We start from the raw sequence: 115343 nt of genomic DNA, 5'->3' as shown, positions 1-115343 counted from the left end.
AGTCGCACATGCGGGTGAAGAAGGTCCGGCAGAATATGTCTGGGAAGCTTTGGATTTATTAAAAGTTAACCGTATTGACCATGGCGTACGTTCTGAGGAAGATCCAGAATTGATGCAGCGTTTGATTGCAGAGAAGATGCCGCTCACAGTATGTCCACTTTCAAACCTAAAGCTGTGTGTTGTGGATGATATGCAGCAACATAATATCCGTCGTCTGTTGCAGCAGGGTGCGCATGTGACAGTGAATTCAGATGATCCTTCGTATTTTGGTGGTTATATGAATGACAATTTCATTGCCATTGCTGAAGCTTTAGATCTAAGCAACGAAGAACTCAAACAGCTCGCAATTAATTCTTTTGAAGCTTCATTTATTTCTGATACTGAAAAACAGAAATGGATCAGCCTGATTCAGGCACTTGTTTAAAGCAATATTCTAGTCAATCGTTGCGCCCAAAGAGGGTAGAGTTCGCTCTGCCTTTTTATTTAATTTGATATATGAACCGAAGATGAAATTAAAATTCCTGTGGCCTGTTCTGGCCGTTAGCTTAATCAATCCTGCTTGTGCAGATACCTCAATGACTCAGAAAGCCCTGAAACCTGTGATTGAATATCAGTGTGGCCAAGAGCTGAAAGATTCCAAAGTCTGGAAAATGGGGACTTATTTCATGGCTGAAGCCAATAAACAGCATTTACAGCAAAAAGTGTGTGGCTGTGTGGGTGAGCATGCTTTGGAAGGTGTGCCGGCCAAAACCCTGTTAAAAGCAACCATTGATGAAGAAACTAAAAAAGAGCTAACCCGCAAAGCAATTGCCAATAGCTTAAAAGGCTGTATGGGCGAGTTTATCAATTAAAGATTTTTCGGTGCTGGCTTATCCAAACTTTACCTTTAGATTAGTAGTGAGTCTTCTTTCCTGTGATGGCTATGAGTCTGGCTGCGCGCAGATTAGACATCATGACTCATTTTTAGATTTCTTATTTCGATAAACTTCGGCACAATAGCGCATATTTTAAAAGCTGAAAAAAGGATAAAATCCGTGAAAAAATTATTGGCTGTTGTTGCTCCATTAACACTTGTTCTTTCTGCATGTGTAGCACCACAAGGTGCCAGCACCACAACTCAAGCAAGTACAGGTCAGCAACTCGGTTCTGCAGCCATTAAAATTGCCATCAATGCAAAATGTGTCACTGAACTGAACAATATTCCGGCTTGGCAAACTGCAACACGCTTAATGACAGAAACGCAAAAACAGAATATCCAGTCTGAAATCTGTGGTTGCGTGAGTGAAAAAGCACCACAAAACGTGACTGCAGTGGATTTGGCAACTGCAGCAATTGATCCGACAGCACGTGCGACTATTGTAGGTAATGTTGTTGCAAATACTATTAACGCTTGCGTGGCTGAAGCGGTAAACTAATTCAAAATCAAATTTGAATAGGCTGACTGGTTCAGCCTATTTTTTATGGGAAATAAAATGAATATTGCTGGTGTAGATGAAGCAGGGCGTGGGCCATTAGTAGGATCGGTGGTCGCTGCGGCTGTGATATTGGATCCGAATAACCCGATTGAGGGCTTAAATGATTCCAAGAAGCTAAGCGAGAAGAAGCGCGAAAAACTTTTTATTGAGATTCAGGAAAAAGCCCTAGCTTGGACCATTGCTGAGGCCTCTGCAGCAGAAATCGACGAGCATAATATTTTGCAGGCCTCTTTACTGGCAATGCGCCGCGCTGTGGAAGCATTAAGCATTCAGCCGGAACATGTACTGGTCGATGGCAACAAGATTCCTCAGGGCCTTGCGATGAGTTGTGATGCGGTCGTAGGTGGGGATGCCTTGCATCCTGAGATTTCAGCAGCCAGTATTCTGGCTAAAGTGACCCGTGATCGCCAGATGGTGGAGATGGATCAAAAATATCCGCAATTTGGCTTTGCCAAGCATAAGGGCTATCCGACCAAAGCACATTTTGAAGCGATTGCCTTACACGGGGTGATTGATGAACACCGTCGTAGTTTTGGACCAGTGAAAAAAGTGCTGGCAGCGTTGCTTGATTAGCAGCAGGCGGGCTAAAGTCTGATTATTTTGCTATGCAGTTGAAAATTAGCCAAATTAAAAGCGGCTTAAAAGCCGCTTTTATATTCATACAAAATTAACGGTTAAAGTTATTTTGTGTCTGGTTATCATCTTCATAAGAAGAAGGTTGATAATCCTGGTCAATATGCTGAAGATGTTCATGCATTGCACGTTCATGCTGGATACGCTGGTAAATCTCTTCACGGTGTACAGAGACTTCTTTCGGAGCATTTACCCCAATACGAACCTGGTTGCCTTTTACGCCAAGTACAGTCACGCTGACTTGGTCTCCGATCATTAAAGTTTCCCCGACGCGTCGAGTCAAAATCAGCATGTTTCTCTCCTTGCAAAATGCAAAACCTGCAATCTATTGAATGTAATAAAAAAACACAACCTAAAATTATATAATTAAAGTTTGAATAGAAAGTCCTGTCCATGAAATGAAGAGGTTAACTATCCAGACTGTTGAAAATCCTTAGGCTTAATATAACAGAGCCACTATAAAAAAAACTATAGTGGCCCTGCATTTTTGTAGAGATTTAATGAAATACTGTCAGACAATGACGGTATTTTGTAGTTCTCTTAAGCGCGTGCGCTAGATTCACCATGTTCACGGTCTAAACCGAACGCAGTGTGAAGTGAGCGAACTGCAAGCTCAAGATAATTCTCTTCGATAATCACAGAAATCTTGATTTCAGAAGTAGAGATCATCAGGATGTTGATACCTTCATCAGCAAGAGCAGTGAACATTTTGCTTGCTACACCTGCGTGAGAGCGCATACCTACACCGACGATAGACACTTTTACGATGTCATCACGAGTTGCAACTTCACGTGCGCCAATCGCTTGAGCTGTCTCTTCAAGGATTTTTTTGGCTTTAGCGAGTTCACCGCGGTTTACAGTAAACGTGAAATCAGTCGTACCATCTTCTTCAACGTTCTGGATAATCATATCCACTTCGATATTGGCATCACCAATTGGTTTAAGAATTTTAGAGGCAATACCTGGCTCATCTGGAACACCCAGAATAGTCAGTTTAGCTTCGTCGCGGTTGAACGCGATACCAGAGATAATTGGCTGTTCCATGTTGTCTTCCAGTTCAGTAGTAATAAGAGTTCCGACGTTGTTTTTGAAGTCTTCGTCAAATGCGCCATCAGTGTCATTATCGAAGCTTGAGAGTACGCGTAAAGGCACTTGGTACTTGCCTGCAAATTCTACAGAGCGAATTTGAAGAACTTTAGAACCTAAAGATGCCATTTCCAGCATTTCTTCGAAAGAGATACGGTCTACTTTTTTCGCTTTAGGAGCAACACGAGGGTCAGTCGTATATACGCCATCAACATCTGTGTAAATCTGACATTCATCCGCTTTTAGCGCTGCAGCAAGGGCAACACCTGAAGTATCAGAACCACCACGACCTAAAGTTGTGGTATTGCCATCAGCATCAAAGCCCTGGAAACCTGCAACCACAATCACGCGGCCTGCATCTAGGTTTTCAGTCAATACATCAGTATCAATAGATTCGATACGTGCTTTGGTGAATGCGCTGTCAGTTTTAATACCAACCTGGCGACCAGTTAAAGATTTAGCTTCAACGCCAATTGAATTCAGCGCCATAGCTAACATGGAAATCGTTACCTGTTCACCCGTAGAAACCATTTGGTCAAGTTCACGTGGGTCAGGGGTTTCGGTAATGGCTTTCGCGAGAGCAAGCAAGCGGTTGGTTTCACCACTCATAGCAGATACGACTACAACCACCTTGTGGCCATGGTCATGCCAGCGCTTCACACGACGAGCAACATTGAGAATGCGCTCGGGAGTACCCATTGAGGTACCGCCATATTTTTGAACGATTAATGCCATAGTTGTTCCATATAAACCATGACCCTGATTTTCCGATCAGGGTCAGTTACACAAAATGAAGTTTTTATTTTGCTTCAAGCCAAGCTGCTAAATCAGCCATCACTGGAGCAAACTTCTCGTTAAGTGGCGCGCCACCTTGTGCCAAGTCAGGTTTACCACCACCTTTACCACCTAGCTCAGTTGCCAAGTGTTTGATGATGTCACCCGCTTTAATAGAAGCAGTAAAGTCTTTCGCCACAGATGCAATCAAGCTAACCTTGTCACCCTCTACACCTGCAAGAACAATGACTGCATTTTCTAATTTTGATTTCACACCGTCGTGCAGGTTACGTAATGCTTTTGCATCCATATTCTGAACAGTAGTGATTAATGTTTTACGGCCTGCAAGCTCTTGAACCTGACTTAAAAGTTCACCGGCTTGTAAGCTTGCCAATTTTTGATTCAGCTGTTCGATCTGTTTTTGCAATTGATGTGCAGTGTCCACCACAGCTTCAACTTTTTCGACTGTTTGATGGTTCTGTGCTTTTAACAAACCATTGATGTATTGAACATCACGATCGACTTTCTGTACGACTTCAACCGCTTTAGTACCAGTTACGGCTTCAATACGACGTACACCTGCTGCTACACCACCTTCAGAAGTGATTTTGAACAGACCAATGTCACCTGTACGTTTCACATGAATACCGCCACACAGCTCGATCGAGAAGTTTTTCTCGTCAATCACTGAACCCATAGACAATACGCGAACTTCTTCACCGTATTTCTCACCGAACAGCATCATCGCACCTTTGGCTTTCGCAGATTCGATGTCGAGCAGTTCAGTCGTAACAGGCGTATTGGCAATCACTTCAGCATTGACAAGACGTTCAATTTCTTGCAACTGTTCAAAAGTTACAGGCTGATCGTTAACAAAGTCGAAACGCAGAACGTCAGACGCAACCAATGAACCTTTTTGTTGTACGTGTGAACCCAGGATTTGACGTAGGGCAGCGTGGAGCAAGTGAGTTGCAGAGTGGTTACGAGCAGTTGCAGCACGAATCTCGGCTTTAACCATTGCTTCAACGTTTTGAGTAACTTTAAGGTTACCCATAGTCACGATACCTTGGTGAACGAATGCACCACCAGATTTTTTGGTATCTTGAACTTCAAAGATACCTGTATCGTTTTTGAAGAGCCCTGTATCACCGATCTGACCACCGCTTTCTGCATAGAAAGGAGTTTGGTTCAGAACAATCAGTGCTTCGTCGCCTTCAACCACTTCGTCAACCTGTTCGCCATCTTTGTAGATCGCGATGATTCGACCTTCGCCTGCTGTTGCGTCATAACCTTCAAACTGAGTTTCGCCTTCAACTTTAACAACGCTGTTATAGTCGATTGCGAATTTACCTGCATCACGTGCACGTTGACGTTGAGCCGCCATTTCTTTTTCAAAGCCAGCTTCGTCAATGGTTAAATCACGTTCACGTGCGATATCTGCTGTAAGGTCAGTTGGGAAGCCATAAGTGTCATAAAGTTTGAATACGATTTCACCTGGAATCACAGAACCTTTCAGATTTGACAATTCGCCTTCAAGCAATTTCAGACCTTGCTCAAGTGTTTTAGCAAACTGTTCTTCTTCTTTCAGCAAAGCGGCTTCGATACGTGCTTTGTTTGCTTCAAGTTCAGGATAAGCTGCGCCCATCACATCAATTAAAGGCTGAAGCATTTTGTGGAAGAATGAACCAGTCGCACCCAGTTTGTTACCATGACGAACTGCACGACGGATAATACGGCGCAGTACATAACCACGACCTTCATTTGAAGGGTTCACGCCATCTGCAATCAGGAAGCAGCATGAACGTGCATGGTCAGCAACCACTTTAAGTGAAGCAGGGTATTCAACCGGTTTGTTTTCAGCTTGTGCTTTCGCTTCAATGTCTGAAGTATCTAGACCGATAATTTCAGCAGCAGCTTTTAACAGGTTTTGGAACAGGTCGATTTCATAGTTAGAGTTGACGTGTTGCAGAACCGCAGAAATACGCTCAAGGCCCATACCTGTATCAACAGAAGGTGCAGGAAGAGGGTGCAGGACGCCATCCGCAGTGCGGTTGAACTGCATGAATACGTTGTTCCAGATTTCAATGAAACGGTCGCCATCTTCTTCAGGCGTACCAGGCAAGCCACCCCAGATGTGCTCACCGTGATCATAGAAGATTTCAGAACATGGACCACAAGGACCGGTATCGCCCATTGCCCAGAAGTTATCAGAAGCGTATTTCTCGCCTTTATTATCACCAATGCGGATAATGCGGCTGGCATCTAGACCAACTTCTTTATTCCAGATGTCAAAAGCTTCGTCATCAGTGTGATACACAGTTACGTACAATTTGTCTTTAGGCAGAGCCAGCCATTTGTCGCCGGTCAGGAATTCCCAGGCAAACTTAATTGCATCACGTTTGAAGTAATCACCAAACGAGAAGTTACCCAGCATTTCAAAGAATGTGTGGTGACGAGCTGTGTAGCCAACGTTATCTAAGTCGTTGTGTTTACCACCTGCACGTACACATTTTTGTGAAGATGTTGCACGAACGTAGTCACGTTTTTCCAGACCCAGGAAGCAGTCTTTAAACTGGTTCATACCAGCATTGGTAAACAATAATGTTGGGTCGTTGGCAGGAACCAGAGAACTCGACGCGACACGTGTATGCCCTTGCGATTCAAAGTAGCTTAAAAAAGCTTCGCGAATTTCAGCTGATGTCATAAAACGAGTACTCACAACCAAGTCACTCCATAATTTCCGATTTGGCTAAAAACATCACAGTCTGACAAGAAGGTTGGTTCTCTGCTGCAATGCGGGGCTTAAATATTTAAAAACGCCAAATTATAACGGAAAATGCCTGTTCAACCAATGATTTTCATATTTATAGATCATAAAACTATAAGGAATGAATATTGGAAAAATCAGAAAAATGCCCTGCAAAATCAAAAGCTATTGTCATTACAGCAATTTATCTTAATTCACGCTGATAGAAAGACTGGATTGCTTCAAGTAAAGTATGAATTTTTCGATGAAATATTGGACATTCTGTGTAATTTTTAGTGGATTTAGCTGAATAGTTATCAGTCAGCTGGATAATTCCATTAATATAGGCGCACAAAGTTTTATGCCGCAGTAGGGAATGTCGATGCAACGTATCGCAATTAATGGTTTTGGACGAATCGGACGCAATGTGTTGCGTGCATGGTTTGAAAATCCGAAAGATTTTAATTTTGACATCGTTGCCATTAATGACGTTGCCGACGTTGAAACCTTATTGCATCTATTTAAATATGATTCTACTCATGGTCGTTTCCCGGGGCAGGTTGATCTGACTTATGAAGATGAGTATGCCTACCTGCATGTCACTTATCGCGATGCCTATCAGAAAGTTCAGGTGTTAAGACAAGCGAATCCGGTGGACATGCCATGGCATGAACTGAATATTGATGTGGTATTGGAATGTACCGGCCTGTTCCGTTCGCGTGAGGCTGCGACTCAGCATATTACTGCCGGGGCAAAACGGGCCATTATCGGTGCTGCACCGTTTGATACAGTGGATGCCGCAATTGTCTATGGCGTCAACCATTGTGATGTCAAAGAAAGTGACCAGATTATTTCCAGTGTTTCTTGTACTACGCAGGCATTGGTACCTCTAGTCAAAATCATTGATGATGCCTTTGGTATTGAGACTGCACTGATGACTGAAATTCACGCAGTGACAGCGGATCAGTCAGTACTGGATCATGCCCATCGTGATTTAAGACGTGCCCGAGCTTCTGGGCAAAATATTATTCCAACCACATCTTCGGCTTTGGGTGCTTTAAAACGCGTAATGCCGAAGATGGAAAACCGGATTGATGGTTATTCGATTCGTGTGCCAACCATTAATGTAGCGGCCATTGATTTAACCTTTATCTCCCAGTCACCCATTACTGATCATCAGTTGAATGAAGTATTAATGAACGCTGCACGTCAGGATTTTGCTGAAATCATGTCTGTGACAGATGAGCCTCTAGTATCTTCAGACTTTAATCATTCGCCTTACTCATTGATTGTGGATCTGACCCAAACCTTGGTAGTGGGGCATCAGGCCAAAGTATTTGCCTGGTATGATAATGAATGGGGTTATGCCAACCGTTTGCTGGATCTCTGTGAATCCTTTTATACAGATTAAGCTATTTTGAAAGCATCCCAAATGGGGTGCTTTTTTATGCAAGATTAAAAAATTAGAAGAAAATGAATAAAAACTTGAACGTAATTGATCGAAAAGCTCTGGATTTATGCCGAATATTTCTGTGATCTGGATATTTTTTCGTTAAGATAAAGATAATTAAATGGAATAAGAGCAAGCACATGATGTTGATCTGGGGATTTATTATATTACTGACCTTGGCTGTGATTTTTTTGATCTGGCTGCAATTTAATAATAATGAGAGTTCACAAAGTGTGGAAGGCGTGCCAGTTGAGGAAAAAGTGGCGCATCTGGAAGAAAATTTAAAAAAGACCTTGGAAATTATGCAGGATCTGGCGAAAAAAATGCATGTTCAGCAGGAAGTACTGGATCAGACTACGGCTAAACTGCAAAAAGTTGAGCTGCAAAATGCAGAACTGGTAAATCTGCTCGCTAAAGTAGTAGAACCAAAGTCATAAGACCTTTTCATACTGGCTTAGCCTTATATAAAGGATTTAAACCAGTAAGGTTCTTAAAATAGCTGCCGAGGCCATGCTAATCAAAATGGTCGGCAGCATGCCAAAGCGTGATGCAACGAATAGTGTCACCATTATGGCTATCAGATCAGCCGGATCATCTCGTAAAAAATATGGGGTGATCATCGAAATCAGTACACAGCCTGGAATCACTTCCAGAATTTTACGCTGACGTTTGCTCAAAGTTTTATTTTTGAGTAGGACATAGCCAAGTATCCGCGTGCAGTAAGTCGTTAGCGCAACTAATAAGATTGCGATAAAAGTGCTCATCTGGATCATGCTTCATCCTCCTGAATTAGCCAGAAGGCAGCGGCAATGCCAGCAAGCGCACCAATCAGCACATACCAGTTGCCTGGCAGATAGCTATAAGTCAGAGCAGCAAAAATTAAACTGATTAGCCAAGGTCTGGCTTCAGTAAAGCCTTTCCACATACCTTTCAGTAAAATCAGCATAATGGCTGGGAAAGCCATATCAAAACCAAAATAGTGAATATCTCCTAACACCGGCCCAGCCAAAGCACCTAAAGTGGTAAAGCCGACCCAAGCCAGATAAAGAACAATACATAGCCCGGCATAATAAGGCACCAGACTGGCACCGAGCAGAATATAGCGGCTGTTAATGAGAAAAGTAATAAAGATCAAGGTAAGCAGATGAGGTGGATCAGTCCAGGCTTCTAAAACTGCAAATTCGGAACCGCCAGCAAAGTTCAGCCCGGTCAGCAAGGGAACCTCAAGCAGGCTAAAATCTTTTTGTGCTGCTGTTGCACCCAAGACCAGTGCCAGAGGAATTACACCCAATAATAAAGGTATGCAGTCTTTCACACCACGCTGAAACTCACTCAGAGGAGTGGCATCAGAAGGCGTTATACGTGGCTGAAAGGGAGGCCTGAGATGATCGGGTTTTATTCTAGAAGGAGAAAGAAAGTTTATAAGAAATACCGGAGTCTTTGCAGTCCCTTTAAACTCTACCAGAATGATGCTGTTTTCTTGGTCATTTAAGTCTCCACATTGGGTTTTTGTATAGGATTATTTTTAAGCATCTAGTACTGATATTTTATAAATTTTTACCCTTGGATAGATGAGGATTGAATCAAGAATAAGTTTTTCATCATTGTTTTGGTTGGGGAAATATATTAGAAAATCAAGTTGATATGTTGGTTATTAAATTTTATTCAGCCTATTTTCTCTTGATAAGAGGGAGATGATTTGGTTTATCTATCTAAGTCCTTTGTTCAGTCAGAGAAAATTATCAAAATTGCGATGCACAGCCTAAACGATCGTGCTAGACTAGGAGAAATCGGGTGTGCTCCCGATTTTTTTATGCGGTTTATTCCGCGCTGACAAGAATTTAGGTTTACAACATGCCCATTTCAGAGACATGGTTATTACCTGATGGTGTAGCTGATGTATTACCAGAACAAGCGCAAGTCATCGAAAGCCTGCGCCGTCAATCACTGGATTTCCTCGCATCTCGAGGTTATCAGCTGGTGTACACGCCATTTATTGAATACATTGAATCTCTATCTTCTCTCTCAGAATCGAATCAGGATTTAGACTTAGCCACTTTTAAAGTGATCGACCAGCTGTCTGGCCGTTTGCTTGGTGTGCGTGCCGATATGACACCACAAGTGGCTCGTATCGATGCGCATGTACATCCAGTGGAAGGTGTGGCTCGTTATTGTTATGCGGGTACGGTTTTACATACGAAACCTCAAGGATTTAATACCACACGTGCACCATTGCAATTGGGTGCAGAATTATTTGGTTCAGACAGCATTGATGCTGACGTGGAAATGGTTGACTTGATGATCAGCCTGATTCAGGAAGCAGGTTTGGCCGATGGTATCCACCTTGACTTAGGTCATGTGGGGCTGTTCCGTAGTCTGATTGCACAAGCTGGTTTAAGTAAAGCAACCGAACGCCAATTGTCTGATCTTTATCAACGTAAAGCATTGCCAGAACTGGCTGAATTTACTCAAAATCTTAAGTTTGGATCAGACTTCTATACGCTTGGCCGTTTTGCAAGTGACCTGGATGCCTTAAAAACGAATTTAAGTGCTGAAGTATTAGAAAATCCAGCCTTCAAACAGGCATTTGATGCACTGCAAACTACCAAAAATGAAGTTCAGGCACGCTGGCCGAATCTGCATATTGGGATTGATGTCGTTGAATTACGTTCATACCATTATCACACTGGCCTGATGTATGCCGTTTATGCACCGAACCGTGCTGCTGCATTAGCACAAGGTGGCCGTTATGATGGTATTGGTGAGCATTTTGGTCGTGCACGTCCGGCAACCGGTTTCTCTTGTGACTTATATGCTTTAAGTGCAGGCAAGTTTGCTACAGCTAAAGTTGTGGTAGCACCTAAGGGTATAGATGCTGCGCTGTTAAATGCGATTCAGGCAACCCGTGCACAAGGCTTAAGTGTAATTCAGTTATTAGGTAATGATGATTTAAACTCGGTACCGTATGCAACTCACCAGCTGGTGAATGTGGACGGTGAGTGGACTATCAAAACGATTTAATCGCTTTAATTGTTTTACTCAGTGTTCATGTCGCTGAGTGGGACTTTCAACTTTAACAGCATGATGTAATGAGGCTATTATGGGCAAGAATGTTGTGGTACTTGGTACCCAATGGGGCGACGAAGGTAAGGGTAAGATCGTCGACCTGCTCACAGATCAAGCGGCTGCAGTAGTTCGTTATCAAGGCGGACATAACGCAGGTCATACTCTCGTGGTTGGTGGTAAGAAAACTGTATTACACCTCATTCCATCAGGTATTTTACGTGAAAACGTATTATGCTTAATTGGTAATGGTGTGGTTCTTTCACCTGAAGCGCTCATCAAAGAGATGGATATTCTTGAAAAAGAAGGCGTGCCAGTACGTGAACGTCTACGCATTTCTCCAAACTGTCCATTGATTCTTCCGCACCACATCGCACTTGACCAAGCTCGTGAGAAAAAACGTGGTAATGCGAAAATTGGTACAACTGGTCGTGGGATCGGGCCTGCTTATGAAGATAAAGTGGCACGTCGTGCAATCCGTGTTGCTGACCTGGTACGTGGTGGCGAACATCTGAAAGCTCAGCTTGAAGAATTGCTTGAATACCACAACTTCCAATTGACTCAATTCTTCGGTGTTGAAGCAGTTAAAGTTGAAGACGTACTTGCGCTTTGCGACGAATGGCGCAAAGTGATCGAGCCTATGGTTATGGACGTGACTGGTGAACTTCACGCTTACCGTAAAGCTGGCAAGAAAATCATGTTCGAAGGTGCGCAAGGTTCATTGCTTGACGTTGACCACGGTACATACCCGTACGTGACTTCTTCAAACACAACTGCTGGTGGCGTAAGTTCAGGTTCAGGTCTTGGTCCATTACACCTTGACTATGTTCTTGGTATTACTAAAGCATACACCACTCGTGTAGGTTCAGGTCCATTCCCAACTGAGTTGGTTTATGACGCTGCAACAGATACAGGTGATGCAATTGGTAAACATCTGGGTACTGTAGGTTCAGAATTTGGTGCGTCTACTGGCCGTCAACGTCGTTGTGGCTGGTTCGATGCTGAAATCCTGCGTCGTTCAGTAGAAGTGAACTCACTGTCTGGTATTTGCTTGACTAAACTTGACGTTCTTGACGGTTTAGAAGAAGTGAAAATCTGTGTAGGTTACGAAGCTGCTGATTCTGGCTGTGTTGGTTCTTCTGATGCGCTTGCATTTGAAACTTTAAAACCAATCTACGAAACTATGCCAGGCTGGAAAGAATCTACTTTCGGTGCGAAATCACTAGATCAATTGCCACAAGCGGCGATTAACTATGTGAAACGTCTTGAACAATTGATTGAATGTCCAATCGACATCATTTCAACTGGCCCAGACCGTGAAGAAACCATTATTCTTCGCCATCCGTTTGATGCTTAATCGCTTAAGCTAAAAATGATAAAAACCCTGTGATTTCACAGGGTTTTTTTATTTGAACGAACTTATAAGAATGATTGAAAACCTGTTTGGATTCTTTATGATGTTTTGACCTTATATATTTGAGAAGGTCATGAAATATAAAAAATTATTGGCGGGGATGGTCATCGCGACCACATTAACGGGGTGTACTACGGTTGCAGATCTGATGGGGGCTGATTCAGCCACATTAAATCTGAGTGCAGCACAAAGCTATAATCAGATGCTGACAGAGGCCAAGCAGAAACAGATTCTGGATACGACATCTGCCACCTATAAAAAAGTAAATCGGGTTTTTCTGAAAATGAAGCCGTATGCAGATCAACTGAATCAGACTGGTCAGAAGTTTGACTGGCAAGTGGCGGTAATCAAATCCAACGAAATTAATGCCTATGTCGCACCAGGTGGCAAGGTGGTGTTCTATACGGGTATTGTTGATACACTAAAACTCACAGACGATGAAGTTGCTGCCATCATGGGGCATGAAATGGTGCATGCGCTTGAGGAACATTCTAAGAATAAGGTAGGAGCGCAAGCACTTACTGATCTGGCAGTAAGTATCGGTAGCAAGTACGTCGGGCAGTCCGCTGGTGGTTATGGTGGGCTACTGCTGGATATGGGTGCTCAATTTGGTGTAGGCTTGCCATTCTCTCGTAATCTGGAAAGCCGTGCCGATAAAGGTGGTCTCATGCTAATGGCACGAGCAGGCTATAACCCGAATGCAGCGATTACTTTGTGGCAAAAAATGAATGCACAAGACAGCCGTGGTAATAGTGTCCTGAATAAATTTACTTCTACACATCCAACGAATGATGACCGAATTGCAGCCTTACAACAGCTGATGCCTGAAGCGATGACGGTATACAAGACTAAGAAATAATTTCGAAATTCAGGACTAAAGTCTTAACGGCAAGTGCTGTGCAGTGGCATGGCGCTTGTTAGAATAAAACAAAATAAAATATGAGTATGCAGGATGCATAAAAATATATCGGGAACGATGTTCTATTCCTTGTTATTCGCGATGGGTGGCGCACCGACCATTGCGATGCTGATCATCCGTGCTCAAACTCAGGATCCTGACATTATTTATGGGGCATTCATTGGCTTGAGCGTGATCATTGCCTGTGTATTGGTACCGGTCATCTTGCTGCAAAATGCTTTTCTATTTTTTAAGCGTAAAAGTGAAATTTTAGAAGAAAAAATTAAACCTTTGTGTCATTTATATTTAGGTTTAAATATTGTCTGTCTGATTTATTGGCTTGCGATACAGTATTGGGGTTAAAATTACATAAAATATAACAAGATGAAGTAATTGTACATTTAGTTGCTCCGGCCTTTAACTTATAATTTTTTACAATGTAAATTAACCTTTTGCTTATGGTGGAGTCACTATAATGAAAAATAAATTCTTGTTAGGTATGGGTGCAGCCGCAGCCATTACTTTGTCTGGTTGTACAACTATTGCCGATATTGCGGGCGCAGATACAGCGACTTTAAATGCTTCAGCCAGCCAAAGCTACAATGCCATGGTGGCAGACGCTAAAGCGAAAGGCCAGCTGGATACCAGTTCAGCGACATATAGTCGTATTAATGCTGTTTTTAACCGTTTAAAACCTTATGCCAACCAGCTGAACCAGACAGGCACTGCATTCCAATGGCAGTTGGCTGTATTGAAATCTGATCAGGTCAACGCTTTTGTGGCACCTGGTGGTAAAGTGGTATTCTATACCGGTATCGTGAACAAGCTGAATCTGACCGATGCTGAGATTGCAGCCATTATGGGTCATGAAATGGTCCATGCCCTAGAAGAGCATGCGAAACAGAAACTTGGTGCACAAGCCCTGACTGATCTGGCATTGGGTATTGGTTTAAATGCAGCGGGCGTAGGACAAGGTGGTGCTGCAGTGGCACAATTGGGTAGCCAGATCGGCATCGGCTTACCTTACTCACGTAACCTAGAAAGCCGTGCTGATCAGGGCGGTTTAACTCTCATGGCGCGTGCTGGCTATAACCCGAATGCAGCGATTACTCTTTGGGAAAAAATGAACAAGCTTGAAGGTGGTAGCAATGGCGCGACTTTCCTGTCTACTCATCCATCGAACAGTCAGCGTATCGCAGCAATGCGTCAAAATCTGCCAGCAGCAATGCAGATCTATAATAAACGTTAATGATTGCGTAATTTGAGTGATCCGTGATTTTAATGATGAAAAGCAGGGCAGTAGTCCTGCTTTTTTTATATTTAAAATCTTAAGGCACTAAAAAAGGCAAAGTTTTCACTTTGCCTTTTTGTGCTAAAGGCCGGGAAGTCTTAGTGGTGGTGACCACCTGCACCGTGTACGTGACCGTGATCAAGTTCTTCTTGAGAAGGTTCACGGATAGACACGATTTCAACTTCGAAGGTTAAATCTTGACCAGCAAGCGGGAAGTTAGCATCAACAACTACGTTGTCACCTTCAACTGCTTTAACAGTTACGATTTGAACGCCGTCATCAGTTTGTGCTTGGAACTGCATGCCTGCCTGGATGTTGTCTACGCCTTGGAACATTTGTTTAGGCACTTCTTGCACTAGCTCTGGGTTATATTCGCCATAACCTTCAGCAGCAGGAACATTTACAGTGAATTTTTCACCAACAGTTTTGCCTTCTAAAGCTTTTTCTAAACCAGGGATGATGTTACCTGCACCGTGCAAATAGGCAAGTGGTTCACCTTGAGATTTGTCGAGAGTTTCGCCCTCTGCGTTAGTCAATGTGTAGTGGAAAGAAACCACGAGGTTATTTGCAATAGCAGTCATATTAATTGATCCATTCAATTTTTTAAGGGTACATCATAAAGTGAAATTGTATTTTTGTAGACTAAAAATAGCAAAAAAATGCAATTTGACATGTTTAATGACGATTTTTTTATATATGAGGACAATATTTACAATTTCAATGCAATTTCAGCTTGGGTGCAATTTTTCGTGTAACAAAGTCTTTGGCAGTTAACAGGCCAGCATGGGTATAGCCATGAATGGTGGCCTGATGAATCCGGTACAGGGATACATACATGGATTTCGCGACAAAGCCTTGAATATTGACCTGACCCAATAATTCACCGACAGCACTGTTTTGACTTAAAGACACTAATGAGCCTTTGTCAGAAAACTTGAACATCGGTAAATAGCTTTCGCCATTAATGCGTGCTTTTAAGGCTTTGACCAGAAAAGCGGCCTGCTGGCTGGCGACCTGTGCACGGGGGCCTAAAACTGGTTGATCTGCTTCAGGCTGACAGTGAGCACAATCACCAAAAACGAAAATATCCGGGTCTGACAGAGTTTGCAGAGTTGCATAAACTTTTAGGCGATTAATATTGTCTTTTTCCAGCTCCTTAAGTTTTGCCAGAACTTCAGGGGCTTTAATTCCAGCAGCCCAAACCTTAATTTCAGCTTCGAGGCTTGAACCATCAGCAAAGTAAATCTGGTCTTCATCGACTTTAGCGACCCTATGACTGGTTAATACCTCAATACCTAGACGATCGAGTTGCTCCATGGTGTGTTCAGCCATTTTCTCAGACAGTGCAGGTAAGATCCGATCAGCGGCTTCAATCAAAGTGATTTTGACTTTATTTGGATCAATCTTGTTCAGACCATATTTAAAAAAGTTTTGTTTGGCGATCACCAGCTCGGCAGCCAGTTCTACACCAGTTGCACCGGCTCCAATAATGGCAATTTTAAGCTCACGGGAAGAGGTTTGATTTTGAGCATTGAGATAAAGATGTAGCAGATCCTGCTGGAAGACATCGGCCTGCTGGCGGCTGTCGAGAAAATGACAGTATTGGGCAACACCTTCAGTATTGAAATCATTGGAAGTGGAACCTAGTGCTAACACTAGCGTGTCATAGCTGATGTGTTTCTTCTGTTTAGGCTGAGCTTTTTTAGAAAAATAATCTGTTTCCAGAATAATTTCTTTAGCCTCACGATCCAGATCAATAAATGTTCCCAGCACAAAGTGATAATGATGAGCTGCAGCATGACTAAAATAATTGGTTTCTTCTGCATGCGGATTAAGCGTACCTGCAGCAATTTCATGCAATAAGGGTTTCCAGATATGCGTCAGTTTCTGATCTACTAGGGTGATATGTGCTTTGCCACTCTTGCCTAAGGTTTCGCCCAATTGAGTAGCCAGTTCCAATCCACCTGCGCCACCACCTACAATTACGATTCGATGTGCTGTCATATATTATTAACCTATTTATTTTTCTAATAAAAATAAGAGAAATTTAGACCAAATATACTATGGCATGGGCAGCAGGCCGTCTTGATTAGAATTGTTATACAAATTACAAAACGTAGCAATTATGTCAGAAGAGGTAAAATTGACGAGAGAAAGAAGAAATTCTAAGGAGAGAGTTAGAAGGCAAATGAGAAGCCTTCTAACTGTATTCAGCGCTTATTTCTGGATTGGATAGAGTTTGGCACTTGGTGCACTTTCTGCAAAGATGCCAAAGAAGCTAGATAACCAGCTCAGGAATTTCTGGAAGAAACCTGCTTCTTCAAGTTCGACCATATCTTCAATCTGGATGGTACGAATAAGCTGATTATTCTGATAGACATGAATTGTCGCCAATGGCATCACTTTGGCCATAGGTGCAATCAGTTCAGAAGCATTCATTTCTACATTAATATGGGTCTGGGTTTCATGTAGCGGTTCAATGCTTTGCATTACACCATCACCTGTATTCAACATCACTCGTTGATGGTTTTGATCGAACTGGTTCAGGTCAATGGCATAATTCTGATCATATAAAGAGGTGGTAATAATCTGCGGCTGTTTAGTCTCAACCTTAAACATTTTCAAAGTCGATTTGATCACCGGTAATTCAGCTAGTAGCTGTTTGTCTTTAATGGCGACTTCATTGCGGGTATAGGTATATGCCAGATTCATTAGCTTGTGGGATACTTCAGCACGTTTGGCAGCACTTTTGGTACCTAGAACTACCACGATCAAACGACGGTGGGGCAGTTCCATATCATAAGTCGGACGATTGGCGGTAAGCGCCAGGTTATAACCGGCTGCGCGAGTAAAGCCCGTTTTTAAACCATCGACACTTGAGTCCACCTGCAACACGCGGTTAGTGGCACGGTGAAAATGGTTGTTATAGCTAAAACTTGGCTGCTTGGAATAATATAGATAGTCCGGAGTCTGATTAACCACAGCTGCCGACAAACGCGCCAAATCGGCTGCAGTAGAATAATGCTCAAGCATGGTAATGCCGGCCGGATTCTGGAAATGGGTATGTACCATGCCCAAAGCTTTTGCTTCCCGATTCATTCGCTCGACAAAGCTTGGAATATCACCTGAAATTTTTTCTGCCAATGTCACAGCAGCATCATTCGCCGACATGATAATCAGGCCCGCTAGAAGCTGATCAATCGAAATCTGCTCACCTTCTTTCAGGTACATTTGTGACTCATCCCACATCACTGTTTTCACAATCGGCGTTGCAGTTAATACTTCACTTTTATCCAATTTACCAGCCTGGATTTCCTTGAGTGCAATATAAGCGACCATCATTTTGGTGAGGGAAGCAGGTGCACGTTGAACATCGGCATTGTGTTCGGCAATGACCTGACCTGATTGTGAGTCAAGAATGGTCCAGGCTTCTGCTTCAACGCTTTCAGGCAAAATATTCAGAAGGGCAGCATATGAAATTGCAGGCACAAACAGGCTGAGAACTGCAAGCAGTGAGATGATGTATTTCAAAGATGTTCCTTAATAACCAACCGGTCGATGAACGATTTAATTTTCACGCATGCTATGCCTTTTTTTTAAAGATAGCTAGTCAGAAATGTAGACAAATGCGACAGCTAAGCAATACTGGCCTAAAAAATGCTAAGCTAAGCTATAACTCATTTATTTGTATTTTATATCGCCCATTATGTTGCATTATCAAATCGAATTTGACGATTATCGTCAGCACCTTATTCACGTAACTCTTCGCTTTTTAGCAGACCCAACGCAAGTCCTTTCTTTACCGACCTGGATTCCGGGCAGTTACTTGATTCGCGAGTTCTCAAAGCATATTGAGGCGGTCAAGGCTTATGATGAGGATGGACGCCAGCTACAAATCCAGAAGTTTGAAAAGAATAAATGGTGTTTATTCAATACGGATCATGAACTGATTACTGTGGAATACGATGTCTACGCGTATGACCTGTCTGTTCGTGGTGCATATGTGGATCAAAACCGTCTCTATGTGAACCCGGCTTGTGCATGTTTGGGGTTGGAAGGTCAGGAAGATAAAGAAATTGAAGTTGAAGTATTCCTGCCGGATGAGCTGAAACATTTCCAGCTTGCGACGGGTATGCAGGCCAAAAGTCTGGTCAAAGGTCGCTATACCTTAAAAGCAAAAAACTATGCTGAACTGATTGATGCACCGTTTGAACTGGCAGAGCAGACCCGTTTCAGTTTTGAAGCCAATGGCATTCCGCATGAGTTTGTGGTGTCAGGCAAACATGCGATGAATGAACAGCGTATGAAGCAGGATATTGAGAAAATCTGTGCGACAGAAATTTCCATGTTCGGTTCTGCACCATTCAATGATTATACCTTTATGACTATGGCAACCGGTAACAGCTATGGTGGTCTGGAGCATCCGAACTCAACCAGTCTGATTACACCGCGTGATGACTTCCCTAAAGCAGATGAGCCTGAAGAGCCATCGAAAGATTATCAGCGTTTCCTTGGTCTATGTAGTCATGAGTATTTCCATTCATGGTTAGTTAAATTTATTCGTCCAGAAAACTTCGTGAATTATGACCTGAACAAAGAAGGCTATACCTCTTTGCTTTGGATCTTTGAAGGGTTTACGTCTTATTATGACGACCTGATTCTGCTACGTAGTGGTGTGATCAATCAGGAATCTTATATTGCATTGCTGAAAGCGCAGATTGATCGCTATTTGCAAAACCCGGGACGTTTTATCCAGTCAGTATCTGAGTCTAGCTTTGATGCCTGGGTGAAATTCTATCGTCAGGATGAAAACTCAAACAATGCCGGTACAAGCTACTACAATAAAGGCTGTTTAGTCGCATTGTGTCTTGATCTAGGTCTCCGTCTGCGTGGCTCAAGTCTGGACGCTTTGATGCGTAAGCTTTATGAAAATACGCAAAATGGCATTCAGGTCAATGAACGGACTATCTTTGAGTTATGTCAGGAATTGACAGGTGATAACTGGTTAGAACAGATCAATCATCTGATCAATACTACTGATGAATTGCCATTGGATCAGCTACTACCTGAATTTGGCGTGAGCTATACCCTGAAAAATGATAAGTCATTGCCATTCGGTCTGAAACTTGCAGATAAGCCTGAAGGTGTGCTGGTTCAGTCTGCACGTCGTGATGGAGCAGGGGTGAAAGCGGGCCTTTCAGCGAATGATGTAATTGTAGCGATTGATGGCCTTAAAGCAACGATGAAACTTGTCGAGAAATATGCGAAACAGGAAGGTACGTATACTGTCCATGCATTCCGTCGTGATGAGCTGATGACTTTTGAAGTTCAAAATGGTGGTTCTGAACTGACTGAGGTTGAGTTAAAAGTTGAAGATCAAGCTAAAGCCGAGAAATGGTTGAAAGCTTAATCAGAATGTTGCTATTAAAAAAACCGCTGTTAAGACAGCGGTTTTTTATTGGGTTTTTTAGATGATTTATTTAATGATCAGTCGTGAAGTTCCACGGAATTCAGCCACGATTTGATCTTTCTGATTCAGGATCTGAATATCGTAAATACCACTACGACCGCTACTGGCCTTATGTTCAGCTATGGCGATAAGGGTATCACCTAACAAAGCTGGTTTTAAATAATGAATCCCGCAATGTTGGCCGACTGCTGGGTGTTCGCCGGTATTGCAGGCAATGGCAAATGCAGCATCAGCTAATGCAAAAATCACAGCGCCGTTACAGGTTTGATGTCCCTGTAAATGTTGTTCAGTCACTTTAAGTTCAATCTTCGCATGATTGTGGTTATAGGAAATTAGATGTGCACCGAGATACTGAATTAATCGGTCCTGGTTAAACATTTGATTCACTTGCTGATCCATTGCAAAACTCCTTTTTAGATACACTTTATTTTAAAAATAATAATTATGTGAATCATAAATAGCATTTCAGGAGATAAATAACAAGCGAAAGCCAGATGAATGATAAAATGCAGCTGTTTTACACATCAAAATAAAGCGCCATGAAAATGACGCTTATAGATAATAAGGATTAGTTGCCACGATAGGTTGAATAACCATAAGAGCTCAGTAATAAGGGAATATGATAGTGCTCTAGAGTACCGTCAATCGTAAATACCACAGGCACTTCAGGGAAGAAGGTGCGTTGATTATTGGTCTTAAACCAGTCACCGGTTTTGAAGGTCACTTTATAGATGCCTTTCTGTAAAGCAGTATCTTTAGGATAAAGCTCTTTAATACGGCCATTGGCATCTGTTTTTAACTCATTCAGTTTTATCCACTTGTCACCTTGCTGAGCTTCCAAAATCACCGCGACATTGGCGGAAGGCAGACCAGTTTCCTGATTCAGCACATGCACACTTAAAGGATTCTGTGCAAAAGAAAAGCTTGCTGTCGCCGTTAGAAGAGCACCAAAAATAATTTTTTTCATGGGTCTGTTCCTATTCAATAGATGGATAAAATTAAAGTTGTTTTAAAGTATGTTGAATGCCTTGTACGGCACACTGATGATCCTGTTCAGAGCCACCAGAGCCTGCAACACCAACAGCGCCAATGAGCTGGTTTTTATAAACCACAGGTACCCCGCCGCCCAGTAATAACAATTCATCCAAGGTATTTAAATTCTGTGCATTCGGGTTCTTTTGTGCATGACGCATAAAATCCAATGTACTTGTCTTAGTCGAGTATGCAGTAAAGGCTTTACGCTGTGATGCAGTTAAATTGTGAATTCCGACAGATTCATGCCGTTGACTGGCCAGAACATTGCCGCCTTGATCCAGTACCGTGACTGCAGCGGGTTTGCTGGCTTTCTGACAAGTTTGCATGACATTCTCAGCAAGTTGGTTTGCTGTGTTCAAGTCCATAATATAGGCCGTTTTTAATTCAGCATGGCTTAAGCTGACCATCGCTAAGCTCGCTAGATATAAAAATATTTTTCTCTGATTCAATCTGCTTCTCATGATAATGTTCAGTCATATAGAAATTGAGAAGATCATAATCAAATAATTGAGGCCCATGGATGACAATCAGATTACCACTTTGTAATCTTTGCGCTGTATGAAATTGATTAAACTCAGCCCATGCATATTTTAATTGTAGAAGATGAAGCCAAAATTGCCGGCTTCTTGGCCACAGGCTTAAACGAATCCGGCTACCAGACTACACAGGCGTGTAATGGTCTGCATGCCTTATCAGTGCTGGAACAGCAACAGATTAATCTGGTATTGCTGGATGTGATGCTTCCCGACCTGGACGGCTGGCAAGTCCTCAAAACTTTGCGTACTTTCTCTAAAGTTCCCGTACTCATGCTGACGACCAAAGATTATGTGCTTGACCGGATTAAAGGATTGGAACTAGGTGCAGATGACTATTTAACTAAGCCTTTCTCTTATATCGAACTCTTGGCCCGTATCAAAAGTCTGCTGCGCCGTGTACCCAAAACACAACATGAAATGTATCAAGTGGCCAATTTAGAGCTGAATCGTTTAACCCGGGAAGTATTTCGAGACCAGCAAAAAATTGAGCTTACCCAAAAAGAGTTTGTACTTTTGCAGTTGCTGATGGAACACCAGTCCGAAGTGTTAACCCGGACACAAATTGCTTCACTGGTCTGGAATATTAATTTTAATACCGATACCAATGTCGTTGATGTTGCTGTACGCCGATTACGTTCTAAAATTGATAACCATTTCAGTCCAAAACTTATTCATACGGTAAGTGGTATGGGCTATAAGCTGGATGCGCAAGCATGAAAATGCATTTGGGTACACGACTCGGCATCGCCTTTGGCCTCATTTCCTGTATCGTTTTTTTAAGCATCGGCGGGTTGTCCTATCACAATATGCAGCAGATGGTGCAATAACAGCAGGATGAAGCCTTGGCCTTGCGGATTTCCAGAATTGAAATATTTCTGGCTGATCAGCAAAGCTTTCAGGTGCTGATCGAACATCCAGAGCTTTATGAGAATATGCTTGGACAGGAAGATAACTTACTGATCCTTAAAAACGCGCAGAATACATTAATTGATATTAATCCTTTAAATACTACTATTCCTCTATTGGATTATGACACTAGGCTGAATTATCAAAATAATAAGCTTGAACAACCCACGACCCGTTTAGCATTTAAGCAAATGGACTTTAATGGACAGTCTTATCAACTGATTGCCGGCAAGCAGCTAGTAGCAGGGCAACAGCTTTTAAAACATTACCTGATAAAATTAGTGATCTACACTCTGCTCGGTATTATTTTATCCACCTTATTAGCCTGGCTAATCGGACACTATCTATTGCGATCCATGCGTCAGTTAATTTACGCGACTCAGCAGATCAGTGTGCAGCAGCTGGATCAGCGTATCGAGTTGCAATCCCAAACTATTGAGGTGCAGCAATTAACCGAGGCCATGAATGCCATGCTGGACCGTATACAGCAAGGCTATGAACAGCTGGCCCGATTTTCTGAAGATATTTCTCATGAATTACGAACGCCCCTGAATAACTTGATGAGGCAAACCCAGATTGCCTTGTCGAAGTCACGTAGTCGCGATGAATTAGAAAATCTGCTGTATTCTCATCTGGAAGAATATGAACGTCTGCCCCAGATGATTGAAAACATGCTGTTTATCGCCCGGGTAGAACATGGTCATTATCAGATAGAAAAACAGACACTAGAACTGAGCCAGATCATAGAAGATTTGCTGGCATATTCTGAGTTTCTGGCAGAAGAAAAAATATATCTATTTATACGGATATTCCGGCTCAACTGAATATAGCTGCGCATCCAGAATATCTGCAACGTGCGCTTGCCAATTTACTCAGCAACGCAGTGCAGTATGGAAAGGAAAATGGAGAGATCAGAATCACGGCGATGACTACAGAAAATAGCTGTCGGATTGATGTGCTGACAGCAGGTGTACAGATCCCCGAGCAGCATTTAGCCCATCTGTTTGAACGTTTTTACCAGATTGATAGCAGCCGGCATCAAAAAGCCCAAACGGGTGGTTTGGGCTTGGCGATTGTGCAGTCGATTATGCAGTTGCATCAGGGGGAAGTTCAGGTGAATAACCATCCTCAAGGTGTGGTCTTTAGTTTGATCTTCCCGACCTGAGCAGTGGCTTAACGGGTACGACGGCCACGACTCTTAGTATTTGGACGGGTAGTACCATTAGTCTTGCGACGTGGTTTTTCACCTTCTTCCATTTGCCAGATACGCGGTGTACCGGTTTTTTTCTTTGTGCCGTCTTTCGTTACTTTCTTGTTAATCGGTTTACCACCGGTACCACCCGGCTTTTTCACATAAGAGCGCGAGCGGTAAGGTTCTTGAGCAGGCACATCTTTAAAGTCTGGATAAAGTAGGGGTTCAATTTCTTTAGTTTCACCTGGCTGTAAACCTAATTGAACCAGATCAATCGAACCGATTTTGGTGCGAATCAAACGTAAGGTAGGAAAGCCGACTGCTGCAGTCATACGACGAACTTGACGGTTGCGACCTTCACAGATTGAAATTTCGACCCATGAAGTTGGAACAGAAGCACGGAAACGTACCGGGGGATTACGTTCCCATAACCATTCCGGTTCAGTGACTTTAATTGCTTTGGCTGGTAGCGTAATACCGTCATTCAGTTCAACGCCCTTACGAAGCTGTTCCAAGGCTTCTTCAGTTATATCGCCATCGACCTGAACCAGATAAGTTTTGAATTTTTTGCTGGCTGGATTGGTAATATATTGGTTTAAACCGCCATGATCGGTCAGGAACATCAAACCTTCAGAATCCATATCCAGACGACCAGCAATACGCAGATCCGGATCGTCTACAAAATCCGCCATAGTCTGATGTTTTTCATCTGGACGAAATTGGGAGAGGACGTCATAAGGCTTGTTAAGAATGACAATTTTCACTTTAACCTACTAAAATATATAAAATAATTCTGATGTGGCAGTCATGTTGCCCATTGTAATACTCCTTTACTTATAAATAGGAGATAAGGGAAGACATAAAAGAGTCCACTAAGTGGAAGCTATCATAGCAGATTCTGATTTATCTTCCTCGAATTTATGTTTTGCATCAAATTTGATTGCGTTTGATTGCGACCATGCCGCTTTAAAATGATGTGCTTTTTGTATTCAAATATGATCTTCCGTTTAAGAATGTTAATCCTCGATAATCTACATTTTCGACTGCACTTGTCGATTTAGTTAAGGGAAAATAAGACAATTCAAGGCAAAGCAAAAAATTGATAATGATTTTTATAGACCTGAAATGGTTTTGATGAATTTACATACCATACAAAAAGCTTTCCAAATTGGCTTAGACCACTACAAAGCAAGCTGATATTTTAATTTCACAGTTTCTAATATTTTTAATTTTGAGGTGAACAATGAAATTGTTGACTTTAATTAGTATGGGTATTGCAGCAAGTTATTGTTATAAAACCATCAAACATAACAAGCAAAATCTTTCAAATCTAAGTTTTGATGAAGTGATAAATCAACACATTTTACGAGATTTTATAGCCTGAGTATTACTTATATTTACCGCTAGTTTAATTTGATTATAAATAGAAAATCTCAACATATATTGTTGGGGTTTTTTATTTTTTATCGTTTGAATATTTTTAAATAAGGTGCATAAGAAAATTTATATCAAAATGAAAGTTACATGATTAATCTATTAAATAGTCAATTAATACAACTCTATAAAGCAATGTAAACGAAAAATTCAAATCTTCTGCTAAATTAAAAATAAACCAAATGTGTGGAGGTTTGTATGAGAAATATACCAGAAGGAACCCAGGTTATTCATCATATATCAGCTCAGGACTGCGCATTCTATAAGGAAGAAAATGGAATTCTGAAAGTCTGGAATAGCGGCACTTGGGTGAATGCGATTGTACCAAATCTGGAAAAGATGATGGAGCTTGATTTCGAGTTAGAAGTACTCAAATCTATGTAGTAATTTAAAATTTAAAGATCCTTCTATTTAGGATCTTTAAATTTATATTGAGGTTTTAAAAAATAATAAAAAATATCTTTACGATAAAAGAGAATTTTATTGAAAATAAAATAGCAATTGTTGATTAATTAAAAATACATATCAGTTGCTTAGTTTTAGTTTGATATAAAATATGGAAAATAAATTATGAAATAGTAAAATTAGAACCTATGAAATAACTTAAAAAGACATTAAGTTCAAAAGCTTAAATTTTGGAATGGCAATATATTACATAGAAAATTTTTTTTATAAACAAAGATTATTTTATGATTTCAAAGAAATAATCTATTAATTTTTTAAATAAAACCAATTAAGTAATTGAAAATTAATAATATGTTTATTTATAATTAAGGTTTAATTTATAGTTTTACTCTCTTATATTGCGTTTTACTTTAGTTTAAATATTCAAGATTATGTAATATTTTGTTATTTGGTTTTATGCTTATGTAGTGTATAAATAATATGCAGCTGTTCATGAGGGTAAAACACATGACTAAAGCAGAATTAGCTGTCTCCGCATTGGTCGTATTCCTTATTACCTTGATGGTTTATGGAGTAGGACAATCATTGAGTTATTAAAATAACTTTTTTCTAATGATTCCCGTATGTAAATAAAGCCCTTCGTGGGCTTTATTTTGTTTTCAGTCTGAGTCTGAATCACTCTTCTGATTTTCAGAATATTCTAGCGCAGCTTTTTGTGCTTCTGCNNCATGTATGAGCGGTGTCTGCTTATGTAAGATATTCGGGCTTAGCGTGAAAACCCTTTCACCTTATGTAAGAACAATTATCTTATGAATTATTTTGTAGAATTAATTAAAGAAATGTTTTAGAAATTGAAAATATTAAATTTCTTAAATTTATAACGAGAAAGATATAAATTTAATAAACTTAAAATTTAATTCCTATAAAGAAAATATAAGCATTTATTGAATAAAATAATGTGGATTAAAAAATAGTTCAAATAAGAACAATAAAAAAATATTATAGAGCTAAGAATATTTGAACGTTAGCAGATTCTATGCAAGTAGCAGCACAATCGGAAATTAATAAATTTTTAAACTTCAAAATTGTGGCAAGATGACTCTGAATACAGATCTAATATTCAATCTACCTGATCATCTAGTTATTCCTTTACTGCGAAAACTGTGGCTTACATTTTATAGCCTCTCATACTAAATATACTATTACTGCGTTGGTTCGATTCTGAACTGGAAACTTTGTGAACGTTGATACATCAATGCTGAATCTGGATCATGGCCATGAAATGTACCCACATCTTTCGTGAATTTTTTAAAAGATTTTATTTAGAAAACCATATTTATATTCAGGGTTAAAACAGGTATCAACATGCAACGCTATGTAAGCGATGTAAATATCTCGAATATAGATCTAGTCAGAATTGAATCACTTAATAAAGATGCTTTTACATTGACGTATTTAGATACAGCTCAGCGATTGGCTTATTTTATATAAAGGTTAGAGTGATTAATGCAACTTCCAGTGATAGAGACAGTTCTCTAAAGGAGTTTATGCTATGGCTAAGTCAAGAGCAAAACATAAGCAGGTTCAGCAAAAGGATAAAAAGGACAGTGCTCAGAATGAAGAGCAACAACAGCAACAGCAACAACCCTCTAAACCATCCCGTGCGAAAAAGCGTAAATAAGATTTAAACTGATTCAACAAAACCCTCAGCTGAGGGTTTTGCTATTTTTAAGACTGTTTTCGAAAAACAATTGGGAAAAAACATCACTAAAAATAACAGGATTTTGACTTTAAATTTCTGTGTATTCCTTAAGATAAAACGAACTCCTCATTAAACAGCTAAGCGAGCTATTGTGAAAATTCCCAGAATCCTGCTTTTAATATTTTCCTTAAGCATATTACTTACTGCCTGTCAGCCACCGCCATCAGGTGAACCAGCGGGCTGGAAAAGTCCCTACCTCTATTGGCAATTAAAAAAAGCTGAGCTGATTAGACCAGTAGAAATTCCTGTACAAGGAGTAAAACCTCGCCAGATTCAGGATACTTGGGGTGGAGCACGGAGTGAAGGTCGCAAACATGAGGGGACTGATATTTTTGCTAAACGGGGAACACCGGTAGTCAGTGCGACCCAAGGGATCGTCCGTAAGATTGGAACCAATAATTTGGGCGGTAAAGTTATCTGGATTACTGGCCCGAATTTAAGCCAACATTATTATGCTCATCTAGATGATTATGCTGAACATATTCAGGAAGGAGACTGGGTAGAAGCAGGTGAAATCATTGCCTATGTCGGCAATACCGGTAATGCGAAAAATACACCACCACATTTGCATTATGGGATTTATCTCAGTGGGGAAGGTGCGACCAATCCTTATCCTTATTTAAAGGTAGAAGAATTGGAATAAGCGCAGGTGAATGTAAAAAAAATGTAAAAGATCGCCATCTAAAGAATGAAAAGCATAAAATAGCGTATCTCCCGTTTTTCCTGTTTTTATGAGTTTTGCTTATCGACCAGATATCGATGGCCTGAGAGCGATTGCAGTATCATTGGTCATTTTCAATCACCTCGGCTGGTCACTATTTTCTGGCGGCTATATTGGTGTTGATATTTTCTTTGTCATTTCCGGTTATCTCATTACGACCATTTTGAAGCGCGATATTGAGTTGCAGCAATTTTCAATTGCACGGTTTTATAAGAAACGGGTGATCCGTCTGGCACCTGCATATTTTACTGTACTGGCAATTGTCAGCCTGATTGCTTGGCAGGTGATGTTGCCGGGTGAGCTGACGGAATATTTTAAAAGCGTCATGTATGCCACTGTGCTCATTGCCAATCTGTATATGCGAAATGAGGTGGGAGATTATTTCAGTCCGAATGTAGAAAATGTGCCTTTGTTGCATTTATGGTCATTGGGCGTAGAAGAGCAGTTTTATATTTTCTGGCCGCTCTTGCTATGGCTATTCTTGAGTAGAACCTCACGTAAATATCTTTGGCTTGTTATTAGTGTATTTATTGTCGCTTTAGTTATATACGCCCAGCAGCAACTGACTCATAATCCAGCCAAAGTTTACTATAGCATGCCGGTACGAGCGTTTGAGTTATTGATTGGCGCATTGATTAGCTGCTTGCCAAAACTGAATCTGCCAAAAAAACTATTACAGGGATTGGTCTGGGCTGGAGTAAGTGTTCTATTTGCAACTGCAATTTATTTTGATCAGCAAACCCCATTCCCAGGACTGATGGCATTGATCCCGTGTCTTGCAACGGCACTCATTATTTATCTGGGACAATCTATATCTTCAAGTAATTTATTACTGAGTAATCGTCTTAGTACCTGGATTGGCAAGATTTCATATCCTCTGTATCTATGGCACTGGCCAATCATCGTGTTCTTTGGCATTTATATGCTGCCCTTGAATCTGGAAAATCAGATTATTATTGTTTTTCTATCACTTATATGTGCATTTCTGACTTATAAACTGACTGAAACACCACTGAAACGCTTTGTGATGGCTGCAAATTATAAAGTGATTATTCTTGGATTTATGTTACCTGCAGTCAGTTTTATTGCGATCGCCCAAACCATCAAAACACATGAAGGTTTCCCGGAGCGTTTTCCAAAATCGGTGCATGACAAACAGGAAGCATTACACACGTATGCACATGTGATTCGTAGTAACTGCATGGATACTGCGGATCCAATATGTTTTACCCAATGCTCAGGATTGTGTCTTAGGACAATCTAAAGAAGATATTGATTTCCTGTTGATTGGCGATTCGCATGCCAATGCCTACACAGCAATGCTGGATGAATGGGCAAAGGATGCTGATTTACGCGGTTATGACGTTACGCAAAGCTCAACCTTTTATCTGCCAGATGTACAGCGATTTGAATTAAAGTTGAATCAATGGAAAGAATTGACCAAATTCCAAAAACGTAATGATGCTATTACTGCGCATCTTAAAGAAACCCATTATCCAATGATTATTCTGGCGGGTTCTTATGCGCAGTATTTTGACGATGATGTAAAACTTAAAGATAGTGTCCATCATACTGAGGAAGAGATATTTAGAGCAGGCTTGATGAAAGCCTTAGAAATTGCCCATCAATCTAGTGATCAGGTGGTGCTAATTAATGATGTACCACATCTAGACTGGGAAGGGATTCCATCTGATTGTAATATTCGTAAAGAGATTCTTCATCGAGACGCTTCATGTACAGTTTCTCGAAAAAGTTATGAAGCACATTTAAAGCAATTCAATCAGATTCTGGCAGAAGCAAAACTGAAATATCCACAATTAAAAATTATTGATCCAACCAAAGTCATCTGTGATCAGCAGGCATGTAAAACGATGTTGAATGATGTGCCTTTGTATCGTTTTAAAGATGATAATCATCTTAATGATCAGGGTTCACGGCAATTGGGCGTTGAATATCTAAAACAGTTTGGTAATCCGCTTAAAGATTTGAAAAAAGATTAAATGGAATAAAACCACGTTTAATGACGTGGTCCTATTCCTTGGGATTTGGGTCATTGACTGATTTTAATCTTTATTTAATTCTTTCTTCTTGAACAGAAACCGGTTGCGGTTGCTCATCCATCTTATATTTGGAAGAACGTGTATTCCAGAACAGTTGTAATGTTCCCCCTAATAAAACTAAAGCAGCCAGCATAAACTGTTGATGATAGTTCAATCCAAGATATTGCAGGGCGCTAAAACTTAATCCACCAATCAGCTGAACAGAGGCAAAACATAGAGTCGCAATACTCCAGAGCTTTTTATAGGCCAGTCCATACAGTTGCAAAATGGTATAAGAGGTGAGGAAAACCACAGCGGGATTCAACATTCCGGTAAAAAAAGAAGAACTGAAAGTGAGGAACGGGTTAGCATTTAAAGTCGCGATGAAAATCGCCAGAATATACACACTATAAAGAATCTTTAAGGCGGTAAAATTGCCAAATTTTCTTGCCAGAATATAGGCAGAAAAAGCACCTAAGGCACTGCCCAAACCATATAGAATCCAGTTAAAGTTAATCCAGAATAAGCTTAATCCTAGTTCATGGCTGAGATAGTCAATCCAGAACAGGGAATGCGGAATATAGGCAAATGCACTACAGGCATAAACCGCCAGTAAACTATAAAAGACTGTATTTAAAGGTACTTGAGCAGCATGAGAAACAGATTGTTTAGCTAGATAGGGTTTAAATTGTTGTATCAGTAGGCTTAAGCAGATACAAATCATCAGGGCAAACCCACATAAGATCAGCCAGGCCGTACGTATGGAAATCTGGTCAAGATAAGGTAAAAACAGTGTAGCTAGTAAAACCCCCAATCCAATTCCGCTAAAACCAATAAAATTGATCTTAAAACGGTCTTTTAAATCGCAGCACTGAGCCACGACACTTGGTGACAAAATCATGAGCAGACCACCACTGATACCGGAGATCACGCGCCAGCTGATATACCAGATTTCAGAAAACCCTGAAAAAGCGCAACAGAATAAGCTAACCATTCCAGCTATTGCAGCAAGCTGGATATAGGTACTCATGCTTCGATCTTGAGGCAAGCGCATCGCTGCAAAAGCACCCATTAAATAACCCAGTAGATTGGCACTACCCAAAAGGCTGGCAAAACTCGCGCTCCAGACAAAGGCTTCACGTGTACCAGGTAACAGGGCAGTATAGGAAAAACGCAGAATGCCGATGCCTAAGCACATGCTCAGGCAGAGAAAAAGACTAAGCTTGACCGTATTTGAGGACATCCATATACTCTTGAAGTTTTATATTTGTTCAAAAAATAGCATGAATCATCAAGCTAAAGGAGAAAAGGCTGAATAGATTTTATTGAGAAAAGAAACTCTAGATTAACAGCATACCTCTTTTTAAATATCTATAAAGCTTGTCGCGGAAATTTTTAAACAATAAAAAACCGCATTCATAAATGCGGTTTTTTGAGTTAACTTTTATAAATTAACGCATTTTTGCCAGGAAACGGCCTAAACGGGTAATCGCTTCACGCAGTTCATTTTCTGCTGGCAGGAATACCACACGGAAATGATCCGGTGTTGGCCAGTTGAAACCAGTACCTTGAACCAATAGAACTTTCTCGGCACGTAACAGATCAAGCATCAGTTTTTCGTCATCCTCAACCGGATAGATTTCTGGATCAAGACGAGGGAAACAGTACATCGCACCTTCCGGTTTCACACAAGATACCCCCGGAATCTCGTTTAGCATTTCCCAGGCAATATTACGCTGTTCATATAGACGGCCACCTGGGCGGATCAAGTCATTAATAGACTGATAGCCACCGAGTGCAGTCTGAATTGCATATTGTGCTTGATGATTCGCGCAAAGACGCATTGAAGCCAGCATATCCAGGCCTTCAATGTAGTCCATTGCACGTGATTTATCACCAGTAATCGCCATCCAGCCTGAGCGATAGCCAGCAATACGATAGGCCTTAGATAAACCGTTGAACGATACACATAATTGCTTGCCTGCAAGCGAAGCTACTGAAACATGTTCAATGCCATCGTAAACGATTTTGTCATAGATTTCGTCTGCAAACAGGATCAGATCATATTTCTTCGCCAGATCCACGATTTGCTGTAATACATGACGCGGATAAACCGAACCAGTCGGGTTATTCGGGTTGATAATCACGATCCCGCGGGTATTTGGCGTGATTTTGCTTTCCATATCCGCAATATCTGGATACCAGTGATCTTCTTCATCACATTTATAGTGAATCGCAGTACCGCCAGACAGGTTCACTGCTGCAGTCCATAATGGATAATCCGGCATTGGAATCAGCATTTCATCGCCGTCATCCAGCAGGCCTTGCATCGCCATCACGATCAGCTCAGATACGCCATTGCCAACATACACGTCGTTCACGTGCATATCCAGAATGCCTTTTTGCTGATAATACTGACAGATCGCTTTACGTGCCGGGAAAATTCCTTTGGAATCTGTATAGCCAATCGCATTTGGCAGGTTCAGTGCAACATCATTAATGATTTCTTGCGGGGCTTCAAAGCCGAATGGGGCGGGATTTCCGATATTCAGTTTGATAATTTTATGTCCGGCTTCTTCCATCTCGTTGGCCGCTCGTAACACTGGTCCGCGAATGTCGTAGCAAACATGCTCAAGCTTAGACGATTTCTTGATCTCGCGAGGGGGGGTGTTACCAATACCGGACATAATTCCATCCAATTAATTTTTAAGTTAAACCTATAGATTACGCAAATATCACAATCTATGCTGAAATTTCGCTAGAAATTTTTTCATCTCTAGCGTAAATATGGAAGTACTGAAGCATGACATTGAATGTCAAAGATTTAAAGGAGTTAGTGATGGGAAAACTCAATAAAACAGACCGGGAATGGCAAAGAGAGTTATCACCAGAAGAGTTTCGCATTACGCGTGAAAAAGGAACTGAACCGGCATTCACAGGCAAGTACTGGAATACAAAACAGGAAGGGACTTATGTCTGCCGTTGCTGTGGTACACCACTGTTTTCTTCAACCACTAAATATGACAGCGGTTGCGGTTGGCCAAGCTTCTATCGTCCTGTGAGCAGCTCAGTTGTAGAAGAATTACCTGATACTTCACATGGTATGGTGAGAACAGAAATTATTTGTCATCATTGTGATGCACATTTGGGACACGTTTTCCCGGATGGTCCGGAACCGACTGGCTTACGTTATTGTGTAAACTCAGCCTCTTTAGAATTACAAACACAAGAAAAAACTGACGAGGAAACTTATCCATGACCAGCATTTATCAGTTTGAAGCTGAGTTGTTAGATGGGAAAAACAAACGACTTGCAGATTATGAAGGAAAAGTACTTTTAATCGTAAATACCGCGAGCAAATGTGGTTTCACTCCACAATTTGCAGGTCTGGAAAAGCTTTACCAGAAATATAAAGAGCAGGGACTGGAAGTTTTAGGTTTTCCATGCAACCAGTTTGGTGGACAGGATCCAGGTTCAAATGAACAGATCGGTGAATTTTGCCAGAAAAATTATGGGGTTTCTTTCCCAATGTTTTCCAAGGTAGATGTTAAAGGTCCAGAAGCGCATGCGATCTTCCGTTACTTGACCAATAATTCTAAAGGAATTCTAGGAAATGGTATTAAGTGGAATTTTACCAAATTCCTGATTGGTCGTGATGGCAAGGTATTAAACCGTTTTGCACCTACCACCAAACCTGAAGATCTCGAAACAGAAATTGAAAAGGTTTTATGAGTTTATTTGAAATGTCTAATTTCTAATGAATAGAAAATAAGTTAAATAAAAAATAATTTGTAGTCAATATCCATAAAAAAACCCACTTCTGGAAAGTGGGTTTTTTTTATTTGTGTTTAGGTCTTAAAAGATTAAAGAATCGCTTTTAAACGCTGAATTACCTGCTCACATTGGGCCAGATCAGCCACCAATGCCAGACGCACATGATTTTCACCCGGGTTGCCTTGTGTAGTTTCACGAGACAGGTAACGGCCTGGTAATACTTTGATATGCGCTTTTTCCATCAACATTTTGGCAAAAGCTTCATCATTGTCCACTTTGAGCCAATAGTAGAAACCCGCATCCGGTTTTTTCAGCGGAAGCAAGTGCCCCAATTCTTTCTGGAACAGATCGAACTTGGCACGATACTGTACCCGGTTTTCTTCCACATGGGCTTCATCATTCCAAGCGGTAATTGATGCTAGCTGGTGTTGCACCGGCATCGCTGCACCGTGATAAGTACGGTATTGCAGATAAGGTTTGAGTAAAGTGGCATCACCTGCAACAAAGCCTGAACGCATGCCTGGCAGGTTGGAGCGTTTAGATAGAGAATGGAAAACGACACAGTTTTTATAGTCATCTCGGCCAATCTCGGCACACACTTCCAGTAAACCTGTCGGTGCTTCATCAAACCAGAGTTCTGAATAGCATTCATCAGAAGCAATGACAAAATCATATTTGTCTGACAGTGCAATCAGCTTTTTAAACTGCTCTTTAGAAAGAACAGCACCTGTTGGGTTGCCCGGTGTACACACAAATAACAGGGCAGTTTTTTCCCAGACTTCAGCCGGAACTGCATCAAAGTCGCCTAAGTAATCATTTTCTTCAGTACAGTTAATGAAATAAGGTTTTGCACCTGCAAGCAGGGTAGCACCTTCATAAATCTGGTAGAAAGGGTTTGGCATCACCACATAAGGCGCATCTTCACGATTAATCAGCGCCTGAACAAAAGAAAAGATTGCTTCACGGGTACCAGAGACCGGTAATACATTGCTGTCTGCACTGATGCTATTCAGTTTAAAACGACGAGTCAGCCAGTTGGCAATGCTTTCTCGTAATTCAGGTAAGCCTTTGCTGTTCGGATAAGTCGATAGATGCTGGAAATTATCGATAATCGCCTGTTTCACGAACTCGGGTGCTGGATGCTTTGGTTCACCAATTGAAAGGGGAATCAAAGGCATATTCGCAGGCTGGGTATTCGCGAAAAGTTTATTCAACTTTTCAAACGGATATGGGTGCAATAAAGACAAGCTAGAGTTCATGAATGTGTTACCGAGCAGTGTGTTAGTGTTGAGCATTGACCTGATGTGAGGCCTCATCGAGAGCAGCTTTTAATGCCGCTGCAAAATTGTCAGACTCTGTTTGGGTCATTGGGCTGCCATCTTTTTTGGTGACAAAGAAAATATCTTCAGCACGTTCGCCAAGCGTAGCAATTTTGGCAGAGTGAATATCCAGACCCTGCATCATAAATAAACCGCCAATTTTCGCAAGTAAACCAGGATGGTCAAGTGTCGCAATTTCCACCATATTCTGATTTAAAGCCTCATTGAGAGTGATATCAACCGTATTTTCAATATCAAAATGACGTAACTGACGCGGAATGCGGCGCTGCATCAGACCTGGATATTCATCAGAATGACTTAAGGCATCCTGTAAGGCTTCAATCACAGTCGCTTCACGTTCTGGGTCAGTCAGCAGCGTGCCAAAACGGTCAAGTACGACATAGGTATCCAGACTAAAGGCTTTGGTCGCGGTAATAATCCGGGCATCCTGAACGTCCAGATTCATGCGATCCAGAACAGCAACCGTGGTAGCGAACAGATTTGGCTTGTCTTGGGTATAGATGAAGATCTGCACGGCATCCTGCGCATATTTACGATGCGCACGCATTAATACCAATGGTGCAGGATTATCCCCATGTTCCAGAATGGCACGGGTATGCCAGGCGATTTCATCGGCAGATTCTTTCAGGAAGTAATCATCGCCCAATTCCTGCCAGACTTTTTCAACGTCATAGAGTGAGAAATGTTCTACCAGACGTTCACTGGCTTCGAATTTGGTATCTTCAATCAGCATTTGATAATCAACCGGACGGCCGAGACCTGAACGGATCACATCACGCGCATGTGTATAAAGCTGACGCATCAAAGATGAACGCCAGGTATTCCAGAGTTTTGGATTGGTCGCGTTGATATCTGCCACTGTCAGCGTGTACAGATAATCCAGATGCTCCATATCGCCCATTTTTTCAGCAAATTCTTTGACTACATCCGGATCGGAAATGTCTTTTTTCTGTGAAGTCACCGACATGGACAAATGGTTTTCAATCAGCCAGGCAACCAGATTGCATTCACGTTCGGTAAAGCCATGGGTACGGCAGAACTGAATCGCATCGGCTGCACCAAGCTCACTATGATCGCCACCACGACCTTTGGCAATATCATGGAAAATAGCCGCTAGATAAACAATGTCACGACGTGCTAGGCGCTGGAACACGGAGCTGACCACTGGGAATTCTTTGGCAAATTCGGGTTCTTTGAAGCGGTTCAGATTGCGGATCAAGAGCAGGGTATGTGCATCCACGGTATAGATATGGAACAGGTCATATTGCATCAGGCCGGTAATCTGTCCGAAAGCCGGAATATATTTGCCCAGAACACCATAACGTTTCATCGCAACTAGCGTTTCGTACAGGCGATGCGGTGAACGAATGATGGCCATAAACAGGGCCTGGTGTACCGGATTATCACGGAAATCCTGATCAATACGTTTAGCTGCCAGAGTAAGCAGACGTAAAGTACGGGCACGTATGCCTTCAATTTCAGGACGATTAGCCAGCAAATAGAAAATTTCCAGAATGGCGCTTGGCTTTTCCGAGAAAATCTTGTGATGTTGAACTGCTAACTTGCCATCGACCAGTTTGAAATTTTCATTAATTTCTTCAATCTGGCGTTCATATTGAGGTAAACGCGGAGTAATGACCGATTCATTAAAATAGGCCAGCAGCATTTCATTCAGAGTCGAAACCTGCTGTGCGCTACGGTAATAGCGCTTCATAAACTGTTCGATTGGATAGTTCGGTGACTGACCTTCTTCACGGGTATAACCAAACATCGCCGCAATATCTCGTTGATAATCGAACAGCAGGCGATTTTCATCGCGCTTGGTCAGACGGTGTAAATGATGACGAATTTCCCAGAGAAAGCTTTCAGCTTCTTCGAGTACGGCAAGTTCAAACTCTGAAATAAAGCCCAGATGTACCAGGTCATAAATACGGTTAACGCGGAAATGACGTTTGGCAATCCAGCCAATCTGGTTAATATCACGGATACCGCCCGGTGCATTTTTAATATCCGGTTCCAGATTGCTTTCAGTATTATTGTGTTGAGCATAACGTTTGTGCTGCTCATCCATTTTCGCATCAAAAAAGGTTTTATCGGTCCAGGTTTGTGAAACGATTCGGCGTGGCCACTTGGTCAAATTTTCATTGCCAATAATCAGACGTGCCTCGATCAAGGACGTCGCTACAGTAAGGTCGCTGCTGGCCTGATTGACACATTCATTGATGGTACGAACACTGATGCCCGGTTTGAAGTTGCCTACATCCCAAAGAGAGGAAATAAAGCTGGAGATCAGCTTTTCCTGCTCTGGAGTGAAATCATCTTCAGAAAGGATCATGATATCGACATCTGAATAAGGCAGCATTTCGCGGCGGCCATAACCGCCGACTGCGAAAAGTGCCAAATCGGTTTGATCCAGTTCAGCATGATTCCACAGGAATTGCAGAGCCTCATCAATCAGGTTGGAACGGGCCTGAATGATGTCACGGATAGACTGTCCATTTTCAAAACATTCCTGAAGCTGGTTTTCTACATCGCTACGCCATTGGTTGATCGCTTTGATGTCATTGTGACTTTTAATGTAATTCAGCAGTGGGGAGGTATTGATCATGAACAGTGGTCCGTTGTATTTACTTAATTTTGATTCACATTAACTTGGTCAGCAACCTGTTGAGCCAGCTCGCGAGCCTGTTCAATGCTTTCTGCACGCGCAGTCGCGACACCCATACGGCGGCGTTTAAAACCTTCAGGTTTACCAAACAGGCGTAAATCGGTATTGGCATGGGCTAAAGCAAGATTCAGGCCAGAAAATGAAAGGTTGCGATCATCGACACCTGCGTAAATCACGGCACTGGCAGCCACACTATGGCGAGCCGTATTGACTGGTAAGCCTAAAATAGCACGGGCATGCAGTTCAAATTCACTCTGGAACTGGGAAGCTAATGTAACCAGACCAGTGTCATGCGGGCGAGGTGAAACCTCACTAAACCATACTTTGTCGCCTTTGATAAAGAGTTCTACACCAAAAATACCGCAACCGCCCAGTGCTGTGGTGACTTTATTCGCGATACGTTTTGATTCTTCCAAAGCTGCTGGGCTCATTGGCTGAGGTTGCCAGCTTTCTACATAGTCGCCTGAGTCCTGACGATGTCCGATTGGATCACAGTAAGAGGTTTCGATTTCGCCAGTTTGAGGATTCTTAGCCCGTACAGTAAGCAGGGTAATTTCAAAATCAAAATCAATTTGTGATTCCACAATCACTTTGCCCTGATTAACCCGACCACCTGTTTGCGCATATTCCCAGGCAGCATCAACTTCTTCAAAGCTTTTCACGCGAGATTGGCCTTTACCTGAAGAAGACATCACCGGTTTCACAAAGTTTGGATAACCAATGTCATCACAGGCTGCGCGGAAAGATTCCAGAGAATCGGCAAAGCGATAAGCAGAGGTCGGTAAGCCTAGTTCTTCAGCTGCCAGACGACGAATGCCTTCACGGTTCATGGTCAAGTTCACTGCTTTGGCAGACGGAATCACAGTGGCAATATTCTGTTCTTCAATTTCAACCAATACTTCTGTTGCAATCGCTTCAATTTCAGGAACAATAAGATGCGGCTGAATTTTTTGAATGAGCTGTTTGAGTTCCGCTGCATCTGCCATATTTAAGGCATAAGAAAAATGTGCCACCTGCATGGCAGGAGCATCTGCATAACGATCTGCAGCATGAACTTCTACACCTAAACGTTGCAAGGAAATCACCACTTCCTTACCTAGTTCTCCTGAACCTAGCAATAGAACTTTAAAAGCTGAAGATTGAAGAGGAGTACCAATAGTCACGTTCATGTGTATTATCCATGCTTGATTTTATGGACTTTTAGCATAACAGAACTCAATGCCGAGATAAGCCGAGTTTCATACAAAATTGTGATATTGGCCAGCAGTTTTATTTATAAAAGTTTATAGAGAATTGCATCTGAAATCAGGCAGTTCGCTTTACTTTATTTTTCACAGGGTTTAAATCATAAATACGATTTTGCGGATTGAGTTTTTTCATATGCAGAATTTGCTTGTCATTGAGCTGAAGTTGATGGAGAAGTTTCAGACTTTGTATACTCTTAAAGGCGTAAAAGGGAATGACAAAAGGACAGATAAAACCAAATATGCATAGCAATAAACCAAATCCTGAAAATTGCAGTGCATCGAGGAATACAGTGAAAAAATGGAATTGATGATTTTATATTGCGACAAGTGCAAAGAATAAAAACAGTAAAATTACACTAAAGCAAAATACAGAAATGAGATTTGGAATGCCTTTATGTAACAGGCTCCATTGGCTAAAAATGATTTGTTTAGGGTGCAGATGGATCACCTGTTGAGTCTGATTGTAGAGGGCAATGATTTTATTTTTGCCATGCTTCTGAATATAAATGACACGGACATGATCTGCGGGTTCAGCAACCACTTCTACAAAATGACCAGTAAAATTCTGTGCATTGATAAAACATTCAAAATAGCAGCCGGGTAATTCATACTGGTTAAAATAGCCAACATTTCATCACGTCGATGATGAATAAATATTTTCCCTTCAATCATTTGCTTTGGCTCGAACATGCCAATATTTTCCTTATTTTTCTTCTTATATCAAAAAGACTTATGCATTTAATTTAGCATAAGTCTTGAATAAGATTTCTAATTTTCTAAAAGGCTTAAAAAGGCATGGGGATATAGGTATAAATCAGGCCATAGGTTAAAGCAGCAGTTAAGGTCGCCATGACGATTTTCTTAAACTTAAAATATAGTCCAGCGAGTACAATAAAACCGATCAGCATGGCAAAACTTTTATCTGGCGTTTCCAGTAAGGGTGGTAAGGTCGCCACAACCAGCATGGAACTGATAGCAGCAATTCCAATCGAACCCAAAGCGATTTTCAGCCAAAGCGTACCACGTTTTTGCGAACCCTGCTGAAATTTTTGAATCACATAGAAAGGACCAAAACGTGAGGCAAAATTGGCAATTCCGACAATAATCCCGACCAAAATAATTTCAAGGTTCATGATTGATCTCCTGCATATTCAGGATCTGGTTTTTTCAGTACATAGTGCTTGAACAGGCCGGCCAAAATGCCGGAACTGATACCGATAAAGATCGCAGCGGACAGATCGATAAAATAACAGGCAACTGCTGAGACAATAATCGTGATGGTCACGACAAAGGTATGTTTCTTTTCAAAGGCTGCCAATAAGAAACTTAAGAACAGGGCAGGTAGAAGGAAATCTAAAGCCGCCTGCAAGAATTGTGGCAGATGACTAACCTGATCAGCAAATAGGCCGCCTAGAAATGAACCTGTCGCCCAAGATAACCAGCTAAACAGACTCAGACCGAGCATCCACGACTCTGACCATTCCTGACGCCGTTGTGACAGCTTGATCATACCTGAAGCAAAGACTTCATCAGTAAGACCCCAAGCCCAGACTGCGGTTTTCTTTAAGTTTAAACGATCTTGGATCAGGTTTTGTAAAGCTGGGCCGTATAAAAGATGGCGAATGTCCAAAGCAATTACGGTCAATGCAGTCATCCAGATCGAAGTACCACTACCAAGTAGAGCTACAACTAAAAATTGACTGGCACCGGCATACATGGAGCAGGACAGAAATAAGGCTTCCCAGGCAGTAAAGCCGAACTGGGTGGCAGAAACGCCAAAGGCAAAGGAGACCGGAAGGTAAGTAAATATAATGGTCTGGCTATCTTTGGCACCTTGCCAGAAACCGGCAGGTTGCATCGCTACTGGATTGTGGTCAGACACAAAACACCTTGAGAGAGAGTTAAAACAGGGATTAAATCAAGATTGTGTATTGTACGCGAATTTACTAGCATAGTGCCGAAATGTTTAACTGGCGATTCTGATATGTTGATGTTCAAGACACGTGCAATGCTGGTCGGTGTTTTAATCGGCAGCACCTTATTTCTTCAAGCTTGTGGAAATGACAGTCAAGCGCCAAAGGCCGAAATTAAAGCGGCACCTAAACTCTCCAATGATGCAACAACTTATGCTAATGCTGCATGGCAACTCATGAATGAAGTCGATCCGCTGGTCTATAACAAGGAAATGGAGCAGATTGATGCTCAGGTGCGTCAACCGGCCCGTAAATTAAGTACTGACTGGCGCATTAATGTGAAAATGACTGACTCAGTGACGGAAGGAAAATATGCCTTATGTCGTAAGGCTTTAACCAGTCTGGAAATCTGGGCACGTAGCACCGTTGAAAATAGCAGTAGCGTGGCACAGAGACAGGCCGACTATGAGCGTGATAAACAGCAATGTCAGGGAGCAATTGCTCATCCTGAACTGGGAAATACTGATCCAAAGCAGAAAGGTAATGCAGTAGCTGAACAGTCTTAATCGGGTTTTATAATCTTCAGGCGGAACTTCGGTTCCGCTTTTTTGTTATAAAAAACGATTCTATTTATATAAATAAAAAATAATTAAAATCAAGAAATATTGCCCTGAGGCATTAAAAAAGTCCTATAATTGCCTAATAATAAAGCGATTTATAGATAAAAGTTAATTTTCGGAGTAATTTTAAATGTTAAATAAATTGTTTTTAGCGATAAGTATAAGTGCTGTTTTAGTAAGTGCAGTACAAGCTTCTCATGCGTGTGAAGTAGCATCATGTACCAATGGCTTTGATAGCGTCAATGTTTGTGAATTGCGTTCTTAAATTTTAAATCCATCTCCCTATAGAAAATTCAAACAGCAAAAAATAAAAGAAGCCTCAGAATAAGGCTTCCCATACAGTTAGACGATCATGTCTTAAAGCAACATGAACAGACGTTCTAGATACAACACTGCTCCGCCCAAAAGAATACTGAGGCCGCAGATCAAGCGTAAAGAGTGCCAAGACATGAGATTTCGTCCTACTGTATTCATTTATATTGAAAGTGCTTCCAGATAACGGCGATTCACTTCCTTCCAGTTCACCACATTAAAGAAAGCGGCAATATATTCAGGACGACGGTTCTGGTATTTCAAATAGTACGCATGTTCCCAGACATCCAGACCTAGAATCGGAGTATTGCCATGCATGAGTGGTGAGTCCTGATTGGCACTGCTTTCTATGATAATGGTTTGATCAGGTGCTACGCTGAGCCAGGCCCATCCGCTACCAAAACGGGTCAGGGCTGCTTTGGTAAAAGCTTCTTTAAAGGCTTCAAAGCCGCCAAGCTCCTTGTCGATCGCCTGTGCAATTTCACCTTGAGGATTGCCCCCACCATCTGGACTCATTACTGTCCAGAACAGGGAATGGTTGGCATGACCGCCACCATTATTAATCACATTATTTTTCAAATCTTCAGGTACCTGATTGGCTTTGCTCACCAGCTCTTCCACAGAAAGATCTTCCCATTCTGTGCCTTCAATACCTGCATTGATGTTGTTGATATAAGTTTGATGATGTTTGGTATGATGGATTTCCATGGTTTTAGCATCAATATGCGGTTCCAATGCATCATAAGCATAAGGGAGTTCGGGAAGGGTATAGCTCATTTTTAATTGTCCTTAAGCGTGATTAAGTGAGTGGAATTTTCGACTAAATTTTAAAATACGCTTGTGTTGTATTAAATACAATGAGAATTATTATCATTTATGTTGTGGGGTATGGTTTTTATAAATAAGGTGTAAAGATGCGTATGAAAATAGCAAGAAGCCAAATTTGGTAACAAAAAAGCCCCGAATGATCGGGGCCGTTCTTTGGCTTCAACTTATACGTTGAAACGGAAGTGCAGAACGTCACCGTCCTGAACGATATAAGTTTTACCCTCTAGACGCCATTTACCTGCTTCTTTGGCGCCAGCTTCGCCGTTGTACTGTACGAAGTCATCATAAGCAATACATTCTGCGCGAATGAAGCCTTTTTCGAAGTCAGTGTGAATGACACCCGCTGCTTGAGGCGCAGTAGCGCCGACTTTAACCGTCCAGGCGCGAACTTCCTGTACACCGGCAGTGAAGTAAGTTTGTAGGCCAAGCAGTGAATAACCTGCGCGGATTACTACGTTCAGACCTGGCTCTTCCATATCCATTGCTTCCAGGAATTCGGCACGGTCTTCATCTTCAAGCAATGAAATTTCAGCTTCGATCTGGTTGCAAAGTGGAACCACGATTGCATTTTCAGCAGCTGCCAGTTCACGTACCGCATCGAGGTGCGGGTTGTTTTCAAAACCGTCTTCTGCCACGTTAGCGATGTACATGGTTGGTTTAAGTGTTAATAGACCAAAGCCACGAACCAGTTTACGTTCGTCATCATCCAGATTTGCTGCACGGGCAGGTTTGCCTTCATCTAGAAGAGGTAGGATTTTTTCTAGAACGGCTTTAGTGGCTACAGCTTCTTTATCGCCACCTTTGGCAGACTTCGCCAAACGAGTCACTGCTTTAGTCACAGTTTCAAGATCAGCTAGAGCAAGTTCAGTGTTAATCGTTGCGATATCATCAAGCGGATCAATTTTACCGTTGACGTGAATCACGTTTTCATCTTCGAAACAACGGACAACATGAGCAATTGCATCCGTTTCACGGATATTCGCCAGGAACTGATTACCCAGACCTTCGCCTTTAGATGCACCAGCAACCAGACCCGCGATGTCCACGAATTCCATGGTAGTTGGTACCACGCGTTGTGGTTTTACGATTTCAGCAAGTTTGTCCAGGCGTGGATCAGGCACAGGCACGATACCGGTGTTTGGTTCAATCGTACAGAATGGGAAGTTTTCCGCAGCAATTGCAGCTTTAGTTAATGCATTGAAAAGCGTAGATTTACCAACGTTAGGCAGGCCTACAATACCACAATTAAAACCCATGAAATAACTCACAAAGCGTTATATAAAAATTGCCAGTGATTTTACATGAAAGCCATGACAAAGTCAGGTCATGGCTGGATGCTTTGTTGAAAACTTATGAAATAGATGTCTTTAAATTTTACGTTTATCGAGCTGATTCGATAGGGTGTCACCAGTGGCCTGAACTAGCATGACCAGAATTACCAGCACCACAATCACGGCTAGCATGATCTGCATATCAAAACGCTGATAGCCATAACGATAGGCGATATCACCCAATCCACCTGCACCGATCGCACCGGCAATCGCCGAGGAGTTAATCATGGTCACCAAAGTGACGGTAAAACCAGCCACAATCTCCGGTAAAGCTTCAGGCAATACCACATGCCAGATAATCTGCTTACGGTTACAGCCAATTGCTTGAGCCGCTTCTATCAGCCCCTGATCGACTTCACGTAGGCTTACTTCAGCAATCCGGGCAAAGAAAGGAGTCGCCGCTAAGGTTAAAGGTACAACGGCTGCCCAGACACCATAGCTGGTCCCCACAATCCAGCGGGTAATAGGAATCAGCGCCACCATCAAAATCAGGAAAGGCACCGAACGGGTAATATTCACAACCCAGCCCAAAGCCTGATTAATGGGTTTAGATGGGTAAATACCATGTTCAGACGTACTGACTAACACTACCGCCATTGGTAAGCCAATTAAAAAGGCAACGATCGCGGATACACCGACCATGAGTAGGGTATCAGTAGTTCCTGTCAGTAATAAATCAATGAGTTGGTCGTGCATAGCCAATCACCTCAATTTGTGCAATGTGTTGTTTTAATTTTTGCTGAAGTAAGTCCGTGTCCAGATTCAGATCAGCAACCGCGACAATCAGGCTACCGACCAGATGATTCTGGATGCTGTCGATATGACTTTGATAGAGATGAACCGGATGATCAAACTGTTCAAAAATTACCTTTAAATTTGGTGAATGCTGAACACTGGAGGCATAGCGCAGTTTGACAATGCTATGCGTGGTATCCGCGGTTACTTCAGGACTAATGGCAAATGGAAGTTCCAGTTGTTCCAGATTCAGCAGTTCTTGGGTAATCTGCTGCTGAGGATTAGAGAATACTGACCAGACTTCACCGGATTCAACAATTTCACCTTTTTCAATTACGACGACTTGATCGCAGATTTCACGAATGACCTGCATCTCATGGGTGATTAGTATAATAGTGATGCCAAGTTTCTGGTTGATTTCTTTCAATAAAGACAGCACCACTGAAGTGCTTTCTGGGTCTAGTGCAGAAGTGGCTTCATCACAGAGTAGAATTTCCGGATGATGCACCAGCGCACGGGCAATGCCGACACGCTGCTTTTGTCCGCCGGATAACTGAGAAGGGTAGTTCTGCGCTTTTTCGCTTAAGCCTACCAGTTGCATTACTTCGTTTACACGCGCATCAATGTCTGATTTTTTATAATTCGCGACTTTTAAAGGTAATGCCACATTTTCCCATACGGTTTTGGCAGACATCAGGTTGAAGTGCTGGAAGATCATGCCAATGCGCTGACGTAACTGGATCAGTTCAGCATGGGTGAGCCCAGCCAGATCTTGTTGATGGATATGGATATAACCCTCACTGATCTGTTCCAGACCATTCAAAGTGCGTAACAGCGAAGATTTCCCCGCGCCACTTTTCCCGATAATCCCGAAAATTTTACTTTCAGGAATATCTAAGTTGATGTTTTTTAAGGCATGTACCGATTTGCCTTGTACCTCATAGTATTTATTCAGGTTGCGGATTTTGATATACGGGACGGAAAACGCCACCTGAGAACCAAAACTCACCATAGTATTCTCCTTATTTCCAGCCCGGGAACCAGAGCTTCGCACCAAAGTCAGCATCTAATGCTTCCTTCACGCGAGGTGAGTTCTGATAGATTTCAACAAATTTTTTCAGCTTGTCATTTTTGTCCTGATAGTCCTCACGTACGGCAAACAGGATCGCATAACGGTTGTCTTTGCTAGAGTCAAATAACAACGCTTGTTCTGGATCAGCTGTTTTAGCCAGACGTAGGTAGTGTGGATAGCCAAATGCCAGATCAACATCATCAATGGCACGTGCGGTTTGTGGACCTTCAACTTCAACAAACTGCAGGTTCTTTGGATTCGCTGCAATATCTTTCAGACTGGACAGGTGGTTGTTAGGATCTTTCAGTGTCACCAGTTTAGCCTGTTGCAATAACAGTAGCGCACGTCCCTGATTGACTGGATCATTTGGCACCACCACTTTTGCGCCGTCTTTTAACTCATCCAGACTGTTAATTTTCTTGGAATACAGGCCAACGTGAGTCGCTGCACCTTTGGCAAATGCCTTGATTTTAAAATCAGTTTCTTTCTTGGCATTATCCAAAAATGGCTGATGCTGGAAGAAGTTGGCATCAATATCGCCATGATTCAGGGTGATATTCGGTGTATTCCAGTCCGAGAACTCGACCAGTTTGACATTCACACCTTGCTGTCTGGCTTCTTCTGCTGCGACCTGTAAAGGCTTAGCAAAAGATGGGCTGATCCCAATCACCAGTTCATCCGAACCAGATTTCTTTTGCTGGTTCCACACCACCAGTCCGATAATGACGGCGGCAATAATCACCCCAATAACGGTGAATTTTGTTTTAACGGTTTGTGCCATGTTGCACCTCAAAATAAATTTATGCTGATTATTTTTGCTTTAGGTTCGTGTTCGCTGTTGAGGCGGAGCTTTGACATCGGAATTGCTGCACTGGATGTGCGCTGGATAAGCGGTCTCCTTGCTGGAACAGCTTGTGTCTGAAACTGCCTTGTTCATATTCAGTCTTATAGCGTCCGCGTTGCTGTAATTCAGGAATAACAAAATGGATAAAATCCAGATGCGATTCAGGTGCAACCGTGCGAGTCAGGTTGAAGCCATCTATCCCGGTTTCATCAATCAGCTGAATCAGTTTTTCTGCCACCGTTGCGCCACTGCCCACGATCAGTGGATAACGACCACCCAGCACATGCTGGGCTTTCAGGTCATTCGGTGTGATCTGCTGCTCTTTAAATTTGTCATTAACCGTCGCAATACTGTTGGTCTTCTTGTAAGGAATTGGTTCATCATCAGCAAATTTGGACAGGTCAATGCCAACTGAGCTGGAATAATGTGCAAGACCTGCTTCAGGGCTGGCATAGGCGCGATATTCATCCAGCTTTTGCTGTGCTAGTTCATCCGTTGCTGCAGTGACCACGGTAATGCCGACAAAAATCTTGATCGCTTCAGGATCACGGCCTTGTTCAACCGCTTGACGACGAATCTGATCAACCTGTTTTTTAATCTTGTCCGGATGATCACCACCAATAAACATGCCTTCAGTATGTTGAGTAGCAAAGGCCATACCCCGTGGTGAAGCACCGGCTTGGAACAGCACAGGCGTACGTTGAACAGAAGGTGAAACCTGGAACACGCCCTGGCTACGATAAAATTGACCCTGATGATTGACCTGGTGCACCTTGGCTGGATCAGTAAAGATACGTTGCTGCTTGTCTTTCAGCACAGCATCATCTTCCCAGGAGCCTTCCCAGAATTTGTAGCATAGCTGTAAAAATTCCTCGGCCTGTTCATAGCGCAGGTCATGGTCTTTCAGGCCATTTTCACCAATCAGGCGCTGCGCACTGTCCAGATAACCTGTCACGATATTCCAGCCGATACGACCATTAGTCAGGTGATCCAGACTGGCAAAACGGCGGGCGAACTGATATGGCGACTCATAGCTGAGATTGACTGTAACGCCAAAACCAAGATGGTGGGTCATGGCTGCCATGGCAGACACGAGGGTGCTTGGATCATGGCTTGGTAACTGGATTGATTCTTTTAACGTCAGGTCAATCCCATTCTGGTAGACATCATAGACTCCGGTGATGTCGGCAATAAACAGACCATCAAACAATCCTAGTTCTAATGTTTTTGCCAGATCGGTCCAGTAACTCAGCTCATTAAAGCGATGCGATTCATCCCTCGGATGAGTCCACAAGCCATGATTAATATGTCCCACACAGTTCATATCAAAGGCGTTCAGTAAGATTTTTTTCGCTTTTGGATTAGTCGTTGTAATTGTCATTACAATGTCCCTCGGCGTGGAGGCAGAACACCATTCAGTAAATAATTGGCAATAAAATAATATTTCCAGCGCGAAGCATCGTGCAGGGTATGTACGCGGGCATTACGCCAGAAACGATCCAGACCATCTTCGCGTTGGCTACCACGACTGCCAGCCAATTCAATTAGTTTTGATGATGCTTTTAATGCAGTTTCACTACTGTGCGCACGGGCCTTGGCTACATCCAGAGAGGCTTTGGCAACCCTAGCTTCAGTCGGATCGGCTTTAGCTGCATCGACAGAACGGGCTGCCTGTTTCAGTAACACTTCAGAAGCACGCACATCAGCGATCACACGACCCAGTTCGAGTTTGGTCAGCGGATCATCGGTGGCTTTGTCCACACCCGAATCAATCCAGGGACGCGCCTGACGTACACGGTTTAAGGTTTCCTTAAATGCAGCACGGGCAATGCCGGTTTCAATGGAAGCATGCAGCAATTGTGCAAAAGGTCCGGAAATGGTTGGGTGGGAATAGGCTGTATCAAAACGCACCACATCTTCTTCAAGCACGTGTACGTTATCGAATTTCACTGTACCACTGCCCGTGGTACGCTGGCCAAAACCGCTCCAGTCATCAATCAAGGTGAGACCTTCGCTGTCACGTAGCACAAAAACCAAGAATTGCTGCTCGTTTTCATCTACGACCAATGTTGGGATGCGGTGCGCAAACAGGCTGCCGGTGCAATAGAATTTTTCGCCGTTAATGACATAGCCTTGCTCGGTCTTGCGGATTGCAGTCTGGCGTTGTACGGCAGTCTTGGTCTTGAACTCAGCCAGGGCATTACCGAAACGGGCGCCTTTTAGCACTTCGGCATAGAGTTTATGTTTTTGTTCTTCGGTGCCGTTATTACGCAGGATTTCCAGACCATAGAAATGGTTTTGCGGAATCTGACCAATCGAGCCATCGACACCGCTCATTAAGGCAATCACTTGCGCTACGGTATAGCTAGACACTTCTGCACCACCATATTCTTTAGGTACAGTAATCGCCCAGAGTCCGGACTGGCTATAAGCCTCGATTTCTTCGAAAGGAAGAATACGTTCGGCATCACGCTGTACCGCATTAATCTTGAACTGTTCAGCCAGATTACGGGCAATTTCTAGTGCTTCTTCATCAGATTTGATGATGTGCGCATGTGCCAGCTGTTCTGACTGCAATGGACTAATGTTTTGAAATGAAGTCATGGCAAATATGCTTAAATCCAGGCGTGGCGGGCAGGGAGCTTATGATTTAGGTAATAATCCCCAAGTGCATGCAGCTTCCAGCGGATCGGGTCATGCAAGGTATGCACACGGGCATTACGCCAATGCTGATCCAGATTGTGCTGACTGAGGCTGGAGCGACTTCCACCCAATTCCAGTAATTTTTCCGAGATATGTAGCGCAGCATCGTTGGCATAGACCTTGGCTTCAGCAACCAGAATTGAGGCTTTGGCTGCCTGCTCATCAGTCACAGATTCCAGCTGATCCAGTTCATCCAGATATTCAGCGGCTTCATCCAGCAGTAAAATCGCGGCATCGAGCAGCACAGAAGATTTGCCAACTTCCTGCAGGGTATAATGTTCTAAGCTGGCTTTTTCGACTTGCGCATCGACAATTGAACGTGCTTTTTGTACGGCAGTCAGCGTATCGGCAAAAGCAGCTTCGGCAATGCCGACATCAATCGCGACCTGCATCAATTGGGAATAGGCACCGCGGTAGCTTGGTTGATTTCCTAACAGACGCTCATCAAAAATCAATAGCGGATCAACTTCGACATGCTGAAGTTTGACGGTACCACTCGAAGTCGTGCGTTGACCAAAGCCATTCCAGTTATCGATCACTTCCACACTTTCAGCATTGCGGTCGATAATGGTTAGTACTACATGGCCTTCTGGATGAATCGCTTTAATCGCCAGCCAATGGGCAAAGCTACTGCCAGTTGAATAGAATTTCTCGCCATCCACAAAATAGCGACCGTTTTCAAGGGTAAGTGTGGTTGCCAAGGTTTTAGTATCTTTAGTATTTCGTTCCGGGCCACCATTCGCCAGACGCTTACCTTTTAGAATTTCGTTATAAATAAACTGTTTTTGTTCTTCTGTGCCCATGATCTGGATCATGTTGAGTAATGCAATCTGGTTCTGCGGAATCTGTCCAACACTAGAGTCAGCTTTATTAATAATCCGGAATACATGAGTCAGGGTTTTATTGGCAACAAATGCACCGCCGTACTGTTTCGGAATGCGCATGCCACCCAGGCCTTTCTGGCTGAACAGGTCAATCTCAGCAAAAGGTAATAGGCGTTGCTGATCACGCTGATTACGGCCTTCCAGGGCAAAGTCTGCAACCTGATAAGCAGCATTAATCGCGTCGAGATCATTTTCGATGATGTGAACTTTTTCAGAAGTTAAACGAGACATAATGACATCCTAAATCGATGCCAAAACGTTACAGCGAAAGCTTTATGTAATTAAGCAATTGCTTTTGCAAAGCTTATGAAAAAAGCTATTTAAGATAAAAGCTGCTAGATTCTTATAAATTTGGAATATAGTAACTGATTAAAATTAAATAGGTTTTTAATATTTCCTTGTTTTTAAAAGATGAGTTTAAAGCGGTGCATATCTGCTTTATAGATAATCAAGACAAAAAAATGTATAAAAATACTCATCGTCGTGTTGAATAAGCAACATCTTTATTTTGAATAAAAAGTTCATTGTATTTCCAGTCTGGGGTGACTAAAGTATCCGACTAAATTAGATGGTTTTAATGCGATCTGACCTAAAAACAAGTATGGAGAATTTATGCGCATCTTATACCAGTTTCCACTTTCTCATTTTTGTGAAAAGGCACGCTGGATGCTGGATTACAAAGAGCTGGAATATATTGCGCAAAATCTGATGCCGGGTGCCCATCGTGCCTTTGCCCGCCTAAAAACTGGACAAAATCGTTTACCGATTCTGCGTGATCGGGAACAATGGATTGCAGACTCGACCAAAATCGCTCTATATCTGGATGAGCAATATCCTGAACACCGTCTGCTACCTGCAGAAGCAAGCTTGCGCCAGCAGGCGTTAGATATTGATGAAATCACCCAGGAATTAGGCCGCCATGTGCGTCGCTGGATGTTAGCTCAGGCTTTATCGCATGATCATGAATCAATGGATATTCTGATTGGAGAAAAAGGCTATCTGCGCCAGTTTGAAAAATTCTCCAAGCCATTGCTAAAAACCCTTTTGACCAAGGGTTATGCCTTAACTGAAGAGGCACTGGAACAGTCCAAACAATTTATCAAGAATTCGGTTGAGCAGCTTAACCAGATCCGTGTGGAAAAAGACGGGGCTTATCTGGTCGGTTCACGTTTCTCTCTGGCCGATATTGCTGTCTGTTCGATTCTGGCCCCTCTATTGGCTATTCCGGGAACGCCGTGGGAGCGGGAAAGCTTTGAGTCGATGTCGGATGAATACCGTGAATATCAAAGTCATCTGGCTGAATTGCCATTAGGGCAATATATTCAAAAAATGTATCGTAATGAGCGCAATGCCCGTGTTGATTGGCGCGGTGTATAAAATTAAAAATGAAATAAAAAAACGCGCATAAAGCGCGTTTTTTTATGAGATTAGAATTAACCCCAAGGGCTGGTCTGATCAATATCACTTGGTTTATTGAAGCCACTGAGCAGTGAGCTAAAGTCAAACTTCGGCAGAGAGCTACCACTTGAGATATTGGTAATGGTTTCTTTAATGGTTGGGATGATTTCAGTAATGCTGATATTCGTACCCGTATCAGTATTACTAATACCGGAAATCAATTCACTAAGATCAGGCAGTTGTAGGGATGAGTTGTTGCCGACTAAATTGCCAAGACTATCCGTGAATGCATCCAGACCTAAACCGTCTAAGCTTGGCACGCCAGAACCGAGTGACCCGAGCAGCTCGCCAATTTCAGGAAACTGAACACCATCCAGAAGATCCGAGAATTGACCTTCGCTATCAATCAGCGCAATCACAGGTTTTAGTGCGGTAATCACATTGTTGAGGTCGCTAGATAAGGTGAACAGTGATGGGTTATTCACAAAGTCCAGTACCACTTGTACGCCATTCAGGACATCGTAAAGCGTATTTACGATTTCTGCCTGATCAGCATCAAGAACGTCACTATTCGCTAATAGATTCAATAGTGGATCGATGCCTTTTAGTACATCTGCGATGGTATCTGGTACATTACCTGAACCTGCAGAACTGATTGTAGATATCAATGTAGTCACACTACCAACCACTGTTGGTAAAACTTGGGTAAGTTGATTCTCATATCAATGGATGAATTACCTGTATCAATCGATGCAAGCAGTGGCATCAGGCTTTGCGCTACAGTTTGCGCAATGGTGCCAACATCGATATTGCCTGAATTGCTAATTAGACCACTGAGCAAATTGGTAATAGCACCGATATCAAGATTACTGCTTGCATTGCTCATTAGGTTACTGGCTAACAGATTGACTGAACTGGTATCTAAACTACCTGTTGAGCCACCGATCAATCCGCTGATCAAGTCAACAATTGCACCGATGTCGAGATTACTAGCGGCATTGCCACTGATGAGACCACCGACTAGGTTGGCAATTTGATTAATATCTACATCGCCAAGTCCGCCAGAACCACCAATTAAGCCACTTACCAGTTCAGCAATTTGTGCGATATCAATATCGCCACCTTGAATCAAGCCATCGACGAGGCCTGCAATTGCTCCTATATCAATGCCGCCTAATCCACCTGAACAACCGATCAGACCGCTCAATAGTTGGGTAATTTGAGTAATATCAATATCACCACCTTGCAATAAGTTGCTAGCCAGTTCAGCAATTTTACTAACATCCAGATTGCCAGCACTGCCACCCATCAATCCGCTGACCAATTTGATAACTGCATTTAAATCCAGGGTTAAGGTATTACCACCCATTAAGCTGCTAAGCAGATTGCTGACTGAACCTATGTCGAAACTGCCACCATTGGCTTTCGTTAACTGGCTAATTAAATTATTGATATCAAGTTTAGAAGCATTTGTGCCTGTAAATTGGCTAATTAAATCAGTGAGGGAACTGGAATTTAAACTATTGCCAGAAAGCAGGCTGTTTAAGAGAGAATCCAGGGAGGGGGGAGAGGGGTAGAACCTGTAATAGAACCAATAATGCCAGAAAGACTGCCACCCAATAAACCGCTGAGTAAACTCGTATTTTACGTCTCTGTCGTGAGCACGGGACTGAGTTTAGTTTTAATTGAACTAAGAATACTAAAAGCCATAACCGTTCTTTGCGAATTTTTATCTTGTTATGTTTGTTGTGTGTTTTAGATAAACCGCTCTATTCTTATTTAATTTCTATACAAGTGTAAATCTAAGTTGGATTAATCATGCTTTGCAAATTCAGTTATCAGCTTTATAGTTTTTATTCATAAATAGTTTAGTGATAAATAAGAATGATTTATTTAAAAGCGTCGCTTATCGAAAATTTGTTTTATACGACGAACGACCATAAACATGGCTTAAAACTGGTCATTGAGATGTGTCTGGCATTTTTTTTCAAATAACTGGTAATTTACGAAAAAAATCACAATACTAAGAGTTAAATGATGATGTATTTAAATAAAATGGCAAGAGATTAGAGATGGAATTAGATCGTTTTGATAAGCATATTCTTGAAATTTTGACCCATGAAGATGTCAATCTAAATGAACTCTCTGAAAGAGTAAATTTATCTGTGAGTTCGGTGCACCGCAGGATCAAACATTTAATCGATCATAATATTATCAGTGGCTTGAAGCGCGAAATTAATTATCAAAAATTGGGCTTTAGCCTGCATGTGCTGTTGCAGGTTTCCTTGAGCAAGCATGATAGCGATACTTTTGCCAAATTTTTAGAAGAATTAGAAAATATTCCGGAAGTCATTAACGCTTTCCTGGTGACAGGACAGTCTGCGGATTTTATTGTCGAAGTTGTGGCACTTGATATGGAAAATTATAGTCAGATTCTATTAAGTAGAATTGGTAAGATCGAGCATGTTGTAGCGCTGCATTCCAGCTTCGTGATTAAGGAATATAATGTCTTTAACTGTAGTGGTCTTTTAAATAAGGTTTAAATTCTTAATTATTATTTTCAGTCAATAAAAAAACGCACCCGAAGGTGCGTTTTGATCTCATAGAGGATTAGGCATCGAGTTGTGCTAAAACTTCATCAGAGAATTCAACGTTGGTATAAACGTTTTGAACATCATCCAGATCTTCAAGCATATCAATCATTTTCATGATTTTTTTCGCTTGGTCGATATCTGTGATTTCAGCTTTGGTAGATGGGCTCATCACCACTTCAGCGTTATCAGATTTTAAACCTGCAGCAGCTAAAGCATCTTGTACTGTACCGAAGCTTTCTGGCGTGGTGATGACCAGGATTTCATCCTCATCCACTTCAATGTCTTCAGCACCCGCTTCAAGCGCTACTTCCATGATTTGATCTTCTAAAGACACATCTTCAAAAGTAATCTCGCCACGTTTAGTGAACAGGAAGGATACTGAACCGTTGGTACCGAGGTTACCATCAGTTTTAGTGAAGCAGTGACGTACATCAGGAACCGTACGGTTCAGGTTATCTGTCATAGTTTCAACAATAACTGCAACGCCGCCTACGCCATAACCTTCATAGGTTACTTCTTTCAGATCGTCGTTATCTTCACCACCGGCACCACGCTGAATCGCGCGATTGATCACATCACGTGTCATGTTTACAGATAATGCTTTTTCTACAACAGCACGTAGACGAGGATTACTACCCGCATCAGCGCCACCGAGTTTGGCAGCAGTTGTTAATTCACGAATGTATTTGGTAAACAACTTACCACGACTGGCATCTTGTTTTGCTTTACGATGCTTAATATTGGCCCACTTGGAATGACCCGCCATGCGAAATATGCTCCTTGTAGATTGGCTGTATGCCTATCGAATTGCGCCGATTCTACCATAAGCTCTTTTTTTGAAAAAAGAGTCTGGATTTGAGATTTAATGATAATGCCAAAAAAATAGGCAGTAAAACAGAAAGGCAAAGCAATAAATGTAAATAAAAACTTAAGAAAATGTTTGCTGAGAAAATACCTAAATAAGAAAAGGGCAGGAGAAATATTATTCTCAAGCCCTTTTATGGAGTGTTTATTCCGGGATAATAATATCCAGACCAACATTCTCTTTATAGAGCTGCTTGATTAAAGCCAGATCATGTGCAAGATCAGTCGGATAAATTTTGCCAAAAATCCCCCCTTGCTTAGTCTTGGAATTGGCATACATAAGCACAATTGGCACATTGGCAGCTTTGGCAATATGCCAGAAACCGGTACGGATCGGTTTACGCGTTTCACCATTTTTGGCACGGGTGGCTTCAGGTGCGATCACCAGATTGAATTTTTCATTATTTTGAAAATGTTCAACCATTACGCTGACAATATCCTTATTCGCCTTACGGTCGACCGCGATACCACCCATGGCTTCCAGAATTGGTTTCATTGGGCCTTTGAACAGTTCTTTCTTGATCAGGGTATGAATTTTGATGTCATACATCTTAAAGAGCGCCAAAGATAAAACCGCATCCATCATGGATGTATGTTCAAATCCAACAATGACCTGTTTATCTTCGAGCACATCAGGTTCGACATGATATTGCCAACCGGCAAGTTTAAATGCAGATTCGCCAATAAATTTGTTGAGCATAAATAGAAAGAAATAAGAGCTAACGGTATGAACTGCATAATTTCTTCCTGTTCTTATTCACAGTCAATAGGCTTTATTTCAAATTCATTAATAATATGAAAAATCCAAGATCAAAAAAGTATATTCAATAGTTTTTAAGACCTGAAAGATATAAATAAATACTTAATAATCATTAGCATATATCATCTTATATAAAATAAGTCTTAAAATGATGAAAAAATGACTATCCAGCACAAATTTTAGTTATTAGACTTTTGTCGAAGAAAAGAAGAAATTGTGTCTTTTCTATTTTCTGGTCATTTTCTCTTTGAGATTGAAACCTATGACGTATATTACAGCTTTCATGTTCTCAATGCTTCTTTTAGCACTGGTTATTGTATGGTCTTTAATCGAAATCTATATGGATTTGCGTAAAGACGAGAAATTGGAATCGGAATTTTAATCTTTATAACTTTTTAAAGAATATCTTCTGGGATTGTATTTCTATAAATAATAGTTGGTATTTTTATTGGTTATGATTGTGTTGAGACGTAAAAGCGATCAATTTATTAATTTGATATTCGAATAATTAGCACAGCTCTCTTTATTTTAAATAGAAAATATAGATGTCATATGAGGCTTTTGCTAGCTCAACTTAGACTGAAGTCTTAAATCCTAAACAGAACAGTTATTAAAGATAAAAAATGATTGCTGGCTAAGTGTGCAAGCAGCAAGAAAAGTACTTGTTTTTTGATCTAATCTTGGCTAGTATTCAATGCGCCTGAACTAGTTGAAATATAACAAATTCAGCCTATATAGGGCCTATAGCTCAGTTGGTTAGAGCAGCGGACTCATAATCCGTTGGTCGACAGTTCAAGTCTGTCTGGGCCCACCACATTCAACCTCGTAAGCCTTTGGTTTATGGGGTTTTTTGTTGCCTGAAGATTCTAGACCACCGGATTTTCATAGACCATATGTGGTCCATTTGTTCGATAATCCGATGGGCTAAACTCAAAAATCAGAAAATACATTGCCCATTTTCATTTCACTATATTCTCACTTTCGATGTGAGTATCGTAATTGATGAATAAAAAACGATCATAAAGATTGATCATCAAGTTTCGCTATGAGCAGAGAAATGAGTTTTAGTGTGGGGATGGGGAATTTATGCTTACCTGATCTTAGCCCGATGATATAGGGCTAAAACCAGTTTTGGTTGGGGAGTTTGCTTAGATATGTATATTGAGTAAGGGCCAATGGAAACTACAGTCCAGTGTAGAACTTATCGATGAATTGTCTGGTCTTGACCACTAGCGTATTCATGAGTGTTTTACGCTCTGAAATTTTGGGGCGAGTAATAGGTAGATCAGTCACATCTTCACGACTTGGCAGACGTTTGGTGTATTCATATTTACCGATCACTTGTTTGAACACTTCAGGCTTGATTGCTTCTTTTTGACAAAGCTCATCAATCGCTCGTTCTTTTTCTACATCCCAGAATTGTGCAAATGCTTCTTCTACACTTTGCCCTGTGATCATGCGTGGAATATTTTCATCCAGAAATTTTTGGATCAGTTCCTGTTTGTCGTACAGCGTATGATTATTTGCCAGTAGATCTTGCACCTGTGCGCGATATTTTTGCTTTTGTTTCTGATCGGTGTTGTTGACTGCAGATTGCAGTAAATTCAGGATATAACCGACATTGATTGTATCTTTGTGAATGAGTTCCAGTTGAAAGTTCACATCATTCAGTACAGAAACTTTGTCTTTCGGTTGTACGACACGAGTATTGGTATAGAGGTACTTGTATTGTGAGGTATGCTTCTGAAATTCAGCTTTGTTCAAGTCAGTGTCATCTTGATCGTATTCAACAAAGTTTTCCAGTTGTGCATTGATCCGCATGACTTCACGGAAAGCCTTCACATACTGCAATTGCTGCTCTTCTGTGGGTAGTTCCAGTACCTTGTCTGGGTCAGGGGCAATCTTAAGTAATTCGGCAACAGCAGCGTTGTACTTTTCCTTGATGCTTTCAAAGCTTGGAATCAATACTATCTTTTCTGCTTCAGCCTTGTTTGAAAACAGTGCTAGGGCTTTATCTGTAGCTTGTTTCAGATTGCGGAAGCAGACAATATTGCCAAATGGCTTGTCTGCATTCAGGATGCGATTGGTGCGTGAAAATGCTTGAATCAGACCATGATATTTGAGGTTCTTATCCACATACAAGGTATTCAAAGTCTTTGAGTCAAAACCTGTCAGGAACATATTCACAACTAAGAGGATATCAATTTCTTTTTTGCGTACCCGATTGGCAATATCTCGATAATAGGCATAAAACTCATCACCTGAGTTAAAATTCTGTCCAAATTGAGCATTATATTTCGCAATATAGCCATCGAGCTTGTCACGGTTGGACTGACTGATTCTTGTTGGGATATCAGCAGATTCTTCATCAATCAAACCATTACTGTCTTCAACTTTGAGTTCTTCATTGGCTGCAAAGGAGAATATAGTTGCCACAGTGAGAGGCTTAAAGATTCGGCCTTGATCTTCTGCTTCTTGTTGCTTTTGCTGCTGTACTTTTTCAAATAGCGCATAGTATTGATTCAGTACATCGACTGAACTTACACAGAACATGGCAGTGAAGTTCTGGTTCTTGGTTTTTATGTGGTGATTGTCGACAATATAGCGAGTGATCATCTCCAGACGTTCTGGATTGTCAAACAGTTCTTTGGTGTCTATACCTTCAACATCTTCTTCATAATTGTGACTGGTTTCGATACCGTTTGCAGTGTATTTACCTAGGTAGCTAATCTGGAAAGGTAATACATTCCCATCCCGGATTGCATCGGTAATCACATATTTATGCAGGCATTCATCAAATAGGGCATTGGTGGTCACAGCCTTGGAATCAATTTTAAGTTGGCTGTTTGTTTCGAAAATAGGTGTGCCAGTAAAGCCAAACATTTGTGCATGGTTGAAAAAGCGTTTGATATTACGATGCGTATCACCAAATTGACTACGATGACATTCATCAAAAATAATCACGACTTTTTTGTCTTTCAGATAGGCAATTTTATCTGCATAGCGATCCGAACTAATCGCAATATTGAGTTTTTGCAAGGTCGTTACAATGAGCTTGTCATGTTTCTGACCCAATTGATTGACCAGAGTATTGGTATTCTTGGTGGTATCAACACTATCCTTTTTGAAAGCATTGAACTCTCGCACTGTTTGCGTGTCCAGATCACTACGATCCACGACAAATAGCACTTTTTCTACTTCAGGTAAGCGCATGATCAATTGACTGGCTTTGAATGAAGTTAAAGTTTTACCTGAACCTGTGGTATGCCAAATATAGCCATGAGTTTTGGCTGTTTGTACACGCTGAATAATTTGCTGTACTGCATAGATCTGGTAGGGGCGAAGTACCATTAAGCGCTTTTCTGCCTCCAGAATCACCATATATTCAGTCAGCATCTGAGTAATATGAGAGTGGTTCAGAAAGGTATCTGCAAAAGCATCGATTTTGTGGACATGCTTGTTGTCAAAGTTTGCCCAAGGAAAGGTAAATTCGAAGTTATTTGTCCCTGTGGCATAGTAATGCGTATGGTCACGATTACTGATCACAAAAAGCTGAATATAGTTGAATAAGCCTGTACCACTGCCATAGGCTGCTTTGGCATAGCGCTGCGTTTGATTGAATGCTTCAGGGAGTTCCACACCAGCACGTTTCAGTTCAATTTGAACTAATGGTAGGCCATTAATCAGCAGGGTAACGTCAAAGCGACTGGTATGCCCATTGATACTGGAATGATCAATCGCAATTTGATGTGTTACTTGGTAAATGTTCTTACTTGCGTCCGAGAACAGAAAGTCGATATGTCGTGTTGAACCATCATCAAAGGTCACTGGAAAGCGATGACGTAGCACTTTGGCACAATTGAAACTATTGCCAGCTTTCAGATGATTGAGAATCTGTCCCCATTCATTTTCAGACAGTACAGAAAGCCCATTGGCTTGCTCAATCTGGGTTTTGAGATTGATCAGGAGCTGCTTTTCATCTTTTACATCAACTTGACGATAGCCTAAGGTCTTTAAGTGCTGAATCAATTCATTTTCAAGTTGTTCTTCGCTTTGTACTGACATTTACCGCTTTACCCCCACAATTTCATTTATTCTTGGATTACACGCTCAACTTGGTTTTGTTGCCATGTTTCATAAGTCAGATGGTTGGTCGAATCTTTCCATTCTTTACGACCATTACATGCTCTTCCCAAGATGACTGCGCCTGCTGCTGATGGACTTGAAAATAAATAGTCTTGATTGAACGTATAGGTATTTGGATCAATGATGTTATTTTCAAACAACTGTGGTCGAAGGTTCTTCATATAGTTGTGTGTAGGTTGACTGACATCTCTACGTACTTGGGAGCCTTTGAGTACATAGAACTCACCATCAATGATTTTTGCTTTGGCTTGAATATCTCTTGCGGATAGGTAGAAATCTGCTTCTGTATTGGAAGTATCCACTGAAGTAGGAGCAATACTATGTACTTTTGGCTGTTCACTTGGATATTTCATTTCCTTGAGGAATGTATATCCAAGGGCAGGAAGAACCACTTGTATTTGTTCCAGAAAGTATTCCATATCCGCTGTATCTGATTCAGGTAGGCGGTTGTAGAGGTGTGCTGTGCCATTTTTGAGTAGGCATTGTCCGCTACGCTTCGCAATATCGATCAAGCGACTTTCAAGGTACTTAATATGGGTCTTGGTGATGTTCTGGTCTTTACCTGTGACCAGACATACTTTTTCCCAGAAGTCCTTTCCACCTGCTTCTTCAGTACGGTTATGCTGTTTCAAACGGTTAGCGACATCATCTGATTCACCAATATAAACGCTTGGTAAGGAGTCTTCGGGATCTTGACCCACAAGGAAATAGATACCTGTTCTGGCACATTCTTCTCGCTGGATGAGATCCAAGAGTTTAGTGCGTGGTGCTGAAAGAACATGACCTGTCCAGTTGATAATTTCAGCCGTCAGGATGCCATTTATCGAACCATCCACCAAAAACAGCTTGATACTTTTTCCGTGGGTCATTGTTTTCCCCTATACAAACATTTGCTGCAACAAGCCTTTTTTCCATTGTTTGGCCTGTTCAATTTGCTGTGCAGTTACTTCAATTTTTTGGTCGATGGATGACAAGAAGTTAGCTATTTTTGTTTGTTCCTCTAGGCAAGGAAAATCAAAAGTGAATTCATTCAAAGTACCTGTCGTAATTTGGTTAATCCGTGCCCCCAAATTCATCTGAATCTGTTCAAAAAACCACGGTGTTTGCATGAGGTAAGCAATAAAACGATTGTATTGGCTTCGATAAACAGACATAAATGCACCGAATGTCATGACTTCATTATCATTAATAATGACACTTTTTCCGATGAGCCTCTGACTTCCATTTCTAGTACAAATTAAAATATCATTTGGTTGAACAAGGATTTTGTCTTTGATCTTTTTATTTACACGCACTTGATCATTTTTATTCAACCGCCCATTCTTAATATTTGATGAACGTAAGACTAAGATACCTGAACCATCATTCGTAACATCTGTTGGAGAATAAGTTAATCCAATAATATTTTCACCCACTTCAGCAAGGGTTCTACTTTCCCACTCCGCAAACTCACTACCATCATCAGCCTTGAAGCGAATTTGCTGACTGAATAGCTTTTGCATCATGCCTTGTTTGTATTGGCTGAGGAGTTGGTGTTTTTGTGTCAGTTGATTAATCTTTTCATCTACTGCTGAAAGAAAAGAAGCAATTTTTGTTTGTTCTACTTTAGAAGGAAAATTTAAATAAATTTCTTTTACTTCAGAAGCCAATACATGTTCAATTGTGTTACCAGTTTTAATTTGAGAAATAATTTTTTTCCCAATTGGAGTATAAAAATAATATTTAACAAAATGAGAATTGGTTTCTTGTTCTTTGTGAGGTGAAAGTACAATTAAAGCATGACAGTTTGCATTGTCATATTCTTTATCAATAACTGCACATTCCCCCACATGGCCGCTTTGAACCATCAAAATGTCGTCTATTGCTAGTTTTGAATTACTTTTTTTAGCGTGAAATTCTTCAGAAATATAGATCAAACCAGTTGGATCAATTCTTCCATCTTTTACATTCTTACCTTGTAAATATTTCACACCGTTAGCTACATAATACGGAGTAGCGATCCCAACAAATCCATTTCTAATTTTTGGAAAAAATTTTTTCAAAGGAGATGAGATCCAATCTCCATCAAATTCTGTGAATCTCAATGCTGGAGTAGTCATTATTTAATCTCCGAAAAAGGAGAGTCGATACCAAGTTCTTTGCAGAAATCAGCAATCACTTGATCTGTTTTCTTACTTGCTTGTTCAAGGTCTTTGAGTTGCTGTGCAATGGTATTCAGATCAATTTCATCTTCCACTTCAAAAGTATCAACATAGCGTGGAATATTCAGGTTGTAGTCATTATCTTTGACTTCTTGCAACGTGGTGACTTTGGCATATTTCTCGATGTTCTGACGCTGTGTAAAGGCATCAATAATCTTATCCAAATGCTCAGGCAGTAACTTGTTTTGGTTCTTCTGCTTTTCAAAGTCATTACTAGCATCAATAAACAGAATATCACCTGTATGGGTGCGATTTTTCTTGAGTACCAAGATACAGGTTGGAATAGATGTGCCATAGAAGATGTTGGCAGGTAAACCAATGATGGTATCTACCACATTCATTTTCTCAATCAGGTACTGACGAATCACACCTTCACTTGAACCACGGAACAGTACACCATGCGGAAGAACAACGGCCATCGTGCCTTGCTCATCCAATTGATGAAGCATGTGCTGAACAAAAGCCATATCTGCTTTTGAACTTGGAGCTAACTTACCATAACGGCTGAAACGCTCATCTTGTAAGTAAATAGGATCTGCTGACCATTTTGCAGAGAATGGAGGGTTAGCTACTACTGCATCAAAGCGCATATCAATATGCTGAGGACGTGTCAGTGTATCTTCTTGCTTGATATCAAACTTGGCAAAATGTACATCATGCAAAATCATGTTCATACGTGCCAAGTTATAGGTGGTACGATTCATCTCTTGACCAAAGATCATATCTACGTCTTTGACTTCACGTTTAACACGTAATAGCAAAGAACCCGAACCACAGGTCGGATCATATACAGAACGTAAGCGATCTTTGCCTTGTGTGACAATTTTGGCAAGGAGAGTAGATACAGTTTGAGGGGTATAGAATTCACCTGCTTTTTTGCCTGCGCCAGAAGCAAATTCACCAATCAGGTATTCATAAGCATCACCCAAAACATCAGATTCTGAGTTACTCAAGTCAAAATCAATATTGTCCAGATGAGTGAGTACTTTGCTGATTAACTCATTTCGGTCATTGGCGTTGTTACCCAACTTGGTTGAGTTGATATCAAGGTCTTCAAACAGGTTAGCAAAGTCATCTTCAGACTCAGCACCTAATGTACTACGTTCAATCGCTCTTAGTGTTTCGGCCAAATCATCCAGAATAAATTGATTTTGACGACCACGTTCTGCAAGGGTATGAAAAAGTTGACTAGGAGATAGGGCATAACCCACTTCATCTACCGAGTTTTCTTTGATACCTTCGATCAATTCTGCATGGTCAGGATTGCTTTCATCCAATTCATTGTACTTTTCCGCCATGCCTTCATCTTTCAGAAGCTCATTGGCAAAGGTAATTGCTTTCTCAGACAAATATTTGAAGAAAATGAAACCGAGGATGTAGTCACGAAACTCATCAGCACCCATTTTTCCACGTAAATCATTGGCAATATTCCATAGCTGTCTTTGTAGTTGTTGCAATTGAACCTGGGTCATCTTGAACCTTATTAAAATATGAAGCAAATTGTGGTTAGTTTACCGATAAATACTATTTTTATCATGTAATAAAAGGAGTATTGCGACAGACTTTGGCGTATAGGTATAGCCTATTCAGCTTTTTATTCATAGCTGTAAGAAACCGTATTTCTTGAAGATATTATTTATGTGGTCTGAAGCCAAAGGAGTGACCATGAAAAAATATTATCCAGAACTTGAATCAGTGTCAGATGTATTGGAATGTATTCCGCATCATCAAACCCAATCCATAGCGAATGCTATTCGTGTCTGCAATGATATGGATAGTGATAACGTGGCCAAAGTCTGTGCTGTATTGAAAGTCATCTTATAAGTCAACCATTTCCATTTTATCTATCCCAATATGCCATTCGGTGTATTGGGTTTTTTTACGTCTACAGGAATCAAAACCATGCAACCACGTATTCATGACAAAATAGGCTATAACCTGATTCATACTTTTACCTGCAATAAACTGTCTGATCGTGCCGAAGGTCAACTGCACTATCAATTATGGCAACACAGTGAAGATCAATCTTTTGGTATTGCGATAAGCAAGAATGAATCTACAGGAGGCTTTAGTGCAGAGCTGATCAAAGTCGATGACATTATTCAACTGCTTGGTAAGTTATATCAAGAAGGCAAGCCTTTCCATGCTACCGCATTGAAATCACTGTTCATTGGTAAGTCAGTCAATAACTCAAGTTTTTTAGGGGCTATACTGGTCGATCAGAAAGTGATTCATAGCCATCCACAAACTGCACGCTTGCTGGAAGTCAATGAGGACTATGAACTCTGGTCAATTGGTTTGGAAAGTCATCTGAAAACGGGGCAAGAAGATATCGATTCATCTCACGCTGATAAAACTACTGGACTGAAATCCACAAAAAAGCGTCAGCATAAAGCTGCTGAAAAAGTTGAATCTACTTCGATGGATGAGGGTAGTGAAGATGAAATTGATCAAGAGTAAATCAGATATCCAGAAAGTGCATGAACAGCCCATAGCTCATGCCATTCTTGAAACGATGCAAATCCTTGAGCATCAGTATGAAGAACCTTATCAAGCCACCCTACATGGGTGGTTTGTTGTTTGTGAAGATGAGCAAGACCTGATTCAGCCTTTTGAAAATCTTAGCTTCAGTCTTTCTGAAAAGCTGAACATGGGAGAGATTGAGTTTGTTGAAAAGAAGAAGGATTGGTTTGAGGTCTACATCATGCTTAACGACAATGAAGGCATTTTGGTCTATGTTCCGAAAGCCATTTTTGAACAACATCAACTACAAGTGATGTAGACCTGTAACACCACTCCTGACGTAGCAACCTCACTATTAACTTTAATCTGAGCGAATTTTATGACCAAGCGAAACTTATTTGCTTTAGGCCAAGTCGTGTCTACACCGAATGCACTTCGCTTCGCTGAAGCTGAAAACATTGACTTACTGGCATTACTTGCACGACATCATCAGGGAGATTGGGGTGACGTGTGTGAAGAAGATCGAGAATCCAATGAAGAAGCTTTACTGATGCACTTACGCATCCTATCCAGCTACAACTTTTCCAAGGATAAAATCTGGATCATAACCGAAGCTGATCGATCAGTAACCACGATTTTACTGCCCAGTGACTATTGACCGTAGCACGTACCGCAGAATGAACCGTAAAGCTTTTCGGCTTTACGGTATTTTTTTCTTTTTCTTTTGTTGGTAAGGCTTGATAGGTGTACAGGATAAGCAGTTTAAGGGTCTACTAGTCCTTGGGGCTGCCCATTCTAAAAGCTGACAATAGCTATTTTAATCACACTTATTTGCTTCAGTGTAATAACCAGTCTTTGTACTTTTTGCTTTGATAATTTTGTATTTGAACTGAGATAACGATTTTTCATTTTTTCCAAAAAATTCAAGTAGATAACGATTAAAGGTATTTCGGCTAATACGCTTCTTTACTTCTATTGAAATAGACTTTTCTATACTTCGATTTTTACTTTTATCCACTGAATATACCGGCTGATTGAAGTTGAAATGATTGATAAAGCGTTGGTATAGCTCACCAGAACTTTTGAATCCGTCCGTATTCAAAATATGAGCCATAAAATGATAGAAATCATCCTTACTAGTCTTTCTGGGCTCAAGAAAGTTTTGATCCAACGGTTTGATAAAACCATGTTTATCATAATAGATGCTACGAAATTCATTTAAACGTTCAGCATCTAGAGCATATTGAGCAACTCTGATGTAGGCGTAGTGTTTCTTAAATTGATCTAAGTAATAGTAAGCCTGTTTTTGAGTGATAGGAGATCCACAATATGGATATGAGCATTTATAGATCAAAGGAAGATCGGCGCTATGAGCTGGGCATAGGGTTACGAGTTTGACCAAATGTTTTGGTTTAAGTCTCTTACTAAATACTAGGTCGAAATTGCTATTTAAAATATTGAAGACATTCTTGGGAATTGCCATAAGTCTACACCACAAAATGAACAATTCTAGATTATAACCGTTATTCGCCAATCATCTACTAAAACGATAAAAATGGAAAATAAGTTCTGCAGCCCAGATGTTAGTATTTTTTTATTCATATAAGCTTGTTTTTGTTCCGATCAACTACCAAGGGAATTGCAATGGACACATTAGACGTACAAGTAGCAAATCGAGATGCTCTCGATTTGACTGATGATCAAATAAATGAGCTTTTATATGAGTGCGGTTATTCAATGTCGCAAGACGATGATCCTCTAGCAAATGAACCTATTCTTATTTTTATGGATATAGGAGATTTTTCCCTCGAGGATGAGGATGAGGATATTGTTCTCAAATAGATTTATTGGCTGTAGGTCAATGGTGACTATCGCCTAGGCGATTCAAGTATGGCAGGTGGTTCTAAGGCTAAAAGCAGTAGTTCTACCATTTGAAGTAAGCAGTCAGCATATAACTGCTTACTTCTTTGTAAAGCCACTCTATGGTAAATCTCACATTGTGAGAATGACAGGGTGGAATATTTATCAATTTAAGGTGTTTAAAATGCAAAAAGTTCAAATGAATTCAAAAAAATACTCTCATCTAGGAAATTTTACTGGCCGTATTTTATTGACAAATTCTCAGTCAAAAACTGTGGTAGTACCAGTAACCCATATATTCGATCATCTAGATCAGTTACCTTTAGAAAAGCCTATCGCAGTGAAAAATGCTAGAGCTTTGTTTAATAGTATGAGCACACAAATTGTGCTGGATCGTCAGATGTATGAACTATTGATTGTCTTCCTAAAAGGACTTTATGCAATCAGACATAATCGTAGTCATAAAACTATAGAAAAGTTACCAAGCAGTTCTGCCTTGCCTAGTTATTTACACTCTATGCCAGGTCAATACCCATCTATTCATTTTGCCTGGAACACTATTCCACCCGGAATGATTTAATAACTTAAATAGTTATACAAAATTCGCGTTCATTGGCGCCAGAACACGAATTTTCTGTACTAGGCCTTAACATGATTTTGCACTTGATCAGGCGAGAGCATGTAACTGCTTAATCCATTCTATGTCGGTACTTTCACTTGATCGTGACTTATACCGTCAGCACTTTGACACAAATCTATTGGTTTTTTGATGAATAGCGTTAACCCGTTAGGGGTTCGTATGTCTTGAAAAAAGTAGGTTGTACATTCTTATTTTTGTATGTAATTGATTAACTTGAATATATTATTTTTTCGATGTGAGGAGTATGTTATATGTCACTTAAAAATATCGATTGGTCCCAATTTCAAAAGGGCAAAGAATATGATGTCAGCAAATTAACTTCTGGCTTCAAAGGCTTGAAATTTATCAGTAACGCTGAAGGTGTTCGGTTCATTATTCGCTTGGTTTACCAAGGTAAGAAAGTATCCCGTAGTTTGGGTTCATGCAATCAGTCTGAAATTGTTGAAATGCTTGAATCCTTAAAGCCAAAGGTAGAGGAATATCATCGCTTAATCAGTCAGAACTGTCATCCATTTGCACAGCAACTCAAGCCAGAGGTAGTTACCTTTGGTCAGTTTGCACAAACTGTTTATTTGGTTGAGGCCAAGAGCAGGAAGAAGTCCTATTGTGATGATGAATCACGTCTAAGAATGCATATTGCACCTGTACTGGGGAATTATAGCTTTAAGGAGATTACATCGGGACAATTAAGCCAGTTAATTGCGGATTTACACCATCAGAAGAAGCTGAGTAATGCGACCATCAATCGTGTGAGAGCATTATTGTCAGCAATCTTCAATATGGCAATCGATCATGAGTTAATTGAAACTAATCCAGTACAACGAGTGAAAAAATATAAGGAGAATAACCAAAAAGAACGCTATCTCAATGAAGATGAGCTGAAAAAGTTGATGAATGTTCTCAGCCAGCCAACACAGTTTGGCATCAGTAATCTGGTCATTGTTGCTGTAATTAAATTCTTACTGCTGACTGGTGTGCGTAAGCGAGAAGCACTGGATATGCTATGGACTGACGTTGATCTTAAAACAGGCGTATGGCTGCTATCTGAAAATAAGTCGGGTAAGGCCAGACGCATACATTTGAATCAAGATGCTCTGTCTATTATTCATCAGATGTCTAAAGAGCATCGTCATATTTTCGCCAATCCATGTACAGGCTTGGCATTCAATGATATCCGTAAAACCTTTGACAAAGTAATGGCTATTGCAGGGATCGACAATATGCGTATTCATGACCTGCGTCATAACTTTGCAAGCTTAGCCGTGAACAGTGGTCAAAGCTTATATGTGGTACAGCATTTACTTGGACATGCGTCACCACAAACGACTCAGCGATATGCCCATTTGCAATCTGACACTTTACTGGCTGCATCAGAACATGTAGCAAGCAAAATCCGTGAAGCGAAAGTCGCTTAACTCACCTTAATTCAAATCACTTTTTATCTGGGGTGCCATCAAAGGCACCTCATAGGAGAACTCGTGTCTAAATTACCTAAAAAACAGGTTATCGAATTGAATGCAGACGAAACCATTCAAGATAGAATTCAACTGCATTATGGCAATACATTGATCCGAGCCAATACAGGGGCGGGCAAAACTACTTTTGTGCTTAAATCTTTAATGCGTGATCACAATGTGGTGTTATGTTGTCCAACCATTGCTCAGGTCAAGCAATGTGAAGAAGACTATGGGCATCAGAAAAATATCCATTTTATACATGGAGAAAAATCGTTTTCAAAAGACAGCTTAAAGCATTTATGCAAATCCAGTGTAGTCATTACATATGACCAGTATGCCCGAATAGAAAAGCATTTGGAACAAGATACAGTTGTTGTGATTGATGAGTGCCAAAAGCTTTATTCTGCGGGAAATTATCGTGACAAAGCGATTTATCCCTTATTGTCATCCATCAAAAATGGCAAATATGACCAGACTGTTTTGTTGACAGCTACTTTAACTGAGCCGTTATTCGAGCAGCTTGGCATTAATATCAGCCACTATTTTGATATTCACAAACCAGTGGATCTGAACCGCAGTATTCATATTCGAAGATACAAAGAGGCACACAAGCTAAATGGTTTGCGCCAGATCTGTACTCGTCTTTCAGAAGCAAAGAAAGAAGGTAAGAAAAAAATTGTACTGGTTCGACTGAATGACATTGCACAATCTAAGCTCATTCAGAAATACTTAGAGAAACAAGGTTACTCAGTAATGCTTATCAATCGGGATGAAATGTCCCGTAAAAAATGTACTGAGATGTTGAGTGTTTCTAAACTAGATTCAAAATATCAGGTAGTTCTCTGCACTTCTATTATGGATGAAGCCATTAACTTGAATAATGTCGATGATGAAGTCGATAGCGTGCATATCATGGGACAATACGCTCATCCTGAAGAAATTACCCAATTTATTGGGCGAATGCGTAAAGCAAACCCACCTATATTTATTCATCTTTCACAAGACATCGAGGTGAAAAAGATTGACTGTGATAAGGAACACCAAATACATGTGTCCATGATGGACAAACAATTTAAAAAGATGGGATATTATTTGGAATACGAAGTCCTGCAGCTAATGAAGAAAGATAAGTTCGAAGGCTTTGAAGACTTGATTAATGACAAAATAGACAGAGTTAAGGCGTTCAACGCACTGACTGATGAAGTATTACAGTGTAAGGGGTTTATGCTGGATAATAAAAATATATGTCTAAATACACCCAGTTTGGCAGGGAGAAGATACCAACTCGACTTACATAAATGTTACTTCAATAGTCGTTACCTAAAGTTTCGCCTATTAGAATTGATGCCTCATGCTCAGGCGAAAATAGGTTTATCTCAGGATATTATTGATACCGAGTTGCTTGAAGAGTTGAAGCAATGTGAGGATGAGATTAAGAAAATAAAGGAAGAGGTCATTCCAGAAGTGATGGCTGATATCATAGGAAGTGTTGAGTCAAATACAGACAATATAATTAGCTATTTGCAAGCAGATGTTGAGGGTGGATACAACTTATACGACAAAAGTGAAAAGCCGGTTCATTATGAGGCCTATGAGCAGATGGTACGACTGAGTGGTCAACTTGATAATCTTGCAGATATTGCTGATGCTATCAAAAATAATAAAATTATCGACGTGATAAGTATAAGTCATCAATATAAAGTCAATCCCCTAGTGAGATCTGTGATGAGGGGACTTGAGCAATGGCTACCCAAAAATAATCGGGGGAAAAATTGGTATGGGTATGCTGAGATTACGGAGTTAATGAACAGTTGGCTTAAGTTGGTTGCACAAAACAGGTCTGTTGTTGCTCTCCTTAAAGAGCACCCCTTGAACGATGTATATGTAAATGATCAGAAACAGTTAGTTTTCACGGATGGCGGTTCGATTCGGTTTTTGAAAAGATATACCAATGTCGAAGTGAGGAATGATAAAAAACCCTATGCGATGAAGAAGGTTGGGTTCAAAAGTTTATGCGCATTTGGCTATGTTTTTAGTGATGTGCCAGGATCCTTTGAGCACAAGTACATCAAGATTAATGGAGTCGAATATCATGCAAAAAGTGGACGAAAAAAGCGAGAAATAAAAAAATTAACTGAAATCTATGAAGAAGTATGATTGAAGGATAGATTTGATCATAGAAGAAGGTGGGCTTTGCTCACCTTTTTTAATGTCAGAACAACACTCATGGTACTGAATGCGGTGAAGTCCATGTGTTATTTGGATTTTATGATCGAGAGAAATTCTATACTTGGATAGTCTCATCGAGAGAAGAAAATCCAAATAAAAGGGGAGCAAATATCCCATATTGCAAAACTGGCTAAGCCCTTATAGATAAGGATAAATGCCAATTTGAAGGGGGAGGTTAGGTATTAAATAAAAAAATAAAAATAGGCTAGCCCCCCACTCATAGGTCTACTGCAAAAAACTATACCCTGTACAGGGTAATTCAAGTTCAATTGGGATAGATAAAGGTCTTAGATGCAACTGGAAAAAGAGTTATGGTCTTGTAGGGTCAATCAAAAAACTATTATATTTCTGGGGTCTATTTACTAGGGTCTAGTAGCTTTTTGCGGTCTTTTTAGGGTCTATTGCAAACCTATGCCAGAAAAATCAGCTTAGTTACCTTATATCTACATCAAGAATAGAAATAGCCTAGAGAAGCTATCCTGGGGTCTGAGAATCATAAAATACTTAAAAATCAAGAAGTTGCTGTTATGTGGTAGAGTCTCCTTGTTTTTATTGGATTTTGCATCAGGATTATTGGTTAACTTATTGTATTTATTGTCTATTTTATGAATTACTGTTCTGACTCATAATCCGTTGGTCGACAGTTCAAGTCTGTCTGGGCCCACCATATAAAACAACCACTTACGTGTACTAATCGTAAGTGGTTTTTTTGTTTTTAGATTCTGGTAAGCAAATGGTAAGCAGCTTAAATCAACATTATTCTGTAAGCATTCGCTAAACCCCATAGCTATTTTTTAATTTGAGTTGGGTTTCCATCGGTGTGGAAGTAATACTTCAATCTGGGTCACTTTATGTATCGGCAACCTTTTCGGCACATCACTTAATTGGGCATGCGGATCCAGTCCATTCAGCTTTGCTGACTGAATCAGGTGTATGATATTAGCTGCTCGCTGACAACTGCTCATCGAGCCAGCAAATAACTAGTTATTACGTCCCAAGGCCCTGGAACACATCTGATTTTAGATCCCTTATGAAGCAATGCTTCTTATGTTGATTGGTAAGTTACCATCAACCAGATAGCGGCCAGAGTGCTTGCCAGTTTTTTAGGTTGTAGTTGAGCCTCAGAGCGGTTAGGGAATCCGATAGCAGCGTCAGATGGTGTTAGTTGAGCCATTAATATAGTCTCGATTTGAGGTATTCATTAAAGCGTTCAACTTTACCTTTGGTCTGTACATAGTAGGGCTTACATATGCGGGGGCAAAAACCATATTTTTTAACACAGTTGGGCTGTTAGGGTTCAAGTTTGGTGACTGATTATATTGTTGCAAGATATTCCCTTAAGATTCTGACCGTTTCTAGATATTCAAACTCTAAAACTTCTTGGTAGAACACAACGGCAGGAATCCATTCAGGATAAACAGCATTTATGCGTTCGAGCAAATAAAGTTTATATAAGTCAAGAATACATATTCTAGGTTATAAGCCGATACTGTAGTGTGAAATTGAGCTGTAAATATTTACGCATTGTATTTTTAGATACTACAAGTTTTTGATTTATTAAATTAAAATAATAAACCTTGTTTATACGGTGTGTGGACTGTTGCTTCTTGTGCTAAAGATAAAATTTTTGAGTATTTTAAAATGACGTTATATTAACTATTGGGTTACTTTTAATACTGCTATAGGAATATTTTACACTGCTGATAAAATATAAAAATTAAACCCAATTGATATATTAACTTAACCTGTTATTGTGTTATTGTAATGAAGTAGGTCAACTATATGATAAATTTTTAATTGTAATCTTATTCTTTAGTATATTGTGATTTTAAATAATGATGTTTAAGGAGTATAGTTAAATAATTTTGTTGCAAAAAAATAATAAATATAATTATTATATTTAATGGTTTTTAATGAGGTTCTATTTGAACAGTAAAATTATAATTTTTATATTTTTTAATTAAGTAATATAAATTATATAAAGAATTTTGGTTTGTTAGATGATTCTTCTGAACTGAGTGTTGTTGAAGATAGATGAGATTGACAGTCCTTTGGAAGGTACTCATTTTGCTTTTTTGGTTCCATATTTTCGTTAAAAATATCTCATATAAATCAATGCCATGGTTTTTATTCTGGGTTTTTTAAAATCTTCTTTAGTATTATGAAATCATAAAAAAGTTTCAGATGTATATGAATTACTTAAAAAGTTTAGTTTTATATAAATATATTAATTCAGATACCTTAATCAACATGAAACATAAAGTCAAAAAAATTACCGAAGATAGATTATTGCTATCTACTAGTGAAGCTGCTCGTTTATTAGGGTATGCAGAACAAACACTGCGTAAATGGGCATTGTACGAAAACGGACCAATAAGTCCTATTAGGCATGGTCGTAGTCTTCGATGGAGTAAAGCGGAAGTCTATAAATTTGCTTGTGTCAAAGAAGAATTCTAGAAAAATTGAGACAGCTTTTCTTGTTATTGCATTTGATATAAAAAGACACGCAATAACAAGGAAAGCTAGCTCATCCAGAAAAAATTTATAATTGATTTTTTAAAAATATCATTAGCTTAAATTTGATTGAGATTTAGGTCCTAAGATTTCTCATGCTCAAAAAAAGCCTTTATGAAATTTTTAGAATGATGAATTTGGAGCTAATAATGTCCAAAAAACAAGCTAAACCAAAGAAGAGTTTTAAGCTATCGGACCGGGAACAAGCCAAATTAACTGAAAGTTCGCTAAGAAAATTCTCCGACATAATCGACCAGACAATAAAGCTTACTAATGTTGAGGTAGGTGATCAAAAAAATGCAAAAGATCGACTGAAAAATTCAATGATTACTCGCGTTAAGAAAGACTATTTGAGTCTTACACAACATACGTATCTTTTATCTATTGAAGCTAAAAGTCATGAAGATTGGTTTAAGAATCAAGCTAACTATATTTTTTGGTTAGAGCTATTTACTTATCTTCAAAGTCACAAAATAAAATGTGAATATAGAATTAACTTCTATAAGGAACTTTTTGATTATTTAATTAAATTAGACGATGAAAATTTATTCTATTTAATTAATAAGGAAATCTTGAAGAAGGATAAATATCATATTCCTAAAATAATTTATAAAACAGATTTTATAAATTATTTTAAATTACCTAGAAATATTTTTGAAAAAATCGAAAGTTGATATTGTGGAATGCTGAAATGAATAATAAATTAGATTTAAAAGTTTTTAAATCAAGGTGTGCTTGTTTAACTGAAATTTTATCTTCATATAGAGAAGGTTTACTTCTATTAGAATCATGTGATTTAAAAGATTTTCATAATACTTATATGACTGATGAATTTATGAGGGAATTAAAAGCTTTATGTGAAGGTATATATTCATATTTAAACATAAATAAATCTAAAACCCAATATAAAAGTATTTTGGGGTCATCAAGTGTCTGTATTTTATATAAAAATGTTGAAGATTCGGATATTATAAATAAAGAAAAACAACTTTCGATTAACCAAAATATTTTGAAAATTTTTAATATTGTGAATTTTTTAATTGGGTTAATGTCCAACATAAGGAACTCTCAAAATAAAATTGAAAGGCTAAACTATAATTTCTATCTAATTTTAAAAATGATGGGAAAAAGTTTTAAGGATTTTATTTTCGAAGTATTGCCGATAGTTTCTCAATATTTTAATAATCTTATTGAGTTCGATCATACAGCTAAGACCATTAAAGAGTTCAATACGTATGCAAAAGCCCAAAATGTAGATGTCACAGAATTCTGTAAGGGCCTTGATGTTAATGTTTCAGAAAATATAATCAAAGCTCTAACAAGGTATTTAGACGAGTACAGAATTGCAGTTGAGGATATCTTTTATCACAACAATGTAAGAATTAAAAAGACGGATCAGATTGATAATATTGAAGATTTGGACGTTGATCCGCAGACTTATAATAACCCGCCTTTAGTCACCGAGAGTCATTCTGATTACTCAGATGATAAAGATAGTATTGATGATGAAGTCGATGAAGATAAGATATTGAAGCAGTATGATTATAATTTAAATGAAGATACGCGCAGATTAGCACCGTTTGTTTCACATCAAAAATTGAATCGTCATATAGATAGGGCACAGCAACCAACGGTGAGTAATACTTACTATTTGGACGTACCATTCTTAAAAATTGTAAATCAAGTTTTACATGAACAACTTCATGAAAACAAAGATATGATTGAATCTGCAAAAGCAAGTTGCTGTTTGATGTCAATATTTACAGGGCAGAGTGCAGTTATATTTCAAGACATCAACAGACTACTAAGAACTAAACAATTAAAACGTGACTCTAATCGTGCCTATTATTTATGGGTGGTAGATGCTAATGTAAATAAAAATTTGAAAGGTCAAATTGCTAAAAAAGATAATAAATATAATGAGCATACAACTTGGGAATTCCAGATTCCAGCGATGTGGGTTGATAGAATCAGAGAGGCAAATCTTTCTAATTTAACCCATGTAGATTTTGAAGAGTCTTTATCCGAATGGTTTTATAACCGCCGTATAGGCCCGATATCAGTCACCTCACTTGCCTTACAACTTTCTTTTCATTTGAAACGTATATGTAACGATGATCTTAAGAAAAACTTTTTAATCGGTAGACAGATTTCACATCAAGCTGATTTATCGTATGGGGGATTTTCCTACAAACAGCTAAATGACTCGTTCGATCAATATGTATGGCTTTGGTTTCAAGGTAAGAATGATGTAAATGCTTTAGATCGTCCGCAATTCATTCAAAAAGATGATAAGGCACGAGTGGGAAGCCAACTTGTATGGACATTTAGTCATGCAAAACAATTCATCAATACATTGAATGAAAAAGTTATCCAGGTGCTAAAAGAAGAACAAGATATTGCTGAAAAATTTAACGCTTTCAGTGTTTGGGTCTGGTTTTGTTGTTTATTGTCTTCAGGTGCACGTCCTGTTGTGGGTGCATCTAGTGTCATACAAAACTATGATTTTATCACTAACATTATGTATATCCATGATAAGCACAGTAGATCTCGACAACATGGTCGTTATTCTCCATTGATTGATTTTGTTGTTAATGAATTAAAGCACTACGATGAATTTATTAAAAAAATTAATGCTTTAGATCTTTCTAATACAGTAGAAGACAATATTTATTATCTTTCTTATTGGAAGAAAGGTTCAGAATTCATGAGCTTCACATTGGAGCCACTTACACAAAAGCATATAGCATTTTATTTATCAGAAAAATTTCCTGAAATTGATGAGTTATATCCAAATTGGACGCGCCATTTTGTAAGGAATTTTTTAGAATTGCCCGATGCGATTTTTAAGAGTTGGTATGCGCACGATCAACAAAATCAGATCGGATTTTCAAAATATTCATCTTTACAGCCCTACACCTACATGATTGAAATTCAAGATGCAGTAAACCAGCTGTTTAAAAGACTGGGATTAAAATCAGTGGTGAGCCAATCATGAAAGATGAAGAGTTACAAAAAATTCGAACTAAGCTAGAGTCTTCGACGAATGTTTTATTTGAAAAAATCTCAGAATTTCTTATCCATGAGATCACGGAATCTTGTGAAAAAAAGAAACTTGATGATCTTATTCAAAACGAAATGTATTCGAATCGAGCTAAAGTAGAGAAATACTTTCGCAATAGGAAAATCTCAAAAAAAGATTTGGAAGAATTAAGGAGGTTTTGGTCTGAATTATGTGTGAAAAAAAAGCAAGAAATAGAGTCAAAAATTCCGTGGTTAAAGGATCAATATGAAATTAAGCTTATTCAAAGAGCATATTCAGCTCAAAATATTAAAGATATTCAATCAACGCAAATTAAGTTGCTTAGAGGGCAAAGGTTACATGAGTTTAAGCTCAAGTTGCATTTCTTTTGGGAGACTGAATTACCTAAAAGGCTTAAAACTGATGTTTTTAATGCTGATTTTACGGATGAGCAAAAGGAATTACTTCTTCGACAATTTTTAATGGCTCTAATTATTGATTGTGGGTGTAGTCATAAAAAAGACTTAATAGCGATTTTAAGATCACTCAGAGCATATTTTTCAAATGATCAGTTAAAACCATCAGAATTGTCGAGTGGACTTGTATCCCTATATTGTCAAGGTTCATCAAAAACGGGTTATTTATATAATTATCCAGTAGAAAATGAGAAATATGCGAATCTAGTATATCTCGAAAAACCATACCAAATTAAACAAATTTATCTCACAGCAATTAGTTTGTTGATGATGGTGAGACTGATCAATATTATTGAGTTTGAAACTCAGAGTGAAAGGCGGCAGGGAGAAAAAAGGCTCGTTCAGTTTATAGAGTCTATCGATGCTCAAAATGGTGAAGGCTTTGATCAATATATTGATTTGGCTATATTGGATGTCGATAAAAATAGTGTTTTACGTGATTATTTTGCAAAGGAAAAATATCAATCATTTGAGCATGTCGATTACGTTCAGTATTTTAGTCAAAAAAATACGCTTGATGGTTTCACAACAGCGTTATCTACTGGAACGTTAGACAGCGCTACACTATCAATGTCAACCTTAAAAATGCTGGAGGTACTTGATGCATTTAAAGATAATAAGTCTTTAATAAATAAATCGATTACTTCCGAAAATAAGTTTGATGATCCGGCCAAGATTTATCGAAAGCCTGAGTCTAAAAATATCCAAAAGTTGAGCACAGAGTATCATTGTGCCGCAGAAATTAAAAAAGGATTGATAGGGCAATTTGAAGGTAGAAAAAAAACTGAGGTCATTAAGCAATTGTCAGAAGATATTCAGTTGCTTAAAGAAAGTTACAATAATCAGAAGTATGAAATAGCTAAAGATATTGCTCTTGTGAGTATTCAAATTGCCTTGATGACATGGTATCGGGATTACCTCGTGAGCGGTCAATCTTCAAATGTTTCTAGAGCAAAAGACGGAATTGCACTGAGTTCCTTGGATACTTACAAATCATCATTCGCTGAAGACCTTTTTATGTATGTTGTTACTCATGACCTTGATCTTCTAAAGATGGATGAAGAACAATTTGAGGGAGCATATGAGTATATTTTAAGTGAAAAATTTATTGTTGATAAGCGACGACAAAATAAAGCATCTAAAAATAATGTTAGGGAGGTGAAATATAATAGCTATGGTAAAGCTTTAAAAAATTTAAAAAAATTTCATAAAAGTTTAATGCATAATTTTGATGTTCCTCGAGTTAATTATTTAGACCAGTTAAAATCTGATGATCTTCAGATGTGTAGGGCATCATATATAACTCCAGTGATGTGGGTGCATTTTAATAATTTAATTGGTCGCCAAGTTGATCTGAGTAAAGAACAAAAAAGTATATTCAAAATAATTTGTATGCTTGCTTACCGCACAGGTTTAAGAGTTGGTGAGATTCTTGGGTTAAGGCTAAGAGATTTAGCCATGATTGAGCTAGAAGTTAAAACAATTGGCAATGAGGAATATTATTATTTAACAGCCAGTAATCCTCAATTTATCAAAATTTTTATTCATAATAACTATCATCGTCAGGTCAAGACGACGAATGCAAAACGAGGAATACGCCTTGATGAATTGCTAACTGAATGTGAATTGAATGAATTTATTGGCCTAATCAAAAAGCATCTTAATGTAAAAGTTGATCAAAGAAGGTTGGGGGCAGAAGATTGTTTTATCTTCCAAGATGAATTTGGTCAAATTTTTTCATCTCGTTTTATTGGTGCTAAGACAAAGGAAATTTTTGATACTTTATTCAATAACGAACCACACGATTATTCCTTTCATAGCTTTAGGCATACTGCGACAAACAATTTAGCTTTAATTTTGAAAGGAAGTGAAGCGTTAATGAGAAGTTGGATGGGCTACTCACCTGATCAGATTGCCAAAATTAAAAAATATTTATTGGGTGATACAGACAGTATTGCTGGACGTCAGGATGTTTGGAAGATTTTGGCACATTTTATTGGCCATTCATCTATTGAGATGACAGCCAACTATTACCTGCATTTTGGTTCAATGTTAGTCGGGGATGCATTATGTCCAGATGAAAGTAAAATATCAGCAATTATTGTAAGAGCTTTACTCTCTTGCAGAGTATTCAAGAAACAATTGAATACGTCTCAAATGAAAGAAAAGCTTGAATTAAAAGAAATCTTAGAGAAGATAGCTCCCAATTCAAAGATTATTCAAGACGCAATATTTCCTGATCGGTGGCATACTCAGATATTAAAATGTGAAGATGTAGAGCAAACTGATAATGTAACCGAAAGGCTCAAACTGAAATCAGAATTGAATGATATTATAGATGTACTTTCAGGAAAAAATGAAAATCTAAAGTTGAAAGAAATTGGGACAGACTTGGCCTCAAACCTGTATAAAAATAGACACTTTAAACACAAAAACGATATTTCTAAAAGTAATCCTTTAGACATGCTGTTAAAGCATATCAATAGAAATAAGTCTGGAAATGTATTTAGCGAAGCTGATTTTGAAATTTTCACAGCTGTGCTGGATAGTAACTTTACGTTAGATTATTTTGAGCGCCGTATTCGTCTTATAGGTGCTCGTATGGAGGTGTATATCCAAAGCGAAGTAGAGTATCAGGAGTTGGATAAATTTTGTCGTGAGTTAAAATTTATATACAAGCAGTTTAAAGAAAAAATTAAAATATCAAAACTGTCATGGAAGGAAATTAAAGCTGAACTTGAAGCGGCTAAAAGTAAGAAAGGGGTAAGCATAGAAATTAGTAATTACAACTATAAAGATAATACCTGCCAAAAAATCTTTAGTGATTTATTTTTAGCAGTCATCTATCGCCGTTGGAGTTTGGCCCAGATTAATGATTAATTACTGCGTTAAATAATTTAACAAGTTTAAGAATGTGATTTCAAAAAATGGAGACGGACTACATGAAGGATACCCATATAGATGTAGATCATTGTATTCAAGAAGCTTTACAAGGAAATATCGTTTATTTATACGATAATTTATATTTAGTAAGTGCTGAAACAGCCTTACAGCAAGTCCTTATACCTGAGCATGTTTGCTGTACAGCACCATATTGGGTCATTGGATATAAGTTGCCTAAACCGATTCAAAACCAACAGGAATTAGAGTCATTATTTACATGGCATAACTTTTTTACAGAATTTGCTAGCAATGCTGATGAATTTAAAGAGTTTAACCCTAGGGGCGAGTAATGAAACTTTATAGTGTCAGCCCTTATAGTTTTTAAATTCATCTTCATGAGTACATGATAACTTCAGTATTGACTGAATATTAAAGGATTATTTGTGAGTCGAAGTGTAAAGAGGCAACTCAGTTTCTTTTTAATCGTACTTTGCGGAGTAATTGCCTATAATTATGTGGCTACTCGTCAAATAGAACATACGGTGGTGAATTCTAGCGTTCAAGAGCGAGAGCGAGCATTTATGCAAAAACGAGCTGAATACATAAAAAATCACGGTGAGACCAGTATGGCTGATCAAGAAATTAAGCAAGAACTGGCATTCAGAAGAGCACATTTTTTAATTAATAGTTCGTCTTCGTATCAGAGTGCTAAAGAGCAAGATCTTGAAAAATTTGTAAAGTGAGGTACATATTATGGTAGATCAAATTATTTCTAAAGATAATGCGAAAATATTTGCTGAATCCGCAGCAAAAAATTAGTAAGATGAAATAATAAAGTGTGACGATCTCAGGTCTATACTAAACGCAACTAATCAACCTCCTATGAAAATCGTCAGAACTGGTAAAAATGTCATGGAGTTTTTAGAGGATTGATTTTTAAGACATTGTTTTATTTTTATTTGATCGCTGTGATTTTAATGAAGTATTGCGGGATCATTACTCAATTTTAATTTATGTCATAATTTATTAATCTTAATTTCAGATAAAAATCAAGGAGACAATGAATGTCGAGAAAAGTAATAATGACTACAAATGAAAGACGTCTTCAAGTATTAAATCAAATGCGTGCTAGCTACCGTGGTGTGCAGCTTTTAAAGCAAGATAGAACTAGATTTATACAGCATAGTACTACGGCTCAATCTAGCTTATTTTCCACAAGCGATAGTAGGTATCATGCATGTGATGAACTATCAATGGAAACGAATGAGAGTGATGTGTTGAAAGAAACTGCTGAAGCTATGTACGCATCTACAGGTGATACAATTTGGTTAAGCTTTTAAATATAAAATTCAAGCGCTTTATATCGTTTCAATGAGCAGAGTTCAAAATTGCTTGAGTACGTCGTCAATTGATATTTCCTCTTCCACATAGAAAATACCATTTTGATCTGCTTTCATTTTTTTAATAGTCATACCTTCAAGCTTGGCAATCTCGATTAAATCGTCAAGTATTTGATCTGCAATTTTATTTTTCCAATCATTTTCTGGGTCTAAAGGATTCGACATGAGTTTCTCCTAGTTCATGGTGTAGAAGCTAAATCAACAGTACTATAGGATGTATGATATTAGAGTTGGTTTAAATTGCTTCAATACGAGTATGACTACTTAAACTTCGATGATCAAATTTTCTCTAAACCCATTTTTACCTTGCTCTGGTGGATAACCCAAAGGATTGATCACTAATCTACATCCATCGACTACAGTATCCACTGATGTATGCGTATGTCCTGCAATCCATAATTTAAAGCCTTTTATATCTAAGTCATTAATAAAATAGGGATTGAGTGCTGATGCAACAGGATGCGTACCCCAATATGGATCAAGACAAGCTAAATGAGGCGGGAAGTGAGTAATGACAATCACATTATCTTGATCCTTAAATTTCATAATATTTTCATGATATTTTTTAAATAATTCTATGTAGTCATTAGCAGTTATCGTTCGATGATCACTACCAATCATGATTTGATCAAAATCATAAATCGATTGTTCAGCATCTTTTTGAGACTGTAAAAGTACGTTAGGAGATGTAAGTGGGGAATTAGAGCGGAAGTTCGTAAATAACGTGCCGCCTACAAATATTTTATCTTGAATTTTGATATGGTTGTCGTCAAGTAGTGCATTTTCAGGGTAGTTTTCTTTCAAGAAATTCACGACTGAACTGTAGTTAGAGCTGTAGTAATCATGATTACCTAAAACAAAAATAAATTTTTTATTCAGAGATTTACATTTTTCGGCAAACTCAATTGCACCACTTAAGCGATTAGAAAAATCGCCAGCGTGAATAATGACATCAGCTTGCTCTGATATTGAATATTTAGAATTGTGAGTATCCGATAAAATTTGCAGTTTCAATCTACTTCCTTTATTAAATTACGCTGCTTAAATATATAGAGTTTCATTGCGATCAGTTTACAGCAACTAAATATTGTAGAAATTATAAGATACTTATCTGTATTCTTAAGCCTCTAAAAATATAGGTAATTATTTTTGAATCAATTGATTAAATATTAATCATAAAATTTGACCAATTGAATTTATGCACATAAGATAAAGATGTTACAGCAAAATCTGTGACCAGGCGTGGAAACCTGAATTTACTACAGAAGCAGTAAACCGCTTTGGCGGTTTTTTGCGTTAACTATGTTTAGTCTATCGTAATGGTAGGCCAAGCAGGGCAGTCTTTGACTGGCCGTCTTCTGTAGTACGGTATTTCCACCCCTGTTTGGCTTGCCTCCATCTCGTGGAAAAGTTGGAAGCTTGTTTGTAATTAATTACTACAGGAACTAGACATGAACACTTTCTATAATATCCCTTATTTTCTCCAAGCTATTTCTTCTGTTCTTAAAGAATAAAATTTTCGAAATAAATTTTCGTCATGTTTAATTAATTTTACTTTTATAAATTTCGTAATCTTACGAGATATAGAGAAGTATTGCCTAGAGAAAATAAAATGGCCCGTACTAAGCTTTTAACCAATATTATTCAAAGAAAAATGATGGTGCCTGACGAAATGTCGCACTCAAATCTGCACCATAACTTTGAAATATCACTTTATGACTTCGCCAACCATGAGATTCTAGAAAAACTATATAAAGCAGACAATCAACGCTCCACAGAGTGTTGGAGCCCTGCTGAAATTCAGGAGTTTATTCTAAACTGTTTGAATGATCGTAATGTCAATTTATGCGTTCGCTATTGGAAAGATGCTGCTGGTAATATTTATATCATCGATGGTGGGCACAGGATTTCAATTATCTATGCTTGGATCAAAAGATACTTTATTGATGAGCAAGTGATAGGAGCCCCAAAATTCACGGCACCACAAAAACGAGATATTCGTCAGATTCGTAATCGATTAGGTGGATTAGCTGATTTTCAAGAGTTATGTAGCGATTCTGAGTTTCAGCAAAAATTGAAATCAACCAAAATTAATTTTATTGAAGTCATCGGGACACCTGAGGAAGCTCGAAAAGCCTTTTGTTCAATCAATTCGGATACGAAACGATTAGATCCAGATGAAGAATATCATTTACAGAATAGGGGGAGTGATGCTTTTTATGTGATTTATGCGTGTTGTTATATAAACGATAATAAATCCAACTTGGCTGAACTGAATTACGAGCGGATAAATGAAGTGATCACTTTGGGTGAGCAAATTCATGATCATCTTTTTAAGATAATACTTTTAGAGCCGGATTTAACACACGGTAAAAAAATCGGCTTGGTCAATGAACTCTTGAATATCATGTTTGGTGATACTAGTCAGAATACTGTGAATATAGACCAAGGTCAGCGTGTAGAAAATTTAATGCTAAAACTTAGAGTTGTGCTGTGTCGTATCGCTACACCACCAATTAGTATTCGGATTCCAAGTTTGGGCTTACACCCAAAACTATATTTTTATAAAGATAATCGTTTTCAAGTGACATCCTTTTTGGCTTGGTTCTCTATCGTCTGTGAAATTGAAGAAGATTGTTTTGAAATACAGAATAAGAAGTTAGATTTTATTGGTTTTACCCGAGCCCGCCGTGGTGTTGAAAGTTTAATTGAAAAAATTCCTGTAGCGATCAAAGAAACTGTCGGTAAGTTTGGTAGCGGGATCAGATCATATGAGCGATTGAAGAACGTGTATCAAGCCTTTATCTGTATTGGACTCAATATGGATTTAGATTTTGAAGATGAAGTTTGTTTGAATACCGTCATTCTTTCAATGAGTCAATCATTTGATTATATTAATTTTAATGATTTTTACCTTGATCGTTTTGGTGGTGATTATGATGAGAGCATTGTGGATGATGTTGTGAGCTTTGTGAAATCAGTAAGACTAACAAAGAAGAAAAAACCTCTAAATTTTTCACTCGCGACCAAAAGAAATCTTTATCAACGTGAGGAAAGGAAAACATGGAGCTATTGCGAAGTATGTGATAGCGCTCTATACCTTGAGTCGACTGAAGTAGATCATCGAGAATCGAAAGCAGAAGGTGGTTATGGTGTTTTAGAAAATGGAGCAATTATTCACCCGATATGTAATCGTTTTAAGTCAGATCGTGCTTTGGAAGAAGTAAGAGCAGATTTATTTGAGTAAAAAGATAAGGGAGCAAATGCTCCCTTATTTTTTTGTTTTTTAGTAGACTGGGGGCAGTGTTTAGCCTAAGCAACCAATATGAAAACAATAGACTATTACAACCAATACGCAGATCAATTTTTACAAGCCACGTTGTATGTGGATATGGAAAGCCTATACCAACCATTTTTAGCTGAGTTGCCAGATTCTGCACGCATCCTAGATTTAGGCTGTGGCTCAGGGCGTGACAGTTTGGCTTTTAAAAATAAAGGCTATCAAGTTGATGCGATGGACTATTCTGAAGTATTGGTCGAACGAGCGACACAACTGACAGGTATCGCTGTTCAGCAGCAAAGTTTTTATGAGCTTGATATGCACGATGTTTATGATGGGGTATGGGCATGTGCCTCTTTACTACATTGTGCTCGTAATAGACATCCCTGATGTTTTAAAACGTGTTCATGCTGCATTACGCCGTGGCGGTGTGTGCTATATGTCTTTTAAATATGGAACAGCAGATAGAGTAAAAGGCGGTAGAGCATTTACTGACTTAAATGAAGAACAGGCTCAGGAATTGTTAGATCAGTTGAGTGGGGTTAGGGTGTTAAAACAGTGGATTACAGTAGATCAGCGACCTGATCGCGATGAGAAGTGGCTGAATGTACTTTGGAAAAAACATGCCTGACTTTATTCCTACTGCACAAGAACAACTTAAATTCCTTAAAAATATTCAACTGATTTTACAGTCAGGTAGTTTTAGTAGCACTTATAAATTTGCACTATTCATTATTCTCAAACGATTAGCTATTGAAAAATGGCAGGACACAAGGATTACATAACTGATTGGGTGTGGCATTCGAATCATGAAAGACCACACCAAGCTAACAAAGGAAGATCACCTTTAATGGCTGCTTAACCTCTACTTATAACTTCGGTTATTTATAGGCTACCGAGGATTTCATGGTTTTTAATCCGCGTCTGTTTATGAAGTCATTTTACTGTACAAGTTTCCAAGTTATATAGAAAATTATGGTTATCAATATGATTTAATTACCCCCATAATATCAAGATATGTGTGGCGATTTAAGAAATCGCTAAATAACTTATATTTACATTCTTAATTAAAAAAAATATGATCAAAGTTCAGACAGAGGATTTTGATATTTAATAAATATAAAAGTACCTCTTAGTGCCAACTTTGTCATGGATAAAACTTAATGCAATTACATAACAACGGTTCTAGTACTGAACTAAGTACACTCGCACCTAAAATAATTCTTTCACCTTTATTAAAAGCTATGGTGGGGACTCTTAAAAACCATCAATCAGATCATTTCTTCAATTATTATGGGCCTTCTCATAATTTGCATTTTGATGCTACCGCTTTTGTGTCTGCAGTATTTAAGCAAATCGGGACTAAAAACGATTCAAAGCCGATTTATAACATCATCAAAGATATTCAATTATTACCTGAAGATTCAAAACTCAGAATAAGCACTTTATTTGATAAGGAATCTGAAGCTAAAACTGCCCAGACCTATCGTGATTTAGACCAAGTGATGTCTGAAATTGTTCAGCAAGTACTTCAAAATGCTCCGACAGGTATGGCACTGAATTCTCTCAACCAATTCTTAGGCGATCTCAAATATTCTGATCCAGTGATTGCCAAAAACTCTCAGTATCCTATGCAAGTCAAAGGACAATCCAAAGTAGCTTCTTTACAATATACAAACGACTTAAAAGCAAAAGATGGCGAATTGCGACTTTTCACTGTAACGGAAGAACTCAGCAAACCTAAATGGGTGAAAGAAGTTCGTGATGCTATTAAAGCCATCGTGAAACAGTCCTACTCAGCTGGCGAAAAGATGCCATTAGAGGTTGCTGAACGTATGGAGGAAATTCTTGATGCTGAATGTTCAGTTGAAAATAACGACATCCAAAATTTACTTCATTTTGTAGAAACTAAAGCACTACCACGAGCACGTATCCGAAATTGCTTCAAAATAATGGAGATCATTGCTGATCACATTGAGCAGAATGAACGAAATGAATTTAAACGTGAAGCTGCTGTTTCTTATATCCGTAAAGCAGTCGCTTTTTTTGAGATTTTCGGTGATCGAATTGCACCTTGGAATGATGAAACGACTGAAGCCATTAAAGACTATGGCATTGATTTTGGTGCTATCTACGGCGCTGTAGGTAAAGTTGATTTTAATGCATTACTAGCTTATGTAAATGCAACAGACGCATTGCCAATTTGGGTAAAACCAAAAATTGAAATAAATGATAGTCGTCATGAGGATAAGGAAGGGCTCTCTCTAAAACGTGAAGTCACTTATGCCTTTCGGGTGAATGGTGAGTTTGTTAAAGAGGAAAAGGTAAGTTCCTTTAACTCTAAGTTGCGGATCAATTATAAGACAGGCAAAGGATATCGTTCGGACACGGATACCATGCTTACTGCTTATGAAGCTCGTCTGCATACTATCAATAAAGCATTGCTGCTGAAGGATATTGTGGATGATAAAGGTCAGCCGATTTCTGAAGAGCGATTAAGCAAAGAGTGCTCAGATCGCGTTGCTCAAGTCGAGATGTTCCAGCTCATTATGATGTACTTCGTCCTATCTGGGGCAGACATGAAGATTTCAGATTTTGAAGGGGCATTCAATAAACTGGTTGATGCATTCAAGAATCCTCAAAAAATCCGACTTAACCTTACTCGTATCTTAGACGAAAAGCTCAATACCGAAAAAATGCATGAGCGAATGGAGGTGATCACGTCTACGATCACTACAGCGCTAAAAGCGAATCTGGATTCCATCATTAGTGAGATGGAAAAGGATAGTAGTCTTAAAACTGTACTCTACATCCTTCCAAGTATTGTGAATCTAGATGTATTCAAGAGTTCAATTGGTGAAGATGCTGAACAGTTCTTTAGTATATTTAAGGGTAAAGAATCAAACTTTTACAGCTACATCTCGATGGTGGATGCTAGCCGTAAAAAGTTGGCGAAAATGAGCCAAGACGAAATCATTCGAAAGAATGATTATGCTCGTAAAGCCCTAAGCGAGATTGAGTTTAATTCCACACTGAAAATTCGAACGTTGGTACCGATTGAGAATCCTAATACCGACCTAGATCAATTTAATGTCGCTCGTAATCTGAATATTCCTTGTTTACCAGTATTGATGGTGCCGACCAACAAGAAGGTCAGCGACAATGGGCTGCCACATTTTTATCATCCTGAGAGCTTAAGTTATGACAACTTGTTATCTAAATACAAGGTCATGATTCATTATTCATCTAAGCTATTTCGATTGAGTGACCTAAAAGGCGGCCACGCTCAATTATGTTTGGATGAAAAAGAAAATGCTTTGATCACCAGTACGTCATGTTTTTCGATTGCGATTCATCTATTCCTTAAACATCTGATTAAAGAAGTAAAAAATCAACTGGGTATTGAAGAGCGCTTATATGTACCTGTAATGCGAATTGACTCAGTTGATGAACATGAGAATGAAGAAAAAGCCCAATTTCAAAGGAAATCAAAAAAGATCCAAAAAGGTGGGTTTAATCCTGAGTGTAAACGAGCGTATGCCACCGCTTATACCCTTGAGAAGTTGCTGAACAATGATGATGCTATTGTGAAGGTACAGGGCCTTAAGTATCAACCAGATCCTATGCCTTATGATAATCAAAATGGTGAGCGAGTTTGTGCCCCGGTGAACCTCGCAATGGATAAAACCGTGACTTACCGTATTCAGGCTGCAATTGAAGCACTGTCAGGATATTCAGAAATCATCATCCCATTTGAGGGCACTAAGGATAAAATTGCCTGTATTAGCTATAACTCTCGACCTGAGAATGATGTGGAATTTAAGTATCAGCATCAGAAGGATTTGCTACTGCTTAAACCAGATTATGGCTACATCTGCTACGTCTATACACTTGAGCGTATCAACGATAAACAGGGTCGCTTATCACTACAGAAGGTCAGTCATGCCCCAGTTGCTGAAGACAATCTGAGAACAAGTAAGGCGATGCACCGTATCATCGAAAAACTGCAGTCAGATGGTTTTGAAGATGTTGTATTGCTTTCACACCATTTTGCACAGCGTAAGATCGGTAAGACTGAAACCAGCAACTTGATTCATGAAAGTGAAAGCGCTTTGGATCAACTTGATCAGTTGTTCCCGGATATGAATTTCTATCCATTCCAGTCTGATACGATCCCAGCACTGAGCTTAAAAACCAGTGATAACAGTCGTGTCTATGAGGTACCGCACCATCAGTACCATACGGCGATCATCAATAAAAAAGAATATAAACAATCCTTGTCCGTATATAGCTTTGCGACTAAACGTACTGTTGGTGTTCGTACTCAGAATGGTATTTGTTCGTATTTCTACATGCTAACCAGTCAGGAGCATTCGATTCATAACGATAAGCGAATCAGATTGCACAGTAAAATTATTGATGTGAATGATTCCAATGAAATGAAATCAATTCGCTCTGTATTGCGTGGTCTGCATTACTTTGAGTCTGAACGTCCTACAGCTGGCAAAAACTTCACTCCGGTACTTGAGCCTTCCCATATTCGTAGCGCCACTGGCATTCAAGAGCTTGGTGAAGTCATCGTGTCGAGTCGTCTAAATAAAGGCGAAGTCGTCATGAGTCTGCCAGCCTTAATCGGCAAGCTCGAAGAATACGTTATTCTGAAGAATGAAGACTTGATTGATCCAATCGAGCCGATTCCAGGGGAAGCTGAAGAATCTTTAGCGACTGATGTGGAGTAAGCGCCGTGGTGAAAAATGAAGCCAAAGTTTGGGGCGAGGTTTATGAGATCGCTGTTAAACGTGGTTCGATTATGGCTTTGCTTGATGCAAAGCTATTATTAGCCAGCAATCCTGTAGTAGCAGAATGGAATAGTAAACAGATTGCTGATGTCTTTCAGGAAATGAAGGAAGCGTTATATAGCGATGTCATTAATGCCGCTATCCATGAAAATATCGAAAGCTATTTTCAGCAACTGATAAAAACTGGATTCGGGCATGGTTATACCAATACTCGTGAGTTTCTAAGAAAGATCAAGCCAAAAGGTATTGCAAGGGCTAAAACGGCGAATGCAAAACCAAATTGGAGCTTATCTGGCATCTGGTGTCCATTGACAATGCCAAATGATATAACCCAGACCATTGTAGATGACTACACAACTGAGGAAGAACATATTGCTATTAAAGCCTTCAAGGATAAGGCGTTGGAAACATGGGATCAGCAATTCAGTCTTACTCACGCTAAAATGTTTGGTAAGGGTATGTTTGGTCGTGCTGATTTCTTGGCGGTAATCAAAGTCAAATCCAACTATCATGTGCTGGTTCAGGAATATTCATTATTTTACGTTTTAGGTGAACCAGAACAATTCAACGCCAAGGATTCTTGTACCTATTTGCAAGAGTACAAGCGTTACATCAAACATTCTGAATCCCAAAGTGTTTTCTCATACGTGAATGCAGAAGCTCAAGAGATCCCATTTAAGTTCTCAAAAAAACTACGTGAATACTTGAGAGCCTATGTTCGTAAGGAAAAAGTCCTATTTAAGATGGCGCAAGGCTGCTCGTATGCAACCACTTTTGTTGATTCTTTTAAATGGAAGTTTGAACAAGATGACATGCCAAATATTCGTCTGAGTGTGATGGCGATTACCAGCCGGGGAAGTGAATACATTTCTGCTGAATTTGCGGATAAAGATAAATCCCCAGAGCTGGAAATTATGTATCAGCTGGGCAAGGAGTATCAGGATAACGTTCTGAGTCTGGACTATATGGATGAACGTACGAAACTGCAAGTTGAGATTCTGAATTATCTGGTGAATGAACCTGTCAAAAACATCTCGGAAATCGTGTCCAAAAATATTAGCGATATTTCCTACGGTCAGGATCTTACTTTCAATATTACCGAAAGGCTTAAGGATTTTGTGAATCCTAACCAGCCACTGGCTTTAGAGTGGGTTTTTGACTTGATAGATCGGCAAGTCGATGACGAAGACCATAACCAAAAACTTAAAGAGATGGTGCTGGCTGAGTTTAAAACAATTCGTAAGGGAAAAATTGAGAATAAAACTTCATTCACCTTACGTGATTTGCATAAATGCGCCGTAGTACTGGCACTGAAGGAAAGTAAACAAGGTCGGGTGAATTTCATCTGTTTGACTGGTACGCCGGGGATTGGGAAAACATCGAGCGTTAAGACTTTGCTGGCAGATTTGGAAGGCTTTTTTTTCTTTTATACCAGTCCACGAGTGTTGATTAACGATGATGTGGTGGGTGATCTATCTAAAATCTCAGCCACGATTACCAGTAACAGTGATGTGGTGACACAGGCACAGCAAATCTATTCGAAGATTCACAATACGGATTGTAAGCTAAATGCTCGTGGTGCCGCTATTGTGGGTGGTGTTGAAAATCTGAAGATAGATCATGACTCAAGTGTTCTATTGTTCAAACAAGATGAATACCGGAAGCTCAAAGACCTGGAACAGAATGCAAATGCCAATAGACGCTATGCCAATACCTCAGAATCTAAAATTACGGCAACCAATAAGAGGTTTGCCAGAGTGTTTGATTCATTAGGGGAAGCGACCCAGCAATTGCTAGGGTTCCATCCTGAGCTCAATAAGCTGACGATGACTGTAGCAAGTCAGGCATTCATGCCATATAACACCACCCCAGCTGGACCACGAAACCCAAGGGAAACCCAAAATAAAACTGTGGCAGCTTCCAGTTTGGATGGGTTGGAAAAAATGTTCCAATACAAAATCGATAAGAAGCCGACAGAGGCCAAAATCGAACGTAGAGAGTTTGCCAAAAAGTTCCCTAACATTGTGGTGATGTTTGATGAAATTACAGGGGATTCAGGCACACGTACTTTTATCAATGAAATGCTGAAATTCCTTTCCAAAAACTTTATTGAACCGTTTCAAGGTAATTCACCATTTACGGTGACTGTGATTCTTGCTGATGCATCCCTCAGTAATGTGAATGCAATCCAGAACTACATGAAGAAACAGGTTCAGTTACCAGCAAAAATGTTCATCTCTCCATCTTTGGGTAATTTCCCATTCAAGATGCAGACTGCAGATCTGGATGATGGTAACTGTGTTCGTTCTAGTATCCATATCATGGCGAACTGTTACCCGGCAAGTGATCTTAAAATCCAATATATGCTCAAGCAATACGCCGTAGTCCCTGAAACAGATGATTTTGGATTGGATAAGAACCTGACTCATCTATTTCGCCAGAAAGCTGGGGAAAGGACTCAACAGACTGCTATCGAGCTTATTCAAAAGAATCTTGAAGATGGTAAAAAGCAAGTTATCTACTTTGCTCAGGATAAAAATGCATTGGCTGCACTCAGAGATGCATTAGTCGATCAAGGAGTGGTTGAACGCTCTAAGATTGGCATTTTTGATAGCCAATTAATAGGATACCATCGTTCAGAGTTGCTGGATCGCAAAGAGACATTGCAAGTCGTACTGATTACTTCGACTGCAGCTAGGGGTATTTCGTTCCCGAACTGTGATTCAATCATTGCTGCCATGCCTCGTTTCGCAATTGAAGCCTCTTTAATGGAAATCGCCCAGCTTGTTTACCGGGGACGTGGTGGATATTTGGATAAAGAGAAAAATGAGTGGGTCAACGGCGATGAACGTGATCGACTGCTGACGATTCTGGTAGAAGATTTCTACTTGGTATCTAATGATGCAACTCAGACAGAGCTTGAATATAAAGTTAAGAGCTCACTGGATATGCTCTCAATTTTCATGCTTATTCGTGGGACTTTATACACTCGTATCACTGGGGATGCTGGCTTCAAAAAAACTCAAATTGCCATGATCCCAATTGGTGAGGTGAAGGATAAAGCCAGTGATAAACCGGGTTTAGCTTCTTTGATTAGGGATTTTATGAAGGAAGTGAATAGTGTTCTTTATAAAATTGTTGCAACTGAAGGTGAGTTGGTGGGTAGGCTTAAGGCTGTGGTAGAGAAGGCCCAAACGGTTTACTCAGCAAATAAGCTCAGTTCTACCTATAGCACTAAGACCAACAAATATCGAAGTTTTTACACGCCGACATTAACGCCTGAGTTAAAAGAACTTCAGTTCTACGAGAAATGGTGCCGGGACCATCATTCGCTTAAGTCTAGACTACTGACCATTAGCGATCAGGAAGATGCTTTGACCATTCCTGAAAATATCTATATCTGTGGTCCTGTGATTATGGAAGATCGCTCGAACTTCGGTAACAAGGAGTCGTTTGATATTGCCAATGACAATTTCTCACAGGATTCATTAAGGACATTCCTGAATGAGTTGATCGCCCTGCAGATGGGATTCCCTCAGTTGAATGCCTATAAGAACATTCAAAAGCATATCAGGGAGATCACAAATATGATTTCTGCTGTTCTTGAATCAGAAACAGATAGCTACACGAAAGAAGTTGAACAACAGGGAATGATGCGTAAGCTCTGGGTGACGTACCCGGTAGCGGCAAACGAGCTGGTTAAACTTCAGGACAAGAGCTTTGATAAAGAGTGGTTTGATGCATTGAGCTTTGAACTGAGAGTGAGAAATGTAGAGTTTCCAGTGATGCCAGAATATCGAGATCATCCATTTCGTGGTACTCAGCAATTATCAGGGCATCCAGTGTTTGAAAGGTTGTTCGAGCAGACAAATTTCATGCTTTGTCGTGAATTAAACTTGGTGAATACTTTGACTATGTTTAATGAATGATACAAATTATATTATCTAGTCAGTAGAGGATTAATGTGCATATACCTTCTGCGCAAGAACAACTTAAATTTCTAAAAAATATTCAGCTTATTTTACAGTCGGGTAGTTTTAGTAGCACCTATAAATTTGCGTTGCTGATTAGCCTAAGCCGATTAGCTATTGAAAAAGGTGAAGATTCAGGTGAGAGTCTATCACTCGAATATACGGATATCGCTGAGAAGTTTATCGAGCTGTATTGGAAGCAAGCAGTACCCTATACCTTTAATGATGAAGGGCAGCTGATTTTAAATCAGAATAATGGTAGGCAAGCAGCCATTGTGAATAGAATCATTCAGCTTCGAAAGAATTATTCTTCTTTAGGGTTGTTAAGAAGGGACTCATTAGTGTGGTTGAAGCTAGTTAAAGATGTCGCTCGCACTGTAAAAGACATGCCAGTCCGTTATCTGCAAAACATCAATGGTCAAAATTTTGAGTTTTTATATCAGCTTGATCGGTGTGGAAAGCAACTTGTTCTTCTACCGCAAGTCATGTTTGGCTTAAGGCAATTTAGTGAGATCATTGAAGAGCTGTGTCAGAAACGGTGGATCGATTATATCCGCAAGAATAGCAGCAATGCGTCCATCTTGAATCAATTACCTAATCTTGAACAATTTATGTTTGAGCCGAGTAGAAACCAGTTGAATGCGGTAGCAAATGTATTGGTCGACCTACAGGACTGTAAATGCTTCTACTGCAATAAACCGATATGTAATGGCAATTACGCCGTTGATCATTTCATTCCATGGTCTATGTATCCATCAGATACAGGGCATAACTTCGTATTGGCAGATTCAAGCTGTAATTCTAAGAAAAGTAATCTACTCGCATCTGATGAGTTTTTGCATAAGTGGCTAGAGCGTAATGAAGAACAGGATTTGATTATTGTGGATCGGATATCTGTATTGGGATTTCTGACCGATAAAGAACGCTCACGTAAGGTGGCTGAGTGGGCTTATGCACAGGGTAAAGAAAATAATTATTTGATGTGGATGGGTGCAAATAGCAAATAAATTATGGCTCCCCTGAGATTAGATTAAAAATGCAATTGCTTTAAAAATACCGTAAAAAATGTTTACTGTAAATTTGCCATGGGGTAATCTTAGAAATCTTATTTATTGACTGATTGGTATATGACGACAGATAAGCATGAAGTGCTTCTTCGAATGCGAGCCATCGAGCTGCTTGCTTACTGGGAAGGTCGTTTGGTTACCAATCGTTTGATGAGCTGGTTTGGGCTCAGTCGACAGCAGGCTTCTGCGGATATCAAGCGTTACAATACGCTGTATAACCCCGATGCCTTGATTCATGACCCCTCAGTCAAGGGTTATGTGCCTAAGGCCAGCTTCCAGCCTGTACTGACTACAGCGCATATCAATGAATATCTCAATATGCTGTCAGGTTTGGTTAGTGAATCGCATGCGCTGATTGCGATGCCAGAACCGAATCTTGCAGCAGTTCAATTACCTGATCGCAGTGTACGTCCTGAAGTGATTCGGGAAGTTTTGCGTGCCTGCCGAAACCAAAACACTTTAAAAATGATTTATGCCTCGATGCAGAATCCGCAGTGGCATGAACGCATCATTTCCCCACACACCCTGGTGTATACCGGTTTTCGCTGGCATGTCCGTGCCTATTGCCATCAGAGCAAGCAGTTTAAGGATTTTTTACTCTCCAGAATTGATCGCACACCTGTTGTGGTGGCGATTGAGTCAGTAGACCCTGCTCAGGATCAGCAATGGCATGAAGAAATTGTACTGACGCTGATCCCTAATCCAAAATTGAACTCATCACAACAAGTGCTGGTCGAAAAAGACTTCGGCATGCCTGATGGCAGATTACAGATTCCGGTGAAAAAAGCCCTGACTCACTATACCTTGCAGCGCTATCAGGCTGCGATCACGCTAGCTGAGGCGGAAGATGCCTTGAAATATCCTCTGGTGTTACAACGTTCAGATATCGAAAAGCTGTCATCTTATCTGTTTGATCAGGCGTCATAGGAGATTGGCCATGTTAGAGCAATTTCATTATGACAGTGACCTGATTGGCGGTTCCCTGATGGTGCGTGAAAGCCGGCTGATCGCGGATCTTTTATTACGAGAAGCGACTCCAGAACAATGGCATCAGGCAATTCAGATTGACAATATTCTGCAAAAAAGAACGCCTGCTTCAGCCCAACGTAACGCCACTGCCATTCGTAAGCGTCTTGAGCGCTTAGAGCCTGATTTCTGGAAAGCTTTGCGTGATGGGGATGATGAGCTGGCGACCCAGGTGGCTTTTTGTGGCGTACTGGAACGCAACCTGTTGCTGCTTGAGTTTATGGAAACGGTGATGAGGGATGCCTATATCTCCCAGGCGCAACACTTGGATAGTTATATTTGGTCAGATTTTTTGGATGAACGCTCACAACGCGATCCGGATATCTGTGATTGGAAAGAGTCCAGCAAGAAAAAAATGGGGCAGGTGGTGTTTCGCATGCTGGCAGAAGCCGGTTACTTAAAAAGTACCCGTAAGCTGGAGTTGCAGCGCGTGATCGTCAGAGCAGAGCTGCGTAGCCTGTTGGAAGAACATTATAAACAACGCATTAAAAGATCTATGGAAGTGTCGGTATGGACGCGTTAGTTGTAGAGGGGCAGCAATGAGTCAAACAATACATGAGCGTCTGAACCAGATTCCAGAGCGAATTCTTTCCACCGAGTTTCTCACCGGGCAAGGACTGGGCAATGAAATTGGCTTCTGGATTTTTGATTATGCACCTGAAGATGAGTTGAAGGTGCGCGAATATCTGCATTTTCTAGACGGGATGCTAGAGAAAAAACACAGTCAGCTGCAGGTGGTGAATATTAACCTGCTGCAAGCCGTGGTGGATTATCTGGCTGAGCGTAACTTCATCGATAAAGCCATTCAAATGCAAAAAGCCAAAGGCGATGAGGCGCTGCTCAAAGCGCTGAAAGGTCCACTGCATATGGATAAGTTCGCGCCCTATCTGGTGAGTAAATATGCCACCAATGCACAAGATATTGTGTTGATGACTGGGGTAGGGTCGGTTTGGCCACTGTTACGTGCCCATCACTTATTGAACAGTTTGCATTCGTTACTGGGGCATAAGCCAGTGGTGCTGTTTTACCCAGGTTATTACGACGGTCAAGCGATGAGTTTATTTGGAAAAATTCCAAGCAATAATTACTACAGAGCATTCAGATTAGTGCCTTAAACACGGCAAATAGAAATAAGAATTCGGGGGAATGGATTGAGATGAACATTAAAGAACTTTTTTACAAGCCATTAGATCGTGCGATAAACGGGGTGGTCAAGGCAGATCAGAATGACAATACCACGGTTTATCAGGAACTTGATGAGTATGTAGTCACCAATGAACTCGAAAAGCATTTTCGGGACTTTTTCCAGTCTTATGGCACAGACCTAAGCGATCCTTCCATTGCCAACCGAGTCGGTGTATGGATTTCAGGCTTCTTTGGTTCAGGTAAATCACATTTCCTGAAAACCTTATCGTATATTCTGGCCAATAAAGTGGCACGTGATGCGCAAGGTAACGAACGCAGTGCTGCAGAATTCTTTGATGAAAGCAAAATCCGTGATGCGTTTATCCGTGCGGATATTGGCAAGGCCGTCAGCCATCATGCCGATGTCATCCTGTTTAACATCGACAGTAAAGCCAGCTCCAATGATGATGGCAATCCGATCCTGAATGTGTTTTTACGTGTGTTTAACGAGTATGAGGGGTTTAGCGCGGATCATCCACATATTGCCCATATGGAACGTCACCTGAGCCAGAAAGGGGTCTACGAACGCTTTAAACAGGCGTTTGAGGAATCCAGTGGCATGTCCTGGCTAGAGGAGCGTGACGGCTATCAGTTCTATCAGGATGATGTCGAAACCGCGATTTCTCAAGCCCTCAACTTATCTGCTGAAGCTGCGCATAAATGGTTTGAAGATTCTGAGCAGACCTTTAGCGTTTCGGTTGAAAACTTCTGTCAGTGGGTGAAAGAATACCTAGACAGCAAAGGACCCCAGCAACGCATGTTGTTCTTGGTCGATGAAGTGGGGCAGTTTATTGGCAGCGATACCCGCTTGATGCTGACATTGCAAACCATTACTGAAAACCTGGGTACGATCTGTAAAGGCCGCGCTTGGATTATCGTGACCTCACAGGCAGACATCGATGCTGTTTTAGGTGAGATGTCTTCTTCCAAAGCCAATGACTTCTCCAAGATTGCTGGACGTTTTAAAACCCGTTTATCACTGTCCAGTTCGAATACCGATGAAGTCATCCAGAAACGTTTATTACGTAAAACCCCAGAAGCAGAAGCATTGCTCAGATCGGTGTTTGAGCAAAAGGGTGATATCTTAAAAAACCAGATTACCTTTGACCGTTCAGGCCCAACCCTCAAGAACTATGAGGGGCCAGACAGCTTTATTCATAACTATCCTTTTGCGCCGTACCATTTCCAGCTGGTACAAAAAGTATTTGAAGAAATCCGTAAAGTCGGTGCGACTGGTGCACACTTGGCCTATGGTGAACGGTCCATGCTGGATGCGTTCCAGATGGCCGCGAATGCGATTGCCACAGATGAAGTCGGGGCACTGGTTCCTTTCCACCGCTTCTATACTTCAGTCGAAGGCTTCCTGGATACTGCAGTGAAGCGTACCATCGACCAGGCAGGGCAGAATAAGACCCTGGATGGTTTTGACGTACAGATGCTGCGTACCCTGTTTATGATCCGCTATGTCGATATCATCAAAGGTACGCTGGATAACCTGGTGACTTTGTCGATTGAGAAAATTGATGAAGATAAGCTGGCATTGCGCAAGCGGATTGAAGAGAGCCTGCAGCGTCTGGAAAAAGAGAGCCTGATTACGAGGAATGGCGATGAGTTCCTGTTCCTGACCAATGAAGAACGCGATATCACCCGCAAAATTAAAGCCACTGACTTAGCAGCTTCAGAAGAAAATAAAGAGTTAGCCAATCTGATCTTTAAAGATTTACTGCGCGATCAGAACAAATACCGCCATCAAGCCAACAAGATGGACTATCAGATTGGTCGTTTCCTAGATAGCCATAGCCTGGATGGCAAGTATGAGAGCGATTTGAAAGTTGAAATCATTTCTCCACTGGATACGGAATACAACCTCTACACTGAAGCTTACTGTATTGGTAAAAGTACTCAGGCCGAAGGACAAGTGCTGTTTAAACTGGCAGACGATAAACAGTTCTTTAATGAACTGCGCACCTGGCTGAAAACCAATAAATTCATCCGCTTAAATGATGATGGCACCCAATCGGATATCAGCCGTATTCTGGCAGACCGTGGCCGTGAGAATCAGGAGCGTAAAAAACGCCTGCGTGCCCGGGTCGAAGAAATGTTGCTGGACGCGGAAAGTTATGCCTTGGGTCAACATCTACAACTTTCATCTTCAAGTCCAACCACCAAGCTGGATGAGGCTTGTCGTTATCTGCTGGAAAACACTTATACCAAACTGAGCTATTTGCAGGTCTATCAGCAGGATGCCTGGCGTGAACTGAACGCCGTCTTGACTGTTGATGATATGGCGCAACTCGGATTGTCTCTGGATGGCGGTCAGAGCAATCCGAAAGCCCTACAGGAAGTGGAGCAGTATATTGCACTACGCGCCACTGGTAGCGAACGTATTCTAGTCTCAGATGTGATAGATCGTTTTGCCAAACGTCCTTATGGCTGGCCGGATGCCGAGATTTTACTGCTGGTGGGGCAGTTGGCGGCAATCGGGCGGATTTCACTGCAGTTAAATGGTGGCAGCTTACAGTTAAAAGATGCCTTTGAGCCTTTACAGAACAGCCGCCGTCGCCGTGATGTATCGATCATTAAAAAACGCCAGACTGATGATCAGGTATTGAAACAGGCACGCCAACTGACCCAAGAACTGTTCTCGGCCATGGGACCAGCGACTGAGAAAGAGCTATTTGAATTCTATTTGCAGCATTTTAAGACTTGGTTAGCCAACTTTAAGTCGTACAAAAGCAAAACAGATGTCGGGCAGTTCCCGGGGAAGAAAGTGATTGAAAAATCGATTCTGACTTTGGAGCGTTTGCTGGCCAATAGCGACAGCTTCGATTTCTTTAAAGCCGTGGTTGAGAACAAGGACGACTATCTGGATCTGGAAGAAGACTACCGTGATATTCATGAATTCTTTAGTAACCAGATGCCGAGCTGGCAGCAACTGCAACAGGCCTTACGTCATTTTGAGAAGAACAAACAGGCACTGGGTAGTGATGAGGTGGCAAAAAAAGCCCTCTCTGAATTACATCGTATTGCCACCCTTGAATCGCCCTATGGCCTGTTAAATAAAGTGGCTGATTTGGTTCGCACAGTGGAAGGCGTCAATGAGCAATTGCTGACTGAGAAGCGCAATCAGGCGATAGAACACATTGATGACAAAATCAAGCAGTTAGAAGCCGAGATTAAAAACAGTGGCATCGCTACCGCTGAGCTGAGTAACAAGCTATTACGCCCACTACAACTGCTGAAAACGGATATTGAAGTGGAAACTAGCCTGTCCACCATCTATATGCTGCAAACCCAAACCGCCGTCGAGCGTTTTGATGAAGCCTTGTATGAGTTGGAAAGCGAAGTTCAGGCGGAAATCCAGCGTCAGGCCAAAGCGGCACAACTGGCTCAGAGCAAAGCAGAGAGTGTAACCAACACTGCAACCACCTCCAGCCCAGCTACATCAGCACCTGCTGCGAGTCCGGTACAGTCTGTGACAGCCGTAGTGCCACCGAAACCTGTTGTCGAAGTTGATGTCGCCAGCATTTACAGCAAAAGTTCAAGTAGTGTCTACCTGGAAACAGAAGAATCAGTGGATCAGTTTGTAGACGCACTCAAAGCTGAATTGAAAAAAATTGTGAGTGATAAAAAGCGTGTGCGTATCCGCTAACTTGGGTTAGGGATATCGGCATCAGTCATTAATTAAAGGTTTGAACATGAATACCAGTAATATTAAAAAATACGCACCGCAAGCACGTAACGATTTTATCGCAGCGATGCGCAAGCAGGCCGCCAAATACGGCATCACCGCAGACAGCATTCTACCGGCAGAACAGAAAGGGGACTTGCTGCTGATTGGCGATCAGGTTTTTCCGCTATCCGTCATGAAACCTCGTGAGAAGCTGATCAAACGCATTCAAACTAGCAGTTTTGAGCAGACGATTGATTATATTGCTTACAGCTGGTTTAACCGTCTCTGTGCGATTCGCTACATGGAATGCAAAAGCTTACTGGATCATGGCCGCCGTGTGTTGAGTAGTGCTGATGGCAGTGCCGGCTTGCCACAGATTCTGGAAGAATGTTTGGATATTGACCTACCAGGTTTAGATGCCAGCCGTGTGGCTGAACTCAAACTGGATGGCAGTAAAGACGAAGAACTGTATCGTGAGCTATTACTGGCCCAATGCCATGCATTGAATCAGGTCATGCCACTCTTGTTTGAACAGGTTTCTGATGAGTCTGAACTACTGTTACCGGATAACCTGACCAAAACCGACTCTTTGATCCGTGATTTAGTGACCAGTATTCCGGAAGAAGATTGGTCGGATGTGCAGATTATTGGCTGGTTATATCAATTCTATATTTCTGAAAAGAAAGACCAGGTGATTGGTAAAGTCGTCAAGAGTGAAGATATTCCTGCAGCGACACAACTCTTCACCCCAAACTGGATTGTGAAGTATTTGGTGCAAAACAGTGTTGGTCGTCTATGGATGATGGCACAGCCAGAAAGTATGGTTGCCAGTGAGTGGGAATACTATATTCAGCCGGCTGAGCAAAGTAATGAAGTCAATGCACAGTTAAAACAGCTGATTGATGTGCGGATCAGTGAAGATGGCGATACTTTAAACCCTGAAAGCATTACGGTACTGGATCCGGCTTGTGGTTCGGGGCATATTCTGGTGGAAGCTTATGACTGCTTAAAAGCGATTTACTTAGAACGTGGCTACCGGAGCCGTGATATTCCACGTTTGATTCTGGAAAATAACCTATACGGCATTGATATTGATACCCGTGCAGCACAGCTCTCTAGCTTTGCACTATTAATGAAAGCGCGTGAAGATGACCGCCGTTTATTTAGTAATCCACCGAAGCTGAATATTATTGCACTGCAAGATAGTCAGCCAGAACGACTGGATGCATTCAGTCAGGATTTGGCAAGTACCGGTATTGAACAGGCGGATTTAAAAGAACTGTTGGAGCTATTTGAACATGCTTCGACCTTTGGTTCTTTGATTCAAATCCCTCAAGCATTCTCCAAAAAGCTGTCTGATTTAGAAACTAAGCTCAATACAGCATTAGAGTCAGGAGATATCTTTAGTCAACAGTCAGCACAAGAGTTATTGCCTTTAGTACAGCAAGCTAAGTTACTTGCTAAACAATATGATGCTGTGATTGCGAACCCGCCGTATATGGGCAACAAGTACTTAAATCCAAACCTTAAAACCTATTTAAAGAAAAATTATCTAGGCTATGAAAAAGATTTATTCTCAGCTTTTATGATCCGAGATTTGCAGCTAACTAAAGAAAGTGGACAGCTTGGCTTTATGTCACCTTTCGTTTGGATGTTTATCTCTTCTTATGAAAATCTGCGTGCTCACTTTATTGATCAAGCAACAATCACAAGTTTGATTCAGCTAGAGTACTCTGGTTTTGATGGTGCAACGGTACCCATTTGTACATTCACATTGGCTAAGTCACATGTAAGTAATTTTATGGGGTCATATATACGTCTTTCTGATTTTAGAGGTTCTGAAAATCAAGCACCAAAAACATTAGAAGCAATTAATAATCCGGAGTGTGGTTGGTTTTTTAACGCAAAACCCGATGAATTTAAGAAAATTCCAGGTAGTCCAGTGGCGTATTGGGTGGAATCGTGGAGCTATAAGTTATTCGAAAAATGTAACTTACTTAATGATAGGGCTGTAAAGGGATTAGATACCAATGGTTCTATAGATTACTTTTTACGAATGTGGCAAGAAATTAGTATAAATAAAAGTTCAATATTAGGAGGGAAAAAATGGTTTCCATTAGCTAAAGGGGGAGAATATCGTAAATGGTATGGTAATCATGACTATTTTATTAATTATGAAGAAAATGGAAAGCAACTACGTGAAAATAAAGCTAATTTAAGAAATTCTGAAAAATATTTCCAAGAGGGTCTAACTTGGACTGTAGTTACATCAGGTGGATTTAGCGTCAGGTATTTACCTTCTGGGTTCTTGTTTGACCAAGGAGGGTCCGCGATTTTTTCTAAGAATGATGAATTTAGTTGGATGAAGTTATCAGCATCATTGAACTCTAAGTTAGGCAGAATGATTGCTAAAGATTTATGCCCAACTTTAAATTTCACTACAGGTGATGTTAATAAGATTCCAGTTCTAGTCGCAGACAATGTCCAAATAAATGCTTGTAAAGCAGTAAATTTAGCTAAATTTAACTGGGATTCCTATGAAACTTCATGGGATTTTACTCAAAATACAGTTATTCGTACTCAGCAGCTAAATTTAGAACAAGCTTTTAACACATGGCAACAACAAAATGCTGAAGCCGTGGCTGAAATGAAACATCTGGAAGAAGAAAACAATAAGCTGTTTATTGATGCTTACGGTTTGCAAGATGAATTGACGCCAGATGTACCGGATGAGCAAATCACTTTAACTCGTGCCGACCGTGAAAAAGACAGCCAGCGTTTAGTTTCTTATGCACTTGGCTGCATGATGGGGCGTTATAGCCTGGACAAACCAGGCTTGATCTATGCTCATGCAGGCAATCAAGACTTTGATGCCAGTCGTTATCAAACATTCCCAGCCGATGCTGACGGGATTATTCCATTGACTGAAATGCATTGGTTTGAAGACGATGCAACACATCGTATCCAAGAGTTCTTAACTGTGGTTTGGGGTAAAGACACACTGGATACCAATATGCTGTGGTTGGCAGAAAGCTTGGACAAAAAAGCCAGTGAAACCGCTGAAGATACCATTCGCCGTTACTTAGCCAGCAAGTTCTATAAAGACCACATGCAGACCTATAAAAAGCGTCCGATCTACTGGTTATTTAGCAGTGGTAAACAGGGGGCTTTCCAGGCGTTGGTGTACTTGCACCGCTATAACGAGAGTACTTTGGCACGTATGCGTACCGAATACGTGATGCCACTGATTTCAAAAATGGCAGCCTATGCTAACTCTCTAGAAACTGCCAAAGAAAGCAGTGACTCTGCGGCTGAAATCAAACGTATCGAGAAAAAACTGCAAGATTTGCATAAGCAACAAGCTGAACTCAGTACCTTTGAGGAAAAACTGCGTCACTATGCCGATCAGCGTATTGCACTGGATCTGGATGATGGGGTGAAAGTGAACTACGGTAAGTTTGGGGACTTGTTGGCTGACGTGAAAGCAGTGACGGGGGAGAAATAATGAGAGAAACATTTTTTCAGCATATTAACTCCGAAGTTTTGTGTGAGATTATTGCTCAAACCAAGAAATCACTCTGTTATGCGGCACCAGGCATTCAGAAAATTCCAGCTGCAGAAATTGTTGCATTGTCTGAGAACATAGGTCCTGAACTCATCTCGGTTTTTTTAGACATCGATGAGAATGTCCTACGTATGGGATATGGCACTTTAGAAGCGATAAAATTGTTGCAGGATAATGGAATTAAGATTCAGCATATTTCCGGTTTAAGAAACGGTTTGATAGTCAGTGATGACATTGGATTTAGCTACACTCCGACCGCACTTTTTTTAGAAAAAGAACAAACGGAAGCACCAATTTTGAATGCTATGCGTTTAATGCCTGACCAAATTAAAGAGGCGATGGCACGCTTATCACCTGCTTCAAAAGCGATTGCTTTAGCACAAGCGCAGACAGAGAAGGAAATTAAACATATCCAAGAACTGGTTACAGAAATACAGCCAGAGAAATTGAACGTCAAAAATTTAGAAGAAATTCAGCAAAATTTAATAGCTGCACCACCAGTTAAGTTTGATATAGCACGCCAGGTACGTGTATTTCAGCCACATTTCCAATATGTAGAGCTAAGTTTAACAGGTGCTGCTATTCAGAGAAATAAACTCAATCTTCCTCGTTCGATTCAAAAAATAGGTATGGATAAGGAATTAGAGGGGCGGCTAAAAACCACTTTTGATTTGCTAGATAAAAATGGTAGTGCTTCTTCTAAAGATTTAGAAAAAGAGTTGAAAGAAATCCGAGACAATTTTACGCCATCATTAGGTAAAAACCATGGTCGGGTGATTCTTAAAAAGTCCTTATCGATATTTGAAGAAAGAATAGCTGAGCTAAGGACTAAAATAGAGGACCATCAAAAATCATTGGCTGGTCATCTTGAAGAAGAGCTAGAAAAATCAAAAGAAATGATAGTTAATTATTATTTACCTATTGTTCAGAAGAATATACCTGACCATCTATACGGGACGTATGGGGATAATCCCACTGAGGAAAATATTAAAAAGTGGTTAACTCGAGAGCTAAACAAGACATTTCCAACAGCTGAATCATTAGTGCAGAAGATTCAATTGGATGTGAATTATAAAGATGTGACGTTTGATACATTAAATAGAGAAGATTTCTTAGGAAGTATTCAAAAGGCTTATCCTGATGAGGATTGGGAAAAGACTTATAAAGAATTTCGTGCAGCAGGAGAAAGTAAATGAATTTAAGCCAAATAACACAAGGCTTAGAACAGGCTTTCTTTCATGAAAATCACCGAATTGTTTTTTGGTACGATGCTGAACAGTCCTTTAGCGACGAAGTACAGGCATTAAAGTTGAATGATGTCCATATTTTAAATATGGCAGAAGAATCCAGCCTTGCGATTAAGCTTAAACTGGAACTCGAGGATCAGCAGGGCAAATACTTGCTGTATTTCCCAAGTCCTGAGCCTGAAACCGAAAAAGACTGGTTACTGGACATCAAGCTGTATTCACGCAGCTTCTATGCCGATCGTTTCTCGATTATCTTTAATGAGCTCGGTTTACAACAACAAAGTTTAAGAGAACATCTGGCTAAACGTGAAGAGTTCCTCAAAGCCAAAGCCCGTCTGAGTACATTGAAACGCTATATCCAGCCTGATGCAGATGCACAGGATCTGGATATGGCCATGATTGCAGCTGTGGTCAAGGCCGACAGTGCCGAGCTGATGTATATTGTTCTGGCGCTGGCAGATGAAATGGTACAGCAGAACCTAGATCTGGAAGTCAATCCAGAATCCTTTGCTGAACTGGAAAAGTTCCAACTAGTGCCAGCTTTAGTCACAGCATTACAGGCGGAAATTGGTTATCCAGCATCGGTTGAAGAATTGAATGGGGAAGCACCATTCAAGCTCGGTACGTTCTTTATCCGTTTGATGACTACAGGTTTCTGTGAAAGCCTGGGCGATATCCCCGTATGGGCTCAGGAACTGGTGATGTCATCTGTCAGTTCACGTGCGACGGCTAGAGCCTTCTTGTCACGCTGGAGAGACAGCTCCAAATACTACCCAACCTTTGATAAGCTTTCCCAGAGCGTGGCCAATGCACTGCGGATCCAAGAAAAAGTCGGGGCTTTTGATCTGGAGCAGCTGCTCGATGTCATGACTTTTGAAGTGATTGAACAAAAGATCATTGTTGATTTGGCCAGTCATATCCCTGCAGCAGCCAAAGCTGAACTGGAACATTTCAGAACGATTATTTCTACCCGTCTGGATGGCTATTGGGCTTCCAAACATAAGGACGATGCAACCCGCCGTAAATACCGTACCGTCTATACCGCGTTGCAGGCAGCGATTGAGCTGTTCAGCCTGCGACTGCTGTTTGATGCCGGTTTCTATTTCGACTCTAGCGAAGCCTTGTATAAAGCCTACGAGCAGGAGTTGTATCGCTTTGATATGGCCTATCGCCACTACAGTGCTGCTTCTCAACGCGCTCATGTCGATATCCTGAAAAAACTCGATGAAGAAGTCGAAAATTGCTATTCCTACTGGTTTATTGACCACTTGGCACGAAACTGGGGAGAGCGGGTTGAAGCTGAGCAACGCTTGAATGTCTGGAAAGTGGCAGATATCCCAAATCAGCAGAACTTCTACGATACTCACGTCAGACCCTTACTCAGTTCTGCAACGAAACGCCGTATTGTGGTAATTATCAGTGATGCTTTCCGTTATGAAGCTGCGGTAGAGCTGCGTGATCGTATTAATGAAAAGCGTTATTCTGAAGCAACCTTGTCTTCACAGCTGGGCGTTGTCCCAAGTTACACCACACTTGGCATGGCCTCGTTGTTGCCGCATCAAACTTTGGAGTACAAAGAGGCCGCAGGGGATGATGTTTTAGTAGATGGGCAGTCCAGCAAAGGGACTGCAGCACGATCCAAAATTCTGGCTGCCTATAATGGATTGGCAGTAACCGCTGAAATGGTAAAAGGCTGGTCGCGTGATGAAGGCCGTGAAGCGCTGAAAGACCATGAGCTGATTTACGTTTATCACAACGTGATTGATGCACGTGGTGACAGCGCCTCGACAGAATCAGAAACCTTTATGGCTGTGGAACATGCCATTGAAGAGCTGACTGAACTCAGCCGTAAAATTTTAATGCACTTCAATATTTCTACCTTATTGATTACCGCTGACCATGGCTTCCTGTTCCAGCAAAGTAAACTGGAATCTGCGGATCGTTCAAGCTTGACTGAAAAACCTGCCAATACATTGAAGAGCAAAAAACGCTATGTGATTGGGCATGGTTTACCAGAGAGCAAGGAAGCATGGAAAGGCTCAACCCAAGCTACGGCAGGCACATTATCTGCGACTGATTTCTGGATTCCAAAAGGGGCGAACCGTTTCCATTTTGTAGGAGGCTCACGTTTCGTGCATGGCGGCATCATGCCTCAGGAAATCGTAGTGCCTGTACTAACGGTAAAACAGCTACGTGGTGAAAAGGCTGGACAGCGGACCAAGCGTAAAGTTGAGGTCATTTCTACCAAATCCACGCTGAAGATGGTCAATAACATCCAGAAGTTTGACTTGATGCAAACTGAAGCTGTCAGTGAGCTGGTCATGCCAGTGACTTTATCCATTGCCATTTATGATGGGGATCTTAAAGTTTCCAGTGAAGAAACTTTGACTTTTGATAGCAGTACCGACTCTGTTGCCGATCGGGTCAAACAGGTCAGACTGTCATTGTCTGGCACTGATTTTGACCGTAAGAAAGATTACTTCCTGGTACTGAAGGACAAAGACCTGAATATTGAAATGCAACGCTACAAGGTCACCATTGATCTAGCATTTACCGATGACTTCTTCTAATAACGAATTAACGATAGAGCGTAGCCTACATGGAATCTGCTAACGATAAAGAACTGGATCAGCTGCTGAATGAACACTTTGCTGGGCGGGTGGTACGTAAGGATTTGACTAAACTGATAAAAGAAGGGGCTAACGTTCCTGTCTATGTACTCGAATACCTGCTAGGGATGTATTGTGCCTCGGATGATCCTGAGATCATTGAGCAGGGACTACGTAACGTAAAGACCGTGCTGGCAGAGAACTATGTACGACCTGATGAAGCTGAGAAGGTGAAATCCCTGGTTCGTGAACGTGGCAGTTATAAGGTCATTGATCGGGTGACCGTAAAGCTGAATGAGCGTAAAGACAAATACGAAGCATCATTTAGTAATCTGGGCATCAAAGATGCCGAAATCTCGGCAGGCATCGTCAAAGAGTATGAAAAATTACTTGTTGGTGGTATCTGGGTCATTGCTACGCTCAGTTATTATTTTGAAGAAGGACAAACCAATTCTCCATTTGGGGTGAGCTTACTCAAGCCGATTCAAATGCCGAATATGAATATGGATGAACTCTTCAGTGGCAGAGCAGCATTAAGCACTGATCAGTGGCGCGAGAGTTTAATTCGTTCGATCGGCATGGAACCGGCTTCGCTAAAAGAGGACGTGCAATGGCACCTATTAGCGCGTATGGTTCCGTTCGTTGAAAATAACTATAACGTCTGTGAACTGGGACCACGCGGTACCGGGAAAAGCCATATTTACAAAGAGTGTTCACCGAATAGTATTTTAGTCTCTGGTGGGCAAACCACCGTGGCCAACCTGTTCTATAACATGAGTAGCCGACGTATTGGTCTGGTGGGCTTATGGGATGTGGTAGCTTTTGATGAAGTCGCTGGTATTTCCTTTAAGGACAAAGATGGCGTACAGATCATGAAAGACTACATGGCCTCAGGATCTTTTGCCCGTGGTCGTGAACAGATGGAAGCCTCAGCTTCGATGGTCTTTGTAGGTAATATTAACCAAAGTGTTGAATCCTTGGTAAAAACCAGTCATCTATTGGCTCCTTTTCCGGAAGCCATGATTGATTCTGCATTCTTCGATCGTTTTCATGCTTACATCCCCGGCTGGGAAATTCCCAAGATGCGCCCGGAGTTCTTCACCAACCGTTATGGTCTGATTGTTGATTATCTGGCTGAATTCTTCCGGGAAATGCGCAAGCGCAGTTTTGCGGATGCCATTGAGAAGTACTTCAAACTTGGTAATAACCTGAATCAGCGCGATGTGATTGCCGTTCGCAAGACGGTTTCTGGATTGATGAAGCTGCTTTACCCACACGGTCAGTTTAATAAAGAAGATGTACGGCAATGCCTGGAATATGCACTGCAGGTGCGCCGTCGGGTCAAAGAACAGCTGAAGAAAATTGGGGGGATGGAATTCTATGATGTGCATTTTAGCTATATCGACAATGACACCCTAGAAGAGCATTTTGTTTCGGTAAAAGAACAGGGTGGTGGCGGACTGATTCCCGAAGGTCCTGCTAAACCAGGCTTCCTGTATACCATCGGGCTGAGTAATAAGGGCATGCCAGGCTTATACCGTTTAGAACTTCAAGTCACCAAAGGTTCAGGAAAGTTGGCGACATCTGGCTTATGGAATTCAAGTAGTGCCAAAGAACAGGTCAAGATTGCTTTTGACTACTTCAAGGCCAATGCATCCCGGATCTCGGGGGGCAGTAAGGTGCTGGAACATGACTTCCACTTACATGTGGTGGAGTTACAGAATACCGGGCCGCTCAGCCATCTTGCCTTGCCAAGTTTAGTGGCTTTCGCTTCAGGCCTGTTAGGACGATCGGTACAAAGTCAGATGGTGGTACTGGGTGATATGAGCTTGGGTGGTTCTGTGACACCGGTGGAGAGTATTGCCGAATGTTTGCAAGTTGCTTTTGATGCGGGTGCCAAGAAGGTTGCTTTGCCAATGAGTAGTGCCGCAGATATCCCAACGATTCCTGTGGAACTGTTTACCAAGTTCCAGACCAGCTTCTATGCAGATCCGGTAGATGCTGTGTTTAAGGGGCTAGGGGTGGATTGAATTGATTCTGTATAAATCAGTTAAAGAGAAAAGCTTTTGAAATGATTAGGAAATATGAATCACATGAAGGATTTAATAACAGCTATTTTGGTTAAACAGCCCAAACTTACTGCTAGAGAAATTGCCAAAACTCTTGGTATTGAAAAGAAAGAAGTGAATGCTTTTTTATATCAAAATCAAGATATATTTTCACAAGATGAAGCCTTTTGCTGGTCTTTAGCTATAATTCCGTCAGTTAAAAAATTAGAAAGACCAATGATGAACTCTGAACTTGAATTAAATGATATTGTTAAAAATAAACTGATTCAATTGTTGGATTATGTATCTCATCAAGCTGAGGATACTCAAAAAATTCAATATGAAATGAGTGGTAATAGATTTTATTCTCATGATCTAGAAAAACTTCGTGGCTTAAAAATTCTGAATGATGACGATTGGTGGTTCCAAATTGAACGATTACAGCTTCAATCGATGCCGAAACCATCTGAAATACTCTCTTCCTACATTCATGTAGATGCCGAAAAAGAACCCACTGTTAATTTTTCTAGTTTAAATAAGATTGTATCTTTCAAAAAAGTTCATCAATTCCGCTTGCCCTACATTAGTGTGGCATGTGATTTGATTACTAAAATTGACATACTTCAGGAGCTGTTCAAAGAATTCGAAAGCTATCAAAATATTTGGGAAGATTGGAAACAAAATAACGATGAGATTAAAAAATCTATTGTTGTTTACGATAAGTTATTCTCATGGAATACAGCGATTAATTTAGGTGGAACAGGTGATGGTGAAGAAATTGTTGCAGGCTTTGGCTTAGTTGACTGGGTACTTCCAACGACTCAAAAATCTTACTCATATCCTCTTATTACTATCCCATTAGAAATGGAGATAGAAAAAAATGGATTAATACGTGTAGGTGCCAAAGATACACGTGCCAATATAGAAATGGATGCCATCTTATTAGAGGATGATCTGCCTACTTCAGGACAAGTAAAATTAGCTTTAAAAGAAAACTTAAATAATGGTCGCTCATTACGCCTATTTGAAGGCGAAACTTACTCTGATCTAGTTGATGCCTTCGTCGCGAATATTTTTTCAAAAGGAGCAATTGTTGAGGCAGAAAATAGGGCTATACCATCTAAAAGTCTAGCGGTAACATTAACATCAGTATTGTTTAGTCGTCCTAAAAGGAATTCTATTTTAAGTGATGACATTGAGTTATTAAAAACTAAACTTAATGACCCTTCAGTGGCTATACCTGAACAACCTTTATCGTTAGTGACAGAATTAAAAAGCGATATTAATCAAAAAGAGACTTATAGTTTTAGGGGGCGTTCTGGTACTGAAGGATTCGGATCAAAAGTTGAAGAGCTTTATTTCCCGCTGCCTTATAACAAAGAACAAATTACTATTGTCCAGAATCTGCTAACCAGCAGTGGTGTAGTGGTGCAGGGTCCACCAGGTACAGGTAAAACACATAGTATTGCCAATATTATCTGTCACTATTTGGCGAATGGTAAAAAAGTACTGGTAACTGCACAGCAGTCACATGTCCTTAAAACAGTACATGAAAAGATTCCTGATGAATTAAAGCCTTTAGTAGTCAGTCGCATTGGTTCAAGCAAAGAAAGTAAAAATCAGCTTGAATCTTCAATCGATTTGATTGTGCAAAAAATTACCCAGATGAATGTTGCAGAAGTTCAAAAAACGATCGAAGTTCTAAAACAACAAATAGATTATAACCATCATGAAATGGCTTTGATTGATCGAGAAATATATAACTTTGCAGAAAAGCATTATCAGAATATTGAGGTAGATGGTAATAAAAAATTACCTATGGATATCGTGAAAACGGTATTAGAAAGTAGGGTATCTTACGAATGGTTTACCGACCAATTAACTTTGGAGGAAAAAGACCAGTTTCCTTTTTCCCAGATTGAGTTGATTCAATTGAGAGACTCAAGAAAGAAAATCGGTACAGATTTACCATACATAAATTATGGTCCTCTGCCAGCTCCTGAAAAGCTGTTAGATTCGGCGAGTCTGAAGAAATTAAGTGAGTTCTTAAAAGAAAAAGATGAGATTGAGGAATTCTTAAAGCAAAATGACCTACATAATTTCAAGGAAACTATTTCTGAATCAGAAATTAATGAGCTAAGAGATTGGTTAAAGATTTATCTAGAAGATCTAAACTTTGTTCTTGATCATGCAGAACCATGGTTATTGAGCTATTTCAAGAAGATAAATGCAGAAGATAAGGCTATGGAACTTGATATCTATAGTAACCTTATTCAAGAAGTTCAGCCTTTATTGGAATACAGGAAAACGCTACTAATTGATCCCATAGAGCTGAATTTTGAGATACAACCAAACTCAAAAGAATATCAAGCTGTTCAACGTGCTGTTGATACAGGTAAGCCATTTAATTGGTATCATTTTGGTACTGCTGAATTACAAGACCTTTTTAAGTCAATTAAAGTTTCTGGAAAATATCCTGATACATCAGATGAATGGAAAAGACTTAAAGAATATCTTGATAGAAAGCAGACTCTTAGCATCTTTATGAGCAAATGGAATAGTATTGCCGCACAATTAGACATTCCTTTAATTGAGTTAAATAATCGTAATATCGATGAAATATTAAAAGAGTTCACGCAGCTCATCAGTAGAACCCAAAAATGCCTAGATTTAAAAAATAAATATTTGGATCTATTTAATGCGAATTATTTAAAAGTTTTTAAGAGAGCTAAATCTTTTGATTTCTATGGATTACCTAAAAATATTGATGACTTGATTCAATTGTTAGGGCAGAAGTTAAAAATATTTAATTTAGAAGTCTATCAACAACAACTGGCTGATCAAATCCTTTATTTATCAGAGTTTGGTAATAAGATATCAAATCAGTTACGAAAAATTGTATCTCAGATTGATTCCAATTCATTACATGAAAGTGAACTTGGAGAGTATGCTGATCTATTAAAAAAATTATCACATTTAAAAGATCTAACTGAGGATTTTGAAAGAGTTAAATCCGCCAGTATTAGATTGAGTAAAACAAATGCTTTGATTGTTAGTAAAGACATTCTTGAAATTCCGTACGCTGAAGAAATTGAGGATCCTGTATTACGTAATACATTGCTAGAGGCTTGGGAATGGAAACGTCTTGAGATTTTTGTAATGGCCATTAGTAATACAGGTCAAATTGAAAATTTGTATGAGCGCCGTCGTATTCACGAGAAGAATCTATCACAAAATTATGCTCAATTGGCAGCAAACAAGACATGGCTGGCATTAAAGGAAAATGCCTCAGATAAAATTTTAGTTGCATTACAGCGTTATAAAATTGCTGTACAACACTATGGAAAAGGGACAGGTAAGAATGCTCCACGTTATAGAAAAGATGCTCAAGTAGCCCTTAAAGAGGCAACAGCAGCTATTCCTTGCTGGGTCATGTCACATCTTCAGGTATCTGAATCTATGCCTGCTAAATTAGGCCTCTTTGACTTAGTGATTGTGGATGAGGCATCACAATCATCAATTGACGTATTACCTGTTTTAATGCGTGCTAAAAAATTATTAGTAGTGGGGGATAATAAACAAGTTTCTCCGAGTAATGTCGGTCTAGCAAGTGCTCAAATTGATGTATTAAGAAATCGTTATCTACATGGTCAGCCACATGCTGCATATTTAACACCAGATATGTCTTTATACGACATGGCTTCTTCTATCTATGAGTCAAGTGTGATGCTTCTAGAGCATTTCCGCTGTCATCCTGCGATCATTAGTTACAGCAATAAAAACTTTTATGGTAACCGTATTAAGCCAATGCGATTATCGAAGAAATCTGAGCAGTTAAGTCCAGCTTTAGTCGCAATTTATACACCGCAGGGGTATAGAGAATCTAAAAATAGCAAACATATTAATCGAATAGAAGCGAAAGCAATTATTGAGGAAATGAAACTTCTTCTTAAAGATGAACGATACACGAATAGATCAATCGGTGTGATCTCATTGTTGGGACCGGCGCAGGCTGAGTTCATTCAATCAGAAGCTTTGAATGAATTTGGTGCAGGTACTCTTACCCAAGTTCAATTTGCTTGTGGGGATGCTTCAGCATTTCAGGGTGCAGAAAGAGATATTATTTTCTTATCTATGGTAGCAGATCCTCAGAATTGTCATGCTTTGAGTCGATCCGATCATGAACAGAGATTCAACGTGGCTGCAAGCCGTGCCCGTGAACGGATGTATCTCGTCCATTCCGTGAGTCGTGATCATATATCTCCAAAAGATCTAAGGCTGAATTTACTCAATCATTTTTATGATTTGCAAGAAGATCAAAAAGCATCATTTGAAGCAAAATTAGACTTGTGTGAATCGGAGTTTGAAAAATCTGTATTTACGACACTTCATGAAATGGGTTACACAGTTACTCCACAGATTAAGGTTGGAAGCTATCGAATCGATTTAGTCGTTGAGTCAGATGGTGATCAGCGTTTGGCTGTTGAATGTGATGGTGATAGCTATCATGGGCCAGAACAATGGCATGATGACATGACTCGTCAACGTGCTTTAGAACGCGCAGGATGGACATTCTGGAGATGCTTTGCATCGAGTTGGTCCATTGAACGTGAAAATATGATTATGTCATTAAAGGAAAAACTTGATGTAATGGGTATAAAACCTACACATGGAATGAGTAGCTTAATTCAAGATGTAGAACACAAAGTGTGGGTAGATGACGAATCTGAAATGAGTGCGGAAAGTGACATCGACAAAGATTTGTTAATTGTTTAATTGTACTAGCTTGTATTTAAATGGATTCGCTAGCGGACATTTACGTAACTAAAGATTACAGTAGTAATCTTTAGTTCCTGAAATTTACTTGGGTGAAAAATGGGTTAAACATCTTTATTTTTATCAAAATAAAGATGAAGTTACCTTTGATTTCAACTTCTACCACCTTTTTTAAATAATTTTTATATTTTGGATTTATTTAACTTCAAGCACTAAAAATAATGAAAAACCGAATTTGTAAATTCGGTTTTTAAGCTTAAGCATGTAACACGGGCTGTGTATCTTGTTTTAAACTTTTTACAGCAGCTAAAAAATCTAGTTGCTGTGCTTGAATTTTCTCAACCCGATTAAACTGATGTTGAAACTTTTTTAAATATCTAACCCTAAGTTTTGATTTTGCATGAGATCTAACGCAGTTCTAACATCCTTTTGTAACAAATCCAAAGCAAAGGTTTGACTGCTCCAAAGCAAAGGTTTGACTGCCACCATTCTCCTAGATAAATATCGTCTATTCTTTTTGTATACAGAGAACATTGAATAACTAAAATCCTTAACTAATTATATCTTATAGGACTTACGCATTGACGGA

Annotated in this window: 91 protein-coding genes, 1 tRNA gene and 4 pseudogenes (1 of these 96 running past the window's edge); 56 read left to right on the top strand and 40 right to left on the bottom strand. The window is 40.2% G+C overall.

Annotated features, from left to right (window positions below; all coding sequences use genetic code 11):
* The 4 genes from B3J29_RS14230 to rnhB form a co-directional block, all read left to right on the top strand.
* On the top strand, positions 1-424 hold the final stretch of the coding sequence (locus B3J29_RS14230; RefSeq protein WP_034170717.1) for an adenosine deaminase. It extends 578 nt beyond the left edge of the window; only the last 424 of its 1002 coding nucleotides appear in the window; its start codon lies beyond the left edge, outside the window; its stop codon occupies positions 422-424.
* Between the two features lie 82 nt (positions 425-506).
* Positions 507-851 carry a hypothetical protein gene (locus tag B3J29_RS14225; RefSeq protein ID WP_004784208.1) on the top strand — a complete coding sequence of 115 codons (345 nt, stop codon included), beginning with the start codon at positions 507-509 and terminating at the stop codon, positions 849-851.
* A gap of 183 nt (positions 852-1034) precedes the next feature.
* Positions 1035-1415, top strand: a complete 381-nt coding sequence (locus B3J29_RS14220; RefSeq protein WP_005236447.1) for a hypothetical protein — start codon at positions 1035-1037, stop codon at positions 1413-1415.
* Between the two features lie 57 nt (positions 1416-1472).
* Positions 1473-2048, top strand: coding sequence for a ribonuclease HII (gene rnhB, locus B3J29_RS14215; protein WP_214002067.1), 576 nt, complete (start codon positions 1473-1475; stop codon positions 2046-2048).
* A gap of 94 nt (positions 2049-2142) precedes the next feature.
* Here the strand turns inward: rnhB and csrA are convergent, their stop codons facing one another.
* The 3 genes from csrA to alaS form a co-directional block, all read right to left on the bottom strand.
* Complete coding sequence (csrA, locus tag B3J29_RS14210) at positions 2143-2400, bottom strand: carbon storage regulator CsrA (protein WP_004784202.1); 258 nt, start codon at positions 2398-2400, stop codon at positions 2143-2145.
* A gap of 248 nt (positions 2401-2648) precedes the next feature.
* Positions 2649-3929 carry an aspartate kinase gene (locus B3J29_RS14205; RefSeq protein WP_004784201.1) on the bottom strand — a complete coding sequence of 427 codons (1281 nt, stop codon included), beginning with the start codon at positions 3927-3929 and terminating at the stop codon, positions 2649-2651.
* A 64-nt stretch (positions 3930-3993) separates the two neighbouring features.
* Positions 3994-6687 carry an alanine--tRNA ligase gene (alaS, locus tag B3J29_RS14200; RefSeq protein WP_214002068.1) on the bottom strand — a complete coding sequence of 898 codons (2694 nt, stop codon included), beginning with the start codon at positions 6685-6687 and terminating at the stop codon, positions 3994-3996.
* A 409-nt stretch (positions 6688-7096) separates the two neighbouring features.
* On the opposite strand from alaS, the gene B3J29_RS14195 reads away from it, so the two are divergent.
* The gene (locus tag B3J29_RS14195; protein WP_214002069.1) at positions 7097-8125 is read left to right on the top strand and encodes a type I glyceraldehyde-3-phosphate dehydrogenase; all 1029 of its coding nucleotides are present in this window, start codon (positions 7097-7099) and stop codon (positions 8123-8125) included.
* Positions 8126-8304: 179 nt separating this feature from the next.
* On the top strand, positions 8305-8601 hold the full coding sequence (locus B3J29_RS14190; RefSeq protein ID WP_005236433.1) for a hypothetical protein: 297 nt from the start codon (positions 8305-8307) through the stop codon (positions 8599-8601).
* 36 nt (positions 8602-8637) lie between these two features.
* Here the strand turns inward: B3J29_RS14190 and B3J29_RS14185 are convergent, their stop codons facing one another.
* The gene (locus tag B3J29_RS14185; protein WP_034170712.1) at positions 8638-8937 is read right to left on the bottom strand and encodes an AzlD family protein; all 300 of its coding nucleotides are present in this window, start codon (positions 8935-8937) and stop codon (positions 8638-8640) included.
* Entirely contained in the window at positions 8934-9524 is a 591-nt protein-coding gene (locus B3J29_RS14180; RefSeq protein ID WP_214002300.1) for an AzlC family ABC transporter permease, read from the bottom strand. Before B3J29_RS14180 ends, B3J29_RS14185 begins: the two co-directional genes overlap by 4 nt.
* A 494-nt stretch (positions 9525-10018) precedes the next feature.
* Here B3J29_RS14180 and B3J29_RS14175 point away from each other — a divergent pair, with 494 nt between their 5' ends.
* The 5 genes from B3J29_RS14175 (at position 10019) to B3J29_RS14155 (ending at position 14788) form a co-directional block, all read left to right on the top strand.
* Complete coding sequence (locus tag B3J29_RS14175) at positions 10019-11185, top strand: ATP phosphoribosyltransferase regulatory subunit (RefSeq protein WP_214002070.1); 1167 nt, start codon at positions 10019-10021, stop codon at positions 11183-11185.
* A 79-nt stretch (positions 11186-11264) separates the two neighbouring features.
* A complete protein-coding gene (locus tag B3J29_RS14170) occupies positions 11265-12584 on the top strand; it encodes an adenylosuccinate synthase (protein WP_004784184.1) in 1320 nt (439 codons plus the stop codon).
* Between the two features lie 130 nt (positions 12585-12714).
* On the top strand, positions 12715-13500 hold the full coding sequence (locus tag B3J29_RS14165; RefSeq protein WP_214002071.1) for a M48 family metallopeptidase: 786 nt from the start codon (positions 12715-12717) through the stop codon (positions 13498-13500).
* Positions 13501-13593: 93 nt separating this feature from the next.
* Positions 13594-13902, top strand: coding sequence for a hypothetical protein (locus tag B3J29_RS14160; protein ID WP_004784177.1), 309 nt, complete (start codon positions 13594-13596; stop codon positions 13900-13902).
* Between the two features lie 112 nt (positions 13903-14014).
* On the top strand, positions 14015-14788 hold the full coding sequence (locus B3J29_RS14155; RefSeq protein ID WP_005236423.1) for a M48 family metallopeptidase: 774 nt from the start codon (positions 14015-14017) through the stop codon (positions 14786-14788).
* 140 nt (positions 14789-14928) lie between these two features.
* Here the strand turns inward: B3J29_RS14155 and slyD are convergent, their stop codons facing one another.
* The 3 genes from slyD to B3J29_RS14140 all read right to left on the bottom strand — a co-directional run bounded on the left by slyD (position 14929) and on the right by B3J29_RS14140 (position 18361).
* The gene (gene slyD, locus B3J29_RS14150; protein ID WP_004784172.1) at positions 14929-15411 is read right to left on the bottom strand and encodes a peptidylprolyl isomerase; all 483 of its coding nucleotides are present in this window, start codon (positions 15409-15411) and stop codon (positions 14929-14931) included.
* Between the two features lie 136 nt (positions 15412-15547).
* Positions 15548-16834 (bottom strand): NAD(P)/FAD-dependent oxidoreductase, encoded by a 1287-nt coding sequence (locus B3J29_RS14145; protein WP_034170708.1) that lies wholly within the window; start codon positions 16832-16834, stop codon positions 15548-15550.
* Positions 16835-17047: 213 nt separating this feature from the next.
* Positions 17048-18361 carry a D-alanyl-D-alanine carboxypeptidase PBP6B gene (locus tag B3J29_RS14140; protein WP_214002072.1) on the bottom strand — a complete coding sequence of 438 codons (1314 nt, stop codon included), beginning with the start codon at positions 18359-18361 and terminating at the stop codon, positions 17048-17050.
* 175 nt (positions 18362-18536) lie between these two features.
* Between B3J29_RS14140 and B3J29_RS14135 the strand changes: the two genes are divergently transcribed.
* On the top strand, positions 18537-20240 hold the full coding sequence (locus B3J29_RS14135) for a M61 family metallopeptidase (protein WP_214002073.1): 1704 nt from the start codon (positions 18537-18539) through the stop codon (positions 20238-20240).
* A 66-nt stretch (positions 20241-20306) separates the two neighbouring features.
* Here B3J29_RS14135 and paaI read toward each other — a convergent pair whose 3' ends face one another.
* From paaI to B3J29_RS14120, 3 genes are all read right to left on the bottom strand, one after another.
* Complete coding sequence (paaI, locus tag B3J29_RS14130) at positions 20307-20699, bottom strand: hydroxyphenylacetyl-CoA thioesterase PaaI (protein WP_004784165.1); 393 nt, start codon at positions 20697-20699, stop codon at positions 20307-20309.
* A gap of 169 nt (positions 20700-20868) precedes the next feature.
* Complete coding sequence (gene uraH / locus B3J29_RS14125; protein ID WP_034170705.1) at positions 20869-21267, bottom strand: hydroxyisourate hydrolase; 399 nt, start codon at positions 21265-21267, stop codon at positions 20869-20871.
* A 31-nt stretch (positions 21268-21298) separates the two neighbouring features.
* Complete coding sequence (locus B3J29_RS14120) at positions 21299-21742, bottom strand: GlcG/HbpS family heme-binding protein (protein ID WP_228301758.1); 444 nt, start codon at positions 21740-21742, stop codon at positions 21299-21301.
* Between the two features lie 174 nt (positions 21743-21916).
* On the opposite strand from B3J29_RS14120, the gene B3J29_RS14115 reads away from it, so the two are divergent.
* A complete protein-coding gene (locus B3J29_RS14115) occupies positions 21917-22588 on the top strand; it encodes a heavy metal response regulator transcription factor (RefSeq protein ID WP_214002075.1) in 672 nt (223 codons plus the stop codon).
* Positions 22585-23942, top strand: a pseudogene (locus B3J29_RS14110) (heavy metal sensor histidine kinase). Before B3J29_RS14115 ends, B3J29_RS14110 begins: the two are co-directional and overlap by 4 nt.
* An 8-nt stretch (positions 23943-23950) precedes the next feature.
* On the opposite strand, the gene B3J29_RS14105 reads toward B3J29_RS14110, so the two are convergent.
* Entirely contained in the window at positions 23951-24733 is a 783-nt protein-coding gene (locus B3J29_RS14105) for an rRNA large subunit pseudouridine synthase E (protein WP_005236402.1), read from the bottom strand.
* A gap of 479 nt (positions 24734-25212) precedes the next feature.
* Between B3J29_RS14105 and B3J29_RS15450 the strand changes: the two genes are divergently transcribed.
* From B3J29_RS15450 to B3J29_RS14080, 6 genes are all read left to right on the top strand, one after another.
* On the top strand, positions 25213-25353 hold the full coding sequence (locus tag B3J29_RS15450; protein WP_005236401.1) for a hypothetical protein: 141 nt from the start codon (positions 25213-25215) through the stop codon (positions 25351-25353).
* 248 nt (positions 25354-25601) lie between these two features.
* Complete coding sequence (locus B3J29_RS14100; protein WP_004784145.1) at positions 25602-25787, top strand: hypothetical protein; 186 nt, start codon at positions 25602-25604, stop codon at positions 25785-25787.
* 1573 nt (positions 25788-27360) lie between these two features.
* On the top strand, positions 27361-27489 hold the full coding sequence (locus B3J29_RS14095) for a hypothetical protein (protein ID WP_004784138.1): 129 nt from the start codon (positions 27361-27363) through the stop codon (positions 27487-27489).
* Positions 27490-27661: 172 nt separating this feature from the next.
* Entirely contained in the window at positions 27662-28213 is a 552-nt protein-coding gene (locus B3J29_RS14090; RefSeq protein WP_034170701.1) for a M23 family metallopeptidase, read from the top strand.
* Positions 28214-28301: 88 nt separating this feature from the next.
* Positions 28302-29555 (top strand): acyltransferase family protein, encoded by a 1254-nt coding sequence (locus B3J29_RS14085; RefSeq protein ID WP_004784135.1) that lies wholly within the window; start codon positions 28302-28304, stop codon positions 29553-29555.
* Positions 29556-29574: 19 nt separating this feature from the next.
* Positions 29575-30291: an SGNH hydrolase domain-containing protein gene (locus tag B3J29_RS14080; RefSeq protein WP_264673485.1), complete on the top strand. Its 717-nt coding sequence runs from the start codon at positions 29575-29577 to the stop codon at positions 30289-30291.
* 70 nt (positions 30292-30361) lie between these two features.
* Here the strand turns inward: B3J29_RS14080 and B3J29_RS14075 are convergent, their stop codons facing one another.
* Positions 30362-31573, bottom strand: coding sequence for a YbfB/YjiJ family MFS transporter (locus B3J29_RS14075; RefSeq protein WP_034170700.1), 1212 nt, complete (start codon positions 31571-31573; stop codon positions 30362-30364).
* 208 nt (positions 31574-31781) lie between these two features.
* Entirely contained in the window at positions 31782-33017 is a 1236-nt protein-coding gene (locus B3J29_RS14070) for a pyridoxal phosphate-dependent aminotransferase (RefSeq protein ID WP_004784132.1), read from the bottom strand.
* Positions 33018-33169: 152 nt separating this feature from the next.
* Between B3J29_RS14070 and msrB the strand changes: the two genes are divergently transcribed.
* Positions 33170-33589 carry a peptide-methionine (R)-S-oxide reductase MsrB gene (gene msrB, locus B3J29_RS14065; protein ID WP_125279399.1) on the top strand — a complete coding sequence of 140 codons (420 nt, stop codon included), beginning with the start codon at positions 33170-33172 and terminating at the stop codon, positions 33587-33589.
* Positions 33586-34062: a glutathione peroxidase gene (locus B3J29_RS14060; protein WP_004784130.1), complete on the top strand. Its 477-nt coding sequence runs from the start codon at positions 33586-33588 to the stop codon at positions 34060-34062. The genes msrB and B3J29_RS14060 overlap by 4 nt, the downstream gene beginning before the upstream one ends.
* Before the next feature lie 131 nt (positions 34063-34193).
* Here the strand turns inward: B3J29_RS14060 and dapC are convergent, their stop codons facing one another.
* The 6 genes from dapC to B3J29_RS14030 form a co-directional block, all read right to left on the bottom strand.
* Entirely contained in the window at positions 34194-35363 is a 1170-nt protein-coding gene (dapC, locus tag B3J29_RS14055; RefSeq protein WP_214002076.1) for a succinyldiaminopimelate transaminase, read from the bottom strand.
* A gap of 22 nt (positions 35364-35385) precedes the next feature.
* Positions 35386-38052, bottom strand: a complete 2667-nt coding sequence (gene glnD, locus B3J29_RS14050) for a [protein-PII] uridylyltransferase (protein WP_005236380.1) — start codon at positions 38050-38052, stop codon at positions 35386-35388.
* A gap of 23 nt (positions 38053-38075) precedes the next feature.
* Complete coding sequence (gene purT / locus B3J29_RS14045) at positions 38076-39290, bottom strand: formate-dependent phosphoribosylglycinamide formyltransferase (RefSeq protein ID WP_171431275.1); 1215 nt, start codon at positions 39288-39290, stop codon at positions 38076-38078.
* A gap of 382 nt (positions 39291-39672) precedes the next feature.
* The gene (locus B3J29_RS14040; protein ID WP_286965958.1) at positions 39673-39900 is read right to left on the bottom strand and encodes a hypothetical protein; all 228 of its coding nucleotides are present in this window, start codon (positions 39898-39900) and stop codon (positions 39673-39675) included.
* A 244-nt stretch (positions 39901-40144) separates the two neighbouring features.
* Positions 40145-40492, bottom strand: coding sequence for an L-valine transporter subunit YgaH (gene ygaH / locus B3J29_RS14035; protein WP_034170697.1), 348 nt, complete (start codon positions 40490-40492; stop codon positions 40145-40147).
* Positions 40489-41217: an AzlC family ABC transporter permease gene (locus B3J29_RS14030; RefSeq protein WP_171431276.1), complete on the bottom strand. Its 729-nt coding sequence runs from the start codon at positions 41215-41217 to the stop codon at positions 40489-40491. Before B3J29_RS14030 ends, ygaH begins: the two co-directional genes overlap by 4 nt.
* A gap of 126 nt (positions 41218-41343) precedes the next feature.
* Between B3J29_RS14030 and B3J29_RS14025 the strand changes: the two genes are divergently transcribed.
* Positions 41344-41838: a hypothetical protein gene (locus B3J29_RS14025; protein ID WP_125279403.1), complete on the top strand. Its 495-nt coding sequence runs from the start codon at positions 41344-41346 to the stop codon at positions 41836-41838.
* Between the two features lie 528 nt (positions 41839-42366).
* On the opposite strand, the gene B3J29_RS14020 is transcribed toward B3J29_RS14025, so the two are convergent.
* From B3J29_RS14020 to B3J29_RS13985, 8 genes are all read right to left on the bottom strand, one after another.
* Positions 42367-42981, bottom strand: coding sequence for a superoxide dismutase (locus tag B3J29_RS14020; protein WP_125279404.1), 615 nt, complete (start codon positions 42979-42981; stop codon positions 42367-42369).
* Between the two features lie 215 nt (positions 42982-43196).
* Positions 43197-44288, bottom strand: coding sequence for a redox-regulated ATPase YchF (ychF, locus tag B3J29_RS14015; protein WP_005236355.1), 1092 nt, complete (start codon positions 44286-44288; stop codon positions 43197-43199).
* 111 nt (positions 44289-44399) lie between these two features.
* The gene (locus tag B3J29_RS14010) at positions 44400-45059 is read right to left on the bottom strand and encodes a methionine ABC transporter permease (protein WP_125279405.1); all 660 of its coding nucleotides are present in this window, start codon (positions 45057-45059) and stop codon (positions 44400-44402) included.
* Positions 45040-46110 carry a methionine ABC transporter ATP-binding protein gene (locus B3J29_RS14005; protein ID WP_125279406.1) on the bottom strand — a complete coding sequence of 357 codons (1071 nt, stop codon included), beginning with the start codon at positions 46108-46110 and terminating at the stop codon, positions 45040-45042. Before B3J29_RS14005 ends, B3J29_RS14010 begins: the two co-directional genes overlap by 20 nt.
* Before the next feature lie 10 nt (positions 46111-46120).
* Positions 46121-46951 (bottom strand): MetQ/NlpA family ABC transporter substrate-binding protein, encoded by an 831-nt coding sequence (locus B3J29_RS14000; RefSeq protein WP_125279407.1) that lies wholly within the window; start codon positions 46949-46951, stop codon positions 46121-46123.
* 28 nt (positions 46952-46979) lie between these two features.
* Positions 46980-48395, bottom strand: coding sequence for an LLM class flavin-dependent oxidoreductase (locus B3J29_RS13995; RefSeq protein WP_125279408.1), 1416 nt, complete (start codon positions 48393-48395; stop codon positions 46980-46982).
* Complete coding sequence (locus B3J29_RS13990; RefSeq protein WP_125279409.1) at positions 48395-49618, bottom strand: SfnB family sulfur acquisition oxidoreductase; 1224 nt, start codon at positions 49616-49618, stop codon at positions 48395-48397. Before B3J29_RS13990 ends, B3J29_RS13995 begins: the two co-directional genes overlap by 1 nt.
* A gap of 11 nt (positions 49619-49629) precedes the next feature.
* Complete coding sequence (locus tag B3J29_RS13985; RefSeq protein ID WP_286965949.1) at positions 49630-50832, bottom strand: SfnB family sulfur acquisition oxidoreductase; 1203 nt, start codon at positions 50830-50832, stop codon at positions 49630-49632.
* 381 nt (positions 50833-51213) lie between these two features.
* Here B3J29_RS13985 and B3J29_RS13980 point away from each other — a divergent pair, with 381 nt between their 5' ends.
* Complete coding sequence (locus B3J29_RS13980; RefSeq protein WP_125279411.1) at positions 51214-51978, top strand: glutathione S-transferase family protein; 765 nt, start codon at positions 51214-51216, stop codon at positions 51976-51978.
* 56 nt (positions 51979-52034) lie between these two features.
* Here the strand turns inward: B3J29_RS13980 and B3J29_RS13975 are convergent, their stop codons facing one another.
* Both B3J29_RS13975 and B3J29_RS13970 read right to left on the bottom strand, forming a co-directional pair.
* Complete coding sequence (locus tag B3J29_RS13975) at positions 52035-52676, bottom strand: hypothetical protein (protein ID WP_286965947.1); 642 nt, start codon at positions 52674-52676, stop codon at positions 52035-52037.
* Entirely contained in the window at positions 52673-53368 is a 696-nt protein-coding gene (locus tag B3J29_RS13970) for a hypothetical protein (protein ID WP_228301759.1), read from the bottom strand. Before B3J29_RS13970 ends, B3J29_RS13975 begins: the two co-directional genes overlap by 4 nt.
* A gap of 703 nt (positions 53369-54071) precedes the next feature.
* Between B3J29_RS13970 and B3J29_RS13965 the strand changes: the two genes are divergently transcribed.
* On the top strand, positions 54072-54542 hold the full coding sequence (locus B3J29_RS13965; RefSeq protein ID WP_034170685.1) for an Lrp/AsnC family transcriptional regulator: 471 nt from the start codon (positions 54072-54074) through the stop codon (positions 54540-54542).
* Positions 54543-54609: 67 nt separating this feature from the next.
* Here B3J29_RS13965 and B3J29_RS13960 read toward each other — a convergent pair whose 3' ends face one another.
* A complete protein-coding gene (locus B3J29_RS13960; protein ID WP_004784089.1) occupies positions 54610-55359 on the bottom strand; it encodes a YebC/PmpR family DNA-binding transcriptional regulator in 750 nt (249 codons plus the stop codon).
* A 243-nt stretch (positions 55360-55602) separates the two neighbouring features.
* Positions 55603-56157 carry a 1-acyl-sn-glycerol-3-phosphate acyltransferase gene (locus B3J29_RS13955; RefSeq protein WP_004784088.1) on the bottom strand — a complete coding sequence of 185 codons (555 nt, stop codon included), beginning with the start codon at positions 56155-56157 and terminating at the stop codon, positions 55603-55605.
* Positions 56158-56954: 797 nt separating this feature from the next.
* On the opposite strand from B3J29_RS13955, the gene B3J29_RS13950 reads away from it, so the two are divergent.
* Positions 56955-57031: transfer RNA gene (locus B3J29_RS13950), tRNA-Ile, on the top strand.
* Positions 57032-57399: 368 nt separating this feature from the next.
* Here B3J29_RS13950 and B3J29_RS13945 read toward each other — a convergent pair.
* From B3J29_RS13945 to B3J29_RS13930, 4 genes are read right to left on the bottom strand one after another with little or no spacing between them, the layout of a single operon-like run.
* The gene (locus B3J29_RS13945) at positions 57400-60282 is read right to left on the bottom strand and encodes a type I restriction endonuclease subunit R (protein WP_286965942.1); all 2883 of its coding nucleotides are present in this window, start codon (positions 60280-60282) and stop codon (positions 57400-57402) included.
* A 26-nt stretch (positions 60283-60308) separates the two neighbouring features.
* The gene (locus B3J29_RS13940; protein ID WP_223106667.1) at positions 60309-61232 is read right to left on the bottom strand and encodes a GIY-YIG nuclease family protein; all 924 of its coding nucleotides are present in this window, start codon (positions 61230-61232) and stop codon (positions 60309-60311) included.
* Between the two features lie 9 nt (positions 61233-61241).
* Positions 61242-62462 (bottom strand): restriction endonuclease subunit S, encoded by a 1221-nt coding sequence (locus tag B3J29_RS13935; protein WP_286965937.1) that lies wholly within the window; start codon positions 62460-62462, stop codon positions 61242-61244.
* Complete coding sequence (locus B3J29_RS13930; RefSeq protein ID WP_286965935.1) at positions 62462-64036, bottom strand: type I restriction-modification system subunit M; 1575 nt, start codon at positions 64034-64036, stop codon at positions 62462-62464. The genes B3J29_RS13935 and B3J29_RS13930 overlap by 1 nt, the downstream gene beginning before the upstream one ends.
* Positions 64037-64229: 193 nt before the next feature.
* Here B3J29_RS13930 and B3J29_RS13925 point away from each other — a divergent pair, with 193 nt between their 5' ends.
* The 4 genes from B3J29_RS13925 to B3J29_RS13910 all read left to right on the top strand — a co-directional run bounded on the left by B3J29_RS13925 (position 64230) and on the right by B3J29_RS13910 (position 65685).
* Positions 64230-64388: a hypothetical protein gene (locus tag B3J29_RS13925; RefSeq protein ID WP_171431988.1), complete on the top strand. Its 159-nt coding sequence runs from the start codon at positions 64230-64232 to the stop codon at positions 64386-64388.
* Positions 64389-64466: 78 nt separating this feature from the next.
* On the top strand, positions 64467-65024 hold the full coding sequence (locus B3J29_RS13920) for a hypothetical protein (RefSeq protein ID WP_286965932.1): 558 nt from the start codon (positions 64467-64469) through the stop codon (positions 65022-65024).
* Positions 65005-65346, top strand: coding sequence for a hypothetical protein (locus tag B3J29_RS13915; RefSeq protein ID WP_286965930.1), 342 nt, complete (start codon positions 65005-65007; stop codon positions 65344-65346). The genes B3J29_RS13920 and B3J29_RS13915 overlap by 20 nt, the downstream gene beginning before the upstream one ends.
* Positions 65347-65406: 60 nt before the next feature.
* Positions 65407-65685, top strand: coding sequence for a hypothetical protein (locus tag B3J29_RS13910; RefSeq protein ID WP_171431985.1), 279 nt, complete (start codon positions 65407-65409; stop codon positions 65683-65685).
* A gap of 159 nt (positions 65686-65844) precedes the next feature.
* On the opposite strand, the gene B3J29_RS13905 is transcribed toward B3J29_RS13910, so the two are convergent.
* Positions 65845-66510 (bottom strand): hypothetical protein, encoded by a 666-nt coding sequence (locus tag B3J29_RS13905; RefSeq protein WP_286965927.1) that lies wholly within the window; start codon positions 66508-66510, stop codon positions 65845-65847.
* A gap of 161 nt (positions 66511-66671) precedes the next feature.
* Between B3J29_RS13905 and B3J29_RS13900 the strand changes: the two genes are divergently transcribed.
* The 4 genes from B3J29_RS13900 to B3J29_RS13885 all read left to right on the top strand — a co-directional run bounded on the left by B3J29_RS13900 (position 66672) and on the right by B3J29_RS13885 (position 71141).
* The gene (locus tag B3J29_RS13900; RefSeq protein WP_286965925.1) at positions 66672-66869 is read left to right on the top strand and encodes a hypothetical protein; all 198 of its coding nucleotides are present in this window, start codon (positions 66672-66674) and stop codon (positions 66867-66869) included.
* Between the two features lie 202 nt (positions 66870-67071).
* Positions 67072-67467 (top strand): hypothetical protein, encoded by a 396-nt coding sequence (locus B3J29_RS13895; RefSeq protein WP_286965922.1) that lies wholly within the window; start codon positions 67072-67074, stop codon positions 67465-67467.
* A 311-nt stretch (positions 67468-67778) separates the two neighbouring features.
* A complete protein-coding gene (locus B3J29_RS13890) occupies positions 67779-68942 on the top strand; it encodes a tyrosine-type recombinase/integrase (RefSeq protein WP_286965920.1) in 1164 nt (387 codons plus the stop codon).
* A gap of 63 nt (positions 68943-69005) precedes the next feature.
* Positions 69006-71141 carry a DEAD/DEAH box helicase gene (locus tag B3J29_RS13885; RefSeq protein ID WP_286965919.1) on the top strand — a complete coding sequence of 712 codons (2136 nt, stop codon included), beginning with the start codon at positions 69006-69008 and terminating at the stop codon, positions 71139-71141.
* Positions 71142-72007: 866 nt separating this feature from the next.
* Here B3J29_RS13885 and B3J29_RS13880 read toward each other — a convergent pair.
* A pseudogene (locus tag B3J29_RS13880) lies at positions 72008-72374 on the bottom strand (transposase domain-containing protein); the annotation flags it as partial.
* Between the two features lie 1029 nt (positions 72375-73403).
* Here B3J29_RS13880 and B3J29_RS13875 point away from each other — a divergent pair.
* The 7 genes from B3J29_RS13875 to B3J29_RS13845 all read left to right on the top strand — a co-directional run bounded on the left by B3J29_RS13875 (position 73404) and on the right by B3J29_RS13845 (position 81448).
* On the top strand, positions 73404-73670 hold the full coding sequence (locus tag B3J29_RS13875; protein ID WP_286965918.1) for a helix-turn-helix domain-containing protein: 267 nt from the start codon (positions 73404-73406) through the stop codon (positions 73668-73670).
* A gap of 206 nt (positions 73671-73876) precedes the next feature.
* On the top strand, positions 73877-74401 hold the full coding sequence (locus B3J29_RS13870) for a hypothetical protein (protein WP_286965917.1): 525 nt from the start codon (positions 73877-73879) through the stop codon (positions 74399-74401).
* Positions 74402-74418: 17 nt separating this feature from the next.
* Positions 74419-76725: a hypothetical protein gene (locus tag B3J29_RS13865; RefSeq protein ID WP_286965916.1), complete on the top strand. Its 2307-nt coding sequence runs from the start codon at positions 74419-74421 to the stop codon at positions 76723-76725.
* Positions 76722-80105 carry an integrase gene (locus B3J29_RS13860; RefSeq protein WP_286965915.1) on the top strand — a complete coding sequence of 1128 codons (3384 nt, stop codon included), beginning with the start codon at positions 76722-76724 and terminating at the stop codon, positions 80103-80105. The genes B3J29_RS13865 and B3J29_RS13860 overlap by 4 nt, the downstream gene beginning before the upstream one ends.
* Positions 80106-80167: 62 nt before the next feature.
* Positions 80168-80458: a hypothetical protein gene (locus B3J29_RS13855; RefSeq protein ID WP_005236317.1), complete on the top strand. Its 291-nt coding sequence runs from the start codon at positions 80168-80170 to the stop codon at positions 80456-80458.
* A 93-nt stretch (positions 80459-80551) separates the two neighbouring features.
* Positions 80552-80851, top strand: a complete 300-nt coding sequence (locus tag B3J29_RS13850; RefSeq protein ID WP_005236314.1) for a hypothetical protein — start codon at positions 80552-80554, stop codon at positions 80849-80851.
* A gap of 321 nt (positions 80852-81172) precedes the next feature.
* Entirely contained in the window at positions 81173-81448 is a 276-nt protein-coding gene (locus tag B3J29_RS13845) for a hypothetical protein (RefSeq protein WP_286965912.1), read from the top strand.
* Positions 81449-81490: 42 nt separating this feature from the next.
* Here the strand turns inward: B3J29_RS13845 and B3J29_RS13840 are convergent, their stop codons facing one another.
* Positions 81491-81673, bottom strand: coding sequence for a hypothetical protein (locus tag B3J29_RS13840; RefSeq protein WP_005236300.1), 183 nt, complete (start codon positions 81671-81673; stop codon positions 81491-81493).
* A 99-nt stretch (positions 81674-81772) separates the two neighbouring features.
* Positions 81773-82522 (bottom strand): metallophosphoesterase family protein, encoded by a 750-nt coding sequence (locus B3J29_RS13835; protein ID WP_180036609.1) that lies wholly within the window; start codon positions 82520-82522, stop codon positions 81773-81775.
* 598 nt (positions 82523-83120) lie between these two features.
* Here B3J29_RS13835 and B3J29_RS13830 point away from each other — a divergent pair.
* The 15 genes and pseudogenes from B3J29_RS13830 to B3J29_RS13760 all read left to right on the top strand — a co-directional run bounded on the left by B3J29_RS13830 (position 83121) and on the right by B3J29_RS13760 (position 114754).
* Positions 83121-84755, top strand: coding sequence for an HNH endonuclease (locus B3J29_RS13830; RefSeq protein WP_286965907.1), 1635 nt, complete (start codon positions 83121-83123; stop codon positions 84753-84755).
* Positions 84756-84833: 78 nt separating this feature from the next.
* Positions 84834-85419: pseudogene (locus B3J29_RS13825) on the top strand (class I SAM-dependent DNA methyltransferase).
* Positions 85412-85561: pseudogene (locus B3J29_RS13820) on the top strand (HNH endonuclease); the annotation flags it as partial. The pseudogenes B3J29_RS13825 and B3J29_RS13820, both read left to right, overlap by 8 nt.
* Before the next feature lie 390 nt (positions 85562-85951).
* Positions 85952-89527 carry a hypothetical protein gene (locus B3J29_RS13815; protein WP_286965906.1) on the top strand — a complete coding sequence of 1192 codons (3576 nt, stop codon included), beginning with the start codon at positions 85952-85954 and terminating at the stop codon, positions 89525-89527.
* Between the two features lie 8 nt (positions 89528-89535).
* The gene (locus B3J29_RS13810; protein WP_286965904.1) at positions 89536-93516 is read left to right on the top strand and encodes a hypothetical protein; all 3981 of its coding nucleotides are present in this window, start codon (positions 89536-89538) and stop codon (positions 93514-93516) included.
* A 35-nt stretch (positions 93517-93551) separates the two neighbouring features.
* Positions 93552-94565: an HNH endonuclease domain-containing protein gene (locus B3J29_RS13805; protein ID WP_414632221.1), complete on the top strand. Its 1014-nt coding sequence runs from the start codon at positions 93552-93554 to the stop codon at positions 94563-94565.
* Positions 94566-94685: 120 nt separating this feature from the next.
* Positions 94686-95552 carry a helix-turn-helix transcriptional regulator gene (locus tag B3J29_RS13800; protein ID WP_286965902.1) on the top strand — a complete coding sequence of 289 codons (867 nt, stop codon included), beginning with the start codon at positions 94686-94688 and terminating at the stop codon, positions 95550-95552.
* A gap of 10 nt (positions 95553-95562) precedes the next feature.
* A complete protein-coding gene (locus B3J29_RS13795; protein ID WP_286965900.1) occupies positions 95563-96174 on the top strand; it encodes a DUF1819 family protein in 612 nt (203 codons plus the stop codon).
* A 16-nt stretch (positions 96175-96190) separates the two neighbouring features.
* Positions 96191-96766, top strand: a complete 576-nt coding sequence (locus B3J29_RS13790; protein WP_286965897.1) for a DUF1788 domain-containing protein — start codon at positions 96191-96193, stop codon at positions 96764-96766.
* Positions 96767-96807: 41 nt separating this feature from the next.
* Positions 96808-100488: a BREX system P-loop protein BrxC gene (brxC, locus tag B3J29_RS13785; protein ID WP_286965895.1), complete on the top strand. Its 3681-nt coding sequence runs from the start codon at positions 96808-96810 to the stop codon at positions 100486-100488.
* A gap of 46 nt (positions 100489-100534) precedes the next feature.
* The gene (gene pglX / locus B3J29_RS13780; RefSeq protein ID WP_286965892.1) at positions 100535-104014 is read left to right on the top strand and encodes a BREX-1 system adenine-specific DNA-methyltransferase PglX; all 3480 of its coding nucleotides are present in this window, start codon (positions 100535-100537) and stop codon (positions 104012-104014) included.
* On the top strand, positions 104014-105270 hold the full coding sequence (locus B3J29_RS13775; protein WP_286965889.1) for a hypothetical protein: 1257 nt from the start codon (positions 104014-104016) through the stop codon (positions 105268-105270). Before pglX ends, B3J29_RS13775 begins: the two co-directional genes overlap by 1 nt.
* Positions 105267-107891: a BREX-1 system phosphatase PglZ type A gene (gene pglZ / locus B3J29_RS13770; RefSeq protein WP_286965888.1), complete on the top strand. Its 2625-nt coding sequence runs from the start codon at positions 105267-105269 to the stop codon at positions 107889-107891. The genes B3J29_RS13775 and pglZ overlap by 4 nt, the downstream gene beginning before the upstream one ends.
* Before the next feature lie 29 nt (positions 107892-107920).
* Entirely contained in the window at positions 107921-109960 is a 2040-nt protein-coding gene (brxL, locus tag B3J29_RS13765; protein ID WP_034680344.1) for a protease Lon-related BREX system protein BrxL, read from the top strand.
* Between the two features lie 63 nt (positions 109961-110023).
* Complete coding sequence (locus B3J29_RS13760; RefSeq protein WP_286965885.1) at positions 110024-114754, top strand: AAA domain-containing protein; 4731 nt, start codon at positions 110024-110026, stop codon at positions 114752-114754.
* The last annotated feature ends 589 nt before the right edge of the window (positions 114755-115343 follow it).

It is taken from the genome of Acinetobacter sp. UBA5984 (assembly GCF_002429925.1).
In the GTDB taxonomy this organism is placed as follows: domain Bacteria; phylum Pseudomonadota; class Gammaproteobacteria; order Pseudomonadales; family Moraxellaceae; genus Acinetobacter; species Acinetobacter variabilis.
This window is presented reverse-complemented; position numbering and strand designations above follow the sequence as displayed.

What these genes read in the sequence shown, in the direction of transcription:
- B3J29_RS14225 (WP_004784208.1), top strand. Translation starts at nt 507, where the DNA reads ATGAAATTAAAATTCCTGTGGCCTGTTCTGGCCGTTAGCTTAATCAAT.
- rnhB (WP_214002067.1), top strand. Translation starts at nt 1,473, where the DNA reads ATGAATATTGCTGGTGTAGATGAAGCAGGGCGTGGGCCATTAGTAGGA.
- csrA (WP_004784202.1), bottom strand. Translation starts at nt 2,400, where the DNA reads ATGCTGATTTTGACTCGACGCGTCGGGGAAACTTTAATGATCGGAGAC.
- B3J29_RS14205 (WP_004784201.1), bottom strand. Translation starts at nt 3,929, where the DNA reads ATGGCATTAATCGTTCAAAAATATGGCGGTACCTCAATGGGTACTCCC.
- B3J29_RS14195 (WP_214002069.1), top strand. Translation starts at nt 7,097, where the DNA reads ATGCAACGTATCGCAATTAATGGTTTTGGACGAATCGGACGCAATGTG.
- B3J29_RS14190 (WP_005236433.1), top strand. Translation starts at nt 8,305, where the DNA reads ATGATGTTGATCTGGGGATTTATTATATTACTGACCTTGGCTGTGATT.
- B3J29_RS14185 (WP_034170712.1), bottom strand. Translation starts at nt 8,937, where the DNA reads ATGATCCAGATGAGCACTTTTATCGCAATCTTATTAGTTGCGCTAACG.
- B3J29_RS14175 (WP_214002070.1), top strand. Translation starts at nt 10,019, where the DNA reads ATGCCCATTTCAGAGACATGGTTATTACCTGATGGTGTAGCTGATGTA.
- B3J29_RS14170 (WP_004784184.1), top strand. Translation starts at nt 11,265, where the DNA reads ATGGGCAAGAATGTTGTGGTACTTGGTACCCAATGGGGCGACGAAGGT.
- B3J29_RS14165 (WP_214002071.1), top strand. Translation starts at nt 12,715, where the DNA reads ATGAAATATAAAAAATTATTGGCGGGGATGGTCATCGCGACCACATTA.
- B3J29_RS14160 (WP_004784177.1), top strand. Translation starts at nt 13,594, where the DNA reads ATGCATAAAAATATATCGGGAACGATGTTCTATTCCTTGTTATTCGCG.
- B3J29_RS14155 (WP_005236423.1), top strand. Translation starts at nt 14,015, where the DNA reads ATGAAAAATAAATTCTTGTTAGGTATGGGTGCAGCCGCAGCCATTACT.
- slyD (WP_004784172.1), bottom strand. Translation starts at nt 15,411, where the DNA reads ATGACTGCTATTGCAAATAACCTCGTGGTTTCTTTCCACTACACATTG.
- B3J29_RS14145 (WP_034170708.1), bottom strand. Translation starts at nt 16,834, where the DNA reads ATGACAGCACATCGAATCGTAATTGTAGGTGGTGGCGCAGGTGGATTG.
- B3J29_RS14135 (WP_214002073.1), top strand. Translation starts at nt 18,537, where the DNA reads ATGTTGCATTATCAAATCGAATTTGACGATTATCGTCAGCACCTTATT.
- paaI (WP_004784165.1), bottom strand. Translation starts at nt 20,699, where the DNA reads ATGGATCAGCAAGTGAATCAAATGTTTAACCAGGACCGATTAATTCAG.
- uraH (WP_034170705.1), bottom strand. Translation starts at nt 21,267, where the DNA reads ATGAAAAAAATTATTTTTGGTGCTCTTCTAACGGCGACAGCAAGCTTT.
- B3J29_RS14120 (WP_228301758.1), bottom strand. Translation starts at nt 21,742, where the DNA reads ATGGTCAGCTTAAGCCATGCTGAATTAAAAACGGCCTATATTATGGAC.
- B3J29_RS14115 (WP_214002075.1), top strand. Translation starts at nt 21,917, where the DNA reads ATGCATATTTTAATTGTAGAAGATGAAGCCAAAATTGCCGGCTTCTTG.
- B3J29_RS15450 (WP_005236401.1), top strand. Translation starts at nt 25,213, where the DNA reads ATGAAATTGTTGACTTTAATTAGTATGGGTATTGCAGCAAGTTATTGT.
- B3J29_RS14100 (WP_004784145.1), top strand. Translation starts at nt 25,602, where the DNA reads ATGAGAAATATACCAGAAGGAACCCAGGTTATTCATCATATATCAGCT.
- B3J29_RS14095 (WP_004784138.1), top strand. Translation starts at nt 27,361, where the DNA reads ATGGCTAAGTCAAGAGCAAAACATAAGCAGGTTCAGCAAAAGGATAAA.
- B3J29_RS14085 (WP_004784135.1), top strand. Translation starts at nt 28,302, where the DNA reads ATGAGTTTTGCTTATCGACCAGATATCGATGGCCTGAGAGCGATTGCA.
- B3J29_RS14075 (WP_034170700.1), bottom strand. Translation starts at nt 31,573, where the DNA reads ATGTCCTCAAATACGGTCAAGCTTAGTCTTTTTCTCTGCCTGAGCATG.
- B3J29_RS14070 (WP_004784132.1), bottom strand. Translation starts at nt 33,017, where the DNA reads ATGTCCGGTATTGGTAACACCCCCCCTCGCGAGATCAAGAAATCGTCT.
- msrB (WP_125279399.1), top strand. Translation starts at nt 33,170, where the DNA reads ATGGGAAAACTCAATAAAACAGACCGGGAATGGCAAAGAGAGTTATCA.
- B3J29_RS14060 (WP_004784130.1), top strand. Translation starts at nt 33,586, where the DNA reads ATGACCAGCATTTATCAGTTTGAAGCTGAGTTGTTAGATGGGAAAAAC.
- dapC (WP_214002076.1), bottom strand. Translation starts at nt 35,363, where the DNA reads ATGAACTCTAGCTTGTCTTTATTGCACCCATATCCGTTTGAAAAGTTG.
- glnD (WP_005236380.1), bottom strand. Translation starts at nt 38,052, where the DNA reads ATGATCAATACCTCCCCACTGCTGAATTACATTAAAAGTCACAATGAC.
- ygaH (WP_034170697.1), bottom strand. Translation starts at nt 40,492, where the DNA reads ATGAACCTTGAAATTATTTTGGTCGGGATTATTGTCGGAATTGCCAAT.
- B3J29_RS14030 (WP_171431276.1), bottom strand. Translation starts at nt 41,217, where the DNA reads ATGCAACCTGCCGGTTTCTGGCAAGGTGCCAAAGATAGCCAGACCATT.
- B3J29_RS14025 (WP_125279403.1), top strand. Translation starts at nt 41,344, where the DNA reads ATGTTGATGTTCAAGACACGTGCAATGCTGGTCGGTGTTTTAATCGGC.
- B3J29_RS14020 (WP_125279404.1), bottom strand. Translation starts at nt 42,981, where the DNA reads ATGAGCTATACCCTTCCCGAACTCCCTTATGCTTATGATGCATTGGAA.
- ychF (WP_005236355.1), bottom strand. Translation starts at nt 44,288, where the DNA reads ATGGGTTTTAATTGTGGTATTGTAGGCCTGCCTAACGTTGGTAAATCT.
- B3J29_RS14010 (WP_125279405.1), bottom strand. Translation starts at nt 45,059, where the DNA reads ATGCACGACCAACTCATTGATTTATTACTGACAGGAACTACTGATACC.
- B3J29_RS14005 (WP_125279406.1), bottom strand. Translation starts at nt 46,110, where the DNA reads ATGGTGAGTTTTGGTTCTCAGGTGGCGTTTTCCGTCCCGTATATCAAA.
- B3J29_RS14000 (WP_125279407.1), bottom strand. Translation starts at nt 46,951, where the DNA reads ATGGCACAAACCGTTAAAACAAAATTCACCGTTATTGGGGTGATTATT.
- B3J29_RS13995 (WP_125279408.1), bottom strand. Translation starts at nt 48,395, where the DNA reads ATGACAATTACAACGACTAATCCAAAAGCGAAAAAAATCTTACTGAAC.
- B3J29_RS13990 (WP_125279409.1), bottom strand. Translation starts at nt 49,618, where the DNA reads ATGACTTCATTTCAAAACATTAGTCCATTGCAGTCAGAACAGCTGGCA.
- B3J29_RS13985 (WP_286965949.1), bottom strand. Translation starts at nt 50,832, where the DNA reads ATGTCTCGTTTAACTTCTGAAAAAGTTCACATCATCGAAAATGATCTC.
- B3J29_RS13980 (WP_125279411.1), top strand. Translation starts at nt 51,214, where the DNA reads ATGCGCATCTTATACCAGTTTCCACTTTCTCATTTTTGTGAAAAGGCA.
- B3J29_RS13970 (WP_228301759.1), bottom strand. Translation starts at nt 53,368, where the DNA reads ATGGGTGGTAATACCTTAACCCTGGATTTAAATGCAGTTATCAAATTG.
- B3J29_RS13965 (WP_034170685.1), top strand. Translation starts at nt 54,072, where the DNA reads ATGGAATTAGATCGTTTTGATAAGCATATTCTTGAAATTTTGACCCAT.
- B3J29_RS13960 (WP_004784089.1), bottom strand. Translation starts at nt 55,359, where the DNA reads ATGGCGGGTCATTCCAAGTGGGCCAATATTAAGCATCGTAAAGCAAAA.
- B3J29_RS13955 (WP_004784088.1), bottom strand. Translation starts at nt 56,157, where the DNA reads ATGCTCAACAAATTTATTGGCGAATCTGCATTTAAACTTGCCGGTTGG.
- B3J29_RS13945 (WP_286965942.1), bottom strand. Translation starts at nt 60,282, where the DNA reads ATGTCAGTACAAAGCGAAGAACAACTTGAAAATGAATTGATTCAGCAC.
- B3J29_RS13940 (WP_223106667.1), bottom strand. Translation starts at nt 61,232, where the DNA reads ATGACCCACGGAAAAAGTATCAAGCTGTTTTTGGTGGATGGTTCGATA.
- B3J29_RS13935 (WP_286965937.1), bottom strand. Translation starts at nt 62,462, where the DNA reads ATGACTACTCCAGCATTGAGATTCACAGAATTTGATGGAGATTGGATC.
- B3J29_RS13930 (WP_286965935.1), bottom strand. Translation starts at nt 64,036, where the DNA reads ATGACCCAGGTTCAATTGCAACAACTACAAAGACAGCTATGGAATATT.
- B3J29_RS13925 (WP_171431988.1), top strand. Translation starts at nt 64,230, where the DNA reads ATGAAAAAATATTATCCAGAACTTGAATCAGTGTCAGATGTATTGGAA.
- B3J29_RS13920 (WP_286965932.1), top strand. Translation starts at nt 64,467, where the DNA reads ATGCAACCACGTATTCATGACAAAATAGGCTATAACCTGATTCATACT.
- B3J29_RS13915 (WP_286965930.1), top strand. Translation starts at nt 65,005, where the DNA reads ATGAAATTGATCAAGAGTAAATCAGATATCCAGAAAGTGCATGAACAG.
- B3J29_RS13910 (WP_171431985.1), top strand. Translation starts at nt 65,407, where the DNA reads ATGACCAAGCGAAACTTATTTGCTTTAGGCCAAGTCGTGTCTACACCG.
- B3J29_RS13905 (WP_286965927.1), bottom strand. Translation starts at nt 66,510, where the DNA reads ATGGCAATTCCCAAGAATGTCTTCAATATTTTAAATAGCAATTTCGAC.
- B3J29_RS13900 (WP_286965925.1), top strand. Translation starts at nt 66,672, where the DNA reads ATGGACACATTAGACGTACAAGTAGCAAATCGAGATGCTCTCGATTTG.
- B3J29_RS13895 (WP_286965922.1), top strand. Translation starts at nt 67,072, where the DNA reads ATGCAAAAAGTTCAAATGAATTCAAAAAAATACTCTCATCTAGGAAAT.
- B3J29_RS13890 (WP_286965920.1), top strand. Translation starts at nt 67,779, where the DNA reads ATGTCACTTAAAAATATCGATTGGTCCCAATTTCAAAAGGGCAAAGAA.
- B3J29_RS13875 (WP_286965918.1), top strand. Translation starts at nt 73,404, where the DNA reads ATGAATTACTTAAAAAGTTTAGTTTTATATAAATATATTAATTCAGAT.
- B3J29_RS13870 (WP_286965917.1), top strand. Translation starts at nt 73,877, where the DNA reads ATGTCCAAAAAACAAGCTAAACCAAAGAAGAGTTTTAAGCTATCGGAC.
- B3J29_RS13865 (WP_286965916.1), top strand. Translation starts at nt 74,419, where the DNA reads ATGAATAATAAATTAGATTTAAAAGTTTTTAAATCAAGGTGTGCTTGT.
- B3J29_RS13860 (WP_286965915.1), top strand. Translation starts at nt 76,722, where the DNA reads ATGAAAGATGAAGAGTTACAAAAAATTCGAACTAAGCTAGAGTCTTCG.
- B3J29_RS13855 (WP_005236317.1), top strand. Translation starts at nt 80,168, where the DNA reads ATGAAGGATACCCATATAGATGTAGATCATTGTATTCAAGAAGCTTTA.
- B3J29_RS13845 (WP_286965912.1), top strand. Translation starts at nt 81,173, where the DNA reads ATGTCGAGAAAAGTAATAATGACTACAAATGAAAGACGTCTTCAAGTA.
- B3J29_RS13840 (WP_005236300.1), bottom strand. Translation starts at nt 81,673, where the DNA reads ATGTCGAATCCTTTAGACCCAGAAAATGATTGGAAAAATAAAATTGCA.
- B3J29_RS13830 (WP_286965907.1), top strand. Translation starts at nt 83,121, where the DNA reads ATGGCCCGTACTAAGCTTTTAACCAATATTATTCAAAGAAAAATGATG.
- B3J29_RS13815 (WP_286965906.1), top strand. Translation starts at nt 85,952, where the DNA reads ATGCAATTACATAACAACGGTTCTAGTACTGAACTAAGTACACTCGCA.
- B3J29_RS13800 (WP_286965902.1), top strand. Translation starts at nt 94,686, where the DNA reads ATGACGACAGATAAGCATGAAGTGCTTCTTCGAATGCGAGCCATCGAG.
- B3J29_RS13795 (WP_286965900.1), top strand. Translation starts at nt 95,563, where the DNA reads ATGTTAGAGCAATTTCATTATGACAGTGACCTGATTGGCGGTTCCCTG.
- B3J29_RS13790 (WP_286965897.1), top strand. Translation starts at nt 96,191, where the DNA reads ATGAGTCAAACAATACATGAGCGTCTGAACCAGATTCCAGAGCGAATT.
- brxC (WP_286965895.1), top strand. Translation starts at nt 96,808, where the DNA reads ATGAACATTAAAGAACTTTTTTACAAGCCATTAGATCGTGCGATAAAC.
- pglX (WP_286965892.1), top strand. Translation starts at nt 100,535, where the DNA reads ATGAATACCAGTAATATTAAAAAATACGCACCGCAAGCACGTAACGAT.
- B3J29_RS13775 (WP_286965889.1), top strand. Translation starts at nt 104,014, where the DNA reads ATGAGAGAAACATTTTTTCAGCATATTAACTCCGAAGTTTTGTGTGAG.
- pglZ (WP_286965888.1), top strand. Translation starts at nt 105,267, where the DNA reads ATGAATTTAAGCCAAATAACACAAGGCTTAGAACAGGCTTTCTTTCAT.
- brxL (WP_034680344.1), top strand. Translation starts at nt 107,921, where the DNA reads ATGGAATCTGCTAACGATAAAGAACTGGATCAGCTGCTGAATGAACAC.
- B3J29_RS13760 (WP_286965885.1), top strand. Translation starts at nt 110,024, where the DNA reads ATGAAGGATTTAATAACAGCTATTTTGGTTAAACAGCCCAAACTTACT.